General features: G+C 62.2%; 83 protein-coding genes and 3 pseudogenes (2 of these 86 only partly in view). 42 read left to right on the plus strand and 44 right to left on the minus strand.

All coding sequences use genetic code 11. The annotated features are described in order from the left end of the window. From virB11 to OOB33_RS15115, 12 genes are all read right to left on the minus strand, one after another. Positions 1 to 414, minus strand: partial view of a P-type DNA transfer ATPase VirB11 gene (gene virB11 / locus OOB33_RS15060; RefSeq protein ID WP_271009269.1) — the 5' end (the start) only. Its footprint begins 744 nt before the window's first position; the window shows 414 of its 1,158 coding nt (coding positions 1-414); the start codon lies at positions 412 to 414; its stop codon lies off the left edge, out of view. Continuing rightward, a complete protein-coding gene (gene virB10, locus OOB33_RS15065) occupies positions 411 to 2,078 on the minus strand; it encodes a type IV secretion system protein VirB10 (RefSeq protein ID WP_271009270.1) in 1,668 nt (555 codons plus the stop codon). Before virB10 ends, virB11 begins: the two co-directional genes overlap by 4 nt. Further along, entirely contained in the window at positions 2,075 to 3,031 is a 957-nt protein-coding gene (locus OOB33_RS15070) for a TrbG/VirB9 family P-type conjugative transfer protein (RefSeq protein WP_271009271.1), read from the minus strand. The genes virB10 and OOB33_RS15070 overlap by 4 nt, the downstream gene beginning before the upstream one ends. Further along, complete coding sequence (locus tag OOB33_RS15075) at positions 3,028 to 3,801, minus strand: virB8 family protein (protein ID WP_271009272.1); 774 nt, start codon at positions 3,799 to 3,801, stop codon at positions 3,028 to 3,030. The genes OOB33_RS15070 and OOB33_RS15075 overlap by 4 nt, the downstream gene beginning before the upstream one ends. A 95-nt stretch (positions 3,802 to 3,896) precedes the next feature. Beyond that, positions 3,897 to 4,592: a type IV secretion system protein gene (locus tag OOB33_RS15080; protein WP_271009273.1), complete on the minus strand. Its 696-nt coding sequence runs from the start codon at positions 4,590 to 4,592 to the stop codon at positions 3,897 to 3,899. 24 nt (positions 4,593 to 4,616) lie between these two features. Continuing rightward, entirely contained in the window at positions 4,617 to 5,699 is a 1,083-nt protein-coding gene (locus tag OOB33_RS15085; RefSeq protein ID WP_271009274.1) for a type IV secretion system protein, read from the minus strand. 18 nt (positions 5,700 to 5,717) lie between these two features. Then, positions 5,718 to 6,122, minus strand: coding sequence for a hypothetical protein (locus OOB33_RS15090; RefSeq protein WP_271009275.1), 405 nt, complete (start codon positions 6,120 to 6,122; stop codon positions 5,718 to 5,720). Next, positions 6,119 to 8,614 carry a VirB4 family type IV secretion/conjugal transfer ATPase gene (locus tag OOB33_RS15095; RefSeq protein WP_271009276.1) on the minus strand — a complete coding sequence of 832 codons (2,496 nt, stop codon included), beginning with the start codon at positions 8,612 to 8,614 and terminating at the stop codon, positions 6,119 to 6,121. Before OOB33_RS15095 ends, OOB33_RS15090 begins: the two co-directional genes overlap by 4 nt. Continuing rightward, positions 8,598 to 8,930, minus strand: a complete 333-nt coding sequence (locus OOB33_RS15100) for a type IV secretion system protein VirB3 (RefSeq protein ID WP_271009277.1) — start codon at positions 8,928 to 8,930, stop codon at positions 8,598 to 8,600. Before OOB33_RS15100 ends, OOB33_RS15095 begins: the two co-directional genes overlap by 17 nt. Positions 8,931 to 8,949: 19 nt before the next feature. Continuing rightward, a complete protein-coding gene (locus OOB33_RS15105; protein ID WP_271009278.1) occupies positions 8,950 to 9,240 on the minus strand; it encodes a TrbC/VirB2 family protein in 291 nt (96 codons plus the stop codon). Next, positions 9,237 to 9,758, minus strand: coding sequence for a lytic transglycosylase domain-containing protein (locus tag OOB33_RS15110; RefSeq protein ID WP_271009279.1), 522 nt, complete (start codon positions 9,756 to 9,758; stop codon positions 9,237 to 9,239). Before OOB33_RS15110 ends, OOB33_RS15105 begins: the two co-directional genes overlap by 4 nt. A 4-nt stretch (positions 9,759 to 9,762) precedes the next feature. Beyond that, positions 9,763 to 10,353: a hypothetical protein gene (locus tag OOB33_RS15115; RefSeq protein WP_271009280.1), complete on the minus strand. Its 591-nt coding sequence runs from the start codon at positions 10,351 to 10,353 to the stop codon at positions 9,763 to 9,765. A gap of 311 nt (positions 10,354 to 10,664) precedes the next feature. Between OOB33_RS15115 and OOB33_RS15120 the strand changes: the two genes are divergently transcribed. Next, positions 10,665 to 10,898: a hypothetical protein gene (locus OOB33_RS15120; RefSeq protein WP_271009281.1), complete on the plus strand. Its 234-nt coding sequence runs from the start codon at positions 10,665 to 10,667 to the stop codon at positions 10,896 to 10,898. A gap of 35 nt (positions 10,899 to 10,933) precedes the next feature. Here OOB33_RS15120 and OOB33_RS15125 read toward each other — a convergent pair whose 3' ends face one another. Both OOB33_RS15125 and OOB33_RS15130 read right to left on the minus strand, forming a co-directional pair. Next, positions 10,934 to 11,158 (minus strand): hypothetical protein, encoded by a 225-nt coding sequence (locus OOB33_RS15125; protein WP_271009282.1) that lies wholly within the window; start codon positions 11,156 to 11,158, stop codon positions 10,934 to 10,936. Positions 11,159 to 11,239: 81 nt separating this feature from the next. Beyond that, positions 11,240 to 11,767, minus strand: coding sequence for a hypothetical protein (locus tag OOB33_RS15130; protein ID WP_271009283.1), 528 nt, complete (start codon positions 11,765 to 11,767; stop codon positions 11,240 to 11,242). Positions 11,768 to 12,395: 628 nt separating this feature from the next. On the opposite strand from OOB33_RS15130, the gene OOB33_RS15135 reads away from it, so the two are divergent. Both OOB33_RS15135 and OOB33_RS15140 read left to right on the plus strand, forming a co-directional pair. Next, positions 12,396 to 12,593 carry a hypothetical protein gene (locus OOB33_RS15135; RefSeq protein WP_271009284.1) on the plus strand — a complete coding sequence of 66 codons (198 nt, stop codon included), beginning with the start codon at positions 12,396 to 12,398 and terminating at the stop codon, positions 12,591 to 12,593. Between the two features lie 230 nt (positions 12,594 to 12,823). After that, positions 12,824 to 13,162 (plus strand): hypothetical protein, encoded by a 339-nt coding sequence (locus tag OOB33_RS15140; protein ID WP_271009285.1) that lies wholly within the window; start codon positions 12,824 to 12,826, stop codon positions 13,160 to 13,162. A gap of 586 nt (positions 13,163 to 13,748) precedes the next feature. Here the strand turns inward: OOB33_RS15140 and tnpC are convergent. From tnpC to OOB33_RS15165, 5 genes and pseudogenes are all read right to left on the minus strand, one after another. Then, positions 13,749 to 15,316: pseudogene (gene tnpC, locus OOB33_RS15145) on the minus strand (IS66 family transposase). 79 nt (positions 15,317 to 15,395) lie between these two features. Further along, a complete protein-coding gene (gene tnpB, locus OOB33_RS15150) occupies positions 15,396 to 15,728 on the minus strand; it encodes an IS66 family insertion sequence element accessory protein TnpB (RefSeq protein ID WP_271009286.1) in 333 nt (110 codons plus the stop codon). Beyond that, the gene (gene tnpA, locus OOB33_RS15155) at positions 15,725 to 16,111 is read right to left on the minus strand and encodes an IS66-like element accessory protein TnpA (RefSeq protein WP_271009287.1); all 387 of its coding nucleotides are present in this window, start codon (positions 16,109 to 16,111) and stop codon (positions 15,725 to 15,727) included. The genes tnpB and tnpA overlap by 4 nt, the downstream gene beginning before the upstream one ends. 179 nt (positions 16,112 to 16,290) lie before the next feature. Further along, on the minus strand, positions 16,291 to 17,439 hold the full coding sequence (locus OOB33_RS15160) for a cytochrome-c peroxidase (protein WP_333780333.1): 1,149 nt from the start codon (positions 17,437 to 17,439) through the stop codon (positions 16,291 to 16,293). After that, the gene (locus tag OOB33_RS15165; protein ID WP_271009288.1) at positions 17,393 to 19,831 is read right to left on the minus strand and encodes a TonB-dependent receptor plug domain-containing protein; all 2,439 of its coding nucleotides are present in this window, start codon (positions 19,829 to 19,831) and stop codon (positions 17,393 to 17,395) included. Before OOB33_RS15165 ends, OOB33_RS15160 begins: the two co-directional genes overlap by 47 nt. A gap of 640 nt (positions 19,832 to 20,471) precedes the next feature. Here OOB33_RS15165 and OOB33_RS15170 point away from each other — a divergent pair. Further along, the gene (locus tag OOB33_RS15170; protein WP_271009289.1) at positions 20,472 to 22,247 is read left to right on the plus strand and encodes an SIR2 family protein; all 1,776 of its coding nucleotides are present in this window, start codon (positions 20,472 to 20,474) and stop codon (positions 22,245 to 22,247) included. Between the two features lie 889 nt (positions 22,248 to 23,136). Here the strand turns inward: OOB33_RS15170 and OOB33_RS15175 are convergent. Further along, positions 23,137 to 23,295, minus strand: a complete 159-nt coding sequence (locus tag OOB33_RS15175; protein WP_271009290.1) for a hypothetical protein — start codon at positions 23,293 to 23,295, stop codon at positions 23,137 to 23,139. A 328-nt stretch (positions 23,296 to 23,623) separates the two neighbouring features. On the opposite strand from OOB33_RS15175, the gene OOB33_RS15180 reads away from it, so the two are divergent. Next, the gene (locus OOB33_RS15180) at positions 23,624 to 23,827 is read left to right on the plus strand and encodes a hypothetical protein (protein ID WP_271009291.1); all 204 of its coding nucleotides are present in this window, start codon (positions 23,624 to 23,626) and stop codon (positions 23,825 to 23,827) included. A gap of 143 nt (positions 23,828 to 23,970) precedes the next feature. Here OOB33_RS15180 and OOB33_RS15185 read toward each other — a convergent pair whose 3' ends face one another. From OOB33_RS15185 to imuA, 4 genes and pseudogenes are all read right to left on the minus strand, one after another. Next, positions 23,971 to 27,060, minus strand: coding sequence for an error-prone DNA polymerase (locus tag OOB33_RS15185; RefSeq protein ID WP_271009292.1), 3,090 nt, complete (start codon positions 27,058 to 27,060; stop codon positions 23,971 to 23,973). A 12-nt stretch (positions 27,061 to 27,072) separates the two neighbouring features. Further along, positions 27,073 to 28,386, minus strand: coding sequence for a Y-family DNA polymerase (locus tag OOB33_RS15190; protein WP_271009293.1), 1,314 nt, complete (start codon positions 28,384 to 28,386; stop codon positions 27,073 to 27,075). Further along, positions 28,319 to 28,465 (minus strand): hypothetical protein, encoded by a 147-nt coding sequence (locus OOB33_RS15195; RefSeq protein WP_271010095.1) that lies wholly within the window; start codon positions 28,463 to 28,465, stop codon positions 28,319 to 28,321. Before OOB33_RS15195 ends, OOB33_RS15190 begins: the two co-directional genes overlap by 68 nt. A 45-nt stretch (positions 28,466 to 28,510) precedes the next feature. Further along, positions 28,511 to 29,188: pseudogene (imuA, locus tag OOB33_RS24580) on the minus strand (translesion DNA synthesis-associated protein ImuA); the annotation flags it as partial. A gap of 62 nt (positions 29,189 to 29,250) precedes the next feature. Between imuA and OOB33_RS15200 the strand changes: the two are divergent. The 3 genes from OOB33_RS15200 to OOB33_RS15210 all read left to right on the plus strand — a co-directional run bounded on the left by OOB33_RS15200 (position 29,251) and on the right by OOB33_RS15210 (position 31,015). Further along, positions 29,251 to 29,520: a hypothetical protein gene (locus OOB33_RS15200; RefSeq protein ID WP_271009294.1), complete on the plus strand. Its 270-nt coding sequence runs from the start codon at positions 29,251 to 29,253 to the stop codon at positions 29,518 to 29,520. Between the two features lie 164 nt (positions 29,521 to 29,684). After that, on the plus strand, positions 29,685 to 30,542 hold the full coding sequence (locus OOB33_RS15205; protein ID WP_271009295.1) for a hypothetical protein: 858 nt from the start codon (positions 29,685 to 29,687) through the stop codon (positions 30,540 to 30,542). After that, entirely contained in the window at positions 30,539 to 31,015 is a 477-nt protein-coding gene (locus OOB33_RS15210; RefSeq protein WP_271009296.1) for a hypothetical protein, read from the plus strand. Before OOB33_RS15205 ends, OOB33_RS15210 begins: the two co-directional genes overlap by 4 nt. A 580-nt stretch (positions 31,016 to 31,595) precedes the next feature. Here the strand turns inward: OOB33_RS15210 and OOB33_RS15215 are convergent. From OOB33_RS15215 to OOB33_RS15225, 3 genes are all read right to left on the minus strand, one after another. Then, positions 31,596 to 33,176 (minus strand): methyl-accepting chemotaxis protein, encoded by a 1,581-nt coding sequence (locus tag OOB33_RS15215; RefSeq protein WP_271009297.1) that lies wholly within the window; start codon positions 33,174 to 33,176, stop codon positions 31,596 to 31,598. Positions 33,177 to 33,717: 541 nt separating this feature from the next. Beyond that, complete coding sequence (locus OOB33_RS15220) at positions 33,718 to 33,906, minus strand: hypothetical protein (RefSeq protein WP_271009298.1); 189 nt, start codon at positions 33,904 to 33,906, stop codon at positions 33,718 to 33,720. A gap of 404 nt (positions 33,907 to 34,310) precedes the next feature. Continuing rightward, positions 34,311 to 35,213, minus strand: coding sequence for a sigma-70 region 4 domain-containing protein (locus OOB33_RS15225; protein WP_271009299.1), 903 nt, complete (start codon positions 35,211 to 35,213; stop codon positions 34,311 to 34,313). A 792-nt stretch (positions 35,214 to 36,005) separates the two neighbouring features. On the opposite strand from OOB33_RS15225, the gene OOB33_RS15230 reads away from it, so the two are divergent. The 4 genes from OOB33_RS15230 to OOB33_RS15245 all read left to right on the plus strand — a co-directional run bounded on the left by OOB33_RS15230 (position 36,006) and on the right by OOB33_RS15245 (position 43,477). Further along, positions 36,006 to 36,491, plus strand: coding sequence for an RNA polymerase sigma factor (locus tag OOB33_RS15230; RefSeq protein WP_271009300.1), 486 nt, complete (start codon positions 36,006 to 36,008; stop codon positions 36,489 to 36,491). 2 nt (positions 36,492 to 36,493) lie between these two features. Continuing rightward, positions 36,494 to 37,579: a FecR family protein gene (locus OOB33_RS15235; protein ID WP_271009301.1), complete on the plus strand. Its 1,086-nt coding sequence runs from the start codon at positions 36,494 to 36,496 to the stop codon at positions 37,577 to 37,579. Between the two features lie 78 nt (positions 37,580 to 37,657). Continuing rightward, the gene (locus tag OOB33_RS15240) at positions 37,658 to 40,714 is read left to right on the plus strand and encodes a TonB-dependent receptor (protein ID WP_271009302.1); all 3,057 of its coding nucleotides are present in this window, start codon (positions 37,658 to 37,660) and stop codon (positions 40,712 to 40,714) included. Between the two features lie 396 nt (positions 40,715 to 41,110). Next, positions 41,111 to 43,477 carry a S9 family peptidase gene (locus OOB33_RS15245; RefSeq protein ID WP_271009303.1) on the plus strand — a complete coding sequence of 789 codons (2,367 nt, stop codon included), beginning with the start codon at positions 41,111 to 41,113 and terminating at the stop codon, positions 43,475 to 43,477. A gap of 68 nt (positions 43,478 to 43,545) precedes the next feature. Here OOB33_RS15245 and OOB33_RS15250 read toward each other — a convergent pair whose 3' ends face one another. The 5 genes from OOB33_RS15250 to OOB33_RS15270 form a co-directional block, all read right to left on the minus strand. After that, positions 43,546 to 45,291: an ATP-binding cassette domain-containing protein gene (locus OOB33_RS15250; RefSeq protein WP_271009304.1), complete on the minus strand. Its 1,746-nt coding sequence runs from the start codon at positions 45,289 to 45,291 to the stop codon at positions 43,546 to 43,548. Between the two features lie 220 nt (positions 45,292 to 45,511). Continuing rightward, positions 45,512 to 47,314: an asparagine synthase-related protein gene (locus OOB33_RS15255; protein ID WP_271009305.1), complete on the minus strand. Its 1,803-nt coding sequence runs from the start codon at positions 47,312 to 47,314 to the stop codon at positions 45,512 to 45,514. 18 nt (positions 47,315 to 47,332) lie between these two features. After that, positions 47,333 to 48,106 carry a lasso peptide biosynthesis B2 protein gene (locus OOB33_RS15260; protein ID WP_271009306.1) on the minus strand — a complete coding sequence of 258 codons (774 nt, stop codon included), beginning with the start codon at positions 48,104 to 48,106 and terminating at the stop codon, positions 47,333 to 47,335. A gap of 265 nt (positions 48,107 to 48,371) precedes the next feature. Further along, positions 48,372 to 48,506 (minus strand): rubrivinodin family lasso peptide, encoded by a 135-nt coding sequence (locus OOB33_RS15265; RefSeq protein WP_271009307.1) that lies wholly within the window; start codon positions 48,504 to 48,506, stop codon positions 48,372 to 48,374. Between the two features lie 1,388 nt (positions 48,507 to 49,894). Then, positions 49,895 to 50,275 carry a helix-turn-helix transcriptional regulator gene (locus OOB33_RS15270; RefSeq protein WP_271009308.1) on the minus strand — a complete coding sequence of 127 codons (381 nt, stop codon included), beginning with the start codon at positions 50,273 to 50,275 and terminating at the stop codon, positions 49,895 to 49,897. A 701-nt stretch (positions 50,276 to 50,976) separates the two neighbouring features. Here OOB33_RS15270 and OOB33_RS15275 point away from each other — a divergent pair. Then, entirely contained in the window at positions 50,977 to 51,450 is a 474-nt protein-coding gene (locus tag OOB33_RS15275; RefSeq protein WP_271009309.1) for a single-stranded DNA-binding protein, read from the plus strand. Positions 51,451 to 51,558: 108 nt separating this feature from the next. Beyond that, a complete protein-coding gene (locus OOB33_RS15280) occupies positions 51,559 to 52,440 on the plus strand; it encodes a DUF932 domain-containing protein (RefSeq protein WP_271009310.1) in 882 nt (293 codons plus the stop codon). 39 nt (positions 52,441 to 52,479) lie between these two features. Here OOB33_RS15280 and OOB33_RS15285 read toward each other — a convergent pair whose 3' ends face one another. The 8 genes from OOB33_RS15285 to OOB33_RS15320 all read right to left on the minus strand — a co-directional run bounded on the left by OOB33_RS15285 (position 52,480) and on the right by OOB33_RS15320 (position 70,807). After that, positions 52,480 to 52,947 (minus strand): hypothetical protein, encoded by a 468-nt coding sequence (locus OOB33_RS15285; protein WP_271009311.1) that lies wholly within the window; start codon positions 52,945 to 52,947, stop codon positions 52,480 to 52,482. Between the two features lie 35 nt (positions 52,948 to 52,982). Continuing rightward, positions 52,983 to 53,687 carry a StbB family protein gene (stbB, locus tag OOB33_RS15290; protein ID WP_271009312.1) on the minus strand — a complete coding sequence of 235 codons (705 nt, stop codon included), beginning with the start codon at positions 53,685 to 53,687 and terminating at the stop codon, positions 52,983 to 52,985. Then, positions 53,684 to 54,079, minus strand: a complete 396-nt coding sequence (locus tag OOB33_RS15295; protein ID WP_271009313.1) for a hypothetical protein — start codon at positions 54,077 to 54,079, stop codon at positions 53,684 to 53,686. Before OOB33_RS15295 ends, stbB begins: the two co-directional genes overlap by 4 nt. 649 nt (positions 54,080 to 54,728) lie before the next feature. Beyond that, a complete protein-coding gene (locus OOB33_RS15300) occupies positions 54,729 to 56,951 on the minus strand; it encodes an HlyD family efflux transporter periplasmic adaptor subunit (RefSeq protein ID WP_271009314.1) in 2,223 nt (740 codons plus the stop codon). A gap of 4 nt (positions 56,952 to 56,955) precedes the next feature. Beyond that, a complete protein-coding gene (locus OOB33_RS15305; protein WP_271009315.1) occupies positions 56,956 to 58,323 on the minus strand; it encodes an efflux RND transporter periplasmic adaptor subunit in 1,368 nt (455 codons plus the stop codon). 49 nt (positions 58,324 to 58,372) lie between these two features. Further along, on the minus strand, positions 58,373 to 68,368 hold the full coding sequence (locus tag OOB33_RS15310) for a tandem-95 repeat protein (protein ID WP_271009316.1): 9,996 nt from the start codon (positions 68,366 to 68,368) through the stop codon (positions 58,373 to 58,375). Between the two features lie 95 nt (positions 68,369 to 68,463). Further along, positions 68,464 to 69,177, minus strand: coding sequence for an efflux RND transporter periplasmic adaptor subunit (locus OOB33_RS15315; RefSeq protein ID WP_271009317.1), 714 nt, complete (start codon positions 69,175 to 69,177; stop codon positions 68,464 to 68,466). Between the two features lie 133 nt (positions 69,178 to 69,310). Beyond that, positions 69,311 to 70,807 carry a TolC family protein gene (locus OOB33_RS15320; protein ID WP_271009318.1) on the minus strand — a complete coding sequence of 499 codons (1,497 nt, stop codon included), beginning with the start codon at positions 70,805 to 70,807 and terminating at the stop codon, positions 69,311 to 69,313. A 913-nt stretch (positions 70,808 to 71,720) separates the two neighbouring features. On the opposite strand from OOB33_RS15320, the pseudogene OOB33_RS15325 reads away from it, so the two are divergent. Next, a pseudogene (locus tag OOB33_RS15325) lies at positions 71,721 to 71,852 on the plus strand (transposase); the annotation flags it as partial. Between the two features lie 89 nt (positions 71,853 to 71,941). Here the strand turns inward: OOB33_RS15325 and OOB33_RS15330 are convergent. Continuing rightward, positions 71,942 to 72,901: an alkaline phosphatase D family protein gene (locus OOB33_RS15330; RefSeq protein WP_271009319.1), complete on the minus strand. Its 960-nt coding sequence runs from the start codon at positions 72,899 to 72,901 to the stop codon at positions 71,942 to 71,944. 615 nt (positions 72,902 to 73,516) lie between these two features. Between OOB33_RS15330 and OOB33_RS15335 the strand changes: the two genes are divergently transcribed. The 5 genes from OOB33_RS15335 (at position 73,517) to pepA (ending at position 80,360) form a co-directional block, all read left to right on the plus strand. After that, positions 73,517 to 73,801 carry a YlcI/YnfO family protein gene (locus tag OOB33_RS15335; protein WP_271009320.1) on the plus strand — a complete coding sequence of 95 codons (285 nt, stop codon included), beginning with the start codon at positions 73,517 to 73,519 and terminating at the stop codon, positions 73,799 to 73,801. Further along, complete coding sequence (locus OOB33_RS15340; RefSeq protein ID WP_271009321.1) at positions 73,798 to 74,124, plus strand: type II toxin-antitoxin system RelE/ParE family toxin; 327 nt, start codon at positions 73,798 to 73,800, stop codon at positions 74,122 to 74,124. Before OOB33_RS15335 ends, OOB33_RS15340 begins: the two co-directional genes overlap by 4 nt. 445 nt (positions 74,125 to 74,569) lie before the next feature. Further along, entirely contained in the window at positions 74,570 to 75,055 is a 486-nt protein-coding gene (locus OOB33_RS15345) for a hypothetical protein (RefSeq protein ID WP_271009322.1), read from the plus strand. Positions 75,056 to 76,452: 1,397 nt separating this feature from the next. After that, positions 76,453 to 79,230, plus strand: coding sequence for an XrtA/PEP-CTERM system TPR-repeat protein PrsT (gene prsT / locus OOB33_RS15350; protein ID WP_271009323.1), 2,778 nt, complete (start codon positions 76,453 to 76,455; stop codon positions 79,228 to 79,230). A 227-nt stretch (positions 79,231 to 79,457) separates the two neighbouring features. Continuing rightward, positions 79,458 to 80,360, plus strand: coding sequence for a flocculation-associated PEP-CTERM protein PepA (gene pepA, locus OOB33_RS15355; protein ID WP_165794743.1), 903 nt, complete (start codon positions 79,458 to 79,460; stop codon positions 80,358 to 80,360). Positions 80,361 to 80,484: 124 nt separating this feature from the next. Here the strand turns inward: pepA and OOB33_RS15360 are convergent, their stop codons facing one another. Further along, positions 80,485 to 81,588 (minus strand): molybdopterin biosynthesis protein MoeY, encoded by a 1,104-nt coding sequence (locus tag OOB33_RS15360; RefSeq protein ID WP_271009324.1) that lies wholly within the window; start codon positions 81,586 to 81,588, stop codon positions 80,485 to 80,487. 119 nt (positions 81,589 to 81,707) lie between these two features. Between OOB33_RS15360 and OOB33_RS15365 the strand changes: the two genes are divergently transcribed. From OOB33_RS15365 to OOB33_RS15465, 21 genes are all read left to right on the plus strand, one after another. Further along, positions 81,708 to 82,592 carry a ThiF family adenylyltransferase gene (locus OOB33_RS15365; RefSeq protein WP_271009325.1) on the plus strand — a complete coding sequence of 295 codons (885 nt, stop codon included), beginning with the start codon at positions 81,708 to 81,710 and terminating at the stop codon, positions 82,590 to 82,592. Positions 82,593 to 82,810: 218 nt separating this feature from the next. Then, a complete protein-coding gene (locus OOB33_RS15370) occupies positions 82,811 to 83,449 on the plus strand; it encodes an XrtA/PEP-CTERM system exopolysaccharide export protein (RefSeq protein WP_223696563.1) in 639 nt (212 codons plus the stop codon). Between the two features lie 117 nt (positions 83,450 to 83,566). Continuing rightward, positions 83,567 to 85,159 (plus strand): XrtA system polysaccharide chain length determinant, encoded by a 1,593-nt coding sequence (locus tag OOB33_RS15375; protein ID WP_102770234.1) that lies wholly within the window; start codon positions 83,567 to 83,569, stop codon positions 85,157 to 85,159. Between the two features lies 1 nt (position 85,160). Then, complete coding sequence (locus tag OOB33_RS15380) at positions 85,161 to 86,102, plus strand: XrtA-associated tyrosine autokinase (protein ID WP_271009326.1); 942 nt, start codon at positions 85,161 to 85,163, stop codon at positions 86,100 to 86,102. Between the two features lie 4 nt (positions 86,103 to 86,106). Next, positions 86,107 to 87,666, plus strand: a complete 1,560-nt coding sequence (locus OOB33_RS15385; RefSeq protein ID WP_271009327.1) for a TIGR03016 family PEP-CTERM system-associated outer membrane protein — start codon at positions 86,107 to 86,109, stop codon at positions 87,664 to 87,666. 3 nt (positions 87,667 to 87,669) lie between these two features. Beyond that, a complete protein-coding gene (locus OOB33_RS15390; RefSeq protein WP_102770237.1) occupies positions 87,670 to 88,743 on the plus strand; it encodes an XrtA/PEP-CTERM system-associated ATPase in 1,074 nt (357 codons plus the stop codon). A gap of 138 nt (positions 88,744 to 88,881) precedes the next feature. Further along, complete coding sequence (locus OOB33_RS15395; RefSeq protein WP_102770238.1) at positions 88,882 to 89,760, plus strand: XrtA system polysaccharide deacetylase; 879 nt, start codon at positions 88,882 to 88,884, stop codon at positions 89,758 to 89,760. Positions 89,761 to 89,763: 3 nt separating this feature from the next. Next, positions 89,764 to 90,807: a FemAB family XrtA/PEP-CTERM system-associated protein gene (locus OOB33_RS15400; RefSeq protein WP_271009328.1), complete on the plus strand. Its 1,044-nt coding sequence runs from the start codon at positions 89,764 to 89,766 to the stop codon at positions 90,805 to 90,807. Positions 90,808 to 90,896: 89 nt separating this feature from the next. Further along, the gene (locus OOB33_RS15405; RefSeq protein WP_171826177.1) at positions 90,897 to 92,117 is read left to right on the plus strand and encodes a TIGR04063 family PEP-CTERM/XrtA system glycosyltransferase; all 1,221 of its coding nucleotides are present in this window, start codon (positions 90,897 to 90,899) and stop codon (positions 92,115 to 92,117) included. A 14-nt stretch (positions 92,118 to 92,131) separates the two neighbouring features. After that, the gene (asnB, locus tag OOB33_RS15410) at positions 92,132 to 94,060 is read left to right on the plus strand and encodes an asparagine synthase (glutamine-hydrolyzing) (RefSeq protein WP_102770240.1); all 1,929 of its coding nucleotides are present in this window, start codon (positions 92,132 to 92,134) and stop codon (positions 94,058 to 94,060) included. 25 nt (positions 94,061 to 94,085) lie between these two features. Further along, positions 94,086 to 95,309, plus strand: coding sequence for a TIGR03087 family PEP-CTERM/XrtA system glycosyltransferase (locus OOB33_RS15415; protein ID WP_102770241.1), 1,224 nt, complete (start codon positions 94,086 to 94,088; stop codon positions 95,307 to 95,309). After that, complete coding sequence (locus OOB33_RS15420; protein WP_102770242.1) at positions 95,306 to 96,622, plus strand: nucleotide sugar dehydrogenase; 1,317 nt, start codon at positions 95,306 to 95,308, stop codon at positions 96,620 to 96,622. Before OOB33_RS15415 ends, OOB33_RS15420 begins: the two co-directional genes overlap by 4 nt. Continuing rightward, a complete protein-coding gene (gene xrtA, locus OOB33_RS15425) occupies positions 96,622 to 98,223 on the plus strand; it encodes an exosortase A (RefSeq protein ID WP_271009329.1) in 1,602 nt (533 codons plus the stop codon). The genes OOB33_RS15420 and xrtA overlap by 1 nt, the downstream gene beginning before the upstream one ends. 53 nt (positions 98,224 to 98,276) lie before the next feature. Continuing rightward, the gene (locus tag OOB33_RS15430) at positions 98,277 to 99,557 is read left to right on the plus strand and encodes a nucleotide sugar dehydrogenase (protein WP_102770243.1); all 1,281 of its coding nucleotides are present in this window, start codon (positions 98,277 to 98,279) and stop codon (positions 99,555 to 99,557) included. A 28-nt stretch (positions 99,558 to 99,585) separates the two neighbouring features. Continuing rightward, positions 99,586 to 100,767, plus strand: coding sequence for a TIGR03088 family PEP-CTERM/XrtA system glycosyltransferase (locus OOB33_RS15435; protein WP_271009330.1), 1,182 nt, complete (start codon positions 99,586 to 99,588; stop codon positions 100,765 to 100,767). Between the two features lie 8 nt (positions 100,768 to 100,775). After that, positions 100,776 to 102,713, plus strand: a complete 1,938-nt coding sequence (locus OOB33_RS15440; protein ID WP_271009331.1) for an XrtA/PEP-CTERM system amidotransferase — start codon at positions 100,776 to 100,778, stop codon at positions 102,711 to 102,713. A gap of 99 nt (positions 102,714 to 102,812) precedes the next feature. Then, the gene (locus OOB33_RS15445) at positions 102,813 to 104,129 is read left to right on the plus strand and encodes a nucleotide sugar dehydrogenase (protein WP_271009332.1); all 1,317 of its coding nucleotides are present in this window, start codon (positions 102,813 to 102,815) and stop codon (positions 104,127 to 104,129) included. A gap of 20 nt (positions 104,130 to 104,149) precedes the next feature. Beyond that, positions 104,150 to 106,270 (plus strand): glycosyltransferase, encoded by a 2,121-nt coding sequence (locus OOB33_RS15450; protein ID WP_271009333.1) that lies wholly within the window; start codon positions 104,150 to 104,152, stop codon positions 106,268 to 106,270. A 12-nt stretch (positions 106,271 to 106,282) separates the two neighbouring features. After that, positions 106,283 to 107,641, plus strand: a complete 1,359-nt coding sequence (locus tag OOB33_RS15455) for a phenylacetate--CoA ligase family protein (RefSeq protein WP_102770247.1) — start codon at positions 106,283 to 106,285, stop codon at positions 107,639 to 107,641. A gap of 45 nt (positions 107,642 to 107,686) precedes the next feature. Further along, positions 107,687 to 108,643, plus strand: a complete 957-nt coding sequence (locus OOB33_RS15460) for a polysaccharide deacetylase family protein (RefSeq protein WP_102770248.1) — start codon at positions 107,687 to 107,689, stop codon at positions 108,641 to 108,643. 7 nt (positions 108,644 to 108,650) lie between these two features. Beyond that, positions 108,651 to 110,261: a polysaccharide lyase gene (locus tag OOB33_RS15465; RefSeq protein WP_271009334.1), complete on the plus strand. Its 1,611-nt coding sequence runs from the start codon at positions 108,651 to 108,653 to the stop codon at positions 110,259 to 110,261. A 33-nt stretch (positions 110,262 to 110,294) separates the two neighbouring features. On the opposite strand, the gene OOB33_RS15470 is transcribed toward OOB33_RS15465, so the two are convergent. Further along, a complete protein-coding gene (locus OOB33_RS15470; RefSeq protein WP_102770250.1) occupies positions 110,295 to 111,617 on the minus strand; it encodes a putative O-glycosylation ligase, exosortase A system-associated in 1,323 nt (440 codons plus the stop codon). 62 nt (positions 111,618 to 111,679) lie between these two features. Further along, positions 111,680 to 113,200 (minus strand): asparagine synthetase B family protein, encoded by a 1,521-nt coding sequence (locus OOB33_RS15475; protein WP_271009335.1) that lies wholly within the window; start codon positions 113,198 to 113,200, stop codon positions 111,680 to 111,682. A 645-nt stretch (positions 113,201 to 113,845) separates the two neighbouring features. On the opposite strand from OOB33_RS15475, the gene OOB33_RS15480 reads away from it, so the two are divergent. Next, positions 113,846 to 115,343, plus strand: the 5' portion of a protein-coding gene (locus OOB33_RS15480; RefSeq protein ID WP_207796059.1) for a hypothetical protein. 23 nt of this gene lie beyond the right edge of the window; the window shows 1,498 of its 1,521 coding nt (coding positions 1-1,498); the start codon lies at positions 113,846 to 113,848; the stop codon falls past the right edge of the window.

Below are 115,343 nucleotides of genomic sequence, written 5' to 3' on the forward strand. Positions count from 1 at the left end.
GTCCTCCAGGGCCCGGGTCAACTGGGAGGGCTTGCGCACAGAAATGGACACGGTGTCGCGGGGTACCGCCGGGGGTATCGCAAACTGGATGCGCTCGCCGCTCGGGAGGTTTGCGCAAAGCAATGGGCATGTTGAGCTGATGTGCTGATCGCAGAACGTGGCCACTGCAACGGCAAGGGCCAGGCAGCGCTCTTGCGTCATCTCTGGGGCTGCGACCGCGCGCCAACCCGTGGCTGTTTCCACCATCAGCTTGCCGGGGCGGTTGACGCAGACTTCGAGAACGCCCGGCGCATCGAGTTGCTCCCGAAGCGGACGCATGAACTCAACGACAGAAGTGGCATCGCCGCGCCACACGGCCTCGACCGTGCAGCCTTCGGGGCCATCTTGAAGCGAGCTGGCAACCACGGCTTTCATTCGCGGGTCTCCTGAGGTGTGGGGCGTGCTGTCGGCCGGAGCTCATACACGGAGGAGAAGTCCACATCACGTGCCACGTAGATGCCGACCACAGCACCCTGAGTCTGATAGATCAATGGCGGCGTGTTGATCGTGCTGTCCAGCACCTTCTCAGCCAGCTTGCTGGTGTTGGCGGTGGTCGAGGGAAGCAAGATGGTTTCGTTTCGCCCCTGCTCGCTGCGCTGGTTCTGGATCACCAATTTCACCGAATCGTCGATCAGTGACAAGAGCATGGCCGCGCCGATGCGCTCACCCCATCGCTTGTCCACATGCCCATCAATGCCTGAGTCGCCGAGAGCGCTGGTTGCGGGTGAATCGATGTCAACCGTCACCCCATGTGGGGTCCGTATTCGAGTCCACAGAACCGGTATGCGAACAGCGCCTGGACGAAGGGCCGCCACCCGGTACTCGCCATCCATGTGGGAGCCACGCTCAATCAGCAGAACCCGACCGTCATCGCTGTAGACGTGGCGCTGGACCAGGCAGCCGACCAGACCAGACGCGGCGCTGATCAGACGGGTTTTGAGGGCGCAGGTAAACGATGTACCTTTGGGCAGAGTCAGGCTGCGGTGACTCAGCTCTGATGCCATGACTGCGGCGGTGTTTGAAGCCTGCAGTTGCCCGCCAAAAAGAGCGCCGCGGCGTTGTTCCGGTCCCTCATCGCGAGTGTTTGGGCGGTAGCCTGTCGTGCTTGCTGCACCCTGTACCCTGGCACCTGAGGATGGCTTGGCGTCCAGCCTTCCGCCCACCTCGGAGTTCAACCTGCTCTCCAGATCCGTATCGCTGGATGCGCTGAGGCCTTTTGTCATACCGTCCGCCAGCTCGCCGCGGTGACTCAGAGATGTCAGCAGGGTTTGAAGCTGGCGTTGGTATTCCTGCAGGTTCCGTGAGCTTGCGTCCAAGGCATCTTGCGCATCGGTCCGCGTCAGGGACTCCGGCGTGTCTATGCCCGCGTCAGTGACCGGCATTCGCCGCTGTGTTGAACCTTGCGTTGATGCAGGGTTTGGGCGCGAACTCACGATGAGGGTGGGGGCGTCCTCGGGCCTTGTGGCGGGCAGGGCGCCAGCGGATCCAGCATGGCGACGGATGCCGATGGGCTCTGCAAGCTCGTCGGCATTGGGCACGGGGGCTGGGATGGTGGGTGAAGTTGGTGAGAGGTCAAGAGACCGCTGGGCAGGGGCCGTGTCGCCAGGCGCTTGGGTTGCGCTGCGCAGTGCTGAGTTGAGCTCTGTCGGCGGCTCTTGCAGATCGAGCTTGCGGGCTTGGACAGAGGCCGCCATGGGCCGATCCTTGTTCAGCTGAGGCCGCTGATCTGAAGGTGTCTTGGGTTTGGACAGGCTGCGTTGGATGCTGAATGTGGCGATGGCGCTCAGCACGCAAAACAACAGTGCGATCGCGAGCAAGCCTTTCTTGGACAGCCCGGGCTTGTTCCCGGCAGAGATGTCCGGTATGACCGCCTCACCATCCCCAGCTGGGAACTTGTTGAGACCAGCTTCAGTGTCCGGCGTGGTGTCCGCTGAGGTGCACGGCTCGGTACGCTGCGCGGAGCTATGGACGCCGGTCGATTCCCGTTCTGAAGGGCCAGGGGCTAGGCTGTCAGGCGCAGGGGATTGGCTCCGTTTCATGGCGAGACTCCTGGTGGTGTGTGCATCGCCTCGTCAGCGTTGGATTTGAGTGCACGTTCGATGCCCGGTACCGTCGTGCCCTGCATGGGTGGCTTGCCCTCAAGATCAAACGCATCGTTCCAGAGGCCGACCACAGCATTCCCCGCGCGCAGCATCAGTCGCCGCGCGACGCGGTCGATCACGAGCAAGTCGTCTTCCATGCGCGTGTTCAGTAGAGCTTCGCCGCCATCTCCCAGGACGTGAAAAATCGCAGGCAGCTCTCGGTTGCCGGGAAACTTCAGGTAGGTGAAACGACCATCGTCAAAGACCAAGGTCGGAACGATGTCCTGGGAGTTGTCGCCTTCGGCGAATGAGTACCGAGTGTTCAGCGCCTGCGGCTTGGCCTTCAGTCGCTCGGCCACGAGTTCTCGGGAGGAGCTTGCGTTCGGCTTTGTGGCGGCTGGCGTGCTGAGCATCGGGGCTGTGATCGGCTCCAGCCAAGTACCTGCTGTGAGTCTGGGCGCGGCCGTCATCAGCGAAGCCTTGTTTGGGGCTGAAGGCTGAGGAGCCCTGACCATCAGTCGAAAGACTGCGGGTCTTGTGTCCGCGTCACTCAAGACCTCGAGGCGAAACGCATGGACGCGGCGGCTTGTCACCACCGCAAGGTTGTTGGCTGCGGTGGCCGTACTTTTGGGTTTGACGAACAGGTGTCGATTGCCGGCCTGGGCTGCCACGCACCACGCAGTCTCTGCTCTGGCACAGTCCGCGCCCAGCCCGGCTGCCACTTCGAGGATGGACTCATCCTCGTCCAACATGATGTGGGTCACGACACCCCGGCGCACCGGGATGCTGACCACAGTTTGTGCGCTGTAGGTCACCTCGCGCAATCTCGGGTCGGCTGGACTCGGTGAGGCGAATGCGTGGCTTCCTGCGATCCACACGCACGCGACCAGGGTGGCGCTGAAGTGCATCATGGTCGTTGTCCTTGCGCGGCGGTGTTGATCTCAGGATCGGAGCGATAAGCCGTGACGACAAACCCGAACGGGTTCTCCAGACGATCCCGCTCTTTGGCCAGGGCATCGGGCTGGTACTGGTAGACCACGCTTGCCACATGGCGTGTCGTGGACTCGGGCACAGTGCGTTCGGTAGCGCGAACGGTTTTCTCGTAGGTGACGGTGGCTTCGCTGCGGTTGCCACTGCGGCCTGCCGGGGACAGGCGAACGCTGATCACCTGGATGCGCCAGTCCTCGCTGGCTCCGATGCGTTTGTGGAGCGGGTTGTCACCTTCGAACTGTCGGTTGTATTCCGAAAACACGGCCGGCACGGCCATGCGGGCCACTTGATCGAAGTCGCGTTGCAGGAACATCCAGACATAGCCCTCCCTGGCGCGCACGAATGAGGCCAGGTTGTGTTTGTCCAGCGCCTCCAGGGGAGGGATGGTTTCAGCGCTCAAGCGCTGCTGAATGGTGGTCTCGCCGGTGACCCGGTCCACGACGATGGGAATCTCTACCACCCGACGCAGTGGGCCTTGAACAAAGACTGCGGCGACGCCCATCAGGCCCAGGGTCAAGCCGGCTCCGGCCACCCACCAGGCCCTTCGCTCAGAACGCTCTATGCACAGCGTGCGATCAAGCTCCCACAAGCGGTTCGTTTCGCAGATGCTTGGCTCATCAGACTCCCGGGCGGTTTCATCCCCTGACTCCGTCCATGCGGCAGCGTGATTGGATTCAAAGATCGCACTCATGGGGTGTCCTCCAATGATGCTGGGCACGTTTGGCATCAGGCACGTCTGGCACCAGGCACATGCTTGGTTCGGCCGGATCGGACGGAGCTGCGGATCTACGGCAGGTAGTCCGACACCTTGGCGGTGCGGGAGAGCATTTGGTGTTGCCGCTCTCGATCGCGCGAACGCGCGATTCGCTCTTCACTGTCCGCCATGCCCTGCAGCATCTGGATCTGTGAAACCTCATGCGAGAGCATTGCGTTTTCTGCGCCGATGCGAGCCTGTATTTCCAGCACTGCCTTCTGGTCGGATGTGGCGTTGACTTGGGCCATCAGGGTTTGGATCTGGCTCAGGCGCCCGGCGGCCGAACGCATGGCGTCTTGCAGCAAGCCTTTGTGCTGGTAGGGCCGTGCGAGCTCGGCCTGGCAGCGAGTGCGCGGTGTGCCACTGAGATCGAGGCAGTTGTAGACCATGCCTCGATCGCGCAGTGCTTTGGCGGTGCTATTCAGCCCCACATAGCCCGAGCTGTCTACAGCATTGAGAAGGCTGTAGGCCTCTGCAGGGACGTAGTTCTTGAGGAGCGGGCTGTTGAAAACAGTGCCGAGCCCGCGACTGCCAGACACGCTTTGTATTTGCAACTGCAGCTGGCGGATCTGGGCGAACTGGTTGTTGATCTGTGCGATGTCGTTACTCACCTGCTGAACCGTCTGTGCCAGGTTGGCGACGTCAATCACCGGGATGCCTTGGGCGTGAGCCGTAGCTGCACATGCACCGGCCACGATGGCGGTGATGAAGGGACGGTTGCTGCTCATAAGACCTCCGTTGCGTTGAGGGTGTCAATTGCGTCCCCGCATGGCGGCAAGCTTGTAGGCCGCGGTGCGGAGGGCACCGTAGCTGCGCTGTGCAAGGGCACTGGCTTCATGAGCTGCGGATCGAGACCAACGGTCGGTGGCGCCAACGCTGTGCCCTGCGGCATAAGAAACTCCTACGCCTGCGCGCATCTCTCCGCCCGGTGCCGTTCCTGCGTCAGCGGCCGGGGACCACGAGCGTCCGCGCGAGACGATCAAGGTGTTCTGGACCATCTGGATGCCTTGCTGGATGGCTGCCCCGCCGGTGAGTGCCGAGGCCAAGCTGGGTGCCTGGAAACAGATCACGGCCATCAGCACCATGACGATCGCGTACCGAATGGATTCGGATACGGCATTGAAGCTGGAGCCAAGAAAGCCACCTTGGTCTTCGAGCGTGTGGACCATCGCTTGACCCATGAACAGACTTAGCCCCAAGGCAAAGAACGCGAACCAGGTCAGGACCACCGTGTTCAGTACCATGGATAACCAGCTGTCGAAGAAGCGCGCTGTGGGGCGCCAGGCCAGGCACAGAATGAAGAGCGGTCCGATGGCAATGACGAAGCTGAGAGAGACTTTGGAGAGCGTGACCACATAGAGTGCGATGCACAGAAAGATGACATTGCCGATGGAGGTCACAACCGCCGCGAACAGCAGATCCAGGCGTGTGATGCTGATCTCGCGAAACAAGTCGACGACCAGTTGGCTTGCACGGTCATTGAACACGTCGAGGAGCGCGTAGGGCGTATTTACCGTCGTTGGGTCAGAAGACGACGGAAGGAACGTGCTGGCGACGCCGTAAGCCAGTGCTTCTGCAGTCTCCGAGACATTTCGAATGTAGAAGGCAGCCTGCAATGCAAATGCCAGCACCAGCCCGATCTTGAAGACCTTCCAGGCAAAGACGGGAAGGCTGTCCGGCACTTCATTGCGCAGGACGGCCCATCCGTAGAGACTGACCCAGACGGTCATGCAGGCCAGCGCCAACGGTGTGATGGCAGCCATCAAAGCGGACACCACGCCCAGCACGTAGGTGTTGAGAACCGTGTTGAACTGATTGCCAACCCAGGTGAACATGGTGTGGACTCCTGTTGTCTACTGCACTTTCGGGCTGGGCAAACTTTTGGTGCTGACGCAGCCCTTGCTGAGATCGGGATAGCTGCACTGCATCCATTGCCCACCAGTCTTGACGATCCACAGGCGGGACCGTTTCAATGCGCCGTAGGTGGATGTGCGGCAGGTGCTGGGCCTGGCATAGATCTCAGTGCACTCCATCAAGCCACGCTGGGTTTCGACCATGCGCCAGCCTCCTCCTGTGCAAGCAGGGCTTGCGGCTGGGCATGGCTTGGGCATCAGCACTTGCTGTGTTGGCGGTGTTTCGACCCGCGTGCTTCCGTCGGGCATGAAGTGAACGGCCTCGTTGCCCATCACGTACTGCGCTTTGGCAGCAAGCGCGGTCAAGCACAGCAGCATGGTCGTCGTCGCGATTGCGGCGTTCATGTGGAGCTCCTTGATGTGCCTTGTTTGCGGCCGTGCACTTCGCGCAGCAATTGCGGCAGCCACTGTGCGGGCTGGTCGCCATGAGCTTTGCGAAGTTCGTCGAGCAGGGCGACGTTGTCGGTCGTGGCAGAGAGCACGGTGATGAGATCCTCCAGGCCTGAGAGATCCAACTCACAGATGGCGCTGCTGTGGCCTTGCTTGACCAGGAAGCGTCGCCCGCCTTGGGCGCTCAGGCTGCGGACGATCTCTAACTCGGACTGGCTGAGGCCGAAGCCCTCGACGTACTCTTCTCGAACCGCTTCGGGGTTGGCCAGGAAGATCTTGGTCACGCTTTGTTCGACCATGGTTCGGCCGATCGGGTGCCGGAGAACGTCGGATGGACTCTGGGTGTCAAAGATGCCCAGACCGTTCTGTTTGCGAATGGTCTTCTGCTTGTGCTTGGCAAAGTCACTGAAGATTTCGTGATCCAGTGCCTTCCAGAACTCCGAGATGACATAGATCAGTCGGTCGCCGTTGACCATCTCGTCCATGAGATGCAGCAGGTACATCATCACGGGCGTGCGTACTTCTGGCAGGTCCAGGAACTCGGTGGTGTCGAAGGCCAGGATCTGGGCCTGGACGAGGTCTCCGAGCTGGTCGGGCGCTTGATCGAAGACCCAGCCCAAGGAACCGCCCTCGCACCAGCGGCCCAATCGCTCGTACAAGCTGTTCTCACCGGCCTTGGGCAGGTTCTGCCTCAGCGTTGAGAACCGACGCAGGGGCGCCGGCATCATGGCTACGGCTTGGATCGCATGAGCGATGGCACGCTCATCGGCTGGCAGGAGTGGCAGGGCGGTGCTGGTGATGCAGTTGCGGACCAGTTGCTCCCAGAACTGCAAGCGGGCTGGCGTGGGGGACAGCTGGAGGGGGTTGCAGCCAGTAGGCTGTCCAGCTTCGAGCGCGAGGTAGCGCCCGCCGAGTGCGCGTATGGCGATTTCGCATCCGTGGTCCAGATCGAAGAGCACGAGGCGCGGCATGGGTTGCCACTTCTGTGTGAGGCAGAGGAGAAACATCTCCAGCGTCGTCTTGCCCACGCCGGTGGACCCGATGATCAGGGTGTTGCCCGGCAGTTTTTGGTCCTTCGAGTCCTGGCCTTCCGGGCTGCTGTGGAGGTTGAGATAGAAGGGCTGGCCCGACGGCGTCCGCATCAGGGCAAGGGCCTCGCCCCAGGGGTTGCCATCCCGCTTGCCTCTTGCAAAGTTGTGCCCGCTGGCCAGCGCAGCAAATGCCCGGGATGAGAGTTTGGCTTCGCGTGCTCGCCATTGCCAGTTGCCCGGCATTTGGGCGAACCAGGCTGCGTCTGCAACCAAGTCCACAGGCGTCATTTGGAGTGAGCAGGCTTCGCTCACTGCGCCACTGGCTTGTGCGGCTCGGCGGCCCGCGTCAGCAACATCCCTGCCGAACATGATCAGGGAGTAGTGGTACTCGCCCATGCAGAACTGACCATCACCCAGCTCGTTCATGGCGACATCGAGGGCCGATACCTGGCTTGCCACAACGTCATCGCTGGCGATCAGCTGATCACGCTGCAGCTCGAGAGCGCGCATGGCTTGTCGCCGCGGCAAGATCGAGAAACTCTGCGTTTCAATGAACTCACTTTGCTCGTACAGCAGAGGGTTCAAGACGCCGGGCTCAACTTCATCGGCGTATTCTTTGATGTCGACCAAGGCGGCATAGCGAACTTTGCTGCCTTGCCGGAGCTCCAGCTTGTCGCCATCGAATGAAAGGCGAGCGGTTGGCAGGGTTCGGTAGAGCGGTGCAGCCGTCATGGGGATCGGTCTCCAACAACCGTTCACCAGAAAGCCAAGAAACGTGGCCAGCTCGGACCAGCGGCGGCCCTGCAGCTCTCGATTGCCCAGCAGCTGAGGACCGAAGCCCCGCAGCAGTCGTTCCAATAGGGCGGATCTTTCAGCGATCGAGCGCAGTGCCTCGGCTTGTGCTTCAGCGATCGCCTCTCGTGTTCTTTGCCGCGGCTGCAAGGCGCGGCTGATGCGAAAAGCTTGGGGGCGATAGACCAGGGTCAGGTAGAGCTCATGGCTCATCATGGGCTGCTTGCTCAGATGGTCCTGGTATCTGCGAGACAAGTCCTGCGCAAAGCCTGGGTGGGCAGGATCGGTCAGACGATCACCAATCATGCGGTGCACGCGGTGGGTCCAGACCGCCCATTGACCCCCTGATAGGTTGCGCAGCAAGCTGCACAAGGCCTCATGCCGGTCTGCGATCTGATGTTCGTCTGCGCATTCGAAGGCCACACCGTCGAGCCGCCAGACCCGCAGGTAGTCGCCGCCGCGTGTGATCACGTCATGGGGGCTGACCAGAGAAGAAAAAGGCACGAATCGCGCCAGAGGATTCTCCGCCCGGATCTGGTTCCAGTGGCGCGGGCGGCGGCCTAGCAGGCCACTGCGCGCCAGCGCATCTGGATGTGGACTTCGGGTCTTAGACAATCCAAGCATCACGTGCTCCCCGGTAGAGGGTGGGCGCATAGCAGCGCGCATTCCACAGTCGATGGTTGCGGTCATAGCGACGCAACTTCACTGCCACGAACATTTGACGCAGGCGCTGATCGTCTCGGTGGGTGAGCCAACGCATCCACATCAGGGTGGGCAGCAAGGCCAGCCATACCGTCAGTGCAAGCCACCAGCTCAGCAGCAGGCCACTCCACAGGCTCATGAGCAGTCCGCTGCCGCAGAGCAGCACAAGCGGCACCAGAGGGACGCCCAGCTTCATCGCCGGGCGGGTGGCACCTTTGTAGATGGCCTCGCCTTGCATGGTGGATTTACCAGCGGCTTCAGAGCACGATGAAGCTGGCGAAGGCTGCAGCGCCTCCGACCAGCGTGCCGCCGATCAGCACATTGGCGACATCGACCAGGCGAGCCCCCTGGAAGATCATCTTGAAGCCGGCCCAGATGATGGCCATGGTGACCACCGCGACGGAAATCGTGACCAGGATGGCGTTGACATTGGTCACCGTGGTGTTGATTTTTTCGAAGCCCTGGGCCGCGGCGCTGGATGCCCCCAGTGCATATGCCAGTGCGGCGAGGACCGGCATGTCACGGCGGATGAAGTCGATGTGTTTCATGTCTTCTCCTTGGGACTGTCGTTTGAGGCGGGCTTTGCAGCCTCGCGTGAGATGCCCGCGGCTGCCGACATCACTTTGCGGACATAACCGTGTTGGAAGCCGGTCAGGAAGCTGCCGCTGTAGTAGCAGGAGAGGGCGCGTCTGAGTCTTCGTTGCGGCTGAGAGTCCGTCACGTTCCGCGAGAGAGCTCGGCCAAAGCACTCAGCGAGCACACGTTGAAGGGCGCCGAGATTGGTGCATGGGTCAAAGGACGTGCGCGTGGTCAGACCGAGGCGTTTGAAATGGCTGATGTTGATTTGGCCAAGGCCGACGCTGAAGTTCCTGCCCTCGGCTTGCAAGGCCCGAGCCGTGGCGATCGCTTCAGCGAGGTGGCGAGGCTGTCGCTCCAGCACCCCGCCGACGATCCCGATGGCATAGGGGTTGAAACTGCTTTCGACGGCCACGATGGCCTTGGCGGTCTCCAGGTGGACCGCCGGTGCACAGCTCAGGGCGAGGGCGGCAAAGGTGGTGCTGTCCATGGCATCAGCAGTCCGAGCATTCACTCACCGGTTGTGCGGCCAACCAGCGCGCATAGTCCTCGTCGAAACGTGGGTCCCATTGACCCAGTTGCTGTTTGGCTTCCCTGCTGAACTCGGTGACGCTGTCGCCGTTGAATGCCCACCAGGTTCGAGACCACAAGTCATCTCGCACTTTGATCGCCACAGCGCCGCTGAACTGACAGATGGGCACCACACCGTTGGGGCGTTCCAGATATCGGATGTATTGCGGTGGGCAGTTGTCGGGCGCGGATGCCGACTCGTGGGTGGCGCTGTTTCCTGTCCCCGACATGCTGCAATGTGGGAGGACGCGACCGCGAGCAAGATCTCGCAGGACCTGTCGTATCACAGGCACGCACTGTGGAACTGCGCGCCAATTTGGCGCCGCAAAGCACAAAAGAACCAGGCACCCATCCACCGCGAAGGCGGAGTTTGAAGCAGCAGTGCTGAGGACAAGCGCGGCCAACAGGCTCAGCGGCAGTCGTCCCCTGATTTGGGTCTGGCGGAACTTGAGCCTCTTCGCGCAGGGCAGGGCGCTGGTGAGAGTAGGTGCGCTGCAGTTCTGGGTGGTGGGCACGATGGGCTCCAGGAGCTGTGCAGTCCACATCGGGCTGCTTGAGCAAACTCTAGGGCGTGGTCGGTTGGTGCCTCTCGATGACTTCCTGTCCAAATTCAGCTCATCAGGGGTCCTGTTCAGTTGGGGCTGCGCACTCGGAGACCTAAATCGGATGGAGGTGATGCGGGCGACAAACGTCTATCAAGAGACGGAGCTTCGACCATCCGGTCGATGCAACGCATCAAGGAGGTGTTATGTGGGTGATATGGGTTCGGGAGCCCCAGTTGGAGGCGGACGCTCCGTACTGGCCGGGACGCCGATGGCTGGCCGCCTTGGATGCTGTTCTGTGGCCCGGTCTTTGGATGGCGGGAGCCAGTTCCTTGCCCTCAGCCTCAGGTGATCTGTGGCTGATGGTCTGTGGTTTCGCCTTCTTTTGCCTGTGCTCCCGCTTGCACCGGGCAGTCGCGAACAATGGTCGCTACCGCTTCACAACCTGGCTGATGTTGAAGCTGTTGTTGGTGTTGGGCTTTATGGGCGTGCTGTTGCGATGGACCGTGCCTGCCTGAGCGGAGGCCTGTCGAACGAGAAAGCTTGGCTTGCTTTAGCGCGCTGCTGCTGCGAACTGGGCTTCTGCGTGCTTGAGCAGGTCGTCGTTCAGTTCTCGGTACTGAGATGAGCCAGGATCACTGAGGTATGCCGCCCATGCGCTTGATGTGCATGCGTTGACGCCCAGGCCTCGATTGAAAATAGTCAGCGCCACCGCCATGGGTAGACCGCTGGAGGCGACAAGGACACGCAGTTCTTCGTTGTTGGAGTGTTGAATCATGGCCGCATCCTAGCAACTGGACCGCATCGAAGGACGCAAGTCAGCCACTAAAGTGGGCCACTGGTTTGGGTTCAATCGCTCTCAATGCGTGGGTTGCGAGGTAGCCCCAGAAGACTGGGCCTGATGGCGTTGTAGCTCAATTGTGTTGAGCACCCACAACTCCAGGATTGGAAACAGGACCACAAGAAGTGCAATTGCCGCAGCGTTGGACGCTTGGATCGGCAACCCTGCACAGTAGAGACCAAAGGAAAGTAAAACAGCCGATTCGATGAAAATCACCAGCAACAACGATGTGTGCCCTCGAGGCTGCCACCACGGCCTTCTGACCACGATCGCCGGTGCAGGCAGTGCTCCCTGATGCAGGCGAAATCGAACCAGGGCATTGGCGAGCAGCATTAACACGACGAAAACGGCCAGCAGGAAGACTGAGAGCGTTGGCAGAGGATCTAGCTTCAACGCAAGGCTAACTTTCTCGAGGTTGGTTAGAAGTAGTCCTGCAGTCGTCATCGTGAACGTGAAGACGGCGCTCGCCCAGGTTGGCGCCTGCCATATCAGCGTGTCAAAGTGGCGGTAGTCCTGGTCGTACAGCTGAGGTCTTTCTGCGGGCATAGCGTTCCTTGGTTGGCTAAGTCAATCGAGGCTCACAACAAAAGCTCACTTGACGTCTTCTGCAGCTTGAACCTACAGAGTGATCGAGGTTCACCGTTTGAAATACAAGGTTGAGTCGGATCGGTTGGGCGATTCTCCGCGTGAATGTTCCTGATTGTGCTGCTTGTTTGTCGCGTTACTTGGCTGTTATCTATCTGGATCCCGAGTTCTGAAGCTTTCAGATTTTTTGCATCCGGCTTGAACGGAAAGAATCCGTCCAGCTTCACACGAGATTTGTGGCTGCCGTGCCGGTGAGTCTCGTAGAGCAGCGAGCGTATGGCGAACTCCGCGCGGTTGTCGCTTCGGATATGTTCGGGCATTCCTTAGATGCGCATGAGTCTGCAAAGTGTCAGGATCGCGTGCTGTGAGCGCAGCCGGCGGGCCGGCATGATGAACAGGCAATCCCGCATGTACTCGTCAAGTACGGACTTCGTCTGGCAAGAAGTCGTGGCGCCAGACGCTGGCGGGCTGCACGGTGTCAGCGAGGTGGTTTTCGCGGCAGCTTGGACCTCAGCGTGGTAGTTTTCTCGGCTGGTGCGCCACTCGTTCAGCCAGCTGCCATGCGAGGGCACCCGAAGCGGGGCAGGTCTTGGACCGCAGCCATGAGTCAAGTCCCGCGCGTCCTGTTCATTCCAGGCCATGGCAGCACGCGGTTGCCGACGCGCCAGCTCAGACCCAGGATCTGGTGATCGCGGCGGTCTTCGATATCCCGTTGGTTCAGGCTTTCACGGCAGCCATGAGAAAAGAGGTCGATTCCTGCAAGCTTTCCGCCGCTGCCGGTATGTGAGTCACTCTCTCGTCTTTGAATCGATTCTTCATGAGTTTCCTCGTTTTAAGCTTGCGAGGAAAGTCGGCCCTGAACCGGATAGAGGAAAGACTCAGGGCACAATGGATTTGTCACAGGTGCTGTGATTTGTACCCGGCAAGCCCCTTGATCGTGTGCTTTCGCTTGGCCAATAGCGTTTGGCTGTGGCGCTGCAAGCCCTCTCGAAACTTCTCACTGCATTTCAGCGACTGATGACCGCTTTGGATCCAACGGCAAAGGCTATTGCCGACCTCGACAACTTACTGCAGTTGCTGTGCAAGGGCGTCAAGACGTCGACGCCTTGGGAACGTGCTTTGCATGAGCTATTGACTCAGGCCGACCGTCAGATGCTGATCGTTCGGCTCGGTGTTTCCATGGAAGCCAGCTCAACTGAGTTGATTGATTCGGCCCGGGTTCTTTTCGAAAGCCTGCGAGCGGCGGATCTCCATCTATCCAAGGGCCGTTGCGATGAGTCAACCCGCGCCGCTGTGAAGTTGGCGAAGGGGCTCGCCCAGAATATTCTGAAACGACTCCAATCGACTGAGTCCTAAAGCGGCTCTCCCGTATGTCCGGACTCCGTGACGCGTGCATGTGTCGGCATGGCCTCGCGCAGCGAACCTGTCAGTTGGAAAAGATGGTTACTTCCCAGTGGAACCTGGTGCTGTTGTTCGACTGATCGAGACATTCGAAGTGCAAGGATTGCCTGATGGCGTCGGTTCCACAGCAGTGCTCAAGGTTTCGTCCTAGGGGAGAACTACCGATGGCGACCTGTAGCCTTTAGGTTTGCAAGCTACACGGTCACACCAGTGGGGTATGCGTCCGGCAAACACATCTTGTGTGAGGTTCACAGCAAGTGAGCCTCCTCACATTGAAGCCGAGCAGCTTCAGCCGCGGCGATCAAATCACTGGTCGCTGTCGGGTTCGGCTGCCCCCCCCTTTGCAATGCGGTCAATGTCTTGCAGGACTGCTTCAATAGCTGCGGCCCAATTCGCCATGGCCTGTTGGATCGGTATTCCATTGGAAGATGTTTTTTTACCCATGCAGCGATGTTGGCACTCTCAGAACTCGCCGTCTGTGCGCGGGCGCACACAAGGACCGGAAGCGTCACCGCTGACCGGCTTCGGCGGATGCGGAGAGTCAACTTGCTGTCTCTGCGGGCAGCCAGTGATGTGGCAGAAGTTCAGCGATCCGGACGGCAGGCTGCGTTGGTAGTCTAGTCAGTACGTCCTTGAGATATGCGTATGGCTCAAGTCCATTGAGTTTTGCCGAATGCAGCAGGCTCATGACGGCGGCTGCACGCTGGCCGGCGCGAAGCGAGCCCGCGAATAGCCAGTTCGACCTGCCGATGGCAATGGGCCTGATCTGGTTTTCGACCCAGTTGTTGTCAGCAGGCAAGTCGCCATCGTCGATGAAGCGCGTCAACGCCTGCCAACGCTTGAGGCTGTAGTCGATGGCCCTGGCCGTGGCAGAACCTTCGGGCACCCTTTGACGTTGCCCACTCAACCATTGCTGCAAGGCGTCAGCCACGGGTCTTGAGCGCAGTTGCCGCAGGCGCTTGCGACCTTCGGGATCAAGTTCACGGACCTCGCGCTCGATCTCGTAGAGCTCGCCGAAGAACTTCAGCGCCTGCTCGCCGACCTGGCTGCCATGGTTGGCCCACAGCTCATGGAACTTACGTCTGGCGTGGGCCAGGCACCCCGCCTCGGTCACGCCCAGCTCGAAGCAGGCCTTGTAGCCGGAGAAGTCATCGCAGACGAGCTTGCCTTGCCAGGCTGGTTTCCTTCCTTCATCCAATCCAAGGAAGGCCCGGACATGCTGGCCACCTCGGCTGTCAGCGAAGTCGAAGATCACCGCGCGCAGGTCGCTATACGCCGTCGTGCAATAGCTCCACAAATAGGCGCGGTGGGTCTGCCATCTCTTTGGCTCGCGGGCTTGAGCATAGCTACCGGTGTCTCGTCCGCGTGCAGCACGCTGCGGCTCAGCATCTTGGCCTTGAGCGCATCTACCAGCGGCTGCAACTGCACGCCGCATTGGCCGACCCATTCGGCCAGCGTAGAGCGCGGGATGGCCATGCCGGCGCGGCCAAAGATGCCCTCCTGGCGGTACAGCGGCAGGTGGTCCAGATACTTGGCCACCAGCACTTGCGCCAGCAGCCCGGTGGTGGGGATGCCTTTGTCGATGATGTGAGGGGCCACGGGCGCCTGCACCAAAGTCTCGCAGTGGCCGCAGACCCACTTGCCGCGCACATGGCGTTCGACCGTGAAGACGCCGGGCACGTAGTCGAGCTTCTCGGCTACATCTTCACCGATGCGCTTGAGCTGGCATCCGCAACGGCAGGTGAGGCAGCCGGGCTCATGGCGCACTTCGCGCCGTGGCAGTTCAGCCGGCAACGCGCTGCGTTTGGCTTGGCGCTTCTCGTCGGGACTGGCCTTGGCAGGCTCGCGTTGCTCGATCTCCTGTGCCAGCGCAGCCAGATCGGCATCGAGTGCTTCTTCGAGCAGGCTCCTCTGCTCCGCATTGAAGCTCTCGGACTTGGCTGCGAACTTCAGCCGCTTGAGCACCGCCATCTCATGGGTCAGCTTGTCAATCAGCGCCCGGTTGTGCGCTGCCTGGCGCTCGTGACGGTGAACTTCGGCCAGCGCCGAATGCAACGCCTGGCGCAGTTGCTCGGGAGTAAGCGTGTCGATGAAGTCGGTGGCGATCACGGAGAGTGATCGTGCCTGTGACTTGGCCACGCCACATCAGCACATCCGGCAATTGCGCTGGAGTACTGCGTTAGGGCATCTACAGCATGCTGATGATGTCGGCCTCGCCGATGCGCTGCCAGGGTAGGCCCAGCACCAGGGCGTCGAGCTGTTGCTGAGTCAGCGCCAGGGTCTGGTCGGTTTCTCGGGGCCAGACGAACTTGCCCTGATTCAGTCGCCTCGCAGCCAACCAGACCCCAATGCCATCGTGCACCAATACCTTCATGCGATTGGCGCGCCGGTTGGCGAACAGGTAGGCATGGTGGGGCCTGGCTGCACCAAAGACGTTGACGACGCGTGTCATCGCCGCTTCGGTTCCCGCGCGCATATCCAGCGGCTCGACCGCCAGCCACACGGCGTCCACCCGAATCATCGAAGCAACTCACGGGTCCAGGCAGCGAAGTCCGAAGCGGCTGACACCGGCCAGGTGACCGTCATCAAAGTCGCACCGCGGCGCAACTGGACCTGAATGTCAGTGGTGGGAGCCGACCCTGACTGAACGGGTGACGGCGCCAGCGCCACCGGTACAAAGCCGCTGGAGATCGCGGGCACTGATGGCCGGCTTTCGCGGGCGAGTTGCCTCCAGCGGTGCACGACATTGGCATTGATGCCGTGGGCCAGTGCCACCTTTGCCACCGAGCTGCTGGGCGCTTCGCATTCGGCCATCACCTGCGCCTTCAGCGCCTCGCTGTAGTTCCGTCGCTTTGCGGATTTGTCGCTTGCCATCATGTCCACCATTGAATTGATCGTGGACATGATCCTTGCTGCCTCAGCGGTCAAGTTCAAGATGACTTGGCCGGACGCTTACCCAGTGGGTTTCCCTCCGCAGTTGCAATGAAGCCTGTGTTCAGTTGTGGCAGTAGTTGGCAGGCTGAAGGAATCGGAATTCGCTAGCGTCTGCAGGAGTTCAGTCAGCGTTCTCTTGCCTGGGTTTCTTACAAAACAGCCAGGAACGCCTCAAGGGCCTGAATGTCCTCAATCTTCAGGCGCAGGGGCTGTATCAGCGGGGACGGCGGAGGTATCGCCGTGGCTGATGAGCGGGGCTGAGGGATGCCTGCGTTGTAGAGTTCTATAACTCCTCGCAAGGAGGGCATGATGCCGTTGTGCATGTAGGGTGCAGTCCTTGCGATCCCTCGCAGGCTGGGTGTGCGCATTGCGCCTTCGTCCTCGGCTTTGGCAGTCACGGCCATTCGACCGACGTCCTCCCCTCGACGTCGGAGCTGGCTCATTCCAATTTGGTGGAATTCCTGCTGAGTCATTTGCGGGCCACTGTGACAATTCATGCAGCGCGCTTGGGTGCGGAAAAGGTGCAGGCCCCGCAATTCCTGATCGTTCAACGCATCTCTTCGACCTTCGATAAAGTCGTCAAAGCGGCTCCGCGGTGCTTCCAGAGTGCGCTGGTAGCTTGCCAGCGCGGTGCCGAGTTTTGATGGCGTGACGCTGCTTTGGCCTTTGAAAACCTTGGCAAATCGCTCTGGGTAGTCGGTGTGCCGATTCAGCCGCTCCAGCAGTGTTGGAAGATCGGCCGCCATTTCACTTGGGTGTAGCAGGGGCAGCAAGGCCTGTGTTTCTAGTTGCCCTGCTCGGCCATCCCACATCAGGTTTTTGACGAAGGCCACGCCCCATAGACCTGGCGTGTGTCGAGTGCCCGCCTTACCTTCATGTCCGACGGCGAGTCGCCGTCCGTCGGCGAACCCAAGATGGGGGGTATGGCAACTTGCGCAGCTGATGTCTTGGTTTTTGCTCAGACGAAGGTCGTGGAAGAGCTTTTCTCCAAGTGCAGCAAGTTGCGGTCCTTGAGCAGGCAGCACAGGCCGTGGACCGAGCTCTTGCCAGTGAACCCCTTTGTCGACCGTGGGGCGCGGCCAGGTGCTGCTCGGGCCCGCGTAGGCGCGCCTGAGGCATGCTGCGTCAGCGCCGCAGTCCATGGTGGAAGTCGGGTTGGCCGGCCCTGTAGTCTGGGCTTGCACGGAGATGCTGGTGCAGCCCAGAGCAAACATGCTCGTGAGCGCCAGCATGGCACGTCGCCAGTTGAGGTTAGAACTCATAGCCCATCTGTACGGTTGCGCTGCGGCCGGTTTCATAGTTCACGATACCGGTGCTGCTGATGCTGATGATGTTGCGCTTGTTGGTCAGGTTGCTCACTGTGAGTTGCATGAAGGGGCGTTGGAAGCCCCAGTTCGGCCGCCAACGCAGAGAGATGTCCCAGCTGTAGGCGCTCGGGAAAGGGGTTTCCGAGAAAACGTCGAGCACATCGGTGCCTCGTGTTTCGGTCTTGCCGGTGTTGGCGACACGTCGGTATCCGCCGGTCCAACGGAAAGACTGTGACAAGCTGATACCTTGTGCCAGCCAGTCGCTGACCAAGCTGAGGTTCGCCATCAAAGGGCGGTTGAAGTTGTCGGCAGGCAGTTGGCTGTATCTGATCACTTGGCCCTTGAAGACAATGTCTCTGTCCGCATCGCCCTCAGCCAGCAGTGCCTCGTAGTCCACGTGGTTGCTTCGGGTCCGCGTCCAGCCAGTGCCGAATTCCAGTCCGTGGCGCGCACCGAGCCAGTCATGAGCCAGGGTCCCCATAAGCTCTAGCGACACAACATCTGCAGAGCCTCGACCGCTGTTCTCGTAACGGAAGTACTGGTTGTTGGAGAAGGTGCCACTGGTGTCTCGCAGTCGCACACGCACGAGCTGGTCCCGCGATTCACGGTGGACCCATTTGAGGGTGCCACCCAGATGCTGTCCCAAACGCTGACGCAGGCCTAAGACAGCCTCGTCGTCGTAGGGGACTTCCATTTCTGCGAGGCTGTTCGTGGGGAGACTGCGCTCACTGTCCACCCAAGCCCAGTCGCTGGCGCGTCGAGTTTGTGTAACTTTCAAGGTCTCGCGCTTTTCCCGGAGTGCTGCGTTGAAAAAGCTGCGGCCGTAGTAGCGGTTCAGTCCAAACTCAAGCACGCTGTGCTTCTGGTCATCCAGCTGCCACTGACCCGAGAGGCGTGGAGCCAAGGTCGCTTGACCAGCGAGTTCGTCTCGATCTGCGCGCAGTCCCGCCGTGAGTGTCAGTGAGCCTCGTGTCGCTCGGTCCTCAAGCCACAGCCCGTATTGCCCAGCTTCAACGTGGAAGCTGCCGGCCTGGTAGTTGTCGCGGAAGCGCCAGAACTGCCCGCTGTTGGGAAAGCGATTTGAGCGAGCGAGTGAGCAGTTTTCGGTGTCCACGACACCCAAAGGCGAGGTGCAAGTGTTGGTCGCGACACGGTAGGCAGTCGTGCCCAGGTACACAAGGTGATCATTGGGACGGCTGTAATCTGCTTCCCGCTGGGAAAGCTGCAGGCCGCCACGAAGCAGATGGTCCCAGCCCCATGCCGGAATTGCTCGTTTGGCTGCTGCCCGCAGGGAGTAGCTTTTCGTCTGCTGGGTGGTGTCAACATTGCCCCAGGCGCCTTCGGTGCTGATAGCGGTTGTTCCACGAGAGCCGTCGCCCCAGTTCTTGTCGGCTGCCGACCACGACCAGACACGCATGTAAGGCACGACGCCACGTCGCGAGTTCTGCATGTCACTCCAACTCAGTTCTTGCCGAACAGTCCAGGACTCGAGATTGGTCGTGGCCCCAGCGGCCACCAGGGTGCCGCCACCACGAATGTCAAACTCAGTGTCCCGACCGTTGATGTTGAAGTAGCGGTCATCCAAGGGCTGGTGACGCAATGTCAGCCATGTGTTGGTTTGATCAGTGGCGCGCCAACTGATTTTGGCCATGGCATCTTGTTGTTGCCTTAGCTGTGTTTTGTTGCTCAGCGTTGGGTCGCCGGGCGTTTGGCTGCTGGCAAAACCTTTCAGCGGGATTTCTGAGCGCGCAATCGACGCCTGCATCACAACACCCAAGGTGCGGGTGGGGCGCGCTTCGCCACTGAAGGTCCAGAACTGCTTGTTCCAGCGCGGCTGGAGAGTTTCAGAATTGGACTGAGCCAGGGCGTCTGCTCGCGCGGGATCGACATAGATGTTCGTCCATCCACTGCGCGCAACCTTCCATGTGACGCGCCCACCCAGGCTGCGGCGCGCATCACAGAGCTCGGCCTTCACAACTCCGCCCTGAAAGCCTCCGTATTCGGCCCTGATATTGCTATCGAGCACCTCAACGTCGCACACCAGCTCTTTGTCGATCGGCATGCCCAGTGACGCTCCTGGAACGTCGGCGTAATGCGCGGGATCCTTGGCAGCTGGATCGAGGTCGTTGTTCAGGCTCAGTCCGTCAAGAAGGAAGAGGTTCTGGTACGGCTTGGCTCCGTTGATCGACAGCTCTGCCGGAGCGATTTCCCCTTGGGTCAATGAGTTGTCTTGTGTGTTGCTGACCTGGACACGGGGGCTCAGTCTCAAAACGCTGTTGATGTCGTTGCCGATCATCGGTGTTTTGCGGAGTCTGTCTGCATCGAAAGTGCGCACCCCCTGGTCCTCGGATGTGGGCTTCACACGCAGGCGGACGATGGGCAAGTCTGTGAGGGCTGCGGGGGCTTTTGCCTTCTTGGCCGTTTGAGTCGGTTCCGCTTCTTGTGTCGCCGTTTCAGTGCGAGGTGCAATGGCCTGGGTCGCCGGTTCTGTGGAGGCTTGGCTGGCCGCGAACGTTTGCGGAGTGCTGTGTGCACAGGCGATTACGCCAAGGCGGAGAAGGGTCCGAATGCGGGCCCGAGTGGGGACTGTGTTCATTGGGAGGTAAGGCGCTTTTTCGCCACAACGACGCGCCAGCAAGTGCTGACGCGAATGGGTTGATTTTGGCTGGCGGCGGCTGACCTAGAAACGGTTGACGACGGTTCGTCAACAAAGGATTGTAATGCTAATGATTCGCATTTATTGACATGAGCGCAGCTGAACGACAGATGATCGTGCGCGGAGCATCGCGCGATGCTTGGCCCCAGCCCTCGAGCACTTTGCCAACTTCCTTTCGGCTGTCATGGAACAACTCGGAACACATCTGAAGCAGCCGATCTGAATTCGCAATTGGAAGGGATCTTCAGTACCTCTGAGGATGTTCCGGCGGGTGCGCTGCCATAGGCTGCAGGTTAAGTAGAGCTCCGTGGAAAATGGATGTGTGGCCGCTCGCCACCGCAGGAGTGGTCGCCCATGGAGTCACCCTATGCCTCAACCTTTCGAAGTGTTGTCGCTCAGTGAAGGCATCGATCACCTTAGGGCGGGCTATCGTCGTGGCCTGTTGGTGCCGTTTGTAGGTGCAGGGCTCAGTGCACCCCGCATGCGTGGGTGGTTGAGCTTGGTCAAGGCTCTCGCGGCGGAGGCGGACGTCAAGGATCTCAAGCTCCCCGAGAATCCGACCGACCAGCACCTTATCCTTGCCTCCGAGCGTGTGGTTTGGCAGGCCAAGGCGCGCGGACTCTCGCTAGGCAACTTGATGGCGAAGTGCTTGCCAGGTACCGAGTGCGACCACGCCGCTACGCCAGCGGCGACTGCTGCACTCGCTTCGGTATGGTGGCCACTTGTTCTTTCGACCAACTACGACCGATTGTTCCTCGATGCTTTCAACGTCATGCACCACGACGGCAAAAGAAAGCACGATGGCGACAGGATGGTTGCCCTTGGCCGAGGTGCGGATGACAGCCACACGGTACTTCAGTCGTTGAATCAGCCATATCGGCCGCTGCTTTGGGCCCTTCAGGGTTTTTTGGGCCAAAGCATGCACGGTGCTGATCTTCAGAAAGAAATCGTGCTGGGCTTTGAGCAATATCGGCGCGCTACTTTTGAGAACGCCGCCTTTCGCAGCTCCTTCGCTGAGTTGTTCCGCTCGCGATCATTTTTCTTCGTGGGCTCGGGTTTGAGCGAAGAGTACTTCAAGGGCCTTTTCGGGGAGTCCATCGTTCGCCTTGGCGTTCACCAGCATGCTCACTGCGCCTTGATCAATGAGTCCGATTTGGCTCTGGACACTCCCTGGTTTTTGCACACACGTTTGAATATTGTGGCCGTCACTTACAGCGACAAGGGCGGCAAGAAGTACAGCGGCTTTGCGCCTTGTCTTCAAGAGCTCGCAGCAGCTTTGAATGTGCCACCCAAGGGGGGGCGCAGATTCTGGGTTCGAAGTTCCTTGAATGAGTCTGTGAGCGTCGACCTTGAGCCGTCTGCCATACCGCCCACGGATAGCGAAAACCACTGGATCGTTGGCAGCGCGGGTCGTTCGGGGGGTAGTCGATTGAGCTCTGGAAAGCTGCTTGTCAGTGGAGATGTTCCAACTTCACTGCACGGGCCTACGGTTGCTGTGTCGGATCATGAAGACTTGCACCGGGTGGACGGCAGAAACGTTCTCTACGCGATTGCCCGAAAAAGCACAGTCAATGGCCGGGCTGGACGTGACCTTCGCCAAATAGCGGACACCACGGCACGCGCTTTGAGTTTTGCCGCTACCAATGGTGCAAAGGTGGTATCGCTCATGATCTTGAGCGCGAGCACTTCAAAGGGGCGCTGGCCGCGTGTCTTTTCCTTGATTGAAATGTTGCGCGGCATTCGCCAGTACGCTCTCGGTCGTAGCGATCTGTTGCCACTCCACGTGATCATTCACGACACAGCAGCTGGCAGATCCTTTGACCGGAGCATCGCAGCCTGGCAAGCCATCGAGTCGGGCAAGCTCGACCCCTCTGAGGTTTTGAATTGCGAGGCCCTGCGTTTTCTTGTTGAGATACATCTCGGCGCAGAGACTACACGGTTGCCCATGTACGTTGCAGGCAAAAAGAGTGTTGCTCAGGTCGCCCAATACTTAGGACTCGATAAGAAGTGGGGCTTTGAAGTTGACCCTGGACCCACCGCAGTGGAAACCCATCGGAGGTCGGACTTCGAACTGTCCCTACTTGACGCGGGGGTAGTGCCTGGCTCGACCATTCGATTTAGAAAGGAGGCGTCGAAAATCTGAGCTCGACTCTGATCCAGAACCGCGGCTCACGCGTCACAGCTAGAAGGGTACTCGTTCAGGGTTCGCTCCAGAAACCTCGTTCGAACGCTGGAAACTGCATCGCTTGCTCCGGGCTCAAACCCAGCTTGGCCATGATGGCTGTGAAGGCCACTTCCGCCTCAGACGGTCCGTCGGCTTCTATCGGCCCAAACATTTGGCCATCACAACAGCCAACTCCGTAGACAAAGTCAATCTGACGCCCCCAGCAGTCGTAGGTGAGGTACACCCATCTGCGAGTGATTTCGAGCCCAAGCGCTCTCGCCACTGTTTGGATGGTCGCAACCTCGGGGGCCTTTCCGATAAATGTCGGCAATCGAACACCGCAGCCCTCAAAGAGACCGGAGATTTCTCGCCAGACAGCTTGAGGGGGGAGCTCGGTCGGGCGAACGATGGGAGGCGTGGCGAGAAAACCAGCGAAGCGATATGCCCTTGTTGCGCCACGAGAAAACAAGCGTTGAAACCGAGCTGCGAACGGCTTTCTTGTGACTTGAGGAGACCTGATTTGTTTGAGTGGGTACATGGTCAATGTCGCTGACTACCTTGCTTGCCTTGGTACTTTTCCCTCTGCTGCTACTGTAGCTGGTGCCCATGGATGCTGTTGTGACCAGAGTCGCCCCATGAAAGTTGTGTCGACTCTGGTTGGGAATCTCTGGGTTTCATGTCAGGGCATGCTGCGAGGGTGGCGAATTCATCAACTCCATCCAAGCTGCTGAGTTCGAGGTTGTCGCCGGACAGCCTTGTTGGCTGATTCGACACGTTTGTCCGGAAATTTTTTCACGCAATCGGCGCTCCGCACGCTTTGTTTGCGGGCTGATCCGATGAGTGACATCTGCGCGTCATTGAGCATCGCTCAACTAGAGCGTGCAGTACTGACGATGCGAGGAGCGAAGGCATGGCCGAGCAGTTCACGGTGAATCGCGATGACCCAAAGCAGTCCTTGCAGGCACTCATCTTTCGTACCGGATTTGACCCAGCGGACTTCGAGATCAAGGAAGACCTGGGTGTCCATGACATCGATGTCGGCGGTCTCCACCCTCGGGTACTGACACTCCGCCGGCGAGGCACTTCATTGCGTTGCAGCTACCAGATCGTCAGCAACGGTCCCTGGCTGTTCGCGCCATTCTCTGACCTGACCTCTGGCCGGTATGGGTCACCTGGGCGTACGAGTCGTCCCAACTTCCTCGGATCCTGAAGCCGTCGTTCGTTTTCTGATCCGCTTGCTGAAAGTCACTCCTCGAAACGCATTTGGCGTGCGGTGTGCATTTCGCCTGCCATGTTGGCTGAGGGGGGCGCTGACAACTTAAGTTGTCGACCCGGTAACACGATTTCATCAACTCATGAGCGACATCGGTGTAGCTACGGCTGATCGGAGTCCTGGACTCGAGCCGGTTGAAGCATCTGTTTTGCAGTTGGATCAAATGACACAGCCGAATGTTGCTGTGTTTGAAAAGGCGGCTGCATCGGCGGAAGGCCTGAATCATTGGGCCTTGCTCTTGATGCAAGCCGTTTCAGCCTTACAGCTGCCCATTCGTCTATCGTGATCTGCCTTACGGGACGAGGTTGAGTCCACGACGAAACCATGATGAGGCTGCTGTCTCGGTCGGTCTCCCCGAAGTACCAGGGGAACGCATCTGGCAGTTGGTTCATCAGACAGGATCGAGCAGTTTTGTAGTTCGCTTTGCAGTCAATGAAAGTCCCGACTGCAGGTTTCAAGGTCGCCCAAGAGGATCGTCAAGTCCTCAAGACGGCCAGCGATCAGGCTGCAGGCGTCACCTTGACGCTGCCAGGTGCCGTGAACGGCCATCAGGCGGGAGCGCAAGACTTCCTTGCGCTGTTTCTCTTTGACGCTCGGCCACACGATGACCTGGACATTGCCGGTTTCGTCTTCCAGGCTGACGAAGACGACACCTTTTGCGGTTCCCGGTTGTTGACGCAGGGTGACAATGCCGCAGTAGTGAGCGATGGCGCCGTCGCGCAGGTTCGACAAGTCCTTCGCGGTTGAAAACTTGCGCTCGTTGAGCTTGGCTCTCAGAAGTTCCAGAGGGTGACTCCGCAGAGTCAGTCCCAGGGCGCGGAAGTCCCAGAGCACCACTTCGCCTTCGGCTGCTGGCGCGAGTTCCAGTGTGTCCTCGTCCACTCGGGCCTGTCGCAGCAGTTTGGGCGGGCGGCGGAGTGCTGCAGCATCCCAGACTTGCTGGCGTCGGTGTCCACTGAGGCTGCGCAGTGCATCTGCTGCAGCGAGTTGTCGCATTTCGTGTTGTTCGAGTTCTGCCAGCTGGGCAAGCTCTTCTGAGCTCTCAAAGTAGGTCTCAATACGTGCCTTGGATACTCGCTCCGCAGACTCTTGCTTCAAGCCTTGGACCAGCCGCAAGCCCAGTCGCACGGAGGGCTGATGATCCAGATCTTCCAATGTGCAGTTCCAGTCGCTGTGGAGCACGTCAACCGGTCCGACTTTCACGCCTGCTCGGCGGGCGTCTTGGACCAGCTGGCTTGGGGTATAGAAGCCCAGGGGTTGTGAGTTGAGCATGGCCGCCAGAAACTCCGCCGGATGGTGGCGTTTGACCCAGCAGGAGGCGTAGACCAAGAGAGCAAAGCTGGCGGCATGGCTCTCAGGGAAACCATAGGACGAGAAGCCCTTCATTTGCTCGAAGACGTTGCGGGCGAAGGCCTCGGTGTAGCCCCGCTCCAGCATGCCGCCAATGATGCGTGGCTCGTACTTGTCCAGGCTGCCTGTGCGCCGCCAAGCCGCCATGGCGCGGCGCAGGCCATCAGCTTCTCCCGGTGTGAATCCGGCGCACAGAATGGCCAGCTGCATGCACTGTTCCTGAAACAGGGGGATGCCAAGGGTGCGGCCCAAAGCCTGTTCGATCTGCGGGCTGGGATAGGTCACCGGCACGCGGCCCTGGCGCCTGTCCAGGTAGGGGTGGACGGATCCACCCTGGATGGGGCCGGGGCGAACGATGGCCACCTGCACCACCAGGTCGTAGAAGCAGCGTGGCTGATGCCGCGGCAGCATGCTCATCTGTGCACGGCTTTCAATCTGGAAGACGCCGACCGTGTCGGCCTTACAGATCATGTCGTAGGTCGCAGCGTCCTCGGAGGGAATGTCCTGCATCTCGAACACATAGCCTTTGCGCAGACCAATCAGGTCCAGGGCTTTGTGCAGCGCGGTCAGCATGCCTAAGGCCAGCACATCGACTTTGAGCAAGCCCATCAGGTCCAGATCGTCTTTGTCCCACTGGATCACGGTACGGTCTTCCATGGCCGCGTTCTCGATGGGGACGATGCGGGACAAGCGATCGCTGGTCAGAACAAAGCCTCCTGGATGCTGGCTGAGGTGCCGCGGAAATCCAAGGAGTTGTTGGCTTAGGTCCAGCAGCTGGCGCACGGCCAGGCTGTCCTTGTTCAAGCCTGCTTCCGCCAGCAATTCATCGCTGATGTTGAGCTCCCAGTGTCCATTCCCTTTGCTAAGCAGGTCCAGGGTGGCGTCCGAGAATCCCAGAGCTTTCCCGACATCACGCAGCGTACTGCGCGGGCGGTAGCTGGTCACCACAGCGGTGAGCGCGGCACGGTCGCGGCCGTACTTGGCGTAGAGGTATTGGATGACCTCTTCGCGCCTTTCGTGCTCAAAGTCCACGTCGATGTCAGGTGGCTCGCCTCGTTCCTTGCTGATGAAACGTTCGAACAGCATGGAACTTCGCAGCGGGTCAATTTCGGTGATGCCGGCGCAATAGCAGACCACACTGTTGGCGGCTGAACCTCGGCCTTGGCACAAGATGCCCTTGGAGCGTGCAAATGCGACGATGTCGTAGACCGTCAGGAAGTAGTGCTCGTATTTCAACTCGGCGATCAGTGCCAGCTCGTGTTCGACTTGCTCCTGCGCCTTCGCGGGAATGCCACGAGGCCAACGTCGGCCCGCGCCTTCATAGACGATGCGTCTCAGATAGCTGGCTGGTGTCTCTCCCGCAGGAACCACCTCGCTGGGGTATTGGTACTTCAGCTCATCCAAGCTGAACTGGCATCGCTTGGCCACCTGCAGAGTTTCTTCCATCAGCTCCGCGGGGCAGCGCTCCGCAATGCGGCGCCGGGTGCGCAGGTGTCGCTCCGCGTTCTGACTCAACTTCAGGCCACAGTCGGCCAAGGGCAGGCGAAGGCGGGTGGCCGTCAACAAGTCTTGAAGCGGCTTTCGCGAGCGCACATGCATATGCACATCGCCTACGGCGACGATGGGCACGGCGGTCTGCTCGCTGCACTGCCTCAGTTTGTACAGCTGCACTTCGTCGTCCAGCCGTCGCAATTGTTCGTAGCCCAGCCAGCAGCAACCGGTCCAGTGCATGAGCAGCCAGCGCGCGATGACCTCCATTTGCGCCTGACTGCAGCAGCGATCGGGCACCGCGATGACGACGCAATCTGCCAGGGTCTTGCTGTCGATTTCCGCCAGGTCCAGTTCGTAGGTGCCTTTCTCGGACCGACGACGCAGGTGGGTGATGAATTCACACAAGTTGCCGTAGCCGTTGCGATTGGTCGCCAGCACCACAAAGCTGAACGGTGTGTCAGCGTCGACCTGAAACTGGCTCCCTACGAGCAGCTGGATTCCCGCCTCTTTGGCGGCGGCATGGGCGCGCACCACGCCGGCCATGCTGCATTCGTCCGCGATGGCAATGGCTCGGTAGCCCAGCTTTCTGGCACGCGCGACCAGCTCTTCGGGCTTGCTGGCGCCACGCAGGAAAGAGAAGTTGGACAGACACCGCAGCTCTGCATAGTCAGGAATCATCGTGGCACCTCGTCAACCAAAGGTGCCGTGCAGGTACCACGCCGATCCATCGTCCTGACGGGCTTGGTAGATCCACAGCAAGCCGGCGTGCTTGGACTCTGCCAGCCAGTAGTCTCTGACCACATGGCGCAGCTGACCGGCCGGCTCATCGCGATCCCACCAGCCTTCCTCGATGCACTGCGGACCCGCCAGCAGTTGCAGCTCGCCTTGGTACACCGGTCGGTTCTTGCGAACCGCCAATTTGAGGGGTTCCGGCAAGACCCAGGTTGGCTGCGGAAGGTCGGTGCTGGCTGCTGATTTGCGTGGCATGGGGGCTGCTGCGGGCTGCCAGTGGCTCATCCATTCTTGCCGGTGGTCTGCGCGGGTCAGGCAACGCCGCACCGCATCAGGACCCAGCCTGGCCGCCATGCGTTCCAGTACCAAGCCCAGCGCTTCACCATCCTCGTCCGAGTCGGGCAAGAGTGAAGTGTTGCTGCCGGCCACATCGTGGACAGTGTCAGCCGACATCTCTAGGTCACCCACTGGCGCCAGCAGTTCCACCTTGCTCAGATGCTCAGCCAGCAAGCGGCACAGGTGCTCGATGTTGCGGCTGGGCTCGGCGGTGCCGATGCGCGGGCATCCACCTTCACCTGCGGCCCTGGATCTCATGGCGTCATGCCACCATCGCAAAGTGAAGGCTGTCACGCCGGCGTGTCGAGCCGCCAACCATCCGCACATTTGAAGCAGCAGCTTTCTGGCTCCCTGCAGCAATGCTGGGGCATGCTCAACCCGAAAACCCAACTCCAGACGCGCGCAGAAAACTTCGGGCAAGGTTTGCCAGACGTGGACTTCGGGCGCATGGCCATAAGCCTGGTCTAGGGCGAGCAGGAGCTGTTTGTCAAAGCGGCGGCTCAGCCCGCCTCTGGGCAGGGCGCGCACATCACCAAGGGTGCGGCAGCCGATTTGAGCCAGCGTCACCATGTGCGGACGGGCGGCGCTCAGGCTTTCCATTGGAAGACAGTCCAGCAGTTCTGGCAGCGGCTTTCTGAAACCGTTCTCGATGCCACACCGGGCCAGGGCATGGGCGGCCATGCTGTTGGTGGCCCAGGCGACTTGGCGCACGCCGAGTTCCTTGGCTTCCGAAACGACACGGTCGCGCAGTGCTCGACGTCCTCCGAACAGGCGAGTGCTGGCCTCCACCTCGATCAAGACAGCGTCTTCGGAGATGGCAACGCGAGGTGCAAATTGCAGGCCCCAGATCGCCACGGCTCGAAGCGCGTCAGAAGAGGGCGGGTTCGGGGTTGGGGCGCTCGCGCACGGCGGCAGCAGCAAGGCTGTCCACAGCATGATGGGCGGGGTTCTGGGGAACAAGGCGGCTGGGGTAGCGCAGGCGCGGGGTCATGATGGCGCCGAGGCCTCCCGGCATGGACAGCAGTTGCAAAGGTTCTTCGAGTGCAGGCCCCTTGCGTTTCAGGACCTCCACTGCAATTTGCCAGTCGGTTTGAACTCGTGCCTGCAATCGCAGAGGGGCGGCGGATGAGTCTCGGGCTGCAGTGACTGGGCGGCACAGAAAAACAGGGCCTTTGCTCAGGCCTGCCAGGACCTGTAGACGGCGGATCTGTTCGGCTCGTACCAGAGGGAGCCAGGCAATGACCGCGCCGCAGGAGCCGGATTTAACCAACTGCTCGGTGGCCCAGAGTCGATCCCTTGGGGAATCTACATTGATCCAAACCAAGTGGCGCTCATCGACTCCATCGTGTCGCAATCCAGGAGGATGCGGAGCCAGACTTGGACCAACAAGGGCGACAGTTCGCCCTTTCTGGGTCAGCCTGGACACCACGGAAGACAGGAGTCGGAACTCCACGATCGAGAACTGGCTGACCAGAACTTCAGTCAGCGCACCGCATGGCCAGCCGCCGCCCGGCAAGACTGCATCCAGAGAAGCGAAACCAGTGCTCAGTACCGTATTGACGGACCCACCCAACTGGCTCCCACGCCAAAGCGCTGCCTCGACAGATGGGGGGAGGGCGTGCACAGGCATGCCCTGCGTGTTCTGTGAGGGAGATGTGGGCCGTGGATGGACTTCGCCAGGGTCTTCCCATGGTTCGGACGGAGGCATAGGACTTGTGCGAAACAACTGTATGGGCATACAGTATATGCAGGCCGGCAGCTTATCCAGCCCAGTACCCGACAGAGAACGAGGAGTTGCAGATGATCGTCAGCTTGAACGACCCCGCCAGCATCTTGAACTGGTGGAAGGTGTTTCCAGAGCGGCATGACGCCTTTCTTGAATTCAAATTGAGAGTCAGTCCGGAATTTGCCCCAGCCATTCGAGAGGCTCAGCGCAGGATTGCTGCCAGCCCCGAACTGCGTGAGCTGCATTTGAGTGCTGCGCGCGCGGGCAGGATTCGTAGCGCTGAAGAAGACCCTGAGGACATCTGCCGTTCGCCCTATGAGCTAAGGCGCGCAGAAGTGGCCTGAGGACTGGCTGCATGGCTGCCCTCAGGCGCAACCTTGCATTCGCTGCGCGAGCTGGATAGTGCTAACTAATTTTATAGACGCACTCTTTCCTATCGCTGACGGATGTGCCGCGTACGGAACTTGACTAGCCTACGGTACCCAACCATCACGTCAAGAGGTATGCGATGTCGGACCTTGGATTCACGAAGGAAGATCTTCCGTTCCTTGTCGAGGCAATGGAACGACGCCATTTGCAGCGCGGACTGCTTGCTGCGGATCCGCCAGCATCTGCGGATTTCGGGAAAGATGACCAGGTTCCGGCGGGGCCAATGAGTATTCCGGACCCAGTGACCGTGAACCAGAACGGCACCATGACGGAGGCAGACTACAAGGCCTGCTCGATGGTGATGGCGGTGTGCCAAAACATGGTGCAGAAGACCTTGACTGATGCAGCCACGGCGGCCGGCATCGCACCCGATGTTGCTTTGAAGTCCATGAACGCCTGGTTGAAGGCTTATGTGGAGTTCCCTTTCCCGTTCTTCACGTTCAAGGACACCCAGAGCAACACCTACAAGAAGGATGAGTTTTCGCTCAACGCGGATCCGGATGTTGTTGAGAGCATCGTCAACATCAAGAACGTCGCTGGCCTCAAAGATGCCGTTATTGGCGCTCTGCGCAAGAGCGGAGGCAACTTGGCCAGCTACGAGGGCACTGAGCAGCACTTCAACTACTTCGGTGTGATCACGGCTTACAACGAGACCGAGATTTCTGTGCGCGTCATCAAGTACGCGATGAACCTAAAGAAGACAGTGGTGAAGACGCTGTGCGGTGGCTTCGAGAAGACTGCGCTCGACTCCGCCTACGACACCTACCAGTTCGTGGCGGACAAGGAGTTGATGATCAAGATGCAGGCCAAGATGGGTGATCAGATGGTCGACTACATGGCCGACAAGCTTTTGCAGTTCGTGAAGGCGTTCTACGACCAACAGCTTCAGAAGTTTGTTGAGTCCATCGGCGTCATTTTGAAGGGGGAGTCCAAATGAACATCATCCTGCTGTGCCATGGTGGGCTCAAGGACTACAGCTCTTTCGAGTTGGCTGACGGTCAGACTGTGCAATACCGTGGCAACTACGGTACGCCGCTGTCTGCTCAGGTCGCCGCTGCGGTCATCAAGGCGCTCAAATCCGATCCTTACATGACAGACAAGCAGCTCGCATCCAGCTTGAAGGGCTACACCCCGATCGCCCCCCTGGAAGGAAAGGGCGGGTTCTCTCCGGATGTCAATCTAGCTGGTGACGACAAGCTCCCGTGTTTCATCATGAACATGGCAAACGGTAGGTGGATGCCGCTGCCGGGTACATGGCGAAGTACCCTCGGGCGGGTCGTCTCCGATTTGGGCTCGCCACTCTGGCTGAACCTGCTTTGCTGCACGACCCTCAAAGATTCTGACCTCCCTGAGGTCGGAGTCCAGAGCGACCACATGGTGAAGTCGTGGAGTGAGGTGATCGGCGCTTGAGTTTGGCAGTGACAGGTTGCCAGCAAACCAGGCGGCATTAGAAAAGGCCGGCGGTACCCACGTATTGAGGAGCGCGGGGCCGTGACTCTCACCGCATGCCGGCCTAGGCGGCGTTTGAGATCCGTCATTGAAAGACTGCTTCGAGACGTTGTGCCGTCGAGTTCAGCGATTCAAAGGGCAGCACCCGGTGCGGTGCCTCCGATTGGCGGGCTAGGTCGGCCTCAGTCCGATCTGGGGCTGTCTCGTTTCGCGGCTTGAGCGAGCGCGGCCTCAAACACCTGTCACAGGTGTCTCCATGCTGCGCCAAACGCTCAGGCACAGCAGCAGAAAAGAGCGAAACGGTGTCATTGCCACTTGATACGAAGCAAGGGTTCGACTTTGGCTTCACGGCAATGCGGGCCGGCAGCACAGTTGCCCTGACTCCACACCAACACGAAAGCGAGAAGTGGCGACATCTACCGACGCTTTGCACCAACTCTCCGTGGCGTACGGTTAGGGCAAGGTGATCCCCTCGCACTGAGAATCCTAAGATACAGCAGGCCGAATCGTGTGAAGCCTTTTATGTAGGCCTCTTGTGCAGTCAAGTGGCCATCGAAGAGTGCGCAGTTTGATGAGGCAGTTTGAACACGGCGACCGCTTCAACAAGCTGCTTCGCCTGGATCTTCAGGCTTTCAGCTGCGGCCGCACTTTCTTCGACGAGTGCCGCGTTCTGCTGGGTGACTTGGTCCATTTGACTGACTGCCTCTCCGACTTGCGAGATGCCCGAGCTCTGTTCAACGCTGGACGTGGTGATTTCAGCCACGATGTCGCTTACGCGCTGGATGGACCCTACGATCTCGCCCATGGTCTTGCCTGCCTGGTCGACCAGGACGGTGCCGCGTTCGACCTGTTCTACGCTGCGACCAATCAAGTTCTTGATTTCTTTGGCGGCTTCAGCACTGCGCTGAGCCAGGCTGCGAACTTCCGAGGCGACCACGGCGAAACCTCGGCCTTGCTCTCCAGCCCGGGCAGCTTCGACGGCTGCGTTCAGGGCCAGGATGTTGGTCTGGAAGGCGATGCCGTCGATCACTCCGATGATGTCATTGATCTTTCTGCTGCTCTCGCTGATGCCTTGCATTGTGTCGACCACTTTGCCGACCACATCGCCGCCTTGCGCTGCCACCTCTGAGGCGCCTTGTGCCAGCTGGTTGGCCTGTTTGGCGCTGTCAGCGTTGTTACGCACCGTGGTGTTCAGCTGTTCCATGGTGGCTGCAGTCTGCTCAAGGGCGCTGGCCTGCTCTTCCGTTCGCTGACTCAGGTCGTGGTTGCCCATGGCGATTTCAGCGCTGGCTGTCGCGACGCTTTCTGAGTTGGAACGAACGTTGGATACCACCGCAGAAAGGTTCGCTTGCATGCGAACAACACTGGCCAGCACGCTCGATAGATCCCCTTGGTCGACATGTAGCGTCTGGCTCAAATCACCATCCGCCACCCGGGCCACGGCATCGCTCAGGGCCGCCGGCTCCGCGCCCAGCGCTTTACGCAGGCTTCGAGTGAGCAAATAGCCGGCGCTCAGTCCGATCGCAGCCATCAAGAGGGCCAAGCCAGACATGAGTTTCACGCCAAACGACGCTTTTTCAGTGCTGCTCTTGGCAAGCTTGTCGGCCAGCTCCTGTTGCAGGTCGGCCGAGTCATCGGTGGCTTTGAAAACAACGTCCTGGAGGGCGCGAACCTCACCAATTAGGTAGGCGCCAGCTTCTGTTTTTTCGCCCTTGACAGCCATTTCAATGGCGCGATCAATGGCTGCGTTGTAAGTGCCGCGTTTCTCAGTGATTGTCTTGTACAGCTCCCGCGCTTTCGGGACTGTGATCGATTTGTCCAGCTTGGCAAGGATCTCGCTGTTCTTGGCACGCAGCTCAGCGATCTTCTTTTTCTCGCCCTCGACGAAGGCAGGATCGCTGTTGATGACGATGTTTCGTGCGTATCGGCCGATGGTCTGGAAGTTGTCCTTCAGATCATTGAACTGAGCGAGCTTGACCATGCGGTTGTGAGCTAACTCATCGATCCCTGTGTTCAGGTTGTTCAGGGTCATGGCTGCATAGGCCACGATGCCGACGCCGAGCGCGATGACAACTCCCATTCCGATCGCCAAGCGGTTGGCTACTGTCAGGCCCTTGAACATGGATTCGCCTTCAGATCTCGAGTGCGCAACTACCAGCAAGATCCTTGTGAGCGCTCTACAAGGCTTGCGACCCAATCGAACTCCAGACCATCCTATCGTCCGGGCATGGTGCTGACTTAAATTTTTTTGAGAGTGCAAGCATGTGACGCAGGTCTCGAGCTAGCTGTACGTCACAAGAGGTGGAGTCGTGCTGGAGGTTATTCGCCGATGGCCTTGCTTTCAACCGGGAGAAGCGACGCCGAATCTCGGGGTCTGGCGAAATCAGCGCAGCGCAGCCTCTTGTCGGCCCCTCATCATTTCTGACATCACCCGCTAAGTCTGCTGTCGACTACGGAATCAGAACGAACAAGTCGCTCCGTGCTCGAAGATTCTGGCCTTGCCTGTTCGCGCCTTCCTGAGTAGTTCGCGCTACCAGTCTCGCTGCATCTTGGCGTCTTCTTCCCACATTGCTGGGGTCGCAGCCCCAACACTTAGTTCGAGCTTGGGTCGCAGCGCCGGCGTAGCCATCAGCGCAAGGGCGACGGCGCCCTCGCCGTGGTGTTCAGTGGGGCTGGGCGGCCTGGTCTGGCGAGCGCTGGCACGTGTCCAGCCAGTCTTGCCAGGTCGATTCGGTCACTTCCAGGCCTTCAATGGCTTGCTGGCCTTGTTGCGGGCGGGTGCCTCGCAATCCCTGCATCAAACGGTCCATCAATTGGCCCAGCGGGGCGCTCAGGGCTTCAAGGTGTGACATGGCTGACTCCTTTTGCGTGGGAGCAACTTTCGGCGATGGCCGTCTGAATTTCTATCCGACCCCTGGGGGGCTACCTTTGGGGGGATAGGCTTTTGGGGACGCGTGGGCTGCGTGTATGACTTGTTCGCTGTCGGCTGGGCAAAGCGTCCTGGCTGTACCGAGGTTTGCGTCGACAAGGTCCTGGGCGCCTGGACTTGTCTCTTCATGGGCCCTGGGAATCGGAGGGCTTCAGACGACCTGGCCTGTTGAGCGCCGGTCATCAGTCTTGTGCAGTCTGGCCGGGGGCAGAAGAGCTGCCGTGTTTCACTCGAGATGGCGAGCTGTTCCGAACGCTCACAGAGAAACCATAGTGACCGGCCTTGCAGCTGTTGGACCTGGACGCGCCTTGCTTGCCCTGCAGAGCGTCATGACTGGGGCCCGACTTGGCTGGACTCCATCAAGCCGTGAGCAGCCGCGCGTTGTGCAGATGCCCGGCGATTGCGGCAGTGCAGTCGTGCATTGATGCGCTGAAAACGTGAGTTCACCGAAGTCGCGGTCATGCCGGTGCGTTGAGCGATTTCCTTGCTTCCCATGCCTTGCCACTCCATGGCCAGCAGGGTCACGTCATGGGTGTGCAGTCGCGCTGCTTCACGCAGCCGTTCTTGCAAGTGCCGAGTCAACCAATCGTGCAGTTCGGCAGCCAGTGCTCGAGCCAGCGTCCTTACCAGCTGGGCCTGCGTGCCTTCGAAGTCATCGGGCGTGGCGCTGCCAATGCAGAGCATGTCCAGGCGATCCACGTCAGGTCCCGCTGGCGTGGGCACGATCAGGCAGGACCTGAAACCATACTGATTGGCAAGGTCGATGGCTTGAACATCGACATTGTCTTGCTGAGGCACTTGATGGTTCGTTCCCGGCATGGTGTGACGTCGAGCGAAGCGGAACCATGGGTGCTCCAACATGGAGCCTGTCGTGCATTGCGCTTGAGCGAAGCCAGGATGACAAGCAAAGAGGCTGAAGCTGGAGGTCTCTCGGCCGCCCTCCGGGATGCCCGCGGTGTAGATGCTGCCGCTGGCACCGATGGCCTGGGTGACCTTGGCCAAGCGATCGAGCAGCTCGGCAGGGCTGTTGGCCAGGGGAATCTGAACGATGGCCGCCACGACGTTTGCGGCGAAGTTCTCAGTCTTCGAAAGCTCCCGGATGGAGCTGTGCTGCGCCAGTTCTTTGGATGACATGGTCAAACTCCCGTTTGAGTTGAGCGTGCAGGAGTGGCGCAGCGAAACGCAATGGATCCGTGTCCAGGCACGCGTCGAACTGCTCGCGCGTTCCAAACAGCGTCCACCATTCCGTTCGTGTGTTGCCCCTCCCTGCGCGTGTCCGGCCTGCAGCAACCCCGGACGGGATGCTCAAGAGATGGACTTCCAAGCCTGCGGTTCCGCCGGGTGGCTTTGTATCCCGGGCCGTGCTCCTGGGGCCGCTTCGCTTCGTGAGGCGGCCTGGCTGAACGACGCTGAAGCGCCCGGTGCTTGTTGCGTCACGCGTCCTGTTGATCGCCATGGCGTGCTCCTGGTGTGAGTGGCCAAATACGAGCGATGCGCAAGTGAGCCTATGCCCCAGCTTCTAGCTTCCTGGCCCAGTCCGCTTGGTGGAGGCCGAGGAATCGGCCGCGGTCTGCCTTCAGCACTCCGTAGGCGCGGGTTGGCGCAAGGCGGTGCGAATGATTGCGGCGTACAGGCTGTGAGGGCAAGGCCGGTGTCCTCATGATTGCATGCGCGTTCGGTGGGATCTTGCGCTGAAGTCGTGCCCGAGCGTATGCCTCCAGTCGTGTCGCCTTCTGGCTCAAGATACGGTGCGGTGGTCCAGGAGCTTGAATCTTGCCCGTCAGTGCACCGCAATCTTGCATAGATCGGGAGGTGCCGATCTGACTGCGAGCTGGCCCAAGGTAAAGAGCCGAGGGGCTTGGCCTGGCGAGCGCCGCCGGAGCTGAGCGGACTCCTGCCTAATGTTGCTTTCGTTCGGTGTCATCCAGAAAGGTTAGGTCGGTTGCCTCGCATTTCTTCGCCTTGTGAGTCCTCGCGACCTAAGATTCATATTGGTCTTTCAACTTCGATGCATGACACCCCATGGCGATGGTGAAGAACTGGCAAGCCGCGCTCGCTCGCGTCAGGGCTGCCCTGATGCGTCGAGGTCGCACGCGGCAGGATGCGGATGATCTGGTGCAAGAAGCCTGGATTCGTTTGGCTTGTCAGGAGCAGCATCAATTCGTCGCCAAGCCTGAGGCTTTTCTGATGCGAGTCGCCTTGAACTTGTCCATCGATGAATACCGAAGTGCCGAGAGGCACGGGGAGCAAGTTTTGATCGAGGATCTGGTGATGGTCGATTCCAGCCCATCTGCGGAGACGATACTTTTGGCTCGGGAGCGGCTGGCGCGCATTAGCGCGTGTCTGGCACAACTGGATCCCCGAACGCGCAGGATTTTCTTGGCCCACCGCGTGGACGGCTTGAGCTATTTTGAGATTGCCAGGGAGCAGAATTTGAGTATCAGCTCGGTGGAAAAGTACATCGCCAAAGCCACCTTGGTGCTCACCCGGTCGATGGAGGGCTGGTAGCCATGGATGCTTCAGCTGAGAAGGGTTCAGGGGAAGGGTCTCGCTCCCCCGTCACACCTGAAATCGCTGCCGAGGCTGCGGTTTGGATTGCACGCTTGCATGGGCCTGACCGCAGCGCGGAGATGGAGCAAGAGTGCCTGGCCTGGCAGCGGCGCTCCAATGTGCACCGCCTCGCGTTTGAGCGCTGCACCGATGTCTGGGAGGCGGTTCCTGGCGTTCGCCTGACGGATGCCTTCGCGAGTGCCTCCCGCGCCGGGACCGATGCAGGTCAAAAGCCATCCAAAAGGGAAGTCTCCCCCCGCACGTCGAGACGGATGTGGATCCTGGCGCCGACTCTCGCGGCGCTCTTGCTTGGCTCCGGTGTCTATTGGCATCAGATGAGTGGCGTGGCCTCATTTGGAACCCAAGTCGGCGAGCAACAGCAGGTCGTGTTGGCAGATGGAACCCGAATGTCCCTGAACACCGACACCCGTGTCCGGGTGGAGATGGGGTCATCGCAGCGAACCGTCGAGTTGCAAAGCGGTGAGGCCTTGTTTGAAGTCAACAAGGACCCAGCGCGTCCATTTGTGGTGCGAGCCGCGGGCCGCGAAGTGGTGGCCATGGGCACGGTGTTCTCTGTCCGCATGCCTGGAGCAGGTGGCGCAGGCGCTTTACAAGAGTCCGCGGTGACGCTGATCGAGGGAAGGGTGGCTGTGCGCGCGCCGGTCTCGACGACCGCATCTGTGCATGGGGAAGCAAAGCCTGTGCTGATGCAGCCGGGCGAGCGTATGCGTTGGATTCCTCAAGAGCTTGGAGCCAGCCGTCCCGTGCAGGTGAAAGTGGACCGCCCGCGGCTCGAAACCTTGCTGGCATGGAGGCGCAACGAAGTGGACTTTGAAGATGTGACTTTGATGGAGGCCACGTCAGAGATGAATCGCTACAACCGCACCCCCATCTTTTTGGTCGGTGATGGCTCGCTTGGGAGGCTTCGGATCAGCGGGCTGTACCGAACCGGGGACAGTGTGGGCTTCGCCCACGCTGTGGCTGCCCTGCATGGTTTGCAGCTGCGTGAGCAAGGTGGACGGTTGGAGCTATCGCAGCCTCAATAGGGGAAGCCCTGGCGGAAACGAACTCGACAAGCTCGTCATCTCGATGTCACCAACCTGGAACTTCGAGAGAGGCACGAGATGTTAGACAAAGTGTTCAGCGGCAACCGATGGGGCAGCTGCCCCTTCCTTGACAGCGCTGTGGTTGCGCTGGTTCTCTGTTGCGGCATCGCCTGCGCCGGCGAAACAGCTAACGCTGCAAAATATCGGATTGATCAGCCAGCGCAGCCCCTGGGCGAGTCTCTGCGGGCGATTGCTCGACAGACGGGCGTATCGATTGTGTTTGATCCCGGCAAGGTCAGTGGCCGAACGTCCCGCTCGGTATTGGGTCATTTGACAGCCGCAGAAGCCATTGCGCGTGCTCTGGAGGGATCAGGCTTGGCGCCCACCGTGATGAGCGATGGCTCCATCGTGGTTCGGCCTGCAGCGACACCAGGTCCGTCGGGCCCTGCCAGTGGGCCTGGGGTTGTGCCGGGCTCGGCGCCCGAGCTCCTGCCGCGTCCATCTGGTAGGGCTGAGGCCGTGGCCGACGCTGCGAGCATCCGCTCGATGACGGCGTTCTCATCACAGCTTGTCGACTCAGGCTCGACGCCGTCGGACGATGGGCACGGCTCGGTGACCTCACTCGGCCGGATTGAAGTCACCGGCTCTCGCCTCAAGCGCATCGAGGCCGACGGGCCCACACCCGTCAACGTCTACACCCGCGGCGACATCGATCGCAGCGGTCAACCAACGCTGGAGCGCTTTCTGAGCAGTTTGAACGAAGCTTCGGTGAGCCCCGGCGAAAGCAGTTTTGTCGCCACGACCGGTCAGGGTTCCGTCCAGCTGCGAGGTTTGCCGCTGGGGTCGACTCTGGTGCTCATCAATGGTCGCCGCTTGCAAGCGGTGGGTTCATCGTCTGCCAACTTCTTCAACCTCAATCTGATCCCCATGGCTGCAGTGGATCGCATCGAGATCGTCCCAGTCGGCTCCTCTGCCGTCTATGGCGGCGATGCACTGGCCGGTGTGGTGAACATCATCCTCAAGAAGTCGATTGATGGTTGGGTGCTCGACGCGCGCCTGGCTTCAGGCCAGGGCAGTGGCGATGGAAGCCTGTCCATGGGCACTGGAACTCGCACACAGTCTGGCTCCTACATCGTGCTCGGTGCGTACAACAAGAGCTCGCCGCTGACCATGGCAGAGCGGGACTTCTTTGTGGATGCGGATTACCGGCGCTTTGGCGGTGTCGATGCCCGGACACGCTCGTGCACCCCTGGTACGGTGAGCAGCAGCACGGGCGCCAACCTCCCGGGTCTGAACTCCTCGTTCGCAGCCATCCCGGTACTCGCACCCGGTCAAGCCCCGACCTTGGCAAGCTTCGCTGCTGGCGCCGGTCAGGCCAATCTCTGCAACTCCATGGCCAACGGCAAGGGCAGGGCGTTGGTTCACGGCACAGAGAGCCTTTCTTTTCATGTCGCAGGGGACTACCGGCTGAGCGATGCCTGGTCAGTGTTCGGCGAATGGACCCATGCGAAGGACAAGCTGTCGGCTGAGGAAGGCGGCCTGCTGTTGAGCAATGTGCTGGTGCCGGCCACCAATCCCCACAATCCCTTCGGCGTGCCTGTACGTGTGACTGCGCGTCTGGGTCCGGAGAACGGCCTGGAACGGTTGGCTCGCGACACCGATTTCAACCGGGCTTTGGTGGGGCTGCGCGGCGACTTGCCTTCGGGTTGGGAGCTGGAAGCTTCGCTTTCAAGCACCCGAGATGACGGTCAGCGCCGGCTTTCCAACACGACGCCGAATGTGGCGGCCCGCACCGCGGCCTTGGCCACCTCCAATGCCGCTGCGGCTCTCAATCCGTTCACCGTGGGCAAGGCGGCCAATGATGATGTGCTGCAGGCGATCTGGTCGGACTCGATTCGTGACAACCATGGCCGCAAGGATCAGGTCAGCGCATTCCTGCGCGGATCGGTGCTGGAGTTGCCGATGGGCAGTGTGGATTTGATAGCGGGGGCTGAGACGGCTCAGGACCGGTACCAGACGGTCTCGCCTGGGAGTTTCGACATTGCCGCACGGCGCTCCAACAGTGCGGCCTATGGCGAACTGCACCTGCCGCTCTGGCGGTCCAGTCCTGGCGAGGGGGCCACGCGCGAGATGGCGGCTTTGACGCTCGCTGCGCGTCGCGACCGCTACAGTGACTTCGGCAGCGCCAGCACCTACCAGGCCGGCGCAGAGTTTCGCCCGAGCAAGACGACGCTCTTGCGGGCGTCAACCGCCACATCCTTCAAGCCACCGACCTTGCTACAGACCAAGGTGGATGATTTGCGCTACAGCACGGAAGCCTTTGGTCTGCTGGACCCGGCACGAGCCAATGCACCCATTGTGGGCGGAGAGGTTTTGCGCACCACCAATCGAGATTTGAAGCCAGAGAGTGGCCGCGCTTTTGCAGTCGGCGCGGTATGGGAGCCTGAATCTGCCCAAGGAACCCGCCTTGGTGTGACGGCTTGGCGGGTAAAGATCGATGGGCTGATTTCCCTTCTGTGGCCGCAGGTGGTCTTGGCCAATGAGGCCCGCTTTCCTGGCTTTGTGACGCGCGCGCCGGCGGCGCCGGGGCAGACGGGTGCCGTCACGCGGGTGCTGTACGCCGAGGTCAATTACGGCGGGGTTGACACCTCGGGGCTGGACTTGGAGCTTGCCCATGCCTGGAAGACCGAGGCAAGCAAGTGGACCTTGTCGGCCAGTGCCACGCGGACTCGCGACTACGACGTGACATTGGCGCCAGGCGCGCCGACTGAGAACCGACTGGGTCGGCGTGCCATCGATTTTTGGTCCCCGGCATGGAAAGGGCGCCTGTTTGCTGGGCTGGATCGTGGTGCCTGGAACCTGGGCTTAACCAGCCGCTACCTTGGGAGCTACCGCGACGCCTTGCCCAGCGAGCGCCGGCTCGGTGGCTATTGGATTCACGACCTTGCTGCCACATTCAAACTGGCACCGCTGGGCTTGAGCTTTGCTTCGTCCAATGACACCACCGTTTCTCTGGCAGTGGCGAACATCGCCAATCGCTTGCCTGAGTTTGTCGAGGCCTCGCCCTACTACGACTTCACCCAGGGTGACTGGCGTGGCCGATATCTGAGCCTGCGGCTGTCGATGCGCTGGTAAGCGCCGACCCAGAGCCGGCTGGGCCCGCGTCGCCGCCGGTCCTGGCCAGCGCACTTGCGCCATTCCGCCTTGTGACTTCCATTTGGCGCGGCATTCCGCACTCAGCGCACATCCTGGCAGGTCCCCTCGCTTCCTTTGTTTGTGCGCTGGTGCAGCGCACCACAGGTCGTCGCCCCGTGTGTCTCTGCCTTCGTGTTCATCGACGGACTTCGTGACTGAGCGCGCTCTGGCCTTTCGTGCCGTGCACTGCTTGTCGCCCTTTTTTCCATTCATGTTTGCAAACCCGACCCACAGGTCTGGGGGGATCCCATGTTTCGAGTATTTATCTCCAGTTGGATGCAGGTGTGCTCTAAGGGCCGGGCCCACTGCCTTTGGTCTGTTCTATTGATCTTGTGTATGGTGTTGCCGTTCCATGAATCCCAGGCGGCCGTAGGGCCAACCGTGCGTGATCTGATCGAGTTCACACGCATCATCCAACCGGTTCAGCATGACGCAGAAACGCTGCAGAGCCAGGTCTCTCCGGACGGCTCACAAGCCTTTGTGGTCACCCGCACGGCGAAGGTGGCGAGCGATGTCAATCGGTTCGAAATCCTGCTGCTGGATCTGAACGCCGACCGTCTGGCCTCTGGCAAACCGGGGGCTGCAGTTCGCGTGTTCTCGGTGGAATCACGCAATGATGATGACGATGCGAACCCCTCCTTGCGGGAGGTCCGCTGGCATGGGCATCGCAGTCTGGTGTTTCGGGCCCGTTTGCGCGACGAGCCGTTTCAGGTCTATCAGCTGGATGTGTTGACCCAGCGAGCGACGCAGCTGACCTTTGCGCCGCTGGGGGTCGTGAGCTTCGATGTGTCGGGAGATTCGAAGCGTGTGGTCTATATGGCCCCAGTGCCCAACCCTGCAATGGCGCCGGGCGCTCGCAGCGTGGTGGTGGGGACCCACTCGTTCTGGAGTGTTCATTTCGGGCAGGACAGCTTTCGTACGCAGCAGCGCCGCTACCAGTTTTTCGTGGCGGAGTCGGGCTCTCGCACTGCTGCACGGCCTGTCGGTGATTCCTTTGCGGAGAGCTCCGGTGGCTTTCCGGCGGTGAGCATGTCGCCGGATGGGCGTTGGTTGGTTCTGCCCAAGTACGAGCCCGGCCGGCAACTTGCATGGGCTGCGGACTACCCTCAGATCGCTGAGGCGACGACGAAGTACGGCCCCGCGGTGGCTCTGGATCCGCTGGCCTACTACTCGCGTCCCATGAGTTACGTCGCGCGCCAGCTGGTGCTCTATCGTCTGCCCGACGGCCAAGAGCAGACCATCCTTGATGCGCCCGATGATGTCTTGCCTGGCAACCAGGCGCGGACGGATCGGATCTGGCAGGAAGGCGGTGACTCCTTGGTGATTGCTGGTACCTATTTGCCTCAGCAGGGGGCTCTGAGCGCGACGAGGTCTGCCAAGGGTGCTTCAGACAGTCCATCGCCGGTGAGTTCTGACTCAAAGCCAAGCCTTGCGTCTCACATCATTGAGTACTGGCCGGATACCGGGCACTGGCAGGTCATCGCAGCGCTCCGCCAGCGTTTGAAGACAGCCTTCTCGATCGCAGGCAAGGCTGGCGCATTCATGGTGATTGACGGAGGGCAGCACCGCCGTTTTGAGCGTCACGCGGATGGCAGCTGGCAGGAGGTGGTCGCCGCTGCGGGCTCGGAACAGGGCGTTCCGAGCTCCAACTTCGCCTGGCACTTGAGCGTCGCTCAGTCTTTGAATCAGCCCCCTGACATCGTTGCCCAGGGGCCTGGTGGCGTCGAAGTCCGCTTGACCCAGCTGAACCCGCAATACCGTGCATCTCAGTGGGGCTCGATGCGTGAATACGATTGGAAAGACCCGGTGGGTCGGCAATGGCGTGGCGGGCTGATGGTGCCTTCGGATTTCAAACAGGGCACGCGCTACCCCTTGGTGATTCAGCCCTATGGTTTCTCACCCAAGCGCTTCTATCGCGATGGCTCCAACGACTATGACGGATTCACCAGCGGTTTTGCCGGTCGAGCTTTCCTGCGAGAGGGAATTCTGGTGCTGGCCTTTCCCTGGCGAGCCAGCACCGGTGCCCCGACCGACGAACCCGGGGCGCGCCAAGCTTTCCACGACGGGGTGAAGGCGGCGATCGATGCGTTGGTGGCGGAAGGTTGGGTGGACCGGGAGCGAATCGGCATCCTGGGGTGGAGTGCCACAGGCGAGCGGGTTCTGAATCTGCTGACTTTTACGGACACGCCGATCCGTGCCGCCTCGTTGTTAGATGGGGACGCCAACACCCTGTACTCCATGACGATCACTTACGCGGTGATGGACGGCATTCAGGCTCGCAAGGAGCGCACCAACGGAGGCGGCCCGTTTGGAGAGTCCCGCTCTGCCTGGATTCGCAACGATCCCTCCCTGTACACCGACTGCATTCGTGCAGCGCTGCGCATCGAGACCTATGGACCCGAGGTTCATAACAACTGGGACATCTATGCGCTCCTGCGCCGACAGTACCGCCCGGCCGAGCTGATCATGATCCCAGGTGGCGCGCACGCCTTGGCTCGCCCCAGCGAACGCATGATCTCCTTGCAAGGCAATGTCGATTGGTATCGCTTCTGGTTGAAGGGTGAGAAGCGGGACGAACTTCTCGTGCCGGGTGAGACGGCGGGCAGCTTGAAGGAACAGTACCAGCGCTGGGAGCAAATGGCGTCGTTGAAACAGGCGGCGGACAAGTTGCCCGCCTGTGTGCGTACTTTGAGCCTCAACTGAACCTGATGCCTCGATCAGGCGAGATGAAGGCCAAAGTGGACGGGGAGCTTCCGAGCGAGGCTCTTTGTTCAGCGGCCAATCCCGGCCTGCTGAGCGCGCCACATCGCTGCGTAGATGCCTCGACGAGCGAGCAGAGTCGCATGGTCGCCTTGCTCCAAGATACGCCCGTCAGCCAGAACCGCGATCAAGTCAAGGTCTTGAAGGACCGTGAGTCGGTGGGCGATGGTGATGGAGGTGCGACCCGCGGTGAATCTGCGTTGGTCCAGCAGAATTTGGCGTTCGGTGTTGGCATCGAGCATCGAGGTCGCCTCGTCGAAGACGTAGATCTGAGGGTTCTTCAGGATGGCGCGTGCCATGGCGATTCGCTGGCGCTCGCCGCCCGAGAGCCGGAGGCCGCGCTCGCCGACTTGGGTCTTGAAGGCCTGTGGCATGGACGCGATGACGCCCTGCAGTCCAGCCAAGACTGCGGCTTCCTGGACCTCCTGGATCGTCGCGCCGTCCCGACCCATGGCGATGTTGTCTGCGATGGATGCATCGAACAGAACGATATCTTGTGGCACCACGGCGATCATGCTTCGCAGCGTGCTCAGTGGCAGGGTCTGGATCGGGACACCATCGAACAAGACCTGGCCAGCTTGGGGTATGTGGAGTCGCAGCAGGATTCGCACCAGTGAGGACTTACCACTTCCGCTCGCGCCAACGATGCCGATCGCGCGTCCCGCGGGGATGTCCAGGCTCAATCCATTGAGCACGAGCTGCTGCGGATCAAAGGCCAAATGAATGTCGGAGAAGCGGATGTGCGGCGGTCTCACGGTGGGCGATGATCCGCCCACGCTGGAGGCCTTGGGGGCAAGGTCTACTGCTTCGATTCCGGGCTTGGGCCTGGGCCGGGCGGGTAACTCCACCTCCTTCTCTTGCTGAAAGACATCGATCAGCGGCTTGATGAACGCTAGGCTTTGCAGCGTGTCACGAAGGGCAGAACTCAGCATCTCCAGCAGGCGTATGAGTTGGACCACGTAGAGGTTGGCCAGGAAGAATCCCCCGACTGTCAGTTCATCGTGCGCCAGCGCATGGCCAGCGAGCAGCAGTGATGTAGCCATGGCCGTGCCGAAGGCGGCGGTGGTCAGCAGGGCCAGCCTGAGTCGCTGGTCCTGGAGCCCAGACCAGGCGTGCTGAAGCTCGCGTGTGGCATCGGTGAATCTTGCTTGTGCCCAGGCTTGGGCACCAAAACACTTGAGGGGCTCACAGTTGCTCAGGCTGTCGCTCATCAGACCGTAGGTCTTGGTACTGGCGCATGAGACTCCACGGGCCGCAGCGCGGATTCTGGAGGACCAAATCAGGACCAGGCCCAGGTAGGCGAATGCTGCGGCAGCAAAGACGCCGCTCAATGCAGGCTGGCCTAGCGTCAACAGCACCGCAGTGGCCGTGAGTGCCTCCGCCACGATCGGCAGAGCGCTTGCTGCCAGATTGAACAGGATGACTTGGTAGGCAGAGATGGCCTGCTGCAAGGTCTGGACCATGGCATCGTTTCGCCCTCGCAAATGCAGGGAAAGCGGCAATGCCAGGATGTGCGCGAAGAAGCGCTGCCGCAGTTGTGCGTAAAGGCCTTGTTCGGCAGCACTGAGCAACCAGGGGCGGAGATCGGCGCACAAGCGGGCCCCGCAGAGGCACAGCAGGTAGGCCAGGATGAGCCAGAGTATTGGGTGGGGCATGGACGCCGGTGTCGGCCGCTCGACCGGCGCCGTGGCACCATCAATCAGGCCTTTGAGAGCCAGCGGAGCCAGTCCCGCAAGAAGGCCTCCGGCGATGGCCAAGAGATTGGCCGCCAGCAAGGCTAAAAGGTGTGACCGATCACAGCCTGAGAGCAAGAGCTGAAGCGCTTGCCTCAGCTCGGTTCGCTTTCTCTTGGGCGTGTTCTGGACGTCCTGTTGAAGACCGACTGGCGCTGCGTCAAGCGGGTCATCGCATCCATCGCAGGCCGGGCTGTTCCTCATGGCTTAGATCTGGGTGGTCCGTGTGCATGCCAGCGATCTGCTATGACGTCCAGCGGCTGAGCCAAGCCTCCACCGCGACCAGCGCATGAATTTGGCTGCTCGATGCGGAACGGATGCTGGGGCGCTCAGAAAGCTGGGCCTGCAGACGTTCGCGATCGAGCCAACCTCGGCGGCAGAGTTCACCGTCGAGCAAGAGCCCGTGAACCATTGCGATATTGCTACTTAGCACGGCCTTGATGTGCTCTTCCATGCCACCTTTGGAGCGGCGCCTGGTGATGAGGGCAGGGAGGTCGTCTTCGAACGCCCGCTTCGCCAAGGCGCGGCCCTGTCCCCCGCGTGTCAGCAGATGGCTTGGAAGGCGGAGACACAGCTCCACCACGGGTTGAGACAGCAAAGGGTTGACGAGCTCCGGGGCTGCATCTTGCGAGAAAGGGTCGTAGTACCCGATGGCTTGCATGAGTGCTGTGGCCTGAGTGAACTTGCCAATTGGCAGACCCTGGGCCTCGCCATGCGCCGGATGACTGAAGCGGGCGATGTCCACCTTATGGGCTTCAAGCTCAGGGGTGAATGGCAACGCTGGACCTGATGTGGCTCGGAGGGCCTGGTCCGGGCTCAGACGTTCCCTCACCGCAAACCGGATGGCGCGCCATACCGACACACGGCCCAGGCGCGCAGCGTCCAGGGCGGCGGCTGCAAAACCAGTGTCCAGCCCGCGCGTGGTCAGGTAGTCGGCGGCCGGCCACCAAGATGGAATTTCAAAGAACAGTGCATCGCCACCCGCACCGGTAAACAGGGCAGGTGCTGCATGAGCCGCGCCCAGCCCGGCATCCGTGCTGGAGTTCATCCAACCGAGGTAGGGCACAGGATCCGGCATGCGTGCCATCTCCAGGATGCGCTCAAGCTGAAAGCCCGGCTCACGTGCTCGCTCCAAGAGATCTCGGCCGGCCCGCGCAGCCGCAACGCGGGCGTAGTGACGCTCGTCGCTGTTTGAACCTAGCGAGTGGTAGTTCAGGCAGATCACATCGGCGGGCGTGCTGCCTTTGGCCAGGCAGCTCAGCATGATGGACGAATCGACACCGCCGGACAAACGCAGCAACAAGGTGTCGTAGCAGCTGGCCCAGGCCTGCACACAGCTGCGCACGGTTTGTCGCAGCAAGGTCGCCGCGTCTTGATACGGCAGCTGCAGGGGGGCGCGAGCAAAGCGGATTGCATCCCATAGCAACGTCGACCGACCCTCCAACAGATCGAGTCGCTCGCCTGGCAGGATCTGAGAGATGCCAGCCAGGGCAGTTTCTCGCCCAATTGCGGGACCGCACAGCAGCTGCGCCTGAAGAGCCTCCCAGTTCACCCGAGCTTGTTCATCGGCGGCCAACAGTTGGAGTGCATCCTCCAGCCATGAGAAGACAAGCGTCACGCCGCGACGCCGCATATGAAAGCAGGGCAGGGTGCCGCTGGGGTCGCGCAACACGCTGTGCCTCCCGTCCTTGTCGCTGAGGAAGGCGATATAGCGCCCCCAGAACTGCTGCACCAATGATTGCCCCCCGTGACTCAGTATTTCGTCGCTGGCTGCCTGGTCGAAGTCGCCATGCGTTGCCAATGGACCCATGCCCGATTCCAGGCCTGAGCGCTGAAACAGCTTGCCCAGGATGACGCCGCGATCCTTGTGCAAGCGGTGGGATTCGTTGATGCCCTTTGTTTCGCCATGTGCGTAGACCTGCAGGCCGGGGCGGCTCAGGACTCGCCTCCAGGCCGCATGCTGCTCAGTCGTTTCGCACAGGTCACGGGCTGATGCACTCGGGCCGAGATGCTCGGGGTTCCAGACGAAGGCAAGGTAGCGAAACATGACATCACTCGCTCAGGGCTACACGACAAGAATGGGGCGGAACTGGCGGACGCGTTCATGCTGATCGTTCAGGACCGTCTCGCCGCTCTGGAGCCAGGAGTGAGCTGCAAACGGGCCGGACTTCACGCCAATCACCCACCTCGCCAGCAAGCCCTCGGTGGCCAAGAAGCTCAGGAGCGCCAAGGAGTCATGAAGGCACTGCTTCTGGGTGCTGAAAAAGAATGGGCGGAGCGCTGCATACGCAGCGCATGCGCTTTGGATGGCCCGCATCGATTCCGTGTTGGGCCCCAACAGCTTGTGCCTGCGCGAAGTGCTTGCATGGGCAATGGCCCACAGCGACTGGTGGCGCAAGCACCAGCTCGCGTGAGCCGAACTGCTCAGGAACCTGAGAACGCGTCGTGCACTGATCCGAGGGGCCGTCGTGGCCTGATCCAGATCGGCCGATGCTGCAGGGAGCTTTTGTTCATGGGCGTCCATGGCGGCGCTCGCTGGGCCAGCACGAGTCAAGAGCTCCAGTGCAATAAGGTGTTGCAGCGTCGCATGGGGTATCGAGGGGCTGACCTCGTGATCGTGCTGGGCCTCCAAGGCTGGCCAACCCTTGATCCAACTGCACAGTTGCAGCGCCTCCGGCTTGCTGATGGCCAGATAGCGGCTTCGTCGTAGATCAAGCAGGACCACGCAGCTCTCGCATGCGCAGGCACGTACGTGGCTGGCCAGCTCCAGGCGCTGCTTCGACGGCGCATCTTGCATGGTGTTCTCCCGGTCGGAGGCATTGGCTGTCTCGAAATCCAAGCTCAGGTGGGCTGTATTTGGACGGCGGCTTTCGCCCGGGTGGTGCGCGATTGGCGCGCTATCCAAGCTGGAGTCGCATCGACCTGCGAGGGGCGCGGCATCGTGTGGGGTGTCGAACCCGAAATTCTGGTGCAAGCCTGGCCCCATGCTGAGTTCACGTAGGTGTTCCTGCGGCGTACTGCAGCCCTGGCCTCGCTATTCAACGAGCCCAGGGCTTTCTCTCAAGCTAGGCAGTGCACCCTCTGCGGGCGCGTGCCACGCTCATTCAGGGCTCGCGGCGACCCGGGATCACCGGGTTCTCCTCAGCAAACTCCAGCGCAGGGAAGCCCTGCGTCAGCTCCTTGGCATCGCCCAGCTCGAAGACCGGGGTTTGCTGCTCCAATTGCGATTTCTCGTCCATGACAGACTCCTTCAGGTTGAGGGTGAGACGGAATGCCTGTGCGGTTTGGGCTCCAGGCGGTTTCAAGTTAGCCGCGGCCCGTGCGACTGTCGATGGCGCGTGTGCATCGCCCCGAACCGTTCGGTGGTGGCGAGCAATCGTCAGCGCCCAGGCCCGCTACCTACGCGCTATGGTCGGCCGCGAATCCGAGACAAGAGGTCTACTTGTTCGGCAGCCAGCCAGCCAGTGTCGAAAAGCGATAGGCATTAAAAATACCGAACGTTTTTCGCGTTATTTGCACGGCGCCATTGAGGGTATTGGCGCTCAAAACGTCATAGTTCAATGGGGCCCACCAAATCCGTTGATGCCGCCTGCGTCCCTTGTGGCGTCGCCGCGCAGGTATGGAGCCTGTGCTGGCAGGCCGCAGTCGGCCGCGACTTTCTGGCGAATCCCTCGCTGGTGCGGCGAATTCGAGGGCGGCTTCTCGATGCACATCGCCGCTCGGGACGTGTGCTCATCGACTTTGTGCTGTTGCCCACGGAGATCCATGCAGTTTCGCTCTTGCTGGGGGACGATTCCGTCGGGGCTGTGGCGAGAGCATTCGGCAATGTCGTGTCTCGCTGGGTGAGGGAGGCGCAGCCAGTTCGCAGTCCCGTGTTGGCCGGCCCTTTCCGGGCACATGCTCTCTGCGACGAGGGCGAGCTTCTTCAAGAGCTTCGTATGCTGGCATGGCGTGCTGTGTTTCTTGGGTCCTGCAAGACACCCTCGCACCATCCTCATGGAGGATTTCGTGTCGCCCTGGGGCTCACCCCCTCCACAGGGTTCGATGCCCGGCCCATGTTGCAGCACTTTGGTGACTCTGTGCCCACGTCGAGAAAGGCCTTGCGCCAGTGGGTTGCCAGGCGTCCGACCGATATGGAACGCTGTGCTTGGGAATTGACGCGCGGCTTGGTTCTGGCCACGGGTCATGTCGGGCCCCGCGCTGAAATGGCCCGGTCGGTGCAGGGCGCAGCAGCCAGCTTGGTCGCTGCTGCTGGAGGGTATGGCGTCGACGGCGCTCTTGAACTGCTGTCTCTTTGGGTGAGTGCCAAGCTCGACCCGAGCTGTCCACCGGACTTGCATTCCGGTTCTGGCAATCTGGCTGCCAGGGGGCGTGCACTGGTGGCCGGCTTGGCTCGGGCTCACCGGCTGTGCTCTGCCGCCGCAGTGGCGAGGCACTTTCATCGCGCCAAGGCCACGCTCAGTGAGCAGATGGCGGCCTGCCGTCTTCGGGCCAGCGACCGGTCGATCCTTGCGACGCCCCTGCGTCGCATACTGGACGAGACCGCGCTTCTGAAGGCCAGCGCAGACACTCACTTGCATCGTGCGGATGCCAAGCCGCATGGGCGCGCCGCCCCAGGCTCTCCTGGTCATGGCAAATGATGCCGGGCATGCTTTGTGTCTGTTCGACCACGCGTGGGGATTCGGCTGGTGCTCGTCACAGCGCCAACGACGGTGGCGCTTGGTTTGAGCTGCTCGGGGACGTCCGACAGGCGTGAGGCTGCCGCGAGTTTGTCATGCTGTGCGTGTGGCACGGTAGGGCGTGAGAGGCTCCATTGCTCCACCTCTGTGCGACGCCATGCTACGGCTCGCTTGCTCAGTTGCACCTGGCAAGGAAATTGTTTCTCTGCGATCAGGGCATAGATTGAAGACCTGCACAAACCCGTCATCCGCATCACCCCCGCGAGACGAATCAGCGTGATTTGGGTGTTTGAAACCTCGGGCGGTGGGCTGATTGAAGTGGGCTTCATTTGAAGACTCCTGTGATGAAGTTTGATTGACTCTAGGCTGATGCGGCTTGCGCCAAGGCGATGACTTTCTCGGCAAAACCATGGCCGGTTCAGTCATTCTTCGAAAGGGTCTGGCGCTCGAGAAGGCCCGGCCTTCCCATGGTCAGGGATCGCAGGCTGACTTCCTTCGCGTTGCACGCGAACGAGCCCGCTTGGCGAACTGCCCGCGACTCGCACCTTGCCGTTCCTCGGCGCGGCCCGAGCCTCAGGCAGATCGCCACCCTGGCCATTCGCCACACCCGAAGCCGGCCGAGCGGTTCAGCGAGTGGTTCGATGCGGCTCGAAGGCCGCGCCAGTCGCTGCGCTTGATGTCACGGCCTTCGCAGGGGCGCCGCATCGAAAGGCATGGGTTGGCTTCGCGACGCTACGCCGCCCGTGCTGGTGGCTGCCTGCGCGCTGTGCAGTCCGCCGCGCTCCCCCCACGCGCCCCCATCCGTGGGTGAGGGGGACTTGTGGGGGGATCTTTGATGCGGCGGACCCGAACAGCGGTTCGCTGCTTCGGCTGCGTGAACCCCACCTATCCCCAACCCCTTCCCGTGAGGGAAGGGGTCATGCCCACCCCCCGCCCGCCCGTGGGCGGGAGCGAGGAGTCCGAGCAAGAGGATCAGCAAAGAGGCAGCCATTCCGGCCTTGCCGGCTGAGTACTCTTCAAGGAGAGAGCAATGGCATCCGTACGAGTAGAGCAACGCAATGCTCATCTGGCTGGTCCAGTTCGGCTGGAGTTCGTCAATCGTCGTGATGGCAAGTTGGCCCGGGCCCTGCTGACCGCCATCAGCAACACCCGCCACGGCAGTGGGGGCGAGCGCAAAGAGGAATGCACGGCTGTGCAGTGGACGCTCTGGGGAAAGCAAGCCGAACACGCTGCTGAGTACCTGGGAAAGGGGGCGCATGTGAATGTGGTCGGTCGCCTGCGAAACAACAACTACCAGGACAACGACGGCGCTGACGTCTATGCCATGGCTTTCACCTGCGAGGAAATCGACTACCTCGACTCCCGCGCGTCGTCAGAGGCCCGCCAGGTTCGGGCGCAAGAGGGAGAGGGCTGGGGTGAGTCCAGTCTGGAGACGCCTGCGCAGCAGCAGCGCCGCCGCAGCGCAAACAAGCCCAACGCTTCGCGCAAACCCAAGCAAGGCTGACGGCCTTCGCTCATCTCAAGCCAGGGCGAGGCGATCGCCTCGCCCCCGCTCTTGAGGCATAGACCCGTTCAGTACGAACGGGCACTTGTTTACGTCTAGGAGACCACCATGCAAACAGGTTCCACACTGGCAAGCCGCTTCGGCCGCAACAGCCATATTTTTCGCAGCAATTGCCCTCTGGGCGAAGCCCAAATGCGAACGACAGCGCCTTCCATCTTCGCGGAAGGTAAGCATGACAGCCGCTCTGAGCGGTACACCTACATCCCGACCATTGAGGTGCTAAGAGCTCTGCACCACGAGGGCTTTGAGCCCTTCATGGTGGCGCAGAGCGCCAGCCGCATTGCCGGAAAAAGTGAGTTCACCAAGCACATGATTCGGATGCGGCATGCCGGCCAGGTGCAGGCCAAGTCTGAGGCTCATGAAATCATTCTGATCAACAGCCACGATGGGGCCAGCTCCTATCAAATGCTGGCAGGCGTCTTCCGTTTTGTCTGCTGCAACGGTCTCGTGGTCGGCGACATCGCCAACGACATTCGCATTCCACACAAGGGCCGAATCCAGGATCAAGTGATCGACGGCGCATTTCGGGTTCTTCAAGACTTTGAAGCAGTGGAATCCTCCACCCAGGAAATGAAGGCTTTGCCTTTGAGCCGCGATGAGCAACTGGCCTTTGCCGAGGCCGCTCTGACGCTACGTTATGGAGATGCAGAGATCGCACAGGCAGGTGGCGAGCAAGCCAATTCAGTGCCTCCTGCGCCGATCACCGCAACCCAGCTCTTGCAGGCTCGGAGGCAGGAGGACGAAGAGGGGAGTTTGTGGATGACTTTTCAGCGTACCCAGGAACACCTGATTCAAGGCGGCTTGCCGGGTCGGAGCATCCAGGGGCGGCGCGTTCGAACCCGTGCGGTTGAAAGCATCGACCGCAGTGTTGGCCTGAATCGCGCTCTATGGGTGCTGGCAGAGGAGATGCGCAAGCTGAAGCGCTCTTGATGCGCCGTTGTGTGGGGAGTGGGTCCGGAAACCTCTGGTTTACCGGGCCCAAAGCCATGTCACCAATGCGCCGGCGACAGCGCCTGCTGCTGCAGCGCTCAGGCACCCGAATAGAAGCCGCCACCAGTTGCTCGAATTTGAGACTTGACTTTGGTGCTGATGCATTGCTTGCGCCAACTGTTTCATCTCTCGGTCGAGCTCTAGGGAGACCCGAGCGCCTATCGCCTGGCACATGGCCAGGGTTTGCGCTTGCATGGTGCGAGCAGCATGCTCTTCCATTTGAGTCAGAAGGTACTTCAATGCATACAGTTTGACGCGGTCAGTCAGCGCATTGATTTGCGCTTCGAGGTTGCCGAGTTGGTTCGAGAGCTGCGATGTCGCCTCGCTCTGGAGACGCGTCACTTCAGTGATCGCTGGCAACAGTGCCTCCGCTTTGTCGAGCACGCGTCCCAATTCACCGATCGCCTCTGCCATCAGTGCCTCGCGCGAACTGCTGGGTGACTTCACAGCATGTGAACTCGGTTCAATGGGCTGACAGGCATTCACTGCTCGTTCAGGTTCAGTGCTTCAAAACATGCGTCGAGCTCGGGGAGCACGCCCCGCGCCAGTCGCTGCATCGCTAGACGTTGCGCATGAGCGAGTTTGGAATCACTGTCCGTGCTGTTCTTGATCCGGGCCTTGTAGTCGGTTGGGTCGGCGGCCAATGCTGACAAGTCCTCGCCAGAGCCACTGAGTCGTCCATAGATTTCGTTGAAACCAAGACGACAGTCCAGCGACACCTGGGCCATCGGGCTCTGCTTCAGGAATGCGAGCAACGGTTCGAACTGGTGCTCCAGCTCGCCGTCCTCCTCGACCATATTGAAGAGCACCCGAACCTTTGCAGCGGGGATGCCCAAGCGAGAAAGTTCGACCAGGGTCGCCATGGTGTCGCGCTGCTGTTTGCCAGCTGAAACCGCGGGCACGATGAAGACGTCAAAGTCCTCGTGGCTGCCCTGGTATCGCTTCATCAAGGCCAGCAAGTCCTCCACATTGCTGGCGCCGATGTCGACCACCACTTCCTCGACAACTTGCAAGTACTCCTGCAGTTCCGCGAACTGGCGCCCGCGAATGACATGGTCTAGCTCTTCGCCTGCGTTGATGCTCTCAATGGAGATCAGTTTGGCGCCTGGCAGCCTGGGTGCAAGAAGGTGGCGGGCAATCGTGGACTTCCCGACATTCCCCGAGAAACTCAGAACAGCGATCTTCATTTGCGCTTCCTTTCTTGCAAGAGCGGGTTGGCGATCCGACCCTTCATGAAGTCTTCAGCGATTTCTCTGCCGGTGCGCGCTGCTACCGCGTGCGTGCTTTTGAAAGTTACGGCGCCTTGTCCCGGTGTAAGGGGGGAGCGCAACTCAGGAAGTTCTGTGTTTTCTTTGCTGAGCTTGGATGTGGGGCGAGTCACCCCTCGCTTGTAGTGCGCACGCTCTGCAACGACTTCGCGTTTGACCGTGCTTCGACTCACGGCGATCCCGGCTGCGAGCAGAGCCTGTCGAATCGCTTCAAAGCTGTACCCCAGGCCGCGCAGACGGAGGATTTCAGCGTTGAAGGCCAAGGCCTTTCGATTGGCCCGACCAGGTGGAAGTTTGGGGGCGAGGATCATGGCGTTCGGACGCATTCATGATTGAAATGATGGGGTCAAGGAGAGCCATCTGCGGCGATGAAAGTTCCAGCGGAATTCGCCGTTGCTCCTCGTCTCGGTGATGGGCGCACGGCCCCGGCCCTTTGCTCTTTTGGCTATTGACAGCAGGCGGCCTGGCTTCGGGTCGGATACGGTCCGGATATGGTCCGCTTTTGGTCCGGATACGGTCCGGATATGGTCCGGTTTCGGTCCACATCCGAGAGGTTGCTGTCGGTTGGCCAGCGACCAGGCTCACCGAGTGCTCCGAAAGTGAGGCGTAGGCGATGATCTGGGCCTGAAATTCAGCGCTTGGTCGCACCTTTGAAGATTAAGAACAATAGAAAAACTGAGTGCAGGATAGGCTGAACGCCAGCGCTTGGAGGCCACGCTTGTTTCGCTGAACTCGATTGAGAGCTGGAGTTTGGGTGGCCGAGTAGGCTCGGCTCAGCCATTCAAAGCCTACTGGAACTGACGTCTTGCGGAAAGCACGAGACGCCCCTGCGGAAAGCCCAGCCAGGCTGGCGGCTGTTACGAACTCGCAGCGATTCATTCACCGATAGGTCGCGCTTCTGGCAAGGTGAACTTGTAAGTTCCATTTGCCTTGCCGCACGTTACAACTGACGTGAATTGCTCAGAAGCCCAGCTCGCGCCACAGCAGCACCAGGGCGGCGCGGGCATAGCGCAGCCCCGGCGCCTCCCACTCGCCCTCGATCAGCACCTGGCCGCGCCAGCTGTGCGCGGCCATGCCGGGCGGCGGGGCGGATGCCTGCAGCACGACGCGGTAGACCGCATGCTCGGGAATGTGCTGGCCTTGTTGGTCGCGTGTGGCAATCGAGCCGCCCTGCGCCAGACTCAGCTCGGCGCCCGGCAGCTGGCGGGTGGCATCACGGTCGATCGCCAGCACCTTTAGTGCGATGGTCGGGCCTTCGAGGCCATCGGCCCGGAAGCGTCCTTGATTACCGACCTCAATGCGGCGCACCGCCTCCTCGTCCAGCCAGGTCTCAACCTGCCAGGCTTGCGGATTGACCAGCAGTGCCAGGCGCTCGCGCCGGGCCACCCAGGTGCCAGTCTGGAGCTCCGGGTTGATGTCGCGCAGCACGCCGTTGAAGGGCGCCTGCGGTCGGTACTGGGCCAACTCCGCCTGCAGATTGGCCAGCTCGGCCCGGGCTGTGTCTTCCTCCTGCTGCAGCACGCCGAGATTGCGGCGCTGCTCTTGATCCACGCCGGCCAAGCTGGCCTGCCAACGCAGCCGTTCCAGCCGTGCCTTTGCTTTTAGTTGGCGCAGCTGCAGTTCGGGTGAGTCCACCTCCAGCAGCAGCTGGCCGGCCGTCACCGGCGCGCCCTCGGTCCAAGGCAGGTTTTGCAGCCGCGCCCCGGCCGGCGCATACAGGGCCATCACCTGGATCGGCTTGAGCAGGCCCGAACTCGTCTGTCGCTGCGGCCAAGGCAGGATCAAGGCCAGCAGCAGCAGGCCCAGCAGAAGGAGCGGGCGGCGCCAGGCACTCGCCCATGCAGCCCAGGATGAGGCCTTGTCTGCTGTGCCTGCCCGCTGGCGCAGCAAGGCTGGCCACAGCTTGATCTCGCGCCACAGCGGCAGGGCGACGAACCAGAGCAGCTCCAGCACAAAGAGCAGCACCCCGACCGCTTTGATGAAGAAGCCGTAGACCAGCACGGCGATGCCGAGAAAGACCACCAGTCGGTACAACCAGGTGGCGTAGGCGAACAGGATCAGGCCGCGCCGGCGCTGCCGGCTGAAGGTCTCGGGCGGCGGCAGGCCCAGTTTGAACAGGTGCTCCCGCAGCTGCCAGCGCGCCAGCGCAAAAGCTCGGCCATGCAGATTGGGCATGTCGAGCGCGTCGGACAGAAAAAAGTAGCCGTCGAAGCGCATGAAGGGGCTGCTGTTGATAGCCACCGTGGTCAGCCAGGTCGTTGTGGCCAACATGAAGGCGGCAGAGCGCAGCCCACCGTCCGGTAGCAGGCTCCAGGCCAGGGTGGCCCAGACGGCGATCAGCAACTCGGTGGCGATGCCGGCTCCGGCCACGGCCAGGCGTTGTCTGGCGTTGCGCAGCTTCCAGACTTCGTTGGTGTCCGTGTAGGCCATGGGCCAGAGCACCAGAAAGGCCAGGCCCATGGTCGGCACCCGGCAGCCATAGCGCTTGGCGGTGAAGGCATGTCCCAGCTCGTGCATCAGCTTGGCCCCGCTGAGGGCCAGGCCGTAGCCCAGCAGACCGCCCCAGGAAAAGGTGTCGACCAGGGTGGCCGAGAAGCGGCCCCAGTCGCGGTAGACCTCGACCAGGCCGATCAGCAGGGCCAGCAGGCTGAGCCGGGCAAAGCCGCGGCTGTACAGCGGCGCCACCCAGGGCAGGGCGCGGTCCAGCCAGCGGTCCGGTCGGGCCAGAGGGATGCGGAAGAACAGATAGTGGTGCAGCAGCCAGGTCCAGGCATTGCCGCGTGCGCGCTGCAGGCGCGCCGCCAGCTGCTGGGCGCTGTCGGCGGCGCGCGGCTGCACCAGCTGGTTGTCGATCAGGAACTGGGCGAAGGCCTGCACATCGGCGGCTTGAGGGCGCAGCGTGGTGCAGGCCTGTACATCGTCGGCAATCCGTTGCAGGTCATCGAGCGCCCAGCGGCTGAGGATCTCGAAACTCAGCCAGTCGATGCGGAAGAACTGGTGACGCACCGGATCCTGCAAGGTCCAGCTGGGTTGACCGTCGGCCAGATCGGGTCCGGGGTGCAGGGCCAGTTCCTCGCGCAGCAGCGGTAGCCTGGGCGCGCCGCCCGGCTGGGGCGGCTCGTGTCGCAGTTGCGCTGCCATCGAGCCCGACGTCGGCATCAAGGTGGAGCTGCGGTTCAGCATGCGCTCACCAGCCTAGCACCTGGCGCAGCAGGGCCAGCGGGCGGCGCAGCACCCAGTAGATCAGCGGCACCCGCTCGCCGGACAGCTTGGCCGTGCCCTTGAGGCCGACCCGGTGCTCGGTGGCCTGGTCGAGCCGGGCGCGCACCCGGTAAGCATAGCGCCCGTCGGGCCGCTGCACCGCTTCGAAGGCCATGTAGCGCAGCTTGGCCTGAATGGCCTGCAAGGGGCTGGCGTTCAGGTAGAGGCGGACTTCGGCCTGCTCGGGCAGCGGGATGGCGTCGCCGAGGTCCAGCCAGGCTTCCAGCTCGACGTCGCCGGCCCGCGCCAGCCGCATGATGCGTTCGCCGGTCGAGACCGGCCGGCCTATCCATTCGCTGGGGTCGTCGAATAGCACGATGCCGTCTTCCGGTGCCAGCACATGGGCGCGCTCCAGCTGCCCTTGCAGATACTCGGCCTCCGCCCGGCGCTCTTCCACCTTACCCATCAGCGGCGCCAGCTGGGCCTTGTAGCGGGGGTCGGAGACGGCCAGCTGGGCTGCTTGGCGGTACTCGGCTTCGGAGCCGGCCAGCGATTGCCGGGCCACCTCCAGCCGAGCTTGCAGGGCCGCGTCGTCGAAGCGGAACAGCGGCTGGCCGGCTTTCACAGCCTCGTTCGGCTTGACCTGGAAGCTGCCCAGCACACCTTCCAGCGGCGCGCGGATGACGGCCGGCCTGGCCGGCACCAGCTCACCCGGCGCCAGAACGCTGAGCCGCACCGGCAGTAGCGCCACTCCGGCCGCCAGCAAGAGCCAGCGCAGCCGCGGGCGGCGCCACCAGGCGCGCGGCGTTTCGGCCGCGTCTTGATGCTTGCCGCCAGTCAGTCGGCGCCACCAGCCGCCCTCGGTACGCGGACCGGCTGCGCGCCAGGCATGCGTCCAGATGGCAGCCCATTCCAGCAGACTGGCTTGTTCCTCGGTCGACCAGGCCGGCTCGCGCAGCAGCAGCAGACCGCCCAGGCCGTCCAGCAGCGGCAACCACAGGCCTTGGGCCGGCAGCCAGTCGGCCCACTCGCTGGCCAGCTCAGGCGGCAGTGAGTCGGCGGTGACCGTGCTCGGCTCGACACCGGTCTGTGCGGCCAGATGGCCGCACAGACGCGCCAGATAGTGCACATAGGGCGCGTTGGCCTCGATCTGCACGACCCCGGACAGAGCGCGCACGCCGCCCTCGCGCAGCCACAGCGCGCTCTGCCGGTAGGGTGCCAGCTGCAGGCTGTCGTTGACGGCTAGAAAGCCCAGCACCGCGCGGCTGCCGGCCTGCCGGGCTCGGCGTGCCAACTCCAGCAGGCGCTCCGCCGAGCTGGTACCCGACGCAGGTCCTCCCTCAGCTGCCGTCATGCCGGAGTGGATGCGCCATCGGCGTCAGCCTGTTCAATGATGGGCAGCATCAGGCAGCGCTCCGTGATGACGCGGCCACGGCCCGCTCCAGTGGCTGGCCGCGGCCGGCCATGCGGATCTGCTCGCTGAAGCTGGCCCGACCGCTCGGCTTCAGCTGCGACAGCGGCTTCTGCTGGGCGTCGCGCTTGTGGGCGTCCGTTTGCGGTTCGCGCGGCTCGCTGCCGTCGAATTCGAAGCTCAGTTCGTCTGCCGGCAGCGCATCAGGCTCGGTCTGCAGCTCGCCAGAGTTCAGGTCCGCCGCGGGCATGCTGCGGCCCGAAGTGGCCGCCCCGGTGCCGACGCTGACCGTGATGCGGAAGATGGCGACCACCTCGCGCCCGTCCTGGTCACGCGCCACCACCCGTACGCTGAGATCGCCGCGCAGCCCCCGCGGCGGTGTGCCGTTGAAGCTGCCATTGCTGGCATTAAAGCTGAGCCAGGCCGGCAGCGGCTGACCATTGACCTGGCTGGCCGCAAGCTGCACGACGGCGCCTGCATCGGTATGAGCAAATGCATCGGCCGGAATGGCGAAGCTGAGTCTGCCGCCGCTGGTGATGGCCTGGTCCGGCACGCCCTTGAACAGCACCAGGGCCGGCTGATCGGCCTGGGTGACCGCGATCTGGAAAGCGCCGCCACTGCCGCCGCTGCTGGTCAGCACCGGGGCCGCGCTGTTCGGCGTGCCGGTGGCGACGGTGTCCCGGGCCGGCGCTGCGGTGACCGGGCCGCTCGGCTGTGTCGCGGCCGCTGGAGCGGCGAGCGGTGCCGGTGCAGGTACCGGTGCAAGCGCTGCCGGAGCCGGCGCTGGCGCCAGATCGACCGGCAGCGGCTGCACGGGCAGGAGAGGCTGCAAAGGCTGCAGCGGCGAGGGCAGGTTCGGCGCGCCGGGGCGGGTGTCCTGGGTCAGGCCGGTGTCCACGGCCGGTGGCAGGCTGGGGGCGGGCACCGGTGCTGGAGCCGGCACAGGTGCGGGCGGAGCCGGTGGCGGCGGGGCCGGCGGCGGCTCGGGTACCGGCGGAGGCGGTGCCACCGCCGTGATCGCGATCTGGAACTCGCTGCTGGCGGTGGCGCCGCCACTGTCGCTGGCCGTCAGGCGCAGGCGCAGCAGGCCGCTGTCCGCCGTGCCCGGCGTGCCGCTCAGGCTGCCAGTGGCCGGGTCGAAGCGCAGCCAGGCGGGCAGGGGGCTGCCGTCAGCCAGGCTCAGGCTCAAGCTCAGCGGTGCTGTGCTGTCTGGGTCGCTGAAAGCATCGGCTGGCAAGGTCAGGGCTAGTGTCTGGTCCTGGCGGATCTCGACATTGGCCGGCAAGCTGCCAACGCGCGGGGCGTCATTGCTGCCCTCGGCGCGAATCAGCAACTGCTGGCTGCTGCGGTTCTGGCCATCGGACACGTTGATGCTGAAGCTCGCGCTGGCCAGCTCGGCCAAACCGTTGATGGCGTCTTCATTGGGCGTGAAGGAGTAGGCGCCGGTGCGGGTGTTCAGTACCAGGCTGCCCAGCGGGCCGCTCAGGCTGCTCAGCTCGCCTTGCACGGTGCCGCCATCCAAGCTGTAGGTCAGCGTCGCGCCTTCGGCGTCGCTTGCGGCCAGATTTCCAGTCATGGAGCCGAAGCTGTCTCGGCCGGGGCCATCGACCAGGCGCAGGGCCGGCAGCGCCTGCAGCTGCGGCGCGTCGTTGCTGCCCTCGAGCCGCACGCGCAAGACGGTGCTGCTGCTGTTGCTGCCGTCGGAGACGATCAGCTCGAAGCTCTCCTCTGCCGCGCTGGCCAGGGCATTGATGGCCGCGCTGTCGGGAATGTAGCGGTAGCTGCCGTCGCTGCTGTTGAGCACCAGGCTGCCGAAACGGCCGCGCAGCGTGCTAAAGCCGCCGGCCGTCGTGCCGCCGACTAGGCCGTAGCTGAGGCTGCCTCCTTCTGCATCGTTGACCGCGATGCGGCCCTGGATGTCGCCGAAGCTGTCAGCCGCGGCGGTGTCGCTGAAGACCAGATCAGCCGGCGCGCTGATCACCGGCGCGTTGTTGCTGGCACTGATACTCACGGTGAAGACGGCACTGCTCTGCGCGCTGCCATCCGTGACCTGCAGATTGAAGCTCTCGCTGGCATCGGCGCTCAGGCTGGTGATGGCCTGCGCATCCGGCGTGTAGACGTAGGCGCCGGTCGCGGTGTTCAGGCTCAGGCTGCCGTAGCGGCCTTGCAGGCGGCTGATGCCGTCCGTCGTGACGCCGCCGGCAATGCTGTAGCTCAGACTGCTGCCGGCATCGCCGTCACTGCCTTGCAAGTTGCCGCGGGTCGGCTGCAGCTCTTGCGGCGTCATGCGGTCGTTGTACTGGGCGGCCTGCGGGGTCGGCAGCTGGGGCGCGTCATTGCGGCCGCTGAGTTGCACGTCCAGGTTCAAGCTGCTGCTGCCACCATTGCCGTCGCTGACGCTGAGCACGAAGCGCTCGGAGGCATCGCTGAGCAGGCCGTTGATGGCCGCGTCATTGGGGCTGTAGCTGTAGGCGCCGGTGCTGGTGTTCAGACGCAGCGTGCCGTAGCTGCCGACCAGGGTGCTGAAGCCGCCGGCAACGGTGCCGCCCTGCAGGCTGTAGCTCAGGCCGCCGCCTTCTGCGTCGCTGGCGCTGAGGCTGCCGTTGCTGGCCGCGAAACTGTCGTTCGCTGCCGTGTCCTCGAAGCGCAGCGGCGCTGGTGCCTGCAGCTGCGGGGCATCGTTGCCAGCCGTCACATTGACAGTGAAGCTGGCGCTGCTGCTGAGCTGCCCATCGGAGATGCTGATCGTGAAAGTCTCGCTCGTGTTGCCGGCCAGGGCGTTGATGGCTGCATTGTTGGGCGTGTAGCTGTAGGCGCCGGTCGCGGTGTTGACGCTGAGGCTGCCGTACAGGCCTTGCAGCACGCTGAAGCCGCCGCTGCTGCTGCCACTGTTGATCGCATAGCTGAGCGTGCTGCCAGCGTCTGGGTCGCTGCCGGCTAGGTTGCCGGTGCTGGCGCCGAAGACGTCGAGCCCGGCCGTGTCTACATAGCTGATGCTGACCGGGTTCAGCTGCGGCGTCCGGTTGGCTTTGACCAGATTGACCACATAGCTGGCCGTGCCGGTCGCGCTGCCGTCCGACAGGGTCAGAGTGAAGGTCTCGCTGGTGCTGGCCACCAGGGCGTTGATGGCCGCCGCATTGGGTGTGAACACATAGGCGCCGGTCGTGGTGTTGACGGCCAGGCTGCCGTGCACGCCGACCAGTGTGCTGAAGCCGCCGGCCACCGTGCCACCGCTGACACCGTAGCTCAGCGTGCTGCCGACTTCGCGGTCGCTGCCGGCCAGGTTGCCGCTGGCGCTGGCGAAGCTGTCGTTGGCCTCGGTATCGGTGTAGCTGACCGGGGTCGGCGCCGTCAGCACCGGGGTGTCGTTGGCGGCCGTCAGATTGACCGTGTAGCTGGTGTTGACGCTGCTGTTGCCATCCGACAGGCTGATGGTGAAGGTCTCGCTGGTGTTGGCGCCCAGCGCATTGATGGCGGCGCTGTCCGGCGTGAACACGTAGGCGCCGGTGGCGGTATTGACTGACAGCGTGCCGTAGCTGCCGGCCTTGCTGCTGAAGCCGCCGGCCAGGGTGCCGCCGCTGATGGCGTAGCTGAGCGCGCCACCCTCGGCGTCGCTGCCGCCCAGACTACCGTTGACATTGGCGAAGCTGTCGTTGGCCGCGGTGTCGACCAGGTTGGCCGCGGCCGGCGTGGGCAGCAGCGGCGCGTCATTGGCGCCGGTGAAGTTGACGGTGTAGCTGGCCGTGGCACTGCTGACGCCGTCAGACACGCTGACGGTGAAGCTCTCGCTGCCATTGGCCGACAGGCCGTTGATGGCCGCCGCATTCGGCGTGTAGACGTAGGCGCCGGTGCTGGTGTTGACGCTCAGCGTGCCGTAGCTGCCGACCAGGGTGCTGAAGCCGCCGGCCACCGTGCCGCCGGTGATGCCGTAGACCAGGCTGGCGCCCGCGTCGACGTCGGCGCCGGCCAGGCTGCCGCTGTCATTGCCGAAGCTGTCGGCGGCGCTGGTGTCGACATAGCTGGCCGGGGTGACGGCGCCAAGGCTCGGCGCATCGTTGACGGCGCTGACCACGATGGAGGCGCTGCCGCTCGCGCTGGAGAAGGCGCTGCTGCCGCCATTGCTGGCGGTGCTGACCTTTTGCGCGCTGCCGAAAGTCGAGGCCGTGCCGCTGCTTTGGTCCCAGGCGCGGTAGGCGAGGGTGGCGGTCTCACCGTTCTGCCCGTCGGGCAGATAGCGCAGGCGGCTGCTGGCGCTCAGCAGCAGGGCGCTGTTGCCGGACACGGCGCCGACGGCCGCCCAGTTCGTGCCATCGGTCGAGTACTGCCAACTGCCGTTGCCGCTGCTGGCCGTCAGGGCCAGGCCGGCGAGGGCGCCGCTGTCCACATCGGCCCAGCCGCCGCTGGCCAGAATGTCGGACACCAGGGTGCCGGCGCTGGCCGTGTCCTCGTCGGTGCCGGTGAAGACATGGTTGACCCCGCCCAGCGTCGGCGCGTCATTGACGGCGGTGACGGTGATCAGCGAGTTGACCGTGCTGCCGGCCAGGCCACCGTCGTTGTTGCTGCTGGAGCCGCGCACCGAGAAGCCAGCGCTGCCATTGAAGTTGGCCGTGGGCCGGAAGTAGACCGAGGTGCTGATGCCGGCGCTGGCGATGAAGCTGCCCTCGGCGATGACGCTGGTGTAGCCCGCATCGTTGTACAGCGTGCCGCCGCTGATGGCGCTGAGCTTGTAGAAGGCATCGGTGCCGGAGATGGTGATGGCGCCAGAGTCGCTGTCTTCGTTGATGGTCGGGCTGGCCACGGCGATGCCGGTGGAGATGATGGCGTGCACCAGGGCGCCGCCGAGTCCGCCGTCGTTGTTGCTCAGCGAGGCCTGGGCGTCGAAGCTGCCGTCGCTGGCGCCGCTGGGCGTGAACTTCAGGCCGGCGTTGCCCTGGGCGAAGGTGATGAAGCTGCCCTCGCTGACGACGGTCGTGCCGTCGTTCAGATACAGCGTGCCGTTGCTGATGCCGGTGATCTTGAAGTGGCTGACCTCGGCGCCGTCGGCGGCATTGCGGCTGAACACCAGGCCGCTGCTGCTCTGCGTGGCCGGCGTTGTTGCTGCGCCGGTGACGCTGGGCGTGTCGGCCACGGCATTGAGGTTGAGGGTGACGGTGTCGCTGTCATTGAGCGTGCCCGCTCCGTTGTCGCTGCTGCTGATCGTCAGCGTGGCGTAGCCGGCGCCAAAGGCATTGGCCGTCGGTGTGTAGCTGACCGAGGCCAGGGCAGCCTGAACCTGGGCGGCCGTGCCGACGATCTGCACCGAGTTCGTGCCGTCACCGCTGATGCTGGCGCCGCCGCCGAGCGTGACGCTGAGGCTGCCCTTGCCGGCGCCGACCGAGAGCACCGTGGTCAGGATGCTGCCGGCATCTACATCGCCGACCGAGAGCGCATTGCCATTGCCGACCGAGAAGACCCGCACGGTGTCTTCGTTGAAAGTCTGGGCGCCGGGCACGGTGTTCACCGGCGCTTCGTTGACATTGCTGAGATTGATGGTGATGGTGGCGGTGGAGTCGGCCGTGCTGTCGCCGTCCTCGTCGTCCACGGTCACGGTCAGGCTGAAGCTGGGGTTGCTCTCGTAGTCCAGGGCTGCCGCATTGGCCACGGTGATGGCGCCGGTCGCGGCATTGATGGCGAAGGCGCCCCCAGTGTTGCCGCCGGTGATGGCGTAGTTCAGGCCATTGGTGTCGCCGGTGGCGGTGACGGTGGTGACGGCCGTGCCATTGCCGCTGTTCTCGGCCAGGCCAGCGCTGGCGTTGCTGATCACCGGGTTGATGTCGGTGGTCGTCACCGTGATGGTGCGGGTGGCCGTGCCGCCATTGCCGTCGCTGACCTGCACGGTGAAGCTGTCGCTGCCCGAGTAACCGGCGGTCGGTGTGTAGGTGATGGTGCCGCCGGGGGTGATGTCGCCGCCGCCGGAGCTGGCCGTGGCTGCGCTGAAGCTCAGCGTGCCATGGCTGGGTGCAGCGCTTTGCGACCAGACCAGGGTCTGGCCGCTGTCGGCGTCGCTGGCATGCAGCAGGCTTTTGATGTCGGCCGCGCCGGAGTTCTCGTCCACCGTCAGGGTGGTGGTGGCGCCGACAAAGCTGGGCGCAAGATTGGGCGGGGTGGCGGCGCTGAGGTTGATGGTGTCCAGTGCCAAACCCACGCCGCCGCCCGTGGTGGCGGTGAATCGCACCGTGTCGATATTGTTCCAGGCACTGCCAAAGCTCAAATTGCCACCGTTGTAGACGGCGGAGCCCTTGCTGTAGACGATCGCCGAATTGCCGGCCCCGTACGTGGCGCCCTGCGCGAAATTGAAGCCGGTCACCTGCGCCACCATCGTGCCGCCGGACCCGCCTTGATAGCCGGTGATGGTGAAGTTGCTCGGGAAGCCTCCTATGATGTCCCCCGCATTGGCGGCCAGCGAGATCAGCCGGAAGTCATCGGCGAGGCCCAGGGAGCTGAATTGAAAGTAGGTGATGCTCCCGCTGGCTGAGCCCGTATAGTCGTTGATGATGGCTTTGCCAGTGAAGTTGGTGAATGTCTCTGAATAAAAGCCATTCACGTCGTCCAGGACGTCGACTTGGGCTGGGCCATTGCTGCTGAACACGAGGTTGCCGATGGTGCGGCTGGTGCTGGTATTGCCATTGTTGCCGCTGGATTCGAAGTTCTGATCCGCCGGCTCGGCCAGATTGTTCAGATTGACCGTGACCGTTGCCGTCGCGTCGGCCGTGCTGTCGGCGTCCTCGTCGTCGACGGAGACCGTCAGCGTCAGGCTGCTGGCGGCCTCGTAGTCGAGGTCGGCGCCGGCCGCCACGCTGATGGCGCCGGTGCTGCTGTTGATCGTGAACAGGCCCTGGCCGCTGCCGCCGGTGATCGCATACATGAGGCCGTTGGTATCTCCCGTCGCGCTGATCGTGCCCACGGCGCTGCCGCCGGCCACGTTCTCATTGACGCTCATCGTTGCGTTGGCCAGCACCGGGTCGATGTCGTTGACTGTGACAGTGATGGTGCGCGTGACCGTGCCGCCACTGCCATCGCTGACCTGCACGTTGAAGCTGTCGCTGCCGGTGTAGCCGGCGGTCGGTGTGTAGGTGATGGTGCCGCCGGGCGTGATGTCGCCGCCGCCGGAGCTGGCAGTGGCAGCGCTAAAGCTCAAACTGCCATGGCTGGGCGCCGAGCTTTGCGACCAGGTCAGCGTTTGGCCGCTGTCGCTGTCGCTGACGTGCAGCAGGTTCTTGATGTCGATGGCGCCGCTGTTCTCGTTGGCGCTCAGCGTGGTGGTGGCCCCGACAAATACCGGGGCTGCATTCGGGGGCAGCAGGACGCGGCCTTCCACGCCTTTGTTGCTGGCACCGTCCGAGCTGTTGTCGGTCCAGACGGCGGCAAAGCGATCGCTGCCGACGCCGGTCAGCGCGACCGTGTTCTGGTGGCCGCGGCGGAACTGGTTGATCTCGAAATCACTGCCGTCCACGGCCACGCCGGTTGCCGAGAAACGGCGGCCGAACAGGCCCGACTCGTCGTAGTCGCCGGTGTCGGCCTGCCAGCCGATAACGAAGCCGCCGCCTGACAGGGCGGCAATCGTCGCTGCGTCCTTGTAGGTGGCGGCTGTGCTGCTGGTATTGGCTTGGGTGATGCTGCCCTGGGCCGCGCCGGCATTGTTGTAGCGCTGGAAGTAGATGTCGCACTGTGCGTAGCCAGCGTCGTAGGCGCTCCAGGCGACGACGAAGCCGCCGCCGCTCAAGCCGACTACCTTCGCGGCCGGCAGTCCGCTGTTGGCCACGTCGGAGGAGGCCAGGCCGTCGTTGGTGACGTCGATGACGGTGGACGGCGCGCTGCTCACCACGGCCTTGATGTTGTAGCTGTTGCTGTCACCCCAGGCCAGCACGTAGCTGCCATCGCTGAGTGCGGCCAGGCTGGGACTGACATTGCCGCCGCTAGCGTCCAGGCTCAGCTCACCGCCGTTTTTGCTGCCGTCGGCGGCATTGAATTTCTGGGCCTGGACGCCGGCGGCGGTGGTCCAGGCGATGACGAAGGAGCCATCGCTCAGCGTGGCCATCGTCGGCGCGGCCTGATCGCCGGCGTTGGCGGTGTTGGCGATCAGCTGGCTACCCACCGTGCCATTGGCTTCGACGATGCGGTAGCCGATGTCCCGGCCAGTGCCGGTCGTCGTGTACGCCACGGCGAAGCGGCCGCCGTTCAGCGCGGTGACCACCGGCGTGATCTCGTCCACGCCGTTGCCGGCGGTGGTGATGGCGAACTCCGCGCTCAGCGGCGCGCCCATGGCGTCGTAGATGCGGGCATAGATGCCGTTCTGGCCAGCGGCCTCGCCGCCCTGGCCATCGCTCTGCCAGACCGACACGAAGTTGCCATTGCTGAGCGTGGTCACGCTGGCATTCGTCTGGTCGCGGGTGCTGGTGCTGCTGACATCCAGGTCGTCACCGAAGTTCAGGTCCTGCGAGGTGGCGGAGACCACGGTGTAGGTCAGGGTCTTGGCATAACCTTGACCATTGATTGGGTTGTTGCTGTTGTCTGTCTGATAGCGGTCGTAGTAGCGGGCGGTCACTGTGACTGTTTGTCCCACGGCTGGTAGCACGCCCGTGCCCATGCTGAGGGTGGCTGTGTTGCCATTGGCCACGGGAGCGATCGTGAACAGATTGCTGTCCGACTGGCTATCGATGACCCAGACGCCGCCCGTGGTGTAGCCGATGTCGGTGGGGGTCAGCGTGGCCACCACCATGCTCTGGCTGGCGTCCGACAAGACGTAGTTGCGGTTGCTGCCGATGTCGGTTGGTGCAGTGTCCGGGCCCACGAACATGCCTGACGTCGTGGTGGAATTGGGAACGCCCGAAGACTGGTAGCCGATGAAAAAGGAATTGTTCGTCGTGGCATTGCCGGGCTGGCTGTCGACAAAGCGCCAGGTCGTCCCGGCCACGGTGATGTAGGAGCTGAAGTTGCCGTCGTAGTTGTAGGTTGTCCAGGAGGCGCCGCCATTGCTGCTGTACTCGAAGCTGCCGCGGTTCAGCGTGCCGCCACCATATGCAATCGTGGTCGTGGGTTGGGTGCCCTGGCCTGGGATTTCGCAGGTTCCAAAGCTCCAGACGTCGCTGATGCCTCCGGGCCGAACATAGACCGAGGTGTTACCTGTGCCCGGATTCGCCACCCGCGGCGCAGGCAGGATGGCGTCGTAGGCAATGTTGCTGATCGGCTGAGTGTCGGCCACATCACCGGACTTCGATTCGAGCACCCAGTTGCCTCCCAGTGCCGCCGCGCCCGTGGCGTCGACAGAGGCCGCCACGTCGGCCTGGGTGGCGCGCGCAATCGCGAACACAAAGGCCTGACCTTCCGCGCCGGCGGCAATATTGCAGCCATACAGCAGTACATCGCCCTGAGGAGCCAGGCTGGCACCGATGGCGGCCAATTTGTCGGCATGGGCGGGCATGTTCTCGCTGGTCAGGGTCACCGAGCCCAGGCCCAGCACGCCCTTGGCACCGTGGGAGAGGATGTGAAGGGCATCGATATCGTTGCGCCCGGCCAGCGCTGCTGCAATTTGCGCCAGTCCGTCCTGGGTGGAGTCCAGCACATGCACTTCGGTGCCCGGCTTGAGCCCGTCCAGCAAGGTCTTGTAATTTGCGACATTGCCCTCGACGAACACGATCTCGTTTCGTTGCCCGGCTGCCCCTTGGTCGACCGGCGCAGCCCGAACGGGCTCCGACAATGTCCTTGCCGCCTCGGCAGCCGGCTCCGCCTGGTGCTCGGCTTCGACGACAGTGGCCATGCCCGCACCGTCGAACATCAGGCGCGCTTCCAGTGCCAGCATCTGCGGGCGTGCTTGTAGGATCTGCCGCGGCCCCTCGGCCGGGGCTTCACACCGGCTGCTGCAGCGCTTGCCGCGGCCTTTCACGTGCTCGCCGACCGCGACGAAGGCCTGAGTGACTTCGTTCCAGATGGAGTTGTAAATGCGGTTCATGCTGAAATCTCCGGCAAGTGGACAAGGACCGCTGGGTGCGCTGCGGGGCTTGCGTGAGGCTTGCTTGGTCCCTGTGTTGGAGCGTGCGCGCCGCCTTACTGGCCGGCCGGCGCGACGATGCTGACCCGGCCGCTCATGCCGGCGATCAGCTCCGGGTAGCGGCCGCTGATGTTCGCCACCAGACGCACCGACTGGCTGACCGGATCGACCCGCGCGGCGATGCGCTGGACCTTGGCCGGGTAGCTCTTGCGGGTCTCATCGATGCCGACCTGGAAGACATGGCCGACCTTCATCCAAGCCAGCCATTTGCTGGGCACCAAGAATTCCAGTTCCAGCACGCTGTCATCGATGATGTCCAGAATGGCCTGGCCCGGCTGGATGTACTGCTGCTCGCGGGCCTTCTGCTCTGCCACCCGGCCCGAGAAGGGCGCGGTGATGCTGCACTTGGCCAGCATGGTGCTCATGGCGGCGAGCTCGGCCAGGTTCTTCTGCACCTCGGCCTCGGACAGGTCCAGCTCGACCCGGCCCACCGAGTTCAGCTCGGCCAGGCGCTTGTTGGCGGCCCAGCTTTTCTCGGCGCCGACCAGGGCAGCACGTGCCTTGTTCAGCTGCGCCTGCTGCAGCGAGCAGTCGAAGCTGATCAGCACCTGGCCTGCGCGGAATGTGCCGCCGTCCTGCACCGGCAGGCGCTGGATCTTGGCGCCGATCTCGGCGGCCAACGTGGTGTATCGATGCGGCGCCAGCTGGGCGCGGATCTCTCGCTGCTCCAGGCTGGGCTTGGGTGCGGTCGTCGCTGAGGCAGTCGGCATCGGCGCGGGCGCTTGCGCAAGCGCAGGCATCGGTGCCACGAGCAAGACGGCGGCCAGGGCACCCGAGGATCTCAGGCCCCGGCCGAAGTGGCAAGAAAAAACATTCATCCGGATGGCCTGCTTGGTGACCGTCTCAACTGGCCGAGGCCGGAGCGGCGACCTCGCTGTGGCTGGGCAGATCGCCGGCCTCCCAGCGCTGGATCGCAGCCGCGATGGCCGCCTTCAGCTCGGCCAGACTGGCCTCGTGCACGCTGCCCAGCTGCGGCTCCATGCCCAGGGTGGCCTGCAGCCGGCTGGCCGCGGCATGGGCTTGCGCCAGTGACTGGTAGCGGCGCAGCTGGCTCAGGATGGCGGTGGTGTGGTTGGCCACCGTCTCCAGCTTGCTGGACGCTTGGGCCTGCTCTCGGTTGCTCATATGGGTCTTGATGCGGTCGTCGACGACCCAGATCGCGTTCGAGCGCTGGTATTGCTGCAGCGCATTGGCGTACTGCAGGCGGGCGATATGGACCTGGGCCAGCAAGGCCATCTGCGCGGCCACCCGGCGCTGCTCAGCCAGCGTGACCCCGGCCTCGGCCAGCTTCCGCTGCGAAGGCATTGAGAACAGATTCAGCAAATTGAAGGACAGCTGGGCACCGGCGGCGTTCCAGTTGTCGTGTACCAGGTACTTGTCGTTGTCGTACTTCAGACCCAGATTCAGATTCAGATTGGGAAAGAGGCGCAGCAGCACCTTGCGCGCCTCATCGCTGGCCAGGCGGGTGTTGTAGAACTGCTCGCGCAGATCGGCATTGCCTGCGATGGCCGCGGCTTCCATCGCTTCCATTGGCAAGTCCAGCATGCGCCGGTTCAGCGCGCCGTTCGACTCCTGCACCTGCAGCTCCGTGCCGGACGGTGCATTGACCAGATGGGCCAGCTCGATGCGCGCGGTAGCCAGTTCCTGGTCGATCGATTCCAGCAGGCGCAGGTTCTCCAGCAGCTGGCGCTGGTAACGCAGCGAATCCAGCGGCGAGCGCAGGCGCTCGTCCTCCGCCTTGCGGGCGTCAGTCAAGGCGTCCTCAGCCAGGCTGATGGCCGACTTGACCTCGCCGCGCAGCTTCTGCGCGCTTGCAGTGCGCCAGAACGCGCTGCGAACGTCCTGAATCAGCAGATGCATGGCCTTGCGGCGGCGCTCGACAGCGATCAGCGCGCGGTCCGCGTTTTGCTTGGCGCCGTAGTAGGACAGGCCGAAATCCAGCAGGCTCCAGGTCAGGCCAAGATCGCTGGCCGTGTGGCTCTTGTCGCTGGAGATGAAGGGGTTGGCCAACGAGGGTTGACCGGTCACCGAGTCGACCGCCCTGCTAGTCGCGAACTCGCTGCGTGTGCTGTAGCCGGCCGATGCGACCAGCTTGGGAAGCATGTCGTAGCGGCTGGCGTCCAACTGGTTGAAGGCGATGGCTTCTTCCATCAGCCGTGTGCGTCGGTCCAGATTGAACTTCAGTGCCCGCGCGATCGCTTCCTCAAGGCTCAGCGGTCCCGTGATCGGATCGACGCCTTGCCGCGACTGAGTGCGATCCAGTGCGGCTTGTGATTGGATCTCGCCAACTTTCAGCGGCTCTGGCTGCACGCTGGCGCATGCCGCCATCAGAGCGGCCATGCCGAGCACACTGGCGAACTGCCAGGGCGAGCGACGCTGTGCTTTGCCCTTCGCTGCTGCTGCCGATCGAATCTGCCCAACTTCGAGACCTTCAGATTCAGTGTTCTTCTGTCGAGCAACTGATGAAGGGCTGCAGGCAACAAATCTGACCATGGCAAGGCTCCACGTGAAGACGTCGAAATTGCAGCCTAGCACGCGGATAAATGTGCACCCTGTGAAAATGCACGACCGAGTTGGCTCAGTTTGACAACCAACGCAGGGCGGTCGCTCTTGCTTGTTGACCGTTGATGCGGTCCGGTGTAAGTCAGCTTGAGATGGTGGTCAGTTTGGCGACGGAGAAGCGGCTCCCAAGGGGTGGCATCGTCTTCGTCAGCGCCACAGCTCGGCATGAACCGCCTCCCATTCGGCCCAATTCGAGTCTTGCACCATCAGGCCGGGAAGTCGTTTTTCGCTGAGCGGCGCAACCTTCGCGGGCGGACGGACGCCGAGCAGGCCGTGATATGGCGCTGTCGGGTCCTGGGGCCTCAGAACAAACAGGCTGTCGCTGTTGGTTCGAATTCACAGTTCTGATGTGCCGGCATTGCGGCTGGTTGACATGGACGGGATGCTTCCAGCATCGCCTACGCGTGACCCGGCGCCACTTCACTCAGAAGGAGCAGCTTTTTTTGGGGGGGGCATTCGCCTGCAGAGCTTGTTGCCGATCTGGGGGTTGCGATTGTGTAGGGGCGCCAACTTGCTGATCTAGGGTCAGCCAGCCGGTCGAAGAATGGAAGCAATGAACGCGTCGGAATCCGAGTCCTCATTCTCATAGACCACCAGAGATCAGCTGCACTGGTCAAGTGTTCTGACCTGCGCCCATCCAGTCGTACCAACCTAAACGAGCAGGGGTCCGCAGTTCAGGAGAATCGCGGACATGAGAAAGAGCAAATTCACCGAGGAACAAATCATCGGGTTCCTCAAGCAGGCTGAGGCCCGCATGGCCGTGGAGGAGCTCTGCCGTAAGGGCGGATTCTCGGATGCCTCGTTCTCCGAGTGGCGGGTCCAAGCTCGGCAGCCTTGAGTCTGCCTGGTAGTGATGGTGCACCCTGGGCACCGTCTTTCTTATCCGCAGTAGCGCTTGAGGGTGAGCAGCCATCATGCTTGCATTTGCCAGCTGAGGCGGTCAATAGTGACAGGAGTCAGTGCTCCGGGCTGTCCGAAGCGGATCCATTGGCCACGCAGTGTGGCGGCGTCGATCTCCATCAAACCGAAGTTCTCGCAGTCGGTCCCCGCCCAGATCGCGCGGCGAATTGCTGCGCCCGAAGACGTGAAGTCGTACACCATGCGCCCGTTCTCCGTTGGTATGCGGTGGAAGTCGTTGGCGTGGATATCTCCCGATAGGCAGGCAATGCAGTACTTGTTGGCAAGTTCTCGCAGCCAGGCCAAGTCTTCGAAGTTACCCCACTGGTCGCCCTTGTGGGCCTCGACCACCGAGCCGCTTGCCACCAAATGCAGCGTGCCAACTGGTGCGGCACCCATAGCTGCCTCGATCTCGGTTCGCTGCACGCTGCCTAGTAGCGTACGGTTGACGCGCCAGCTGCGTCCATCCGTCAGGTGCAGATGTACAGGTGCGCCGTTTGGCACGTCCAGGATCACCTGTCGGTAGCCGGGGGCAGGCTCATTCGCATCCCACAACCGGGCATCACTGTCGTCGTCAGGAAATCTCTGTCGGCCCTCGAGATGAGCACAGTAGGCATTGAACAGCGCCCGCGATGCGCGGATCAAGCCAGCGTAGACTTTCTTTTGAATGGCCTTCTCCTCGTAGGATTCGTTCCAAAGAAAATCATGGTCATCCCAGATCGCGTAGGTGGGGACCGCTGCAATCAACGCGGCGAAGTCAGGCTGCGCCAGTTGGCGGCGGTACTTTGCTGCCACGAACTGAAAGAACTCGAAGTCAGCCATAGCCTTCGGGTGTGTCGGATGCGTCAGCTCATCGATGTAGATCGAATCACCGGTCAGCACTAGCGCGTCGGGCTTGAGCGCCAAGATCTGCTTCCAAACCGGTTGTTGCGGAAAGACTGTGGCGCTAAAGCAGGAGGTGAAGGCGATCTTCATGATGACGGGCTGTCTGTTCGCGTGGAGGTGGATCGGCAAGTGCTAAAGCGGTGTATTTGAGGTCGACTTAACGGGCCACTGGTCAACCGCTCTACCTGACCATGAATGGCATGCTCTCAAGAATCGGCTCTCAAACGCATCATCAATGTGCACCAAGGTGGCCTTGTGGAGGCAGGAGTCGAAGGCAAGACGGTGAGTCGCCGTTTGTGCAGACACTCCGAGGCAAGGTCCATCTCTGCAAAGCAATGGTCTAAGCATTGAACCGTGGATGGGTTCCGCAATATCGGGGCATACGGCGGGCGCAACCCTGTCACCACCTGAAGGTCGAAGACGGCGGTGGCCGGCCGCTCATTCGGCATTCAGCTGTAGGCAGCGCGCGCGATGCTGAAGGACGGCCGAGAGGTCGCGCGCACGTAGTGAGTCCGGGCTGTGCGCGCGATATCGCGAATGCGCTGTAACGACTATGGGCAGGACCACCTGATGGTGGGCAGCGCGGACCCCCATCGAGTTGAGGGCCAGCAATCACGCGCCTGGGCCTCCTGAATCGATAGAGGTCTCACGTTGGCAGCTTGGATGCAGATTGTCGGCGTAGCACGTTTGCTATACATTTGAGAAATGCGCTCTGCCAGCTTTCCCCCAATCCGCGTCGAGCCCGAGGTTCGAGCCGAAGTCGAAGCAGTCTTGCGGGACGGCGAGTCGCTGACCCAGTTCATCGAGGAGGCGGTCGTTGCGGCCGCAGCTTGGCGTCGCGTGCAAGCCGAGTTCGTCAATCGCGGCGAGGCGGCGATCGAGCGTTGGAAGCAAGAAGGCGGAGGCCGTACGGTCGACGAGGTCATGGCCGGCTTGCAGGGGCGCCTTGACGACGCGAAACGTCGAGCAGCTGACCGCACTGGCCGGTGAAGCCCGTCTACAGCGTCACGCTGCTCGAAGAGGCAGTTGTTGACCTTCAGCGCCTGGAGGACTTCGCCATCGAGCGCGAGCTCGCCAGTGAAACGCCTGATTGGACGACGCCTCAACGAGCGCTCGACGCGGTTAGTGAGGGGATGCGGCTACTGTCCTGGTCGCCTTTCACCTGCAGAAAGGCGGAACTGGGGAATGGTCGCTCGCGTGAGTTGATCGTGCCGTTTGGCAGCGCAGGCTATGTTGTGCTGTTCGAAATTATCGGCAATGACGTAGTCGTGGGCGCAGTTAGACACCAGCGCGAAGAAGACTACCGTCACTGAAATCGGTCCCTCGTCCGATTTGACTGGGTTTGTGGGTCAGCACCTATCGTTTGTTCTGTGTCAGCTGGCAGCTTCGTGCCCAAAGCGGAAATTCGCCGATCCGCGCCAACGGGCTGGCTGCGGACGGTCAGGCTAACGCTTTCCACTGTATGTCGTTGCCCATACCTGACGTCGGGCGATGGGCGGCACTAGCGATCACGATTGGCCCAAAAGTAAATGTCAGTCCCCGCCGGGGTAGTTCCGCTCAAGCATCGCCTTATCCGTTCTCACATGATAAATTTTGTGGTTGCAGGCGAGCGATGCGGTACTGATGCAACCGCGGCCAGGGCCCGTCCTTCTGGCTGATCGGCTCAACGGGCGCGACGCCCCCCTCTCCAAATCATCTGCGCCAACCTTGCTGAAAAACGCAGCACGGCGGGTAACGCCGCCGCATTTGGAGACTTGAATGAGCCATCATGAACTGCTGACATCCGTTCGGACGATCTATGTTCTCGCCGCCAAGCAAGGGCGACAAACATCGGGTGCCGCTGACTATTGGGCAATGCCTCTGAGCGGTTTGCACCGCGATGACTTGCATGCGGCCGTCACTACGCTGCGCAAGCAGCGGCTTTCGTCGGACTCACCCGAGGCCACAAAACGCTCGCTCAAGCCATCGGCGCTCTACGACACGTTGGCCCAGGCCCTTGGCGCGAAGGACTGCGACGACTGGATCCGTGATGGTGGGCACTTGTCACGGATTGTCAGTTGGCTCGCCGACAAGGGCATGCAGCATCCTCGTGACTTGATCCGTTGGGACCGATCGCCTCGAATGGCGGGCAAGCTCACCGTACGCCAAGTCTCAGATCGGCTGTTCAACTCGCGCAAGCCTCTGACCACTCCGCACTTGTCACAGGTCGCCCGCCCGATGTCGCAGGTCTGCCAGAGCCGCTAGTTGCTACTGCCCAGAACGAGGGGCAGTAGCGGATCCTGAGCTGATCGGCGCGGCACGAGGAAGGCGTGCCGAAGCCTGTCGTTCAACGGGTGTTGTGTAGTGCAGCGGCTCGCCGAGTTGGAATTGACGCGCCGATGGCTGGCGTAGAGGAGGGCGATGGACGCTGTAGTGGATTCAGCAGTGCGGCAGGGCCGGTTCATTGAGCCAGAACTGTCCCGAGTCAATAAAGCTTTTGTGTGATGGTCAATTTGACAGTCGGATCAACAAGACGAAAAAAGAGCCCGTGAAATCACGGGCTTTTTCTCTTTTCTGGCGGAGAGGGCGGAACACCTACCGTCGCCGATACCCTCGATATATGCTTCGCCAATGGAAGCGATACCGCCATGTGATCGCTATTCATGTTTCAGCGACAAGTGTTTGTTCACTGGGAAAGAAGTTGGCCAGCGCGTACATCCAGTGCCAGTGCTCGTTAGTCTGTCCAGCCGTGCTAGCGGACGGTACTGGTGACGGTATAGATACCGGCGTTGGCGCCTAGGCCTCCCTCATTTCCCAGGCGGGGCATTTGGGGTGGCGGTCGCGCCCACCGTTCTACCGTCTCTTCAGAGCAATCAAGCGAGCGGCAACCATGCCGTCTTGGGAGTAGAGATCACCGCGCTGCAAAAGAGGTGACAGCTGACCGCAAAGTGGCATAAACCTATGCCATCGACCCTTGGGTAGGGAAAGGCGCGGTCGTCCTGCTCAGTGATTTCGTGAATGGGCTCACCGCTGTACTTTGCAGGACAACATCCGACTTCACTTTCCACACTAACAAGCTGTTCATGGAACGGGCGGTGGCCCACATCTCAATCCCCGGCGCGATACAGATCTGTTGGTGCAAGACTACGCAGTGATTTGTGAAGTAACTCGCTATCCCTCGTAAGCGGAAGATGAACAATAATGCGGGGTAGCGCGGAATGTTCAATTCCCCCCGGCCCACCAATATCAGGGATTCGGTTGTTTTTGACCTTCCTTCATCAAGGCCCCTGCTGCACATCGCAGCAGGGGCTTTTTTTGCCTGGCGTCAGAGCCCGAGTGTATGAATGGTGCCTCGGGAGGGGCAATTGGCAGGGCTAGATCAACCCTTCTTGCATGTCCGGCTTGCTGCCATGCCTGTGCCCGTGGCACTTTTCACCCTTTGGTCATGCGGGCTGGCAATGGCACTGGATGCGGTTCAAATGCAGCGCTCAATCGACTCGCTGTGGCTGCGTGGATTGGCCTCAACAGGTCCGCCTCACGCCTGTGGTAGCGTGTCGCGCTTTGATGCGATCGTGACCCGGGGGGTGGTAGCTGGCCGTACGCATGCCGCGCCATCACGATTGCAGCTTTGGGTGTTTCCTGGATAGAAAAAGAGATTGCTTGTGAACAACAACTTTGCAAAGTCTGTGATTGGGTCCGTGGTGCTGGCTGCTGTGCTCTCTGGTTGCTCCAGTGAAACGCCTGAAAAGCTGGTGGGGTCGGCGAAGGGTTATCTTGAAAAGAATGACCGCAAGGCGGCTTTGATTCAGTTGAAAACGGCGATCCAGAAGAACGGTAATTTGTCTGAAGCTCGCTTCTTGCTGGCCAAGACCTTGTCTGAGATGGGCGATCAGGAGGGGGCTCTGATTGAGTTGAGCAAAGCCTCGCAACTGGGTTATCCAGACGAAGAAGTTCAGCCCTTGGAAGCGAGGGTGCTGATCCTCCAGGGCGAGATGGCCAAGATCGTAGAGAAATTTGCCAATCCGGTTCTGAAAGGGGCGGAGTCGCAGTCTGATTTGCTGACCTCCTTGGCGGTGGCGCATTCATCGCTCGGACATTTGACGGACGCGCGAAAGACGATCGATCTTGCGCTCAAGCTCTCGCCAAGAGATGTTCGGGCGCGTTTGACCGAAGCTCGTTTGCGCGCGGCTGAAGGGCGAGTCGACGAAGCCTTTGCGCAAGTCATTGAGCTGTCGCGTGAGCAGCCGAAGCGCAGTGACGTGGCGCTCTTGTTGGGGGAATTCCAAGAGGCCAAGGGAGATGTGCGGGCAGCAATTGCGTCCTATCGAAAAGCTGTTGACCTCGATTCGGTGAACTATGTAGCCCAAAGTCGCGCTTTGGCGGCGTTGATTGGGCAGCAGGATTACAAGGAGGCTCAGATTGTTTGGGAGTCGATGAATGCGAAGATCCCCAACAACCTCAATACTGCGTACTTCGGAGTCTTGCTCGCCTTTGAGCGGGGTGAGTTGAAGCTGGCGGAAGAGCGCCTCCAGCCCTTGTTGAAATATGGTGCTGCGAACGGCCGGGTCTTGTACTTGGCGGGTGCTGTGTATTTCCAGAAGGGTGCAATGACCCAGGCTGAGACCTATTTGGGTAAAGCCATGAGCACCAGCTTGGGTGAGGCGGCGCCAGGTGTTCGCACATTGCTGGCCCGTGTTTTGATTCGAATCGGCAATCCGGCCAAGGCCTGGGTGTTGATCCAGCCCTTGCTGGAGCGCTCGCCGGTGGATGCCGAAGCCTTGGCGGTGGGGGCTGAGGCCAGCCTCAAATTGGGGGAGTTCGCGAGGGCTGAGACACTGTTCAAGCAGGTGGTGCAGGTCAACCCGAACGATTCGCGGGCGCGGACCTTTTTGGCTGTCGAGCGCTTGAAGAAGGGGGATGTTGAGTCCGGGATTCAAGAGCTTCGGGCCATCTCCGAACGCGAGAAGGCTGTCACGGCAGACCTTGCCTTGATCAGTTCCTTGATCAGCAAGAAGGACTACGTGCGCGCCTTGGAGGCTGTGTCCAATCTGGAGAAGAAGGACCCCAAGAGCCCCGATGCGGCCAATCTGCGTGGGCAGATTGAGCTTCAGCGTGGCGATGTTGCGCGCGCGCGCGAGGCTTTTGAGGCTGCAATGAAGCTCGATTCACAGTCTTTCGTGGCAGCCCATAGCCTTGCGGATCTGGATGTGCGCAATCAGCGCGTGGATCTGGCGCTGGCGCGCTTTGAGCGCATGAGTGCCGAGAACCCGAAGAACATCAGCACTCGGATGGCTGTGGTGGGCCTTCGTGAGCAGATGGGAGCCAAGGCCTCGGACTTGATTGCTGTTCTGTCGGAGGTGGTCAAGGATCTTCCCGCGGAGGTTGCGCCGCGGGTGCAACTGAGTCGCTTCTACCTTCGCAGTGGCGACACGACCAAGGCCTTGGCTTTGGCGCAAGACACCATCACGCAATTGCCCAACCGCCCCGAGGGCTTGGAGTTGCTGGCGGATGCATATGCAAGCCGAGGTGATTTCATTCAAGCCGAGAACCAGCTGAGCAAGCTGATCTTGATGCAGCCCAAGTCGGTCAAGCCATTGTTGTCGCTTGCCAAGATGCATGTGGCCAACAACAAGTTCGATGCTGCAATTTCGGTGCTTCGTAAGGCCATGCTATTGCAGCCGGACAACCGGGATGTGCAGTCTGCACTGGTCTCGGTATTGGCAGGTTCAGGCAAGGCAGATGATGCCTACAAGTTGTGCCAGCAGATCCAAAAGAGTCATCCGAAATTGCCGCTGGGCTGGGCGTTGGCCGGTGACGTGGCTGCGTTCAAGAAGGACTGGGGTGCAGCTGTTGATTGGTATCGGAAGGCACTTCAGGTGGATGGGCGTCACACGGATGTGGCGATCAAGCTTCACAAGTCCCTGCTCATGGCCAAGGATGTTTCTGCTGCCGATTCGTTTGCTCAGCAGCGCTCTCAAGCCCTGCCGAACGATGCCATCTTCACCTTCTACCTCGGAGACGTTGCCCTGAGTCGAAAGGACTTCGCTCAAGCAGAGCGTTGGTACGGAGCGGTGCTCAAGATGCAGCCGGAGAATGTTGGGGCGCTCAACAACATGGCGTGGTTGTACAACAAGTCGAAACGCCCGCAGGCGAAAGAGCTGGCGGAGCGTGCTCAACGCTTGCAGCCGCGCAGCGCGGGCGTGCTGGATACCTTGTCTGAGATCCATTCGGATCAGGGGGACTTCGCCAAAGCGGTCGAACTTCAGCGCAAAGCCGTTGATTTGGATGGATCGGTTGCCAATTACCGACTCAATCTGGTCAAGCGACTGCTGGCGGCGGGGCAGAAGGATCAGGCCAAGTCCGAGTACGAGAAGTTGGGGCGCGAGCGGCCAGAGTACGCCAGGTCAGATGAATACCGGCAACTCGCCAAGAGCTTGTGATCCTTCAGGCGCTGCCTCCTTGGTGTGCGCCTGATTGGGGTGCTTGCAGTTTTTTTGGGGGGGCAGATTTGAGGGTGTCGGAAATTTTTACGGATGCCCTGGTTGTTGTGAGTTCTGTCCTCGGCCAAGTTTGTAAGTTGTTGATTGTTAAATGAATTTCATTGTTGGCACGCCAAGTGCTTGCGATAGGGCAGGGAATGTCCCAAACCTCTTTTGGAGAAACACTCATGAACGCAGCAAAGAAAGTCCTCGCCGGCTTTGGTTTGATGGCAGCAGTGGCTTCCGCCAGCGCCGCTACCTTCCAGACCCCCGATGGTCTCCTGAATAACTTCGGTGGCTTCGACTGGTCGTCGTCGTCGTCCGTGCTCATCAAGAGCTACGACATTACCGCGCAGAACATTGGCTCTGGCTGCGCTGTCGGCGCTTTCGGCCCCAACTTCACCGGCGGCTGCACTGGCACGTCTGATGTGATCGACGTGTTCTACAACTCCTTCGCTGTGGCTGTTCTGCAGGCTGGTGGTGGTAACTTCGTGCTGCCCAATCTGGTGCAAGGCACCGGTGGTGCTGGCTACGAGATCACCGTGCGCGCAAACTTCCAAGAGAAGGTGACGTGCTTGAACTACAACTGCTCGCTGGTGTCGATCACTCCGATCACCGGTACCTGGGGCATCTACCTGGACAACACCCCCGACGCAGCCCTGGTTAGCCAGTCTGGTTTTGGTGACGGCGATCAAATCTTGGGCGGTTCTTTCACCGGTGGTCAAACCGTGGCCGGCCCACAGGGCTTTACCAATCCGAGCAGCGGCCTGACCAGCGCTTCGGTGAATGGCACGACCAGCTACACCAACAATGCCTACATCTTGCCCAACCTGAACGGCACCACGGTTCAGTCGACCCTGGGCTTCCTGGGCGGCACCAACGGTACCTGGACCCAGCCGACTTCTTGGCAAGGTAGCGGCTTCGGCGTGGGCGGCAACGGTCTGCCGGTCGGCGACAACACCGCTTTCATCGGCCAAGCTGATGCCAGCCAGTCCTTCTTCTTCAGCGTGCCTGAGCCGACTTCGTTGGCTCTGACTGGTTTCGCTCTGCTGGGCCTGGGCCTGTCGGCTCGCCGCCGCAAGCAAGCTTGAGCTTGTTTCAAAGCTGGCTTGGTCGTCGATCAGGCTGGCTAGCAGCAAGATGAAAGGGGCGCTCTAGCGCCCCTTTTTTTGTTTTGCGTTCTCTTTTTTGTCGGAAGCAGTAGCCACCCTTCCTTCATCCGTGCTGCGTCGGCGTAATGGTTGGCTTCGTGATGATCAGCTCCTCAAGGGGGTGTCGCAGGGATCGCGAGGTGGCGGCGGGGCCCGAGCCCAGCCTTCCCATGAACACGGCGCGATTTGAGGCCTCCGTGCCCAGTAGGGCTTCAAGCCGGGCTTTCACCTCCTGGGCCAGGTCAATCACCTTCGTTTCCCTGGAGAACTTGCGGTTCTCGCGTGCGTAGCGTGCAAACACAAGCGGAGTGATTTCCGGCTGCATTTGTAAATTCAAGTGCGTGGATGTGAGCCAAAGCCTCTGCATCGCACGGCCGGCGTCCACGAAGTCTTCGAGTGTCCGAGCTTGTTGTTTTGCCACCAGCACGTAGTGCGCGCCGCAGCGCAGGCTTGGGAGAAGGTCCAGCTGAATTCTTGGTGCCCATGTCCCAGCCAGAAATCGGTTGAAAAAGCGCACCCGCTCCCAGCTTCCCATGACGAACTCCATCAGGCGGGTCGTTATTGGATCTGTGCCGAGCGCTTGTTCAGGAACTTTGCTCGTGCTGAACTGCTTGCGCCAGTCGATGATGTCGCGATGCACCTCGTAGGCCTCAGGGGAAGTCAGGCGGATCTTTGCGGAATGGAACATCAGCCAGGCGGTGTTCCAGCGGGCTTGGGGCCCTTCTAGCCACAAGATTTCGAAGCCGTCGCCGCAAGCCGATTCAAGTGTTTGCTTCTGGCTCGCGGTCAGTGGGGTGGTGCTCAAGGGTCGCCGTTGAACGCTTCGGCATTGAATGCAGTCAATCAATGGGCTGCGTCTTGAGCTGTCGCTGGGTGAGAAATGCCAGTCAAACACTGGGCGAGCCTCGGGTGAGGATGATCTGTGCGTGGACACAAGTCTCAATCCGTATTCGCTGGCGGCAATGGCTGCAGTTTCGATCAGCGCGCCCAGTGCAATCTGACTCGGGTGTCCATCCAAGTCGTAGACGCAATGTTCTCGGGTGTCGAAGCCGTGAACAACGACATCGTGAGGCCCGACGATTTCGAAGCGCCAAGGTTGCGTGTTGTCTCCGCTGGGTGCCCACCGTGCCAGGTCCAGAATTCGATGAATCACTGCGAGTTCGTTCATGTTGCAATCCTTGTCCGGCGCTGATGCCGCATCTCTGCATGCTGGCTGGATTGTCGGGTTTTCATAGGGCATCATGTGCGAAATGGAAACACGCTGCCACATTGCTAAAAGGTACTTTCATGAGTGCGCATTCTGAGTTTGACTATGGGCGGGCGTTTTCCCGAAACATTGGTTGGTTGACCGAGGCTGAGCAGGCACGAGTTCGAGAGGCTCGCGTTGCAATTGCTGGCTTGGGCGGCGTGGGTGGGGCGCATTTGTTGACCTTGGCCCGTTTGGGTGTGGGTGCATTTCACATCGCTGACTTCGACCAATTTGAAGTTCATAACTTCAATCGGCAAGTTGGTGCACAGATGTCTACTTTGGGTCGACCCAAAGCCGAGGTTCTCGCCGAAATGGCGCGAGAGATCAATCCTGAGGCTCATGTTGAGGCTTTTGCTGAAGGCGTGACGCCCGAGAACCTGAATGCGTTTCTGTCGGGTGTCGATGTTTATGTCGATGGCATCGACTTTTTTGCTATCGAGGCGCGACGCATGTTGTTTCGGGCCTGTTATGAGCGAGGAATCCCTGCTTTGACAGCCGCGCCGCTGGGCATGGGGGTTGCCTTTCTGTATTTCAAACCCGGTGGCATGAGCTTTGAGGATTACTTCAAAGTCGAGGGGCGTAGCCAGCAGGAGCAATATGCGCGATTCATTGCAGGCCTTTCGCCTGCGATGTTGCAGCGAGGCTATTTGGTGGCGCCGGAGGCTGTGAATTTTCACGAAAAGCGCGGTCCCTCCACCATGATGTCTTGTGACCTTTGTGCGGGGGTGATGGGTGTTTCAGTCTTGAAGGTCTTGCTCAATCGCGGAGCTTTGAAAGCAGCGCCATGGGTCATGCAGTTCGATGCCTACAAGCAAAAGCTCAGCTTCACTTGGCGGCCCTTCGGGAATGCCCATCCATTACAACGCCTGCTTTTGTTGTTGATTCGGCCGCTGCTGAAGGGTGTGGGGCGGCCTCGCTCTTGAGATCGATGCGCCTAGGGTATGTCCTAGGTGGGGCCAATAGCTGCGCGATTTTGTGTACCACTGCCGATTTCAAGCGTGGGGGACGCTTATTTGCAGGGGCTGAGCCTAGGGTGCCATGTGGCATGATGCCGGAGGTTTTTTCAGGCTGCTTTTTAGCGTGGCGTCCGTCGCAGCACTGGCAGTGTTTGCCGCAGCCGATGAATTTGAGAGGACATACCTTGAACAAGATTCTTGCTTCGACCTTGCGCCGTGTTGGCCTTGTTTTCGGTGTTGCGGCATCGTTGCTGTTCTCCGGCTGCGCCAGCGTGGATGGCAAATTCCCGCCAGCGCCCGCGAGCGCCACCAGCGGTGATTACAGTTACATCATCGGTGCAGGCGACTCCCTCAACATCATGGTCTGGCGCAATCCCGAGTTGTCGATGGTGGTTCCTGTCCGTCCCGACGGCAAGATTGCTGCGCCCTTGATCGACGAAATGGTGGTTCAGGGCAAGAACTCGGTCGCGGTTGCTCGTGAAATTGAAGCGCAGTTGGGCAAGTATGTGCGTGATCCGGTGGTCACGGTGATCGTGACCAGCTTCGTGGGCCCGTACAGCGAACAGATCCGAGTGATCGGTGAGGCTGCCCGTCCCCAGGCCTTGCCTTTCAAGCAAAAAATGACGGTGCTTGATGTGATGATCGCGGTCGGTGGACTGACGGACTTTGCAGCCGGCAACGAAGCCACCATTCTTCGGTCCGCCGACGGCGCTGGCAAACAGTATTCCGTTCGCCTCAAGGACCTGATCAAACGCGGCGATGTCTCCGCCAATGTCGAAATGCGTCCGGGTGATGTGCTGATCATCCCGCAGAGCTTGTTCTGATCTCGGCAGTGCGAGTTCTCGCACTGGAGGGCTCGGTCCAGGTGGCTGGGTCAACGGTGCGAGTTTGGCCTCGACGCGGGGCCCCTGCTTCTGTCCTAATTTTGGAACCCTAACTCGATGGACTTACTCATTGCGCAACTGCAGGCGATCGCCCGGCGGGTGTGGAAATATCGTTGGACTGGCGTAGCCACCTCTTGGATCGTCGGCGTCATTTGTGCGGTGGTTGTTTGGATACTTCCGGATCGATATGAGGCCAATGCTCGTATCTTTGTGGACACGCAATCCATCTTGAAGCCCTTGATGTCGGGCTTGGCGGTGCAGCCCAATATCGAGCAGCAAGTCACCATGCTGAGCCGAACCTTGATCAGCCGTCCCAATGTTGAAAAGCTGGTTCGGATGGCTGATCTGGATTTGAAGAATCAGTCCAAGGCACAGCAAGAGGCCACCATTGAGAAAGTAACCAAGAGCCTGTCGATTCAGAGCACTGCTCGCGACAATCTGTACACCTTGGCCTACCGCGACAATGATCCTGAAACTGCCAAGCGGGTGGTTCAGTCTCTGGTCTCGATCTTCGTGGAATCGAGTCTGGGCGCCAGCCGCAAGGATGCGGCTACGGCCACCTCCTTCATCAACGAGCAGATCAAGTCGTACGAAGCCAAGCTGGAGGAGGCCGAAAGCCGCCTGAAAGAGTTCCGCCTGCGGAATATCCAGAACATGTCAGGTGACGGCAAGGATGCTGCCAGCCGCCTGGGTGAACTCAGTGCTCAGTTGGAGCGTGCTCGTCTGGAGTACCGTGAGGCCGTCAATGCGCGCGACGCCGCCAAGGCCCAGCTGACTCAGGAGCGCTCCGGAAACACGAGCTCGCCCGTCAAGGCCTTGTTGCAAGAGGGGGACGCCGTGGTGGCGACGCCCGAGATCGACTCTCGCATCGATGCCCAGCGTCGCAACCTTGACGCCTTGCTGCAGCGCTACACCGATCAGCATCCCGATGTGATCGGCGCTCGCAAGCTGATCAAAGATCTGGAGTCGCAGAAAGCCAAGGAAGTCGCTGAGTTGCGCAAGGCAGCTGCCGCAGCGGCGGCTGCGCCCGCACCATTGGGTGGTAACAGCGGCAGCTTGGCCTACCAAGAAATGAACCGCTTGCTGGCCACCAGTGAGGTTCAGGTGGCAGCGCTCAAGGCTCGTGTGGACGAGTATTCTTCGCGTTATGCCCAGGCTTTGTCGGCAGTCAAGACGGCGCCCCAATTGGAGTCTGAGGCCGCGCAACTCAATCGTGACTATGCCATTCACAAGAAGAACTACGAGGACCTGGTGGCGCGTCGCGAATCGGCTTCAATCACTGGTGAGTTGGACGTCGCGTCCGGTGTTGCGGACTTCCGTCTGATCGATCCTCCGCGCGCCAATCCCAAGCCCGTCGCGCCCAATCGTCTCTTGCTGTTGGTGGGTGCATTGCTGGTTTCCCTTGTGGCTGGCGTGCTTGCCGCATTTGCCGTCAGCCAGTTGCGCCCGGTTTTCCATGACACCTTGGAAATGCGTGCTCGTCTGGATGTGCCAATCTTGGGTGTGGTGACCCGCTTGGTGTCCGAGGCGGACAAGCGCAACCAACGTTCCGACCTGATTCGCTTTGGCGCAGCAACCGGTGGTTTGGTGGGGATGTATGTCCTGGGCCTGACGGCGTTGGCAATCATGTTGAGCAGGCAGGTGGTCTGAGATGAGCAGTCTGATTGAACAAGCGGCCCAGCGACTGGAGCAGCTGCGGCAAGCCGGCGTGGTGTTGCCCAATGATGCGCAGGCCATGCCGCAGACCCCCCCCGTTTCTTTTGCCGGCGATGGCACAGATTTGGCCTCGCTGGCTGTGGCTACGGTCCAGGCCAAACCGGAGGAGTTTCATGCCTCGTCCAAGCGGGTCGATCTGGATTTGGAGGCTTTGGCTGCTCAAGGCTTCTTGACACCCAATGCGGCGCGCTCCCATATGGCGGATCAATATCGCGTCATCAAGCGCCCACTGATCAAAAACGCCATGGGCAAAGGCGTGGCCAGTCTCAATCATGGCAATCTGATCATGGTGACTAGCGCCTTGGCGGGCGAGGGCAAGAGCTTTACGTCGCTGAATCTGGCATTGAGCATTGCGGCGGAACTGGACAACACGGTGATGCTGGTGGATGCCGACGTTGCCCGTCCCTCGGTTTTGCGCATGTTGGGTCTGCCTCAAGGCCCGGGTCTGCTGGACGTGTTGGAGGAGTCGGTGGACATGTCCAGCGTCCTGCTTCGCACCAATGTTGACAAGCTCACCTTGCTACCGAGCGGCACGCCTCATGCCCGCGCGACCGAACTCTTGGCCAGCGATGCCATGAGCCATCTGCTGGACGATATGGCGCGGCGTTATCCCGATCGGATCATCATTTTTGATTCGCCGCCGCTGCTCTTGACCACAGAGTCTCGCGTTCTGGCATCGCATATGGGGCAGATCGTGGTGGTGGTTCACGCTGAGAAGACGGCACAGAGTGCAGTGCAGCAAGCTCTGGCGACTATCGAATCCTGCCCGCTGAAGATGCTGTTGTTGAATCAGGCCAATGCGAACAGTTCGGGCGGCTATGGCAGTGGTGGCTACGGCTACGGCTATGGCTATGGCACCGAAGATACGGCAAGCTGAACTCATGCCGATTCGAAATTTTCATGCGCGGGAGTGGGGCTTGCAGCCGGGAGTCGTGGCCGTGGCTTGCCTGCTGAGCGCGTCTGCCGTTTGGGCGCAGGACGAATCGGGGGCGTCGAGCAAGCTTTCGACCTCGGGGCGGCCCTCGGTTCTGGTGGAGCCGCGTTTTGGGGTCATGCAGACCTGGACCGACAACAATCGTCTGAGCCGCACCGATAAAGACGCGGCGCTCCTGACGACCTTGACACCCGGCATCTCCATCAGCACGACACGCGGTGCCGTGCGAGGCTCGCTGGACTATTCGCTCAATGGCATCGTTTACACAAAGAGCGAAGAGAAGGCCCGCGTGCAACACAGCTTGGCGGCGAAAGGCGTGGCTGAGCTGATTGATAGCTTGTTCTTTGTCGATGCAAGCGCGAGCATTTCGCAGCAGGCTGCCTCGGCATTTGGCGTCCAAACCGTGGATCCGTCGCTGGCCAATGCCAATCGACGTGAAACTGCCACGGTGAGCTTGTCTCCGCGTTTGCAAGGGCGTCTTGGCAGCCTTGCCAACTTCGAGTTTCGGGCCAACACCTCGGCCACGAATGTCTCAGACGCCGTCATTGGTGACAGCCATGCCAATGGAGGCAGCTTGCGCATCAGTCGCGCGGGGCGCGCGGCGCTGATGTGGTCGGTGGATGCCTCGACTCAGAAGTCCAGCTTCAAGACGGGGGCGCAGAACCGGGTCAGCAGTGTGACCGGCAGCCTGAACTACAAACCCGATATCGACTGGCAACTGGGTGTGCTGGCCGGACGTGAGCGCAGTGATTTGAAGGATTTCGTGCTGCGCAACAGCTGGACGTATGGCGCCAATCTCAGTTGGACACCTTCGCTGCGCACCAAGGTTTCGGCGGATTTCCAGTCTCACGATTACGGCGACTCGTTCACTTACAACCTGGAGCACCGCTGGTCGCGTTCTGCCCTGCGCTTCTCGGATTCACAGTCCGTCAACGCGGCGAGCTTCCAGAACGCCGGCGCGCCGCGCAGCAACTACGACCTGTATTTTTTCCAGTTCGCCTCTTTGGTGCTTGATCCGGCGCAGCGCGATGTGTTTGTGCGCAATTTTCTGCGCGCTCAGGGTTTGACGCCCGATGCTTTGGCCAACAGCGCCGTGGTTGACACCGGCCCGACTGTGCTCCGCAACCAATTGCTGTCCTACACCCTGCAAGGGGTGAGAACCACCATCACGACGACCGCCAGCCGAAGCAACAACCGGCGCTTGGCCTCAGCCAGCGCGAGTGCTGGTGATTTTGCCGCCACGGGCCGTGTGCTCCAGCGCAGTCTCAGCTTGAATGTTTCGCACAACCTGACGCCCACGTCGAGCGCCGTGCTCAGCGTCTTGCAGCAGGAGAGCGAAGGCGATTCGGCGGCTCAGACCACCACGCTGCGATCCATTTCGGCGAGCTGGAATTGCCGACTCGGTACCCGGACCAACTTCACACTGGGCGCGCGAGCTGCGCACTCGGGCGGGTTGATTTCCTATCGCGAAAACGCCATGTTCGCCAACCTCGTCCAGCAGTTCTGAGCCATGTACGAATCCTTTTACGGGTTGAGCAGCAAGCCGTTTCAGCTCAGTCCTGATCCCAACTTCTACTTTGGCAGCAAGCAGCATCGGCGCGCCAAGGCTTATCTGGACTACGGTGTCCTGCGCAACGATGGTTTCATCGTCATCACTGGGGAGATCGGTGCCGGCAAGACCACCCTCTTGCGTGGTCTGCTGGACAGCCTGAATCGCAGCAATGTGGTGATCGGCAATCTGGTCACCACACAGTTGGACGCGGAAGACACGCTGCGCATGGTCGGCTCGGCCTTTGGTGTGCGCCTCAAGGATCTGCCCAAATCCGAGATCCTGATGACGCTGGAGGCGTTTTTTGTCAGCCAGACCACGCAGGGCAAGCGCTGCTTGCTGATCGTGGACGAGGCGCAGAACCTCTCGGCGCGGGCCGTGGAAGAGCTGCGCATGCTCTCGAACTTCCAGTTTGGCAACCAGTCTTTGCTGCAGACCTTTTTGGTCGGCCAGCCTGAGTTCCGCGGCATCCTGCAGCGGCCCGAGATGGAGCAGTTCCGTCAGCGCGTGGCGGCGACCTGCCATATCGGGCCCTTGGATGAAGACGAAACCAAGGCCTATATCGAGCACCGGCTCAAATGCGCAGGCAGTACCGGCAAGCCGACCTTCGATGCTGATGTATTCCCGCTGATTTACAAAACCAGCCAGGGCATTCCGCGTCGAATCAATTCCCTGTGCGATCGTTTGTTGCTGCTGGGTTTCATGGGCAACAAGGTCAATTTGACCCTGCATGAACTCCATGATGTGCTCAAGGATATTGCGCAAGAAGCACAAACACCCACTCAGGTGGTGGGTGGCGGATCGGACACAGGTGTGGGTAAATTCCTGGATACCGATCAGCCCATCGATTTCTCGCGCGTCAAACTGAATGCCGACGAGGTCAACGGTTTGAGTGAAGAGCTGTCGAACCTCAGCCAGGGTCATTTTGCAGAGCGCTTGCAGCGCCTGGAAAACGGCCTGCAGCGACTGGAACGCATCAATTTGCAAACCCTGAGCTTGCTGCAGAAGCTGGTGGAAGCGGTCCGGACCCACTGAGCTTGCTTTTGCCCCGTTTGCGCACTCTGTCACAGAGCTGTCGCAAGGGCAGGGCAGAACCGGGGCTTCGTGGCCGATATCGGTGTGCAGTGTCTGAAGATTTTTAATAAGCCAACAAGAGTGGGTGCGCAGAGTCTCATGTCTGAACAAAAAGCCATACGGAATGCGATGACCGTGGATGTGGAAGATTACTTCCAGGTCTCGGCCTTCGCGCCCTATATTGCGCGTGGCGATTGGGAAGGCTGTGAGTGCCGGGTGGAGCGCAATATCGAGCGCATCCTGGCCCTGTTCGCCCAGCATCAGACCAAGGCCACGTTCTTCACCCTGGGCTGGATCGCCGAGCGCTACCCGCAGGTGGTGCGCGATATCGTGGCGGCCGGCCACGAACTCGCCAGCCATGGCTACGGCCACGAACGCGCCAGCGATCTGAGCCCGCAAGCTTTCATGCAGGACGTCGTCCGTGCCAAGAAGTTGCTGGAAGATCTGGGCGGCCATGAGGTGATTGGCTACCGCGCGCCGAGTTTCTCGATCGGCAAGAGCAATCTCTGGGCCTTCGACACCTTGCGCGAGGCTGGCTACCAATACAGCTCCAGCGTCTACCCGATTCAGCACGACCATTACGGCATGCCAGATTCACCGCGTTTCGCCTACCCGGTGCGTGAGGGTTTGCTGGAAGTGCCGGTCACGACCTTGCGGGTGATGAACAAGAACCTGCCGTCCAGCGGCGGTGGCTATTTCCGCCTGCTGCCTTATTCGGTGTCGCGTTGGCTGATCCGTCAGGTCAATGCCCAGGATCAACAGTCCGCCGTGTTCTATTTCCACCCCTGGGAAATCGACGTTGATCAGCCGCGTGTCGCCGGCATCGACAGCAAGTCGCGCTTCCGCCACTACGTCAATATTGCGCGCACCCACGACCGCATCGGCCGCCTGCTGCAGGACTTTGCCTGGGGTCGCATGGACGAGATCTTCCTGGGTCGACGCACCGCGGCGCTGGCCACCAGCGCAGTTGCAGCCTGAACCATGGCTGCACTCCAAATCAAGCGCCTGACGGCGCAAGACGCCGCGCTTGCCCGGCGCTGGGACGAATTCGTCCTGGCCTGCTCGCAAGCCACCTTCTTTCACCGTGCCGGCTGGTTGCGCATGGTCGAGCAGGTGTTCAAGCACCAGGGTTTCTTTCTCTACGCCGAGCGTGAGGGCGAGATCGAGGGTGTGCTGCCCCTGGCTCAGGTCAAGAGCATGCTGTTCGGCCACTCGCTGGTGGCTTTGCCCTTTGCGGTGTATGGCGGTGTTGCAGCCCTGAACGACGAGGCAGCCGCCGCTCTGGAGCAAGAAGCGCAGGCCATTGCGCAGCGCCTGGGTGCTGAGCACCTCGAGTTCCGCAATATCGCGCCCCGTCACGCCGACTGGCCAAAGCAGGATTTGTACGTCACCTTCCGCAAGGAGATCCTGCCCGAGGAAGAGGCCAATATGCTGGCCATTCCGCGCAAGGCCCGGGCCAGTGTGCGCAAAGGCATCAAAAACAATCTGGTCTCGCACATCGATCCAACGGTGGATCGCTTTTTCGCGCTCTACGCCGACAACACCCACCGCCACGGTACGCCGGCCATGCCCAAGCGCTACTTCGCGGCTTTGCTGGACGAGTTCGGTGCCGATGCTGAGGTGCTGACGGTCACCGATGCCCAAGGCAAGCCACTCAGCTCGGTGCTGAGTTTCTACTTCCGTGACGAGGTGCTGCCTTACTACGCCGGCGACGACGAAGCCGCGCGCGATCTGGCCGGCAACGACTTCAAGTACTGGGAGCTGATGCGTCGCGCCTGCGCGCGTGGCTGCAAGGTGTTCGACTACGGCCGCAGCAAGCAGGGCACCGGTTCCTACGCCTTCAAGAAGAACTGGGGCTTCGAGCCGACGCCGTTGCATTACGAGTACTGCCTCTACAAGCGCGACGCCGTGCCGCAGAACAACCCGAGCAATGCGAAGTACCAGCTCCTGATCAAGACCTGGCGGCGCTTGCCCCTGGGCTTTGTCAACTGGTTGGGGCCCTTCATCGTGCGCAATCTGGGTTGAGCCATGCCCGCCCCACACCACTGCTTGCTTGATGCACGAAGCCGCCCACTGAATCTGATCTCTCGCGCATGCCTGCGCGTCCAGCCGCTATGAGCTTGCGCGTTCTCCACATCCTCGACCACTCCTTGCCGCTGCACAGCGGCTACAGTTTTCGCACCGCCTCCATCCTGCGCGAGCAGCGTGCGCGCGGCTGGATCACCTCTCACCTGACCAGCCCCAAGCAGGGCCCGGGCGAGGGCCTGATGGAGGAGGCCTCGGGCTGGCAATTCCACCGCACGCCCAGCACCGCGGCCGATGGCCTGATCCGCCAGATGCAGCTGACGGCCGCGCGCATCCGGGAAGTCGTGGCCATCGAGCGCCCTGACATCATCCACGCCCATTCGCCGGTGCTCAATGCCTTGCCCAGCCTCTGGGTCGGCCGACAGCTGCGTTTGCCGGTGGTGTATGAGATGCGAGCCTCTTGGGAGGATGCGGCTGTCGACCACGGCACGACGACCGAAGGCAGCTTGCGCTACCGCGTGTCGCGGGCGCTGGAAAGCTTTGCGCTCAAGCGTGCCGACCAGATCACCACCATTTGCGAAGGCCTGCGTGGCGACATCATGTCGCGCGGTGTGCCGGCGGATCGCATCACCGTGATCCCGAATGCGGTTGACGCCCAGGCCTTCCAGTTTGGCGTCAGCCCGGACCCGGTGCTGCGTGCCAAGCTGGGCCTGGACGGCGCCGTTGTGCTTGGTTTTGCAGGCTCCTTCTACGGCTACGAAGGCCTGCACCTGCTGCTGGACGCTGCGGCTCGCCTCTTGCCCACGCTGCCGCAGCTTCGCGTGCTGCTGGTCGGCGGCGGCCCGCAGGAGGCGGCGCTCAAGGCGCAGGTGGAGCGCCTGGGCCTGCAGCAGCAGGTGATCTTCACCGGCCGGGTGCCGCACGCGGAGGTGCAGCGTTACTACGAACTGATCGACGTGCTGGCCTACCCGCGCCTGCCCATTCGCCTGACCGAGCTGGTCACGCCGCTCAAGCCCCTGGAGGCCATGGCCCAAGGGCGCATGTTCGTGGCCTCCGATGTCGGCGGCCACCATGAGCTGGTGCGCCACGGCGAGACCGGCCATCTCTTCAAGGCCGGCGATGTGGGCGCTCTGGCCGCTGCCATCGAACAGCTGCTGGCCCAGCGCGAGCAATGGCCGCGCATCGCCGCGCAGGCCCGCCATTTCGTGGAAGCCGAGCGCACCTGGGCCCGCAGCGTGGCCCGCTACGAAGAGGTCTACCGGCGCGCCCTGGGCCGCTACGGTCGTACCTTCCCCCCTGTTTCTTCCTGAGGCCCGACCCAGCTATGTGCGGCATCCACGGCATCCTGCGTCTTGACGGCGCCCCGGTCGAATCGGCCCATCTGAGCTTGATGGGCGACATCACCCAGCATCGCGGCCCCGACGATGAAGGCCAGCACATTGACGGTGCCTGCGGCATCGCCATGCGGCGCCTGTCCATCATTGACCTGGCCGGCGGCCACCAGCCCCTGTCCAACCAGGACGGCAGCCTCTGGCTGGTCTGCAATGGCGAGATCTACAACTACCGCGAGCTGCGTGCCGAGCTGCAAGCCAAGGGGTTTCAGTTCAAGACCGGCTCCGACAGCGAGGTGCTGCTGCATCTGTACGACGCCGAGGGCGATGACTTCGTCCACCGCCTCAACGGCATGTTCGACTTCGCCCTCTGGGATGCGCGCCGCCGCCGTCTGCTGATCGGCCGTGACCGCATCGGCGTCAAGCCCCTGTACGTGATGCAGGACGGTCAGCGCCTGGCTTTTGCCACCGAAGCCAAGGCCTTGCTGGCTTTGCCCGGCGTTCGGGCCGAGCTGGACACTCGCGTGCTCTCCAGCTACCTGCAGCTGGGCTATGTGGCCGCGCCGGGCAGCATGTTCAAGGGCATTCGCAAGCTGCCGCCGGCCACGCTGCTGGCGGTGGAGGCTGGTCAGGTCAAGGAGTGGCGCTACTGGCGCGTGTCGGCGCAGATCCGCCGCGACTGGAGCGAGGCCGAGTGGATCGAGCGCTCGCGCGAAAGCCTGCAGCGCGCCGTGCGCATGCAGATGGTCAGCGACGTGCCGATCGGCGCTTTCCTCTCGGGTGGTGTCGATTCCAGCGCGGTCGTGGCCTATATGGCCCGCGAGTCCAGCGAGCCCATCCGCACCTATGCCATCGGTTTCGAAGGCGGTGAGGCCGAGACGCTGTACAACGAGCTGCCGTTCGCGCGCCAGGTCTCCGAGCTGTTCAAGACCCAGCACAAGGAAATTGTCGTCAAGCCCGATGTGGTGGGTCTGCTGCCCCAGCTGCTCTGGCATATGGACGAGCCGCTGGCCGACACGGCCTTCATCACCACCTATCTGGTCTCGCAGTTTGCGCGCCAGGATGTGAAGGTGATCCTCTCGGGCGTGGGCGGTGACGAGCTGTTTGGCGGTTATCGCCGCTACCTGGGCGGTCATTACGCACGCCGTTTCCAGGCGCTGCCCGCTTGGCTGCAATCAGCCATCGGCTTTGCGGCCGGCCGCTTGCCGGCCGATCGTCACTCAGGACTGCTCAACACCTTGCGCCTGGCCAAGGGCTTTGTCGCCAGCGCCGGTATGGGCGCCGATGCGCGCTACCAGAGCTATCTGCAAGTGCTGGGGCAGGACCTGGTCGGCCGTCTGCTGGTGGACGGCGCGGGCGGTCAAGACCCGCTGGCCGCGGCTTTCGCTAGCGCCGGCCATGAGGACGAACTCAACCGCATGCTGGCCGTGGACGCAGAAACGCAGCTGCCTGACGATCTGCTGCTCTTGACCGACAAGATGAGCATGGCCGTGTCGCTCGAGTGCCGCGTGCCTCTGCTCGATCACGAACTGCTGGAGCTGGCGGCGTCCATGCCTTCGGACATCAAGATCCGTGGTGGCCGCCTCAAGCATGTGCTGAAGTCGGCCCTGGCCGATGTGCTGCCGGATGACATCCTGAACCGCAAGAAGCGCGGCTTCGGCACGCCCATGGGCGCCTGGCTCAAGAAGGAATTGGCGCCGCTGCTGCGCCGCCTGCTGGCGCCTGAGGTGGTGAAGGCGCGGGGCCTGTTCGTGCCGGCCGTCGTGTCAGGCCTGATCGCCGACCACGAAGCCAACCGCATGGACGGCACCGATGCGCTGCTGTCTCTGATGAATCTTGAAATCTGGAGCCGGGTCTATCTGGACGGCCGCAGCCCCGCCGATGTGGCGCTGGAGCTGAAGTCTTACCTGCCCCGCGCCTGACGCCCCCGCTCCTCCATCTGCCCGCATGAACATCCTCTACGTCTGCCATCGCTTTCCCTTCCCGCCCAAGCGTGGAGGCAAGATCCGGCCCTTCAATATGATCCGCCACCTGACGGCGGCGGGGCATGAGGTCACCGTCTGTTCGCTGGTGCGCGCCGAAGACGAAGGCGTGGAAGGGCAGGGCATTGCACCGCATTGCAAGGCCTTCCATATGGCGCGCGTGCACAACCCGGTGCAGGCCTTGCGCATGGTGGCGCGTCTGCCCCTGACCACGCCCTCGTCCATGGGCTTTTTCTACTCGGCCGAGCTGGCAGCCAAGATCAAGCACCTGCTGGCCACGCAGAAGTTCGATCTGATCTTTGTTCACTGCTCCTCGGTCGCGCAGTACGTGGAGCATGTGCAGGACATTCCCAAGATCCTGGACTTCGGCGATATGGACTCGCAGAAGTGGCTGGAGTACGCGGACGCCAAGCCTTTCCCGCTGTCCCTGGGCTACCGGCTCGAAGGCTACAAGATGCTGGCGGCCGAGAAGCGCCTGGCCCGCCGCTTTGACCTCTGTACCGCCACCACGCGCGCCGAATGGCAGACGCTCAACGACTATGGCACGGGTGCAGCGACCGACTGGTTCCCCAACGGTGTCGATGCCGATTACTTCAGCCCCAATGGCACGGCCTACGACCCTGACACCATCAGCTTCATCGGCCGCATGGACTACTACCCCAACCAGGAATGCATGTCGCGTTTCTGTGCGGAAACCTGGCCCTTGATCAAGGCGCGCCGGCCGCAGATGAAGCTGACCATCGTCGGCGCCGACCCGTCGCCGGCCATGCGCAAGCTCGGTGAGATCGACGGCGTCACCGTCACCGGCTCGGTGCCGCATGTGCAGCCCTATGTGCGCAAATCGGCCCTGATGGTGGCCCCGCTGGCGATTGCCCGCGGCACGCAGAACAAGATCCTCGAAGCCATGGCCATGGGGGTGCCGGTGGTGACCAGCAGCATTGCCGCAGGCGGTGTCGACGCCGAGGCCGAGACCCATCTGCTGGTGGCCGACACGCCGCAGCAATGCGCCGAGGCGGTGCTGCGCATCGTCGAGAATCCCGCCGAGCGGGAGCGTCTGGCCCTGGCCGGCCGCGCGCGCATGCTCAGCCACCATGCCTGGCCGCGCTCCATGGAGCGTCTGGACAAGATCATTGCCCAGGTTCTGACCTCGGCATCCACCTCATCAAAAAAGCAGGCAGTGAAGTCATGAAGATCAGCATTTTTGGATTGGGCTATGTGGGCGCGGTGTCGCTGGCCTGTTTGTCGCGGGACGGCCATGATGTGGTGGGCGTGGACATCGAGCCGGCCAAGCTGGACCTGATCAAGAACGGCAAGACGCCGGTGGTCGAGGAGGGCATGGTGGAGCTGATGGCGCAAGTCGCGGCCAGCGGCCATGTCAGCGTGACGACGGACGCGGTGCAGGCGGTGCTGAGCACCGAGATCTCGCTGGTCTGCGTGGGCACGCCCTCGGCGGCCAACGGCAGCCAGGACCAGGGCGCGGTGTTGCGCCTGGCCGAGCAGATCGGTGAGGCGCTCAAGCAAAAGAGCGAGCCGCATGTGGTGGTGTTCCGCTCGACCCTGGTGCCGGGCACGGTGGAAGACGTGCTGCGCCCCATCATCGAGCGCGCCTCGGGCAAGCGCGACGGCGTGGACTTCCACCTGTGCTTCCAGCCCGAGTTCCTGCGCGAAGGCAGCTCCATCCGCGACTACGACAAGCCGCCCTTCACCATCGTCGGTGCCAACCACGAGTACGCGGCCGAGCGGCTGCAAGCCCTGTTCGGCCATCTGCCCTGCAAGTTCCTGAAGACCTCGGTGCGCGCGGCCGAGATGATGAAGTACTGCTGCAACAACTTCCACGCGCTCAAGATCACCTTCGCCAACGAGACGGCGCGCCTGTGCGGTGCATTGGGCGTGGACGCCTTCGAAGTGATGGACCTGGTCTGCCAGGACACGCAGCTCAACATCTCCAAGGCCTATCTGAAACCGGGCTTCGCCTTCGGCGGCTCCTGCCTGCCCAAGGACCTGCGCGCGACCACCTACCTCGCCAAGACGCACGATCTGGAGCTGCCCATGCTCTCGGGCATCCTGGCCTCCAACCGCCAGCACCTGGACCTGGCGCTGGACAAGCTGCTGGCCCTGGGCAAGCGCAAGATCGGCTTCATCGGCCTGTCCTTCAAGACCGGCACGGACGATCTGCGCGAGAGCCCGCTGGTGACCCTGGCCGAGCAGCTGATCGGCAAGGGCATGCAGCTGTCGATCTATGACCCCGAGGTGCATCTGGCCAGTCTGCTGGGCGCGAACCGCAGCTTTGTGCAGAAGCACCTGCCGCACATCGGTGAGATGCTCAAGGGCGATCTGGCCGAGGTGGTGCAGGGCAGCGAGGTGCTGGTGATGGGCCTGTCGGGCGCGGAGATCGCGGCGCAGGTGGCGGGCTTGGCTCGCGCCGACCAGGACCTGCTGGACCTGGTGAACCTGCCCAACAAGGCGGACTTCAAGGCCCGGGTGCAGGGGCTGTGCTGGTGATGAGTCCGAACAGCCCGACGCCAGTGAAGCGCGGCGCGCCCGGCGGCGCAGGCTGGCCACGTGCGCTCGCGGGGCTTGTGCTGCTCTTGCTCGTGGTTTTGGGCCTGTACCACCAGACCGCCTGGGCCATGGTGCAAATCTGGAACCGCTCGGAGACCTTTGCACATGCTTTCACGGTGCCGCCAATTGCCTTGTGGTTGATTTGGCGACTCCGAGCCTCCATCGCCGTGCTTGAGCCGCGGCCGTCGCCCTGGTTCCTGTTGCCCATGGCAGCTTGCGGCCTGTTGTGGTTGCTCGGCGACTTGGCGGCCGTCAACGCGGCCACCCAGCTGGCCTTGGTGGGCATGTTGGTGTGCGCCGTACCGCTGTGCCTGGGGGCGGCGGTGGCGCGTGTGATGGCCTTCCCGCTCGCTTTTTTCTTCTTCGCCGTACCCATCGGTGAGTTTCTGATGCCGCTGTTCATGAACTGGACGGCGGACTTCACGGTCAGCGCCCTGCGATTGAGCGGCATTCCGGTCTACCGCGAAGGTCTGCAGTTCGTGATCCCGAGCGGCAACTGGTCAGTGGTCGAAGCCTGCAGTGGCATCCGTTACCTGATGGCTTCGGTCATGGTGGGCGCTTTGTTTGCCTACCTGAACTACCGTTCCCTCAAGCGGCGCGTGATCTTTGTGATCTTCGCCACGATGCTGCCGGTGGTGGCCAACTGGGTGCGAGCCTATCTGACCGTGTTGCTCGGCCATGTGTCCGGCAATGAATTGGCGACCGGGGCTGATCATTTGCTCTACGGCTGGGTGTTCTTCGGCATCATCATGCTGGCCATGTTCATGGTCGGTGGCCGTTGGGCCGAGGCCGATGCGCAAGGCCTTGACACACCACCGGCTGCGAACGGCGCGGCCTTGACCTCTCGGGCGCCTGCCGTTGGGTTGACAACCCTGGGTGCCGGCTTGCTCGTCTTGCTGGCGCCATTTGCCTGGTCCCAGCACCTCGCCGTACCAGCGAGTCAGACCGAGCTTCGTTTGGCACTGCCCACGGGGTCGTTGGGCGCTTGGACGTCGATGCCGGCCACAGCGCCGATGTTGAAGCCCGTGTTCCAGTCTCCTGCTGCGCAGGCGGCGGCTGTTTTCCGCAAGGGCAATCAAGAGCTGGGCGTGCACGTGGCCTACTACCGCCAGCAAAGCTACCGCAGCAAGCTGATCAGCTCGGTCAACACCTTGGTCGCAAGCGAGGACCGTCAATGGTCCGTGGTGTCGCAGGGGCGGCTTGACTTGCCTCAGGCCTCTTTGGCCGTGCGTCGCGTTGAACTGCTCAATCTGCGTGGCACGGACAGCCCGTGGCCGCGGCGCCTCGATGTCTGGCAGGTGTATTGGATCAATGGTGACGCCACCAGCCGTGACTGGCAGGCCAAGCTGCTGGCCCTTTGGCATCGCCTGATGGGCCGCGGTGACGATGCTGCCTCTTTGGTCTTTTACACAGACCGCGGAGATGAGGGGGCGGGTGAGGCTGTCCTGCGTGAGTTTGTGCAAGAGAATTGGGCCGCATTCGATGCGGCCCTGCGCAAGACCCGGGACGCGCAGGCCGCGGCACCAGCGGTGCCCGGCTGAACAGCTGTTTTTGAACGATCGACTTTGAGTTTTGGACTGACAAGGGAAACAAGATGACGACCTTAGCGGTGATCGGCCTGGGCTATGTGGGCCTGCCTTTGGTGGTGGAGTTCGGCAAGCAGATCCGGACCATTGGTTTTGATATTTCGACCGCCAAGGTCGAGTCCTGCCAGCGTGGCGTCGACCCCTCGCGCGAGCTGACTGACGAGCAGGTGCAGGCGGCCACCCATGCGGTCTACACCGACAAGCCCGAGATGCTGGCCGAGGCCGACATCATCATCGTTGCTGTGCCCACGCCGGTGGACGAGGCCCACATTCCCGACTTCAAGCCCCTGATCGGCTCCAGCACCAGCGTCGGCCGCCACATGAAGAAGGGCGCCATCGTCGTGTACGAGAGCACCGTTTACCCCGGCGCCACCGAAGAGGTCTGCATCCCCGTGCTGGAACGCGAGTCGGGCCTCAAGTGGAAGCAGGATTTCTTCGTCGGCTACAGCCCTGAGCGCATCAATCCGGGCGACAAGGAGCACACGCTGACCAAGATCCTGAAGATCGTCTCCGGCGACACGCCCGAGACGCTCAACAAGGTGGCCGAGCTCTACGAGAAGATCATCATCCCCGGCGTGCACCGCGCCTCCAGCATCAAGGCCGCCGAGGCTGCCAAGGTGATCGAGAACACCCAGCGCGACCTGAACATCGCGCTGATGAACGAGCTGGCCATCATCTTCGACAAGATCGGCATCGACACCTCCGAGGTGCTGGCCGCGGCCGGCACCAAGTGGAACTTCCTGAAGTTCAAGCCGGGCCTGGTTGGCGGCCACTGCATCGGCGTGGACCCCTACTACCTGACCCACAAGGCCGACATGCTGGGCTACCACCCGCAAGTCATCCTGGCCGGCCGTCGCATCAACGACAGCATGGGCAAGTTCATTGCCGAGCAGACCATCAAGCACATGATTGCTTCGGGCTCCTACATCAAGGGCGCCCGTGTCAATGTGCTGGGCCTGACCTTCAAGGAAGACTGTGGCGATCTGCGCAATTCCAAGGTTATTGACATCATCAACGAACTGCGCACCTACGGCGTGGAAGTGTTCGTGACCGATGCGCAGGCCGAGGCTGAGGAAGCCATGCACGAGTACGGCGTGCGCTTGCTGCCCTTCGACGAACTGCCGCGAGCTGATGCCGTGGTTGCGGCCGTCGCCCACAAGGAGTACGCGAAGCTGAGCGTCGAAGACCTGGGCAAGAAGCTGGTCAAGGGCGGGGCTTTCATCGATGTGAAGGCAGCGTTTGATCAAGGCGGTCTGGAAGCTGCCGGCTTCCGCGTCTGGCGCCTCTGATCGAGCGCTGGGATTGACCCCTCACCGCATGAGCGAGCGCCGGCCTCTCGTCGTCCACCTGCTGTTCCGCTTCGACACCGGAGGGTTGGAGAACGGGGTGGTCAATCTGATCAACCACATGGACGCCAGCCGCTGGCGCCATGCGGTGGTGGCCATGACCGAGGTTACTGAGTTTCGGCGCCGCATCCAGCGAGAGGATGTGCAATTCCTGGGGTTGAACAAGCCGCCGGGGCCGGGCGTTTTGCAGTGGGGTGCGCTGTATCGCATGTGCCGTGAGCTGCGGCCCGACATCGTTCACAGCCGCAATCTGGCGGCGCTCGAAGGCCAGCTGCCGGCGTGGCTGGCCCGTGTGCCGGCGCGCATCCACGGTGAGCATGGCCGAGACATGGACGATGTGGATGGCCTCAACCGGCGCAACCGCCTGACCCGGCGCTTCTACAGCCCTTTTGTGCAGCGCTATGTGGCGCTGTCGCGCGACCTGGGCGGCTATCTGGAGAATGCGGTCGGTATTGGGTCGCAGCGCATCCACCAGATCTACAACGGGGTGGACACCGACAAGTTCCTCCCGCGCGGCGCGGCGGTGGCCTCGATAGAAGGATGTCCCTTCCAATCCGGCCCACAGCTGCTGGTGGGGACGGTGGGTCGCATGCAGTCGGTCAAGGACCAGTTGACCCTGGCCCGCGCCTTTGTCCTGGCCTTGCAGCTGCAGCCTGGCTTGCGCGAACGCCTGCGGCTGGTGATGGCGGGCGATGGCCCCCTTCGTGCTCAGGTGGCCCAGGTCTTGGCCGAAGCCGGGATGAGCGATCTGGCCTACCTGCCAGGCGAGCGGCGCGATGTGGCGGAGCTGATGCGCGGGCTGGATGTGTTTGCCCTGCCGTCGCTGGCGGAAGGTGTTTCGAACACCATACTGGAGGCCATGGCCTGCGGCCTGCCGGTGCTGGCCACCCGCGTCGGTGGCAATGCCGAGCTGGTGGAAGAGGGGCGTACCGGACTCTTGGTGCCCTCAGCCGATGTACCGGCCATGGCTGCAGGCCTGATCCGCCTGGCGCAGGACGCGGCATTGCGGGCCGATTTCGGCCAAGCCGGGCGTCAGCGGGTGGAGCAGCGCTTCAGCTTGCGTGCCATGGTCGCGGCATATGATGCTTTGTACAGCCAGGCGCTGGGGCGGCCCCCACTCGATCTCGAACACGGTCTGCGGACCACAAAGTAGAACAAGATATGTGCGGAATCACTGGAATCTTTGACACGCGTGCGGCCCGCGAGATCGATGCGGCGCGCCTGCATCGGATGAACGAGTCGCAGCACCACCGCGGCCCCGATGAAGGCAGCCTGCACACCGAACCCGGCCTGGGCATGGGGCATCGCCGGCTGTCCATCATCGACATCTCCACCGGCCAGCAGCCGCTGTTCAACGAGGATGGTTCGGTGGTCGTGGTCTTCAATGGCGAGATCTACAACTACCAGTCGCTGATCCCCGAACTGCAGGCCCTGGGTCATGTGTTCCACACCAAGAGCGACACCGAGTGCATCGTCCATGCCTGGGAAGCCTGGGGTGAGGACTGCGTGCAACGCTTCCGCGGCATGTTTGCCTTTGCGCTCTGGGACCGCAACAAGCAGACCTTCTTCATGGCCCGCGACCGCATGGGCGTGAAGCCCCTGTTCTACAGCGTGCTGGATGATGGCCAACTGCTGTTCGGCTCGGAGCTGAAGTCTCTGCTGGCCCATGGCCAGATGCGCCGCGACATCGACCCGCTGGCGGTCGAAGAGTATTTCGCGCTCGGCTATGTGGCCGAGCCGCGCTGCATCTTCAAGCAGGCGCGCAAGCTCGAGCCGGGCTACAGCCTGTGCATCCGTCGCGGCCAGCCGATTCCCGAGCCCAAGCAGTTCTGGGATGTGCGCTTCACGCTCGACCGCCAGATCGGCGTCGAGGAAGCCTGTCTGGAACTGCAGGAACGTCTCAAGGAATCGGTGCGCCTGCGCATGATTGCCGAGGTGCCGCTGGGCGCGTTCCTGTCCGGTGGCGTGGATTCCAGCGCCGTGGTGGCCACCATGGCCGGCATCAGCTCGGACGCGGTCAACACCTGCTCGATCGCCTTCGACGACCCGGCTTTCAACGAATCTGAGTTCGCCAAACTGGTGGCCGACCGCTACCGCACCGAGCACAAGGTGGAGACCGTCAAGTCCGACGACTTCGACCTGCTCGACACCCTGGCTCGGCTCTACGACGAGCCCTATGCCGACAGCTCGGCCATCCCGACCTACCGGGTCTGCCAGCTGGCGCGCAAGCATGTGACCGTGGCCCTGTCGGGCGATGGCGGTGACGAGACCTTCGGCGGCTACCGCCGCTACCGCATGCATTTGATGGAAGAGCGCATGCGCTCCATGATGCCGGCCGGCCTGCGCAAGCCGCTGTTCGGCACGCTGGGGCGCCTGTACCCCAAGGCGGACTGGGCGCCGCGCGTGTTCCGCGCCAAGACCACGTTCGAAGGCCTGTCGCGCAATGCCGTCGAGGCCTACTTCCACTCGGTGTCCATCTTGCGCGGTCCCATGCGCGAGCAGCTCTTCAGCCCGCAGTTCAAGGCCCAGCTCAGCGGTTACGAGGCCCAGGAGGTGTTCGACCGCCATGCCGCCAAGGCCCAGACCGACGATCCGCTGGCCCTGATCCAGTACCTGGACACCAAGACCTATCTGGTCGGCGACATCAACACCAAGGTGGACCGCGCCAGCATGGCGCATTCGCTGGAAGTGCGTGAGCCGCTGATGGACCATGAGCTGGTCGAGTGGGTGGCCAGCCTGCCATCGGACCTCAAGATTCGCGGTCAGGAAGGCAAGTACCTGCTGAAGAAGTCCATGGAGCCACTGCTGCCCGACGAGGTGCTGTACCGGCCCAAGATGGGCTTCGCCGTGCCGCTGGCGCGCTGGTTCCGTGGCCCGCTCAAGCAACGGGTGCAGGACGCCGTGCTCGGCCCGCGCTTGGCCGCCACTGGCTGGTTCAACCGCGAATACCTTCAGCACCTGGTCGAAGCTCATCAAAGCGGCGCCCGCGACTACAGCGCGCCGCTGTGGACGCTGCTGATGTTCGAGGCCTTCCTGCGCCAGGTGGTGGATGAAGAGTTGCCTTTGGCCGTGCACAGCCGGGACGGCGTCCCCGCCTAAGTAGGGTCTGCCCGCCTGGCTTTTTCTGACGGCGGGCTCAGCTGGATTCCGGGGCGTTCGCGCCCCGTAGCTGCAACAAGATTTCGGAGACTTTGAGCAATGAAGATCAGCATTTTTGGATTGGGCTATGTGGGCGCGGTGTCGCTGGCCTGTTTGTCGCGGGATGGCCATGATGTGGTGGGCGTGGACATCGAGCCGGCCAAGCTGGACCTGATCAAGAACGGCAAGACGCCGGTGGTCGAGGAGGGCATGGTGGAGCTGATGGCGCAAGTCGCGGCCAGCGGCCATGTCAGCGTGACGACGGACGCGGTGCAGGCCGTGCTGAGCACCGAGATCTCGCTGGTCTGCGTGGGCACGCCCTCGGCGGCCAACGGCAGCCAGGACCAGGGCGCGGTGCTGCGCCTGGCCGAGCAGATCGGTGAAGCGCTCAAGCAAAAGAGCGAGCCGCATGTGGTGGTGTTCCGCTCGACCCTGGTGCCGGGCACGGTGGAAGACGTGCTGCGCCCCATCATCGAGCGCGCCTCGGGCAAGCGCGACGGCGTGGACTTCCACCTGTGCTTCCAGCCCGAGTTCCTGCGCGAAGGCAGCTCCATCCGCGACTACGACAAGCCGCCCTTCACCATCGTCGGTGCCAACCACGAGTACGCGGCCGAGCGGCTGCAAGCCCTGTTCGGCCATCTGCCCTGCAAGTTCCTGAAGACCTCGGTGCGCGCGGCCGAGATGATGAAGTACTGCTGCAACAACTTCCACGCGCTCAAGATCACCTTCGCCAACGAAACCGCGCGCCTGTGCGGCGCTTTGGGTGTGGACGCCTTTGAAGTGATGGACCTGGTCTGCCAGGACACGCAGCTCAACATCTCCAAGGCCTATCTGAAACCGGGCTTCGCCTTCGGCGGCTCCTGCCTGCCCAAGGACCTGCGCGCGACCACGTATCTGGCCAAGACGCACGATCTGGAGCTGCCCATGCTCTCGGGCATCCTGGCCTCCAACCGCCAGCACCTGGACCTGGCGCTGGACAAGCTGCTGGCCCTGGGCAAGCGCAAGATCGGCTTCATCGGCCTGTCCTTCAAGACCGGCACGGACGATCTGCGCGAGAGCCCGCTGGTGACCCTGGCCGAGCAGCTGATCGGCAAGGGCATGCAGCTGTCGATCTATGACCCCGAGGTGCATCTGGCCAGTCTGCTGGGCGCGAACCGCAGCTTTGTGCAGAAGCACCTGCCGCACATCGGTGAGATGCTCAAGGGCGATCTGGCCGAGGTGGTGCAGGGCAGCGAGGTGCTGGTGATGGGCCTGTCGGGCGTGGAGATCGCGGCGCAGGTGGCGGGCTTGGCTCGCGCCGACCAGGACCTGCTGGACCTGGTGAACCTGCCCAACAAGGCGGACTTCAAGGCCCGGGTGCAGGGGCTGTGCTGGTGATATCGGGTGCCTCGCCCTGGTTGAGTGAAGGCCGTTGGCGCTGGGGCCAGCGCCTCGGCTGGCTGCTGGTCTTGCTGCCGCTGCTCATCCTGCTGCCGCAGGTGCTGGGCAGCACCGACCGGGTGCGCCTGCGCAATGCTCTGGTGCTGGATGAGTCGGTCAATCCGGCCATCGACTGGCCGGCGAGTGCGCCGCCGCCCAGCTTCAAGCGTGAGCAGGCGCCGGCCTCGGCGGTGTTTGTGGAGCAGGTGCGCAAGCTCGGCCTGGCCGAATTGCCCGGGCCCTGGGAGCGCTCGCTGGCGATTGCCTCCCATTTGTTGAGCTCGGCGCCGGTGCTCACCGGTGGCCCGATCCAAAGCGATCTGCAACGCACCTACCAGCGCATCGTTCAGGACGGCGAAGGCTATTGCGGCGATTTCGTGCGCAGCTTCATGGCCCTGGCTCATGCCGCAAAGATCCCCACGCGCAGCTGGGGTTTTGCCTTTGACGGCTTTGGCGGTCACGGCCACATCTGGGTGGAGATCTGGAACGAGCCCTTGGCTCGCTGGCAGTTGCTCGACGTCTTCAATAACGTCTATTTCAGCCGGGGCCAGGGGCCGCTGTCGGCGCATGAGGTGCGCGCCGCCTTGCTGGCCCGTGATGCCGAGCTGCGCATGCTGCCCATCGCGCCCAAGGCCCGCCCAGGCTATGTCGAGGACGCCAAGGCCTGGGAGTACTACCACCGCGGCGAGACCCAATGGTTCCAGTGGCTGGGCGACAACCTCGAGAGCTACGACCGCGAGCCGGCCGTGCGCATCACCGGCTCACTCTCGCGCAGCCTGGAGCAGTTCGCCGCCATCGCTACGGGCGTCTATCCCGGCATGGCGATCTGGCCCATGGCCGAGAGCCAGGCGGCGCATGCGCACCTGCGCCGTCTGAAGACGGCCTTGCCTTTGCTGGGCCTGAGTCTGGCGGCAGGCCTGGTCCTGCTGCTCCTCAGCGCCTTGCGCTTGCGCCGCCTGCGTCCGGCCTTGCAGGCTTGGTCACGTGAACACGGCCATGTGCTGCTGGTTGGGCCGCTGCCGCCGCCCGCCGGCGGCATGGCCAACCAGTGCGAACAACTCCTGCGCCTGCTCAAGGCCGAGGGTGTGCAGGTTCGCCTGCTGCGCAACAACCCACCGTACCGGCCGGCCTGGACGGGCCGTGTGCCCGTGCTCCGTGCGGTTGTTCGTTTGCTGGCTTATGTGCTGGCGGCTCGTCGTGAGATTCGCGGTGCGCGCGTGGTCCACATCATGGCCAACTCGGGTTGGGCCTGGCATTTGTTCGTGCTGCCGGTCGCGCGCCTGGCGCTGGGCCGTGGCGTGCCCTTGATCATCAACTACCGGGGTGGCCTGGCTGATGAGTTCCTCAGCCAGGGGCCGGCCCATGTGCGGCGCCTGCTTTCACGGGCCGATTTGCGCGTCACGCCCTCGGCCTTTTTGCAGCGTGTGTTTGCCAAGCATGGCCTGAGCGCCGAGATCATTCCCAACATCATCGACCTCTCTCGCTTCAAGGCCAAGACGCCTGCGGTGGCTGCGAGCGCACCGGTGCTGCTGGTGGCGCGCAACCTGGAGCCGATTTACGACAACGCCACCGCGATTCGCGCCTTTGCTCGCGTGCGTGAGCAGTTCCCGGCGGCGCGGCTGATCGTGGCCGGGGAGGGGCCGGAGCGCGCCGCTCTGCAGCAGCTGTGCGAACAGCTGCAGATCGCCGCTGCGGTCGAGTTTGCCGGGCGTGTCAACAATGCCGACATGCCCACGCTCTACCAGCGCGCCGACCTGGCCCTCAATGCCAGCACCGTGGACAACATGCCCATTTCCATCTTGGAGGCCTTCGCCAGCGGGGTGCCGGTGGTGAGCACGGATGCTGGTGGCATACCCGATTTGCTGGAGTCGGGCCGCACCGGCCTGCTGGTGCCCATCGGCGATGCCGAGGCCATGGCCGCAGCGGCGCTGCGGCTGCTGCAGGACCTGGATCTGGCCCGGCGTTTCAGCTTGGCGGCCCACGCCGAGGCGCAGCGCTACGCCTGGTCAGCAGTCAAGCCGCTCTGGCTGGCGGCCTATGACCGTGCGGGCCTGGCCCGGCAAGCCGCTGTGGCGCCGTTTCCTTCCGCCTCTGCCTGAGCCGAGAGAACCGTGAACCTCTACACCGATCTTTGTTCCCATCTGCTCTTCCCTTTGCATGAGAGGCTGAAGAGGCATGACAGCGTGGCGCGCTTGCGCCTGCTGGAGCGCAGCCAGTGGCTGTCGCCAGCAGAGCTGCAGGCCCTGCAACTCGCCCGTCTGCGCGAATTCCTGGGTGATGTGGGGCGTCACGTGCCTTACTACCGCCAGCTTTTCAAGGAGCTCAGCTTCGACCCGGCAGCCCTGCAGAGCGTGGCCGATCTGCAAAAGCTGCCCTGCCTGGACAAGCCCTTGATCCGAGCCCATCAGGACGCGCTCAAGGCCGAAGACCACGGCGTGCTGAGCCGCTACAACACCGGTGGGTCCTCGGGCGAGCCCCTGATCTTTTACATGGGCAAGGCTCGCAAGAGCCATGATGTGGCGGCCAAATGGCGCGCCACGCGCTGGTGGAATGTGGACATCGGCGACCCCGAGATCGTGGTCTGGGGCAGCCCGATCGAGCTGGGCGCGCAGGACCGTGTGCGCCGCCTGCGAGACGGGCTGATGCGCAGCCATCTGCTGCCCGCTTTCGAGATGAGCGAGGCCAAGCTGGACGCCTTTGTCGCCGACATCCGCCGCATTCGACCGGCCATGCTGTTTGGCTACCCGTCCAGCCTGTCCCTGATCGCGGCCCATGCCATGAAGCGCGGCGTGAGCATGCGCGATCTCGGCATCCGCGTGGCCTTTGTCACCTCGGAGCGGCTCTACGAAGAGCAGCGCCGCCTGATCTCGGAGGCCTTCGCCTGCCCGGTGGCCAATGGCTATGGTGCACGCGACGCCGGGTTCATCGCCCACCAATGCCCGGCCGGCAGCCTGCACATCAGCGCCGAAGACATGATTGTCGAGACCTTGGATCCTCAGGGTCAGCCGGTGGCCGAGGGCGAGATTGGCGAGATCGTCGTCACCCACATGGCCACGCGCGATTTCCCCTTCATCCGCTACCGCACCGGCGATATGGGCGTGCTGGGCAGCCAGGCTTGCGGCTGCGGCCGCGGCTTGCCGGTGTTGAAAGAGGTGCATGGCCGCAGCACCGATTTCGTGGTGGCGCAGAACGGCACCATCATGCACGGCCTGGCCTTGATCTACACGGTGCGCGATCTGCCCGGCGTCGAGAAGTTCCGCATCGAACAGCTGAGCCTGGATCACACCCAGGTGCAGGTGGTGCGTAACGCTGAATTTGATCCGGCTGGCGTGCAACGCATCGAGGACGATTTCCGGCGCAGGCTGGGTGCGGCGGTGCGCGTCGAAGTGCTGCTGGTGGACGACATCCCGGCCGAAGCTTCCGGAAAATTCCGCTACGTGATCAGCCGCGTCAAGGCTTTTGCATCTTGAGCCTGAGCTGACCACAAAGCCCCAGGCCATTGGAACCACACTGACATGCTCACGAAACTGGCTTACAGCCTGCTCTCGCCCGCCGGCGCCCGCGGGCGATTGACCATCCTGACCTTGCACCGCGTGCTGCCGCAAGCGGATGACATCTTCCCGGGCGAGGTGGACGCTGCGCGTTTCCGCGAGATCCTGGGCTGGCTGAATGACTGGGCCCATGTCATGCCGCTGGACGAAGCGGCCGAACGCCTGGCCCGTGGCAGCCTGCCGGCGCGAGCCTGCGTGCTGACGTTTGACGATGGCTATGAGGACAATGTCTCGGTGGCCCTGCCCATCTTGCAAGAGTTCCGCATGCCAGCCACCTTCTTCATCGCCACCGGCTTTCTCGGACAGGGGCGCATGTGGAACGACCGCATCATCGAGGCCATCCGGCATGCGCCGGCGGGCGCCTTGGACCTGAGTACGGTCACCGGCGATGAGCGTTCCCGCTTTCAGATCGGCGATGCCAGCAGCCGACGTCAGGCCATTGATGCGCTGCTCGGCGTGATCAAGTACCGCGTGCCGGATGAGCGTGTGCAGTGCGTCGCCGCGATCGAGACCCTGTGCGGCGGTGCCCACGATCAGGCCTTGATGATGGGCGATGCCGGCATCCGCCAGCTGCGAGCCGCCGGCATGCAGATTGGCGCGCACACGGTCAACCACCCCATCCTGGCCACGCTCGATGCGGCCGGTATGCGACGCGAGATCGGTGACAGCAAGGACTATCTCGAAGCGGTGCTGCGTGAGCCGGTGCGCCTGTTTGCCTATCCCAATGGCAAGCCGGGCCAGGACTACAACGCCGACAGCGTGGCTCAGGTCAAGGATCTGGGCTTCCTGGCTGCGGTCAGCACGGTTTGGGGCGCGGCGCGCCAGGGCGACTCGATGTTCGAGTTGCCCCGTTTCACGCCCTGGGATACGAGCCGTTTCCGCTACCGCAGCCGCATCGTCGAAAACCTGATCCGCCACTGAGGCCCACATGATTGCCTTGCGCCGCAGCCTGCTTTCCAACGCGGCGCTTTGCGCTTTCTCGTCTTTTGAAGGCGCATCGTTCTGGCGCCTCTGGGCGCGCCCGGGCTTGTGCGCTGCCGTGCTGCTGCAGACTTTGGTTTGGCCGAATCAGGCCGTGGCGCAGTTGCCCGCCAGTGCCGGGCCCGGTCTGGTGATCGGTGATGGCGAGGCGGGCCCGAGTTGCGCCTTTCTCACCGGCATGGGCGAGATCCGTTGGCAGCACCCGGGCGGCGACTGGCTCGATGCCCAGGGCAAACCGCAGGGCGACCGCGCCTTCTCGCAGATCAAGCTGCAGCGCGGCATGGGCAGGCCTTTTGTGGAGATGGACCTCAGCAGCCTGGTGCAGCGCTGGCAGGCGACGCCCAGCCTGCCTCGCGTGGTTCTGCTGCGCGCCCTGGGTGCGGCCGGGGCCGGTGACATCGTCGACTTCCACAGCAAGGAGTCACCCGACCGTGCGGCTCGCCCCATGCTCAAGCTGGAGTTGGAGGATGGCAGCCGTTTGCGACTGAGCCCGGCGGCCGATACCTTCACCGATTGCAGCAGCCTGAGCAGCCTGGGCCAGCGCCCGGAGCTCAAGTTGGGCGGCGGCCGGCATGTGCTGCTGCGCTTTGACATTCCCGAGGCGGCCAAGGTCAAGAAAGCCGTGCTCATGCTGACCTCAGACCAGCAATACGGCAGTGCCTTCATCGATATCGGCAGCTTTGCGCTCTATCCCAGCTATGCCCGGCCCGCGCAGATGCAGGAAGGGCTGGCGGCCAAGTACCCGGGCGACCAAGGCATCGCCTCCCACCCCGAAGTCTTGTTCAGCGCTGACTTCGAAGTTTCGGACTGGCTGCGCCAGTTTGGCGGCTGGGTGCTGCGAGGTGACGGCGGCGTGATCGGGCCGCAAGACTCCGCCCCTGGGTTTCAAGCCCTGTCGGGCCGGGCCCTCAAGGTGCGTATCGCCAAGGGTGAGAACCTGGGCCTGGATCTGCGCTACAAGTTCAGCGCACGTGGGCAGGCGGAGCCGGAGGACGTCTATTTCCGCTACTACCTGCGCCTGGGCCGCGACTGGCAGCCGGTGCTCGATGGCGGCAAGCTGCCCGGCATCGCAGGCACCTACGGGAAGGCCGGCTGGGGGCGGCGCAAGGCCGACGGCAGCAATGGCTGGTCGCTGCGTGGTGGCTTCGCCAAGCGCCCGGTAGGCGACCGTTCTGTGGCTGAGCTCAATGCCTTGAACTTCTATGCCTATCACGCCGACATGAAGGACGAGACGGGTGATCCCTGGGGCTGGTCACAGGGCCCAACCGGCCTGGTGCGCAATGAGCGCTGGTATTGCATCGAGCAGCGTGTGAAGCTCAACCAACCGGGCAAGTCGGATGGGATTGTTGAGGCCTGGATTGATGGTCAGCAGGTCATGAAGCGCAGCGGTGTGCGCCTGCGCGACACCAAGCGTCTGGCCATTGAAGAGGTCTGGTTCGATGTCTACCACGGCGGGGTGTCACCCGCGCCGCAGGACATGCACCTGTTCATCGACAACGTGGTGATTGCGCGCAGTTACATCGGCCCCATGCGGAAGCATCCCGGCGTCCAACCCTGAGCGGCGGCCCAGGCCGGCAATCCGTTCCGGCGTTCAACGGCCGGACAGGTTGCCGGCCGTTGTGGCGCTTGCGGGTTCCGGCGCCTGCGCCAGGGCCTTCTTCACCATGTGGTCGGCCATCATGACAATGGCGCACAGGTAGTAGGGCAGGTCGAAGTGCACCAGAGTCAGGAAAGCCCCGCCGACGGCAAACCCGAGCAAGCTGGCCTGGGTCATGCGCATCAGCAGAGGCATCCAGGACTGCAACTCCGGAATCTTCGACGCGGCAGTAGACACGCCACTGGCACGAACCCAAGTCACCACGCCGAGCAGCAGAAACAAGGCCAGGCCCGGGAAGCCGTGCTCACCCAGGGCCTGGAAGTAGATGCTGTGGGCCACCAGCACCTGCCCACCTGCGAAGTCATAACCTCCCACTTCCATGGCGGGACCGTAGAGCCGGAACACCAGCGGGTTGTCGGTGCGGAAACCAGCGCCGACAAAGGGGCGATCGAGGGCGCAATTCCACAAGGTGGTCCAGGTGTAGAGGCGCGACATGGCGGAGCCGTCGGCCTTGAAGTCCTGGATGGTGTTCATGCGCTGGTTCCAGCTGTCGGGCATGAAGATGATGGCGATGGTGAGTACCACGCCGATGCCCATCAAGGTCAACACGGGCCGGCGACTCTTCAGGCCCAGCATGCAGGCCATGGTCACGATGGCCAGCAAGGCTCCGCGTGACTGGGTGCCTAGCACGCACAAAATGCTGATCAGGCCCGAGAACAACAGGCCGCGGCGCAGCCAGCGGCGTTCGGTGATTTGGTACAGGTAGAACAGCAGGGGCAGGATGATGACCAGGGCCACGCCGATCTCGTTGTTGCCCTCGATGATGCCGCCCGATGGGCCCCAGACACGGCCGCTGCCGCCACTGGTGATGGTGAAGATTCCGCCTTTGACCCCGTAGAAAGCCAGCGAGCCCACCAAGGTCCAGACCAGCACCTCCAGCTGCTTGCGCTCGTGGATGAGCGCAATCGCCAGCATGACCATGAAGTGGATCTTGAGCACCGTGATCAGCTGTTCCATCACCAGCGCCGAGCTGTTCAGCGCAAAGATCGAGGTGACGAACATCCAGGCGATGAAAAGCAGATAGACCGTTTTGACGCTGCTCTTGGGCCAGGCCATCTTGGGCCGCATCGCGACGATACCGATCAAGGTGCAGATCGCCACAATCATGGCGAAGGGCAAGCCGCGCGCGAAGCCATAGGCCAAGCGGTAGGGGATCATCATGGCCAGCCAGACCCACACCACGGTGCCGGTCCAGGGACGCTTGATCACCATGGGCAACAGGCCCAGGATGATCGCGGTGATGATGATGTCTCTCATGGCAGTGGCCAGGCGCCCGGGGCGCGTGCGGGGTTCTTCAAGTTCGGCTCAGGCCCGCAAGCTCAGGGCGCACTGAGGCGGTAGTTGGGCTTGTGCTGCTCCAGCCATTGTTCCAGCATCATCAGGATCCAGACCATCTCGCCGTAGTAGCCCGGGTAGGCCGGCAACTGCTCGTTGAGCAGGGTGTGGATGTAGTCGGCGCGCACCAGACCACGCTCGACCAGGGCGTCCAGCGAGCGACGCGCCAGCTTTTGAAGTCCGGGGTTCTTGACCGTCCAGACGCCGAAGGGCAGGCCAAACCCCTGCTTGCGCTTGGTGATGATTTCATCCGGCAGGAAGCCGCGCAGGGCTTCCTTGAAGAACCAGCGCAGCTTCTGGCCCCGCAGCTTGAAGTTGCTGGGCAGCTGCAGGGAGAAATCCAGCAAGCCTTGGTCGAGCATGGGGAAGCCCACCGACACCCCGGCCAAGCTGGTGGCAGCTCGCACTTTGGGCAGGTCGCTTTCGCCGAGGGTGTAGCGCCAGTCGTAGGCCAGTTCGCGGTTCAATTCGCTGCAGGGCTGCGGGGTGGCGCGCCAGGTCTGGCGCTGGTGTTCCAGCGGTGCGTTCAGGTCCAGCTGGGCCAGCAGGGCCGGGCTGAGCACCTGCTCCGGGCCGACACGAGTAATCAGGTTGTAGTTGCGCAGGCGGTCGGGCATGGGCTGCTTGGCCTGGCGCACATAGCTGCCGCCTTTGCGCACCAGGGGGATGCGGCTCAAGGCGCTGTTGCCCACGATGGGCTCGATCAGGCCGGATCGCAGGATGCTGGGCACCTGCTCGTAAAAACCGAACAGGCGCTGGGTGGCATAACGCGAATTACCCCCGTACAGCTCGTCGCCGCCGTCGCCGGCGAGCAGGCGGGTCACACCGTCGTCCTTGGCCATCTTGGCGCAGTAGAAGGCGGGCAGCACCGAGGAATTGCCGAAAGGCTGGTCCAGATGGGCGGCCATGGCCGGGATGCTGCGCACGAGATCGTCCGGGGTGACGTAATACTCGTGATGCTCGGTGCCGAAATGGCGCGCCGCGAGGCGGGCGTACTCCATCTCGTCATAGCCCTCGGCATCAAAGCCGATGGAGTAGCTGGCGGCGCCCGAGGGGCTGGCGCGCATCAGCATGCCGGCCACGGTCGAGCTGTCGGTGCCGCCGCTCAGGAAACAGGCAGCCTTGCTGCCATCAAACTGGCGCTGCACCGATTGCTGCAGCAGACGCAGGAATTCCTGCTTGCCAGCCTCAAAGTTCAGTGACTTGTTTTCGTTGAACTCGGGCTGCCAGAACGGCTTGACCTCCAGCCGACCCTGATCGAACCAGGCGTAGTGCCCGGGCGGCAGGCGATAGATGCCTTTGTAAATGGTGCGGGGCGAGGGAATGCAGTGAAAGTACAGATAGTCAAACAGGGCCTGCGGGTCGAGTTCGCAGGCCTCATCGGCCAGGGTATCGGCCCGTTCGGCAAAGTGCAACTGGCCGTCCACCACCCGGTAGCACAGGCTGTAGGTTGCGAATCGGTCCTGGGCCATGAAGACCTGGCCTTGCTCGGTGCGCAATGCCACAGCGAAGTCACCTTCAGCCTCTTTCGCGGCCGTGGCCGGGCCCTGCTTCAACGCAAGCAACCATGCCGAGGCCAAACCGGTCGCTTGGTGTGCGGCCTGAACGCTGGAGTTCTTGAAACGGGGCTGGCCGAGCACAATGGGCTGAAGCGAATGGGCAGTTGTTTCCATTGGTGACAAAAAGAGTGTGAGCGCGGCTGTGTTTCGGCCGAAAGGCGTGACTATAGTGGGCGCCCTTGGATACTCAACACCTCAATCAGGGCGTCTGGGGAAAAATGTGCGTCTGCACGCTCAAGGGAAAGCATTGATTTGAAGCCAGTGATTGAAATTGTGAGTGACCTCGGTGTCGTGAGCAGGGCCGACTCAGAACTGATGGGTTCGGCCGAAGATCGAAGCGCCGATGAACGGAGCGCGGAAGACCGTCGCCTGTTCCTGCGATCATCTCTGGCTGCCTTGGGCGGTTTGTCGCTGAGTGCTTGCGGTGGCGGCGGGGGTGGGGAGGCTGATGTGGCGCCTAAGCCCGCGCCAGCACCTGCGCCGGCCCCGATCCCTGCGCCCAGCCCCGCACCATCGCCGACGCCCGCCCCGACACCTGCGCCGGTGCCAGCGCCGGCTCCTGAGCCCAAGCCGGCCCCGACGCCTGCTCCTGTGCCAGCACCTGCACCGGGTGAACTGCCTCAGTTCCTTTCCTACGATGGTGGCAGCGGCCCCAACAATACTTACTGGAGCGAGCGCCTCAAGCTGGGCTGGTTGAACTTCCGTGTCGGCGATTGGCTGGATGCCAAACAAGTGGCCCAGGGCGGCGAGCCCTATGCCACGGCCAGTGTCGCCGTAGGCTGGGTTCAGCTCGATGCGGCTGCTTTGGTCAAGCGCTGGATGGCGCAGGGCGCGAATCGCGGCTTCTATTTGCGCACCAACCAGGACTGGTCATTCCATTTCGCTGGGCGAGACCACAGCGATGCCAGTTTGAAACCCGTGCTCGAAGTTGTGACCGATACCGGCACTTATGTGCTTCCCTGTATTTGCAATGCGGCTTGGAGCCCATCTTCTTCCGCTAGCAAGAACACCCGCAGCAAATTCGAAGTGTCCAAGACCAATTGGTTTGCGGCGCTTCAATTTGATTTGAGTGGGGTGAGCGGTCAAGTGAGCAAGGCCACCATCAAGTTGTATTGCCTGGAACTCAAGTATCCGGGCAGCATTTACGCCTTTGAGCTGAATCCCCCCACGTTCCGGATCGGTGGCGGCAGTGGCACGGCGCAGCCCGGGATTGCTGCCAAGTATCCCGGTGATCAAGGCATCGAGAAACATGGCTCGGTTTTGTTCGCCAGCGATTTCTCCGTACTCGATCGCACGCGTTGGCAGGCCGGAGACATGTCGCCTGGCTTCAGCCAGGTGCAAGAGTCGCCGGCCACCGGGACCTATGTTCGTGGCGTGATCGCCAAAGGCATGTTGAAAGGCGGTGACTTGCAGCGCAATGTGGTCAGCGGCGGCGCCAAGGGCGTGCCCACTGGTGTCGAGACCCGGCTGTTTGCCCGTTACATGGTCTACCTGGAAAAGGACTGGGGCTCGACCTTGCAGGCCAACAAGATGCCCGGTTGGGATGGCCGCTTCGGTTGGTGGAACACGGCAGGCAATGGCTATTGGCAGTCCACCACCGGCAACGGTGGCTCGCCCGGTACGGGCCGCAAAGTTGCAAACAAAAGCACCGGTGGCTGGACCTATGAGGGCTGCTCCATGCGCGGCCTCGGCGGCATGGCCAGCAAGGACGGCAATCCCTACGACGGCCTGTTCACCATGGCCAACTACATGTATCACCTCGACCAGGCCTCGGCCTTTGGCGAGGATTGCTACTGGCCGGGCGTGGTCTTGAGCAAGGAGCGCTGGTTCTCGATCGAACATGAGATCGTCATGAACACCATCAGCGGTCCTTACGACGAACTGGGCAATGGTGTCGCCAACCGCGACGGCCAGTACCGGGTCTGGGTGGATGGCGTGCTGGCCTGGGAGCGCACCAACTTGCGTTGGCGCTGCCACCCTGAGATGGGCGTCCAGGGCTTCTGGCTCGACTGGTACCACGGTGGTACCGAAGCTGCCGCCGCAGATATGCACTTCCGAATGAACTCGGTCGTGATTGCGCGGGAGTACA

Origin of the sequence: Paucibacter sp. B51, assembly GCF_027863535.1 — a bacterium.
In the GTDB taxonomy this organism is placed as follows: Bacteria; Pseudomonadota; Gammaproteobacteria; order Burkholderiales; family Burkholderiaceae_C; genus Paucibacter_A; species Paucibacter_A aquatilis.

What these genes read in the sequence shown, in the direction of transcription:
- virB10 (WP_271009270.1), bottom strand. Translation starts at nt 2,078, where the DNA reads ATGAAACGGAGCCAATCCCCTGCGCCTGACAGCCTAGCCCCTGGCCCT.
- OOB33_RS15070 (WP_271009271.1), bottom strand. Translation starts at nt 3,031, where the DNA reads ATGATGCACTTCAGCGCCACCCTGGTCGCGTGCGTGTGGATCGCAGGA.
- OOB33_RS15075 (WP_271009272.1), bottom strand. Translation starts at nt 3,801, where the DNA reads ATGAGTGCGATCTTTGAATCCAATCACGCTGCCGCATGGACGGAGTCA.
- OOB33_RS15080 (WP_271009273.1), bottom strand. Translation starts at nt 4,592, where the DNA reads ATGAGCAGCAACCGTCCCTTCATCACCGCCATCGTGGCCGGTGCATGT.
- OOB33_RS15085 (WP_271009274.1), bottom strand. Translation starts at nt 5,699, where the DNA reads ATGTTCACCTGGGTTGGCAATCAGTTCAACACGGTTCTCAACACCTAC.
- OOB33_RS15090 (WP_271009275.1), bottom strand. Translation starts at nt 6,122, where the DNA reads ATGAACGCCGCAATCGCGACGACGACCATGCTGCTGTGCTTGACCGCG.
- OOB33_RS15095 (WP_271009276.1), bottom strand. Translation starts at nt 8,614, where the DNA reads ATGCTTGGATTGTCTAAGACCCGAAGTCCACATCCAGATGCGCTGGCG.
- OOB33_RS15100 (WP_271009277.1), bottom strand. Translation starts at nt 8,930, where the DNA reads ATGCAAGGCGAGGCCATCTACAAAGGTGCCACCCGCCCGGCGATGAAG.
- OOB33_RS15105 (WP_271009278.1), bottom strand. Translation starts at nt 9,240, where the DNA reads ATGAAACACATCGACTTCATCCGCCGTGACATGCCGGTCCTCGCCGCA.
- OOB33_RS15110 (WP_271009279.1), bottom strand. Translation starts at nt 9,758, where the DNA reads ATGGACAGCACCACCTTTGCCGCCCTCGCCCTGAGCTGTGCACCGGCG.
- OOB33_RS15125 (WP_271009282.1), bottom strand. Translation starts at nt 11,158, where the DNA reads ATGATTCAACACTCCAACAACGAAGAACTGCGTGTCCTTGTCGCCTCC.
- OOB33_RS15130 (WP_271009283.1), bottom strand. Translation starts at nt 11,767, where the DNA reads ATGCCCGCAGAAAGACCTCAGCTGTACGACCAGGACTACCGCCACTTT.
- OOB33_RS15140 (WP_271009285.1), top strand. Translation starts at nt 12,824, where the DNA reads ATGACCGCTTTGGATCCAACGGCAAAGGCTATTGCCGACCTCGACAAC.
- tnpB (WP_271009286.1), bottom strand. Translation starts at nt 15,728, where the DNA reads ATGATTCGGGTGGACGCCGTGTGGCTGGCGGTCGAGCCGCTGGATATG.
- tnpA (WP_271009287.1), bottom strand. Translation starts at nt 16,111, where the DNA reads ATGTCCACGATCAATTCAATGGTGGACATGATGGCAAGCGACAAATCC.
- OOB33_RS15160 (WP_333780333.1), bottom strand. Translation starts at nt 17,439, where the DNA reads ATGAAACCGGCCGCAGCGCAACCGTACAGATGGGCTATGAGTTCTAAC.
- OOB33_RS15170 (WP_271009289.1), top strand. Translation starts at nt 20,472, where the DNA reads ATGCCTCAACCTTTCGAAGTGTTGTCGCTCAGTGAAGGCATCGATCAC.
- OOB33_RS15175 (WP_271009290.1), bottom strand. Translation starts at nt 23,295, where the DNA reads ATGGACACCCAGGTCTTCCTTGATCTCGAAGTCCGCTGGGTCAAATCC.
- OOB33_RS15180 (WP_271009291.1), top strand. Translation starts at nt 23,624, where the DNA reads ATGAGCGACATCGGTGTAGCTACGGCTGATCGGAGTCCTGGACTCGAG.
- OOB33_RS15185 (WP_271009292.1), bottom strand. Translation starts at nt 27,060, where the DNA reads ATGATTCCTGACTATGCAGAGCTGCGGTGTCTGTCCAACTTCTCTTTC.
- OOB33_RS15190 (WP_271009293.1), bottom strand. Translation starts at nt 28,386, where the DNA reads ATGCTGTGGACAGCCTTGCTGCTGCCGCCGTGCGCGAGCGCCCCAACC.
- OOB33_RS15195 (WP_271010095.1), bottom strand. Translation starts at nt 28,465, where the DNA reads ATGCCGGGAGGCCTCGGCGCCATCATGACCCCGCGCCTGCGCTACCCC.
- OOB33_RS15200 (WP_271009294.1), top strand. Translation starts at nt 29,251, where the DNA reads ATGATCGTCAGCTTGAACGACCCCGCCAGCATCTTGAACTGGTGGAAG.
- OOB33_RS15205 (WP_271009295.1), top strand. Translation starts at nt 29,685, where the DNA reads ATGTCGGACCTTGGATTCACGAAGGAAGATCTTCCGTTCCTTGTCGAG.
- OOB33_RS15210 (WP_271009296.1), top strand. Translation starts at nt 30,539, where the DNA reads ATGAACATCATCCTGCTGTGCCATGGTGGGCTCAAGGACTACAGCTCT.
- OOB33_RS15215 (WP_271009297.1), bottom strand. Translation starts at nt 33,176, where the DNA reads ATGTTCAAGGGCCTGACAGTAGCCAACCGCTTGGCGATCGGAATGGGA.
- OOB33_RS15220 (WP_271009298.1), bottom strand. Translation starts at nt 33,906, where the DNA reads ATGTCACACCTTGAAGCCCTGAGCGCCCCGCTGGGCCAATTGATGGAC.
- OOB33_RS15230 (WP_271009300.1), top strand. Translation starts at nt 36,006, where the DNA reads ATGGCGATGGTGAAGAACTGGCAAGCCGCGCTCGCTCGCGTCAGGGCT.
- OOB33_RS15235 (WP_271009301.1), top strand. Translation starts at nt 36,494, where the DNA reads ATGGATGCTTCAGCTGAGAAGGGTTCAGGGGAAGGGTCTCGCTCCCCC.
- OOB33_RS15240 (WP_271009302.1), top strand. Translation starts at nt 37,658, where the DNA reads ATGTTAGACAAAGTGTTCAGCGGCAACCGATGGGGCAGCTGCCCCTTC.
- OOB33_RS15245 (WP_271009303.1), top strand. Translation starts at nt 41,111, where the DNA reads ATGGTGTTGCCGTTCCATGAATCCCAGGCGGCCGTAGGGCCAACCGTG.
- OOB33_RS15255 (WP_271009305.1), bottom strand. Translation starts at nt 47,314, where the DNA reads ATGTTTCGCTACCTTGCCTTCGTCTGGAACCCCGAGCATCTCGGCCCG.
- OOB33_RS15265 (WP_271009307.1), bottom strand. Translation starts at nt 48,506, where the DNA reads ATGGACGAGAAATCGCAATTGGAGCAGCAAACCCCGGTCTTCGAGCTG.
- OOB33_RS15270 (WP_271009308.1), bottom strand. Translation starts at nt 50,275, where the DNA reads ATGAAGCCCACTTCAATCAGCCCACCGCCCGAGGTTTCAAACACCCAA.
- OOB33_RS15275 (WP_271009309.1), top strand. Translation starts at nt 50,977, where the DNA reads ATGGCATCCGTACGAGTAGAGCAACGCAATGCTCATCTGGCTGGTCCA.
- OOB33_RS15280 (WP_271009310.1), top strand. Translation starts at nt 51,559, where the DNA reads ATGCAAACAGGTTCCACACTGGCAAGCCGCTTCGGCCGCAACAGCCAT.
- stbB (WP_271009312.1), bottom strand. Translation starts at nt 53,687, where the DNA reads ATGAAGATCGCTGTTCTGAGTTTCTCGGGGAATGTCGGGAAGTCCACG.
- OOB33_RS15295 (WP_271009313.1), bottom strand. Translation starts at nt 54,079, where the DNA reads ATGATCCTCGCCCCCAAACTTCCACCTGGTCGGGCCAATCGAAAGGCC.
- OOB33_RS15300 (WP_271009314.1), bottom strand. Translation starts at nt 56,951, where the DNA reads ATGCTGAACCGCAGCTCCACCTTGATGCCGACGTCGGGCTCGATGGCA.
- OOB33_RS15305 (WP_271009315.1), bottom strand. Translation starts at nt 58,323, where the DNA reads ATGACGGCAGCTGAGGGAGGACCTGCGTCGGGTACCAGCTCGGCGGAG.
- OOB33_RS15310 (WP_271009316.1), bottom strand. Translation starts at nt 68,368, where the DNA reads ATGAACCGCATTTACAACTCCATCTGGAACGAAGTCACTCAGGCCTTC.
- OOB33_RS15315 (WP_271009317.1), bottom strand. Translation starts at nt 69,177, where the DNA reads ATGCCGACTGCCTCAGCGACGACCGCACCCAAGCCCAGCCTGGAGCAG.
- OOB33_RS15320 (WP_271009318.1), bottom strand. Translation starts at nt 70,807, where the DNA reads ATGGCCGCTCTGATGGCGGCATGCGCCAGCGTGCAGCCAGAGCCGCTG.
- OOB33_RS15330 (WP_271009319.1), bottom strand. Translation starts at nt 72,901, where the DNA reads ATGAAGATCGCCTTCACCTCCTGCTTTAGCGCCACAGTCTTTCCGCAA.
- OOB33_RS15335 (WP_271009320.1), top strand. Translation starts at nt 73,517, where the DNA reads ATGCGCTCTGCCAGCTTTCCCCCAATCCGCGTCGAGCCCGAGGTTCGA.
- OOB33_RS15345 (WP_271009322.1), top strand. Translation starts at nt 74,570, where the DNA reads ATGAGCCATCATGAACTGCTGACATCCGTTCGGACGATCTATGTTCTC.
- pepA (WP_165794743.1), top strand. Translation starts at nt 79,458, where the DNA reads ATGAACGCAGCAAAGAAAGTCCTCGCCGGCTTTGGTTTGATGGCAGCA.
- OOB33_RS15360 (WP_271009324.1), bottom strand. Translation starts at nt 81,588, where the DNA reads ATGAACGAACTCGCAGTGATTCATCGAATTCTGGACCTGGCACGGTGG.
- OOB33_RS15365 (WP_271009325.1), top strand. Translation starts at nt 81,708, where the DNA reads ATGAGTGCGCATTCTGAGTTTGACTATGGGCGGGCGTTTTCCCGAAAC.
- OOB33_RS15375 (WP_102770234.1), top strand. Translation starts at nt 83,567, where the DNA reads ATGGACTTACTCATTGCGCAACTGCAGGCGATCGCCCGGCGGGTGTGG.
- OOB33_RS15380 (WP_271009326.1), top strand. Translation starts at nt 85,161, where the DNA reads ATGAGCAGTCTGATTGAACAAGCGGCCCAGCGACTGGAGCAGCTGCGG.
- OOB33_RS15385 (WP_271009327.1), top strand. Translation starts at nt 86,107, where the DNA reads ATGCCGATTCGAAATTTTCATGCGCGGGAGTGGGGCTTGCAGCCGGGA.
- OOB33_RS15390 (WP_102770237.1), top strand. Translation starts at nt 87,670, where the DNA reads ATGTACGAATCCTTTTACGGGTTGAGCAGCAAGCCGTTTCAGCTCAGT.
- OOB33_RS15395 (WP_102770238.1), top strand. Translation starts at nt 88,882, where the DNA reads ATGTCTGAACAAAAAGCCATACGGAATGCGATGACCGTGGATGTGGAA.
- OOB33_RS15400 (WP_271009328.1), top strand. Translation starts at nt 89,764, where the DNA reads ATGGCTGCACTCCAAATCAAGCGCCTGACGGCGCAAGACGCCGCGCTT.
- OOB33_RS15405 (WP_171826177.1), top strand. Translation starts at nt 90,897, where the DNA reads ATGAGCTTGCGCGTTCTCCACATCCTCGACCACTCCTTGCCGCTGCAC.
- asnB (WP_102770240.1), top strand. Translation starts at nt 92,132, where the DNA reads ATGTGCGGCATCCACGGCATCCTGCGTCTTGACGGCGCCCCGGTCGAA.
- OOB33_RS15415 (WP_102770241.1), top strand. Translation starts at nt 94,086, where the DNA reads ATGAACATCCTCTACGTCTGCCATCGCTTTCCCTTCCCGCCCAAGCGT.
- OOB33_RS15420 (WP_102770242.1), top strand. Translation starts at nt 95,306, where the DNA reads ATGAAGATCAGCATTTTTGGATTGGGCTATGTGGGCGCGGTGTCGCTG.
- xrtA (WP_271009329.1), top strand. Translation starts at nt 96,622, where the DNA reads ATGAGTCCGAACAGCCCGACGCCAGTGAAGCGCGGCGCGCCCGGCGGC.
- OOB33_RS15430 (WP_102770243.1), top strand. Translation starts at nt 98,277, where the DNA reads ATGACGACCTTAGCGGTGATCGGCCTGGGCTATGTGGGCCTGCCTTTG.
- OOB33_RS15435 (WP_271009330.1), top strand. Translation starts at nt 99,586, where the DNA reads ATGAGCGAGCGCCGGCCTCTCGTCGTCCACCTGCTGTTCCGCTTCGAC.
- OOB33_RS15440 (WP_271009331.1), top strand. Translation starts at nt 100,776, where the DNA reads ATGTGCGGAATCACTGGAATCTTTGACACGCGTGCGGCCCGCGAGATC.
- OOB33_RS15445 (WP_271009332.1), top strand. Translation starts at nt 102,813, where the DNA reads ATGAAGATCAGCATTTTTGGATTGGGCTATGTGGGCGCGGTGTCGCTG.
- OOB33_RS15460 (WP_102770248.1), top strand. Translation starts at nt 107,687, where the DNA reads ATGCTCACGAAACTGGCTTACAGCCTGCTCTCGCCCGCCGGCGCCCGC.
- OOB33_RS15465 (WP_271009334.1), top strand. Translation starts at nt 108,651, where the DNA reads ATGATTGCCTTGCGCCGCAGCCTGCTTTCCAACGCGGCGCTTTGCGCT.
- OOB33_RS15470 (WP_102770250.1), bottom strand. Translation starts at nt 111,617, where the DNA reads ATGAGAGACATCATCATCACCGCGATCATCCTGGGCCTGTTGCCCATG.